General features: G+C 57.2%; 91 protein-coding genes. 34 read left to right on the forward strand and 57 right to left on the reverse strand.

The features are described from left to right. Positions 1 to 294: 294 nt before the first annotated feature. The 13 genes from ACZRMH_RS15360 to ACZRMH_RS15420 form a co-directional block, all read right to left on the reverse strand. Positions 295 to 1902, reverse strand: coding sequence for an ArnT family glycosyltransferase (locus tag ACZRMH_RS15360; protein WP_464014116.1), 1608 nt, complete (start codon positions 1900 to 1902; stop codon positions 295 to 297). Between the two features lie 73 nt (positions 1903 to 1975). Then, a complete protein-coding gene (locus tag ACZRMH_RS15365; RefSeq protein WP_464014117.1) occupies positions 1976 to 3334 on the reverse strand; it encodes a UDP-glucose dehydrogenase family protein in 1359 nt (452 codons plus the stop codon). Continuing rightward, positions 3331 to 3732 (reverse strand): 4-amino-4-deoxy-L-arabinose-phosphoundecaprenol flippase subunit ArnF, encoded by a 402-nt coding sequence (gene arnF, locus ACZRMH_RS15370; RefSeq protein ID WP_464014118.1) that lies wholly within the window; start codon positions 3730 to 3732, stop codon positions 3331 to 3333. Before arnF ends, ACZRMH_RS15365 begins: the two co-directional genes overlap by 4 nt. Continuing rightward, positions 3729 to 4073: a 4-amino-4-deoxy-L-arabinose-phosphoundecaprenol flippase subunit ArnE gene (gene arnE, locus ACZRMH_RS15375; protein ID WP_464014119.1), complete on the reverse strand. Its 345-nt coding sequence runs from the start codon at positions 4071 to 4073 to the stop codon at positions 3729 to 3731. The genes arnF and arnE overlap by 4 nt, the downstream gene beginning before the upstream one ends. Further along, entirely contained in the window at positions 4070 to 5719 is a 1650-nt protein-coding gene (arnT, locus tag ACZRMH_RS15380) for a lipid IV(A) 4-amino-4-deoxy-L-arabinosyltransferase (RefSeq protein WP_464014120.1), read from the reverse strand. The genes arnE and arnT overlap by 4 nt, the downstream gene beginning before the upstream one ends. Next, positions 5716 to 6600: a 4-deoxy-4-formamido-L-arabinose-phosphoundecaprenol deformylase gene (gene arnD / locus ACZRMH_RS15385; protein ID WP_464014121.1), complete on the reverse strand. Its 885-nt coding sequence runs from the start codon at positions 6598 to 6600 to the stop codon at positions 5716 to 5718. The genes arnT and arnD overlap by 4 nt, the downstream gene beginning before the upstream one ends. Then, on the reverse strand, positions 6600 to 8591 hold the full coding sequence (arnA, locus tag ACZRMH_RS15390) for a bifunctional UDP-4-amino-4-deoxy-L-arabinose formyltransferase/UDP-glucuronic acid oxidase ArnA (protein ID WP_464014122.1): 1992 nt from the start codon (positions 8589 to 8591) through the stop codon (positions 6600 to 6602). The genes arnD and arnA overlap by 1 nt, the downstream gene beginning before the upstream one ends. Beyond that, positions 8588 to 9607, reverse strand: coding sequence for an undecaprenyl-phosphate 4-deoxy-4-formamido-L-arabinose transferase (gene arnC / locus ACZRMH_RS15395; protein WP_464014123.1), 1020 nt, complete (start codon positions 9605 to 9607; stop codon positions 8588 to 8590). The genes arnA and arnC overlap by 4 nt, the downstream gene beginning before the upstream one ends. Positions 9608 to 10088: 481 nt before the next feature. After that, positions 10089 to 10913: an iron uptake system protein EfeO gene (efeO, locus tag ACZRMH_RS15400; RefSeq protein WP_464014124.1), complete on the reverse strand. Its 825-nt coding sequence runs from the start codon at positions 10911 to 10913 to the stop codon at positions 10089 to 10091. Positions 10914 to 10939: 26 nt separating this feature from the next. Beyond that, the gene (efeB, locus tag ACZRMH_RS15405; protein WP_464014125.1) at positions 10940 to 12250 is read right to left on the reverse strand and encodes an iron uptake transporter deferrochelatase/peroxidase subunit; all 1311 of its coding nucleotides are present in this window, start codon (positions 12248 to 12250) and stop codon (positions 10940 to 10942) included. A 17-nt stretch (positions 12251 to 12267) separates the two neighbouring features. Continuing rightward, positions 12268 to 13461 (reverse strand): iron uptake system protein EfeO, encoded by a 1194-nt coding sequence (gene efeO / locus ACZRMH_RS15410; RefSeq protein ID WP_464014126.1) that lies wholly within the window; start codon positions 13459 to 13461, stop codon positions 12268 to 12270. An 8-nt stretch (positions 13462 to 13469) separates the two neighbouring features. Continuing rightward, positions 13470 to 14312: an iron uptake transporter permease EfeU gene (gene efeU / locus ACZRMH_RS15415; RefSeq protein WP_464014127.1), complete on the reverse strand. Its 843-nt coding sequence runs from the start codon at positions 14310 to 14312 to the stop codon at positions 13470 to 13472. 480 nt (positions 14313 to 14792) lie between these two features. Further along, entirely contained in the window at positions 14793 to 15800 is a 1008-nt protein-coding gene (locus ACZRMH_RS15420) for a DNA-binding protein (RefSeq protein ID WP_464014128.1), read from the reverse strand. A 178-nt stretch (positions 15801 to 15978) separates the two neighbouring features. On the opposite strand from ACZRMH_RS15420, the gene ACZRMH_RS15425 reads away from it, so the two are divergent. The 3 genes from ACZRMH_RS15425 to ahpF all read left to right on the forward strand — a co-directional run bounded on the left by ACZRMH_RS15425 (position 15979) and on the right by ahpF (position 19363). After that, positions 15979 to 16917, forward strand: coding sequence for a site-specific integrase (locus tag ACZRMH_RS15425; protein ID WP_464014129.1), 939 nt, complete (start codon positions 15979 to 15981; stop codon positions 16915 to 16917). A 192-nt stretch (positions 16918 to 17109) separates the two neighbouring features. Beyond that, positions 17110 to 17673 carry an alkyl hydroperoxide reductase subunit C gene (ahpC, locus tag ACZRMH_RS15430; RefSeq protein ID WP_016780891.1) on the forward strand — a complete coding sequence of 188 codons (564 nt, stop codon included), beginning with the start codon at positions 17110 to 17112 and terminating at the stop codon, positions 17671 to 17673. A gap of 127 nt (positions 17674 to 17800) precedes the next feature. Then, positions 17801 to 19363, forward strand: a complete 1563-nt coding sequence (gene ahpF, locus ACZRMH_RS15435; RefSeq protein ID WP_464014130.1) for an alkyl hydroperoxide reductase subunit F — start codon at positions 17801 to 17803, stop codon at positions 19361 to 19363. A gap of 56 nt (positions 19364 to 19419) precedes the next feature. Here the strand turns inward: ahpF and gloA are convergent, their stop codons facing one another. From gloA to ACZRMH_RS15450, 3 genes are all read right to left on the reverse strand, one after another. Next, entirely contained in the window at positions 19420 to 19941 is a 522-nt protein-coding gene (gene gloA, locus ACZRMH_RS15440; protein ID WP_464014131.1) for a lactoylglutathione lyase, read from the reverse strand. A 774-nt stretch (positions 19942 to 20715) separates the two neighbouring features. After that, the gene (locus ACZRMH_RS15445) at positions 20716 to 21075 is read right to left on the reverse strand and encodes a histone-like nucleoid-structuring protein, MvaT/MvaU family (protein ID WP_464014201.1); all 360 of its coding nucleotides are present in this window, start codon (positions 21073 to 21075) and stop codon (positions 20716 to 20718) included. Between the two features lie 237 nt (positions 21076 to 21312). Then, positions 21313 to 22860 carry an EAL domain-containing protein gene (locus ACZRMH_RS15450; protein WP_464014132.1) on the reverse strand — a complete coding sequence of 516 codons (1548 nt, stop codon included), beginning with the start codon at positions 22858 to 22860 and terminating at the stop codon, positions 21313 to 21315. 332 nt (positions 22861 to 23192) lie between these two features. Between ACZRMH_RS15450 and hppD the strand changes: the two genes are divergently transcribed. Continuing rightward, a complete protein-coding gene (gene hppD, locus ACZRMH_RS15455; protein WP_464014133.1) occupies positions 23193 to 24269 on the forward strand; it encodes a 4-hydroxyphenylpyruvate dioxygenase in 1077 nt (358 codons plus the stop codon). A 149-nt stretch (positions 24270 to 24418) separates the two neighbouring features. On the opposite strand, the gene ACZRMH_RS15460 is transcribed toward hppD, so the two are convergent. The 3 genes from ACZRMH_RS15460 to ACZRMH_RS15470 are packed head-to-tail and all read right to left on the reverse strand — an operon-like array spanning position 24419 to position 29364. Beyond that, on the reverse strand, positions 24419 to 25054 hold the full coding sequence (locus ACZRMH_RS15460) for a DUF1345 domain-containing protein (RefSeq protein ID WP_464014134.1): 636 nt from the start codon (positions 25052 to 25054) through the stop codon (positions 24419 to 24421). 51 nt (positions 25055 to 25105) lie between these two features. Further along, positions 25106 to 28207, reverse strand: coding sequence for a multidrug efflux RND transporter permease subunit (locus ACZRMH_RS15465; protein ID WP_464014135.1), 3102 nt, complete (start codon positions 28205 to 28207; stop codon positions 25106 to 25108). Between the two features lie 2 nt (positions 28208 to 28209). Beyond that, the gene (locus ACZRMH_RS15470; protein WP_464014136.1) at positions 28210 to 29364 is read right to left on the reverse strand and encodes an efflux RND transporter periplasmic adaptor subunit; all 1155 of its coding nucleotides are present in this window, start codon (positions 29362 to 29364) and stop codon (positions 28210 to 28212) included. A gap of 169 nt (positions 29365 to 29533) precedes the next feature. On the opposite strand from ACZRMH_RS15470, the gene ACZRMH_RS15475 reads away from it, so the two are divergent. Together ACZRMH_RS15475 and ACZRMH_RS15480 are read left to right on the forward strand one after the other, a co-directional pair. Beyond that, positions 29534 to 30235: a response regulator gene (locus ACZRMH_RS15475; protein WP_464014137.1), complete on the forward strand. Its 702-nt coding sequence runs from the start codon at positions 29534 to 29536 to the stop codon at positions 30233 to 30235. Positions 30236 to 30239: 4 nt separating this feature from the next. Continuing rightward, entirely contained in the window at positions 30240 to 31535 is a 1296-nt protein-coding gene (locus tag ACZRMH_RS15480; RefSeq protein WP_464014138.1) for an ATP-binding protein, read from the forward strand. Between the two features lie 16 nt (positions 31536 to 31551). Here the strand turns inward: ACZRMH_RS15480 and rarD (ACZRMH_RS15485) are convergent, their stop codons facing one another. The 3 genes from rarD (ACZRMH_RS15485) to ACZRMH_RS15495 form a co-directional block, all read right to left on the reverse strand. Continuing rightward, on the reverse strand, positions 31552 to 32433 hold the full coding sequence (rarD, locus tag ACZRMH_RS15485) for an EamA family transporter RarD (RefSeq protein ID WP_464014139.1): 882 nt from the start codon (positions 32431 to 32433) through the stop codon (positions 31552 to 31554). Between the two features lie 319 nt (positions 32434 to 32752). Beyond that, positions 32753 to 33637 (reverse strand): EamA family transporter RarD, encoded by an 885-nt coding sequence (gene rarD, locus ACZRMH_RS15490; protein WP_464014140.1) that lies wholly within the window; start codon positions 33635 to 33637, stop codon positions 32753 to 32755. A 219-nt stretch (positions 33638 to 33856) separates the two neighbouring features. Next, positions 33857 to 35173 carry an MFS transporter gene (locus tag ACZRMH_RS15495; RefSeq protein WP_464014141.1) on the reverse strand — a complete coding sequence of 439 codons (1317 nt, stop codon included), beginning with the start codon at positions 35171 to 35173 and terminating at the stop codon, positions 33857 to 33859. Positions 35174 to 35331: 158 nt separating this feature from the next. On the opposite strand from ACZRMH_RS15495, the gene ACZRMH_RS15500 reads away from it, so the two are divergent. The 3 genes from ACZRMH_RS15500 to pssA all read left to right on the forward strand — a co-directional run bounded on the left by ACZRMH_RS15500 (position 35332) and on the right by pssA (position 39150). Beyond that, the gene (locus ACZRMH_RS15500) at positions 35332 to 36429 is read left to right on the forward strand and encodes a sugar diacid recognition domain-containing protein (protein ID WP_464014142.1); all 1098 of its coding nucleotides are present in this window, start codon (positions 35332 to 35334) and stop codon (positions 36427 to 36429) included. A 145-nt stretch (positions 36430 to 36574) separates the two neighbouring features. Further along, positions 36575 to 37702 carry a glycerate kinase gene (locus ACZRMH_RS15505; protein WP_464014143.1) on the forward strand — a complete coding sequence of 376 codons (1128 nt, stop codon included), beginning with the start codon at positions 36575 to 36577 and terminating at the stop codon, positions 37700 to 37702. Positions 37703 to 37806: 104 nt separating this feature from the next. Then, positions 37807 to 39150 (forward strand): CDP-diacylglycerol--serine O-phosphatidyltransferase, encoded by a 1344-nt coding sequence (gene pssA, locus ACZRMH_RS15510; protein WP_464014144.1) that lies wholly within the window; start codon positions 37807 to 37809, stop codon positions 39148 to 39150. Between the two features lie 146 nt (positions 39151 to 39296). On the opposite strand, the gene ACZRMH_RS15515 is transcribed toward pssA, so the two are convergent. Both ACZRMH_RS15515 and ACZRMH_RS15520 read right to left on the reverse strand, forming a co-directional pair. After that, on the reverse strand, positions 39297 to 40823 hold the full coding sequence (locus ACZRMH_RS15515; protein WP_464014145.1) for an ArnT family glycosyltransferase: 1527 nt from the start codon (positions 40821 to 40823) through the stop codon (positions 39297 to 39299). 128 nt (positions 40824 to 40951) lie between these two features. After that, positions 40952 to 41611 carry a helix-turn-helix transcriptional regulator gene (locus tag ACZRMH_RS15520; protein ID WP_464014146.1) on the reverse strand — a complete coding sequence of 220 codons (660 nt, stop codon included), beginning with the start codon at positions 41609 to 41611 and terminating at the stop codon, positions 40952 to 40954. Between the two features lie 129 nt (positions 41612 to 41740). On the opposite strand from ACZRMH_RS15520, the gene ACZRMH_RS15525 reads away from it, so the two are divergent. The 3 genes from ACZRMH_RS15525 (at position 41741) to ACZRMH_RS15535 (ending at position 44523) form a co-directional block, all read left to right on the forward strand. Continuing rightward, positions 41741 to 43144 (forward strand): MFS transporter, encoded by a 1404-nt coding sequence (locus ACZRMH_RS15525; protein WP_464014147.1) that lies wholly within the window; start codon positions 41741 to 41743, stop codon positions 43142 to 43144. A 279-nt stretch (positions 43145 to 43423) separates the two neighbouring features. Continuing rightward, positions 43424 to 44029: an SCO family protein gene (locus ACZRMH_RS15530; protein WP_464014148.1), complete on the forward strand. Its 606-nt coding sequence runs from the start codon at positions 43424 to 43426 to the stop codon at positions 44027 to 44029. A gap of 29 nt (positions 44030 to 44058) precedes the next feature. Beyond that, positions 44059 to 44523, forward strand: coding sequence for a copper chaperone PCu(A)C (locus tag ACZRMH_RS15535; RefSeq protein ID WP_464014149.1), 465 nt, complete (start codon positions 44059 to 44061; stop codon positions 44521 to 44523). A gap of 239 nt (positions 44524 to 44762) precedes the next feature. On the opposite strand, the gene ACZRMH_RS15540 is transcribed toward ACZRMH_RS15535, so the two are convergent. The 11 genes from ACZRMH_RS15540 to ACZRMH_RS15590 form a co-directional block, all read right to left on the reverse strand. Continuing rightward, entirely contained in the window at positions 44763 to 46106 is a 1344-nt protein-coding gene (locus tag ACZRMH_RS15540) for an OprD family porin (RefSeq protein WP_464014150.1), read from the reverse strand. Then, positions 46103 to 46543, reverse strand: a complete 441-nt coding sequence (locus ACZRMH_RS15545; RefSeq protein ID WP_464014151.1) for a pseudoazurin — start codon at positions 46541 to 46543, stop codon at positions 46103 to 46105. Before ACZRMH_RS15545 ends, ACZRMH_RS15540 begins: the two co-directional genes overlap by 4 nt. A 21-nt stretch (positions 46544 to 46564) precedes the next feature. Beyond that, on the reverse strand, positions 46565 to 47341 hold the full coding sequence (locus tag ACZRMH_RS15550; RefSeq protein ID WP_464014152.1) for an ABC transporter ATP-binding protein: 777 nt from the start codon (positions 47339 to 47341) through the stop codon (positions 46565 to 46567). Further along, the gene (locus tag ACZRMH_RS15555) at positions 47338 to 48354 is read right to left on the reverse strand and encodes a FecCD family ABC transporter permease (RefSeq protein WP_464014153.1); all 1017 of its coding nucleotides are present in this window, start codon (positions 48352 to 48354) and stop codon (positions 47338 to 47340) included. Before ACZRMH_RS15555 ends, ACZRMH_RS15550 begins: the two co-directional genes overlap by 4 nt. Next, positions 48351 to 49364: an ABC transporter substrate-binding protein gene (locus ACZRMH_RS15560; RefSeq protein WP_464014154.1), complete on the reverse strand. Its 1014-nt coding sequence runs from the start codon at positions 49362 to 49364 to the stop codon at positions 48351 to 48353. Before ACZRMH_RS15560 ends, ACZRMH_RS15555 begins: the two co-directional genes overlap by 4 nt. Before the next feature lie 88 nt (positions 49365 to 49452). Then, positions 49453 to 50628, reverse strand: coding sequence for an acetyltransferase domain-containing protein (locus ACZRMH_RS15565; protein ID WP_464014155.1), 1176 nt, complete (start codon positions 50626 to 50628; stop codon positions 49453 to 49455). Positions 50629 to 50738: 110 nt separating this feature from the next. Then, positions 50739 to 51386, reverse strand: coding sequence for a response regulator (locus ACZRMH_RS15570; protein ID WP_464014156.1), 648 nt, complete (start codon positions 51384 to 51386; stop codon positions 50739 to 50741). 42 nt (positions 51387 to 51428) lie between these two features. After that, positions 51429 to 54659 carry a hybrid sensor histidine kinase/response regulator gene (locus ACZRMH_RS15575; RefSeq protein WP_464014157.1) on the reverse strand — a complete coding sequence of 1077 codons (3231 nt, stop codon included), beginning with the start codon at positions 54657 to 54659 and terminating at the stop codon, positions 51429 to 51431. A 46-nt stretch (positions 54660 to 54705) separates the two neighbouring features. Next, a complete protein-coding gene (pvrR, locus tag ACZRMH_RS15580; protein ID WP_464014158.1) occupies positions 54706 to 55893 on the reverse strand; it encodes a response regulator cyclic di-GMP phosphodiesterase PvrR in 1188 nt (395 codons plus the stop codon). Then, complete coding sequence (locus ACZRMH_RS15585; protein WP_464014159.1) at positions 55890 to 58703, reverse strand: ATP-binding protein; 2814 nt, start codon at positions 58701 to 58703, stop codon at positions 55890 to 55892. Before ACZRMH_RS15585 ends, pvrR begins: the two co-directional genes overlap by 4 nt. Positions 58704 to 59244: 541 nt before the next feature. Continuing rightward, positions 59245 to 60327 carry a M14 family metallopeptidase gene (locus tag ACZRMH_RS15590; protein WP_464014160.1) on the reverse strand — a complete coding sequence of 361 codons (1083 nt, stop codon included), beginning with the start codon at positions 60325 to 60327 and terminating at the stop codon, positions 59245 to 59247. Positions 60328 to 60842: 515 nt separating this feature from the next. Here ACZRMH_RS15590 and ACZRMH_RS15595 point away from each other — a divergent pair. The 7 genes from ACZRMH_RS15595 (at position 60843) to ACZRMH_RS15625 (ending at position 67222) form a co-directional block, all read left to right on the forward strand. After that, positions 60843 to 61355 (forward strand): hypothetical protein, encoded by a 513-nt coding sequence (locus ACZRMH_RS15595; RefSeq protein WP_464014161.1) that lies wholly within the window; start codon positions 60843 to 60845, stop codon positions 61353 to 61355. Between the two features lie 74 nt (positions 61356 to 61429). Beyond that, positions 61430 to 63691 carry a TcfC E-set like domain-containing protein gene (locus ACZRMH_RS15600; RefSeq protein WP_464014162.1) on the forward strand — a complete coding sequence of 754 codons (2262 nt, stop codon included), beginning with the start codon at positions 61430 to 61432 and terminating at the stop codon, positions 63689 to 63691. Positions 63692 to 63716: 25 nt separating this feature from the next. Next, a complete protein-coding gene (locus ACZRMH_RS15605; protein ID WP_464014163.1) occupies positions 63717 to 64391 on the forward strand; it encodes a hypothetical protein in 675 nt (224 codons plus the stop codon). Further along, the gene (locus tag ACZRMH_RS15610) at positions 64382 to 65443 is read left to right on the forward strand and encodes a hypothetical protein (RefSeq protein WP_464014164.1); all 1062 of its coding nucleotides are present in this window, start codon (positions 64382 to 64384) and stop codon (positions 65441 to 65443) included. Before ACZRMH_RS15605 ends, ACZRMH_RS15610 begins: the two co-directional genes overlap by 10 nt. Then, entirely contained in the window at positions 65444 to 65944 is a 501-nt protein-coding gene (locus tag ACZRMH_RS15615) for a hypothetical protein (RefSeq protein ID WP_464014165.1), read from the forward strand. Positions 65945 to 65947: 3 nt separating this feature from the next. Beyond that, positions 65948 to 66496, forward strand: coding sequence for a hypothetical protein (locus ACZRMH_RS15620; RefSeq protein WP_464014166.1), 549 nt, complete (start codon positions 65948 to 65950; stop codon positions 66494 to 66496). Positions 66497 to 66562: 66 nt separating this feature from the next. Then, positions 66563 to 67222 carry a hypothetical protein gene (locus ACZRMH_RS15625; RefSeq protein ID WP_464014167.1) on the forward strand — a complete coding sequence of 220 codons (660 nt, stop codon included), beginning with the start codon at positions 66563 to 66565 and terminating at the stop codon, positions 67220 to 67222. A 13-nt stretch (positions 67223 to 67235) separates the two neighbouring features. Here the strand turns inward: ACZRMH_RS15625 and ACZRMH_RS15630 are convergent, their stop codons facing one another. After that, positions 67236 to 68009, reverse strand: a complete 774-nt coding sequence (locus ACZRMH_RS15630) for an SDR family NAD(P)-dependent oxidoreductase (protein ID WP_464014168.1) — start codon at positions 68007 to 68009, stop codon at positions 67236 to 67238. Positions 68010 to 68189: 180 nt separating this feature from the next. On the opposite strand from ACZRMH_RS15630, the gene ACZRMH_RS15635 reads away from it, so the two are divergent. Beyond that, positions 68190 to 68525, forward strand: coding sequence for an RcnB family protein (locus tag ACZRMH_RS15635; protein ID WP_464014169.1), 336 nt, complete (start codon positions 68190 to 68192; stop codon positions 68523 to 68525). A gap of 196 nt (positions 68526 to 68721) precedes the next feature. On the opposite strand, the gene ACZRMH_RS15640 is transcribed toward ACZRMH_RS15635, so the two are convergent. Continuing rightward, positions 68722 to 69225 carry a PaaI family thioesterase gene (locus ACZRMH_RS15640; RefSeq protein WP_464014170.1) on the reverse strand — a complete coding sequence of 168 codons (504 nt, stop codon included), beginning with the start codon at positions 69223 to 69225 and terminating at the stop codon, positions 68722 to 68724. A 204-nt stretch (positions 69226 to 69429) separates the two neighbouring features. Between ACZRMH_RS15640 and hemB the strand changes: the two genes are divergently transcribed. After that, positions 69430 to 70404 (forward strand): porphobilinogen synthase, encoded by a 975-nt coding sequence (gene hemB, locus ACZRMH_RS15645; protein ID WP_464014171.1) that lies wholly within the window; start codon positions 69430 to 69432, stop codon positions 70402 to 70404. Positions 70405 to 70476: 72 nt separating this feature from the next. Then, complete coding sequence (gene surE, locus ACZRMH_RS15650) at positions 70477 to 71253, forward strand: 5'/3'-nucleotidase SurE (RefSeq protein WP_464014172.1); 777 nt, start codon at positions 70477 to 70479, stop codon at positions 71251 to 71253. Here the strand turns inward: surE and ACZRMH_RS15655 are convergent. Further along, entirely contained in the window at positions 71250 to 72185 is a 936-nt protein-coding gene (locus tag ACZRMH_RS15655) for a LysR family transcriptional regulator (protein ID WP_464014173.1), read from the reverse strand. The genes surE and ACZRMH_RS15655 overlap by 4 nt on opposite strands. 351 nt (positions 72186 to 72536) lie before the next feature. Here ACZRMH_RS15655 and ACZRMH_RS15660 point away from each other — a divergent pair, with 351 nt between their 5' ends. Continuing rightward, entirely contained in the window at positions 72537 to 73796 is a 1260-nt protein-coding gene (locus tag ACZRMH_RS15660) for a Wzz/FepE/Etk N-terminal domain-containing protein (RefSeq protein WP_464014174.1), read from the forward strand. Here the strand turns inward: ACZRMH_RS15660 and modC are convergent. The 6 genes from modC to ACZRMH_RS15690 all read right to left on the reverse strand — a co-directional run bounded on the left by modC (position 73793) and on the right by ACZRMH_RS15690 (position 77607). Further along, a complete protein-coding gene (modC, locus tag ACZRMH_RS15665; RefSeq protein WP_464014175.1) occupies positions 73793 to 74881 on the reverse strand; it encodes a molybdenum ABC transporter ATP-binding protein in 1089 nt (362 codons plus the stop codon). The two genes, ACZRMH_RS15660 and modC, sit on opposite strands and share 4 nt — an antisense overlap. A 2-nt stretch (positions 74882 to 74883) precedes the next feature. Further along, a complete protein-coding gene (modB, locus tag ACZRMH_RS15670) occupies positions 74884 to 75564 on the reverse strand; it encodes a molybdate ABC transporter permease subunit (RefSeq protein WP_464014176.1) in 681 nt (226 codons plus the stop codon). Beyond that, positions 75565 to 76332, reverse strand: coding sequence for a molybdate ABC transporter substrate-binding protein (gene modA, locus ACZRMH_RS15675; RefSeq protein WP_464014177.1), 768 nt, complete (start codon positions 76330 to 76332; stop codon positions 75565 to 75567). It abuts the gene before it with no gap. Between the two features lie 123 nt (positions 76333 to 76455). Beyond that, on the reverse strand, positions 76456 to 77112 hold the full coding sequence (gene alkB / locus ACZRMH_RS15680; protein ID WP_464014178.1) for a DNA oxidative demethylase AlkB: 657 nt from the start codon (positions 77110 to 77112) through the stop codon (positions 76456 to 76458). A 6-nt stretch (positions 77113 to 77118) separates the two neighbouring features. Continuing rightward, on the reverse strand, positions 77119 to 77286 hold the full coding sequence (locus ACZRMH_RS15685) for a hypothetical protein (protein ID WP_464014179.1): 168 nt from the start codon (positions 77284 to 77286) through the stop codon (positions 77119 to 77121). An 18-nt stretch (positions 77287 to 77304) separates the two neighbouring features. After that, positions 77305 to 77607, reverse strand: a complete 303-nt coding sequence (locus ACZRMH_RS15690; protein ID WP_048361752.1) for a DUF1883 domain-containing protein — start codon at positions 77605 to 77607, stop codon at positions 77305 to 77307. A gap of 209 nt (positions 77608 to 77816) precedes the next feature. On the opposite strand from ACZRMH_RS15690, the gene ACZRMH_RS15695 reads away from it, so the two are divergent. From ACZRMH_RS15695 to ACZRMH_RS15705, 3 genes are all read left to right on the forward strand, one after another. Beyond that, positions 77817 to 78170 (forward strand): hypothetical protein, encoded by a 354-nt coding sequence (locus ACZRMH_RS15695; RefSeq protein WP_464014180.1) that lies wholly within the window; start codon positions 77817 to 77819, stop codon positions 78168 to 78170. 184 nt (positions 78171 to 78354) lie between these two features. Continuing rightward, positions 78355 to 79005, forward strand: a complete 651-nt coding sequence (locus ACZRMH_RS15700; protein ID WP_464014181.1) for a c-type cytochrome — start codon at positions 78355 to 78357, stop codon at positions 79003 to 79005. Continuing rightward, entirely contained in the window at positions 79002 to 79925 is a 924-nt protein-coding gene (locus ACZRMH_RS15705; RefSeq protein WP_464014182.1) for a c-type cytochrome, read from the forward strand. Before ACZRMH_RS15700 ends, ACZRMH_RS15705 begins: the two co-directional genes overlap by 4 nt. Before the next feature lie 41 nt (positions 79926 to 79966). Here the strand turns inward: ACZRMH_RS15705 and ACZRMH_RS15710 are convergent, their stop codons facing one another. Then, a complete protein-coding gene (locus ACZRMH_RS15710) occupies positions 79967 to 80248 on the reverse strand; it encodes a hypothetical protein (RefSeq protein WP_464014183.1) in 282 nt (93 codons plus the stop codon). A 31-nt stretch (positions 80249 to 80279) separates the two neighbouring features. Further along, complete coding sequence (locus ACZRMH_RS15715) at positions 80280 to 80579, reverse strand: hypothetical protein (protein WP_464014184.1); 300 nt, start codon at positions 80577 to 80579, stop codon at positions 80280 to 80282. Positions 80580 to 80688: 109 nt separating this feature from the next. Here ACZRMH_RS15715 and galU point away from each other — a divergent pair, with 109 nt between their 5' ends. Together galU and gorA are read left to right on the forward strand one after the other, a co-directional pair. Further along, positions 80689 to 81528, forward strand: a complete 840-nt coding sequence (gene galU / locus ACZRMH_RS15720; protein WP_095036572.1) for a UTP--glucose-1-phosphate uridylyltransferase GalU — start codon at positions 80689 to 80691, stop codon at positions 81526 to 81528. Between the two features lie 313 nt (positions 81529 to 81841). Beyond that, on the forward strand, positions 81842 to 83200 hold the full coding sequence (gorA, locus tag ACZRMH_RS15725; protein ID WP_464014185.1) for a glutathione-disulfide reductase: 1359 nt from the start codon (positions 81842 to 81844) through the stop codon (positions 83198 to 83200). A 184-nt stretch (positions 83201 to 83384) separates the two neighbouring features. Here gorA and bcsC read toward each other — a convergent pair whose 3' ends face one another. Genes bcsC through bcsE form a run of 9 tightly spaced genes read right to left on the reverse strand, consistent with a single transcriptional unit; the run spans position 83385 to position 97231 of the window. Beyond that, positions 83385 to 86903 carry a cellulose synthase complex outer membrane protein BcsC gene (bcsC, locus tag ACZRMH_RS15730; protein ID WP_464014186.1) on the reverse strand — a complete coding sequence of 1173 codons (3519 nt, stop codon included), beginning with the start codon at positions 86901 to 86903 and terminating at the stop codon, positions 83385 to 83387. Continuing rightward, a complete protein-coding gene (gene bcsZ, locus ACZRMH_RS15735) occupies positions 86891 to 88003 on the reverse strand; it encodes a cellulose synthase complex periplasmic endoglucanase BcsZ (protein WP_464014202.1) in 1113 nt (370 codons plus the stop codon). Before bcsZ ends, bcsC begins: the two co-directional genes overlap by 13 nt. A 4-nt stretch (positions 88004 to 88007) precedes the next feature. Then, positions 88008 to 90335 carry a cellulose biosynthesis cyclic di-GMP-binding regulatory protein BcsB gene (gene bcsB, locus ACZRMH_RS15740; protein ID WP_464014187.1) on the reverse strand — a complete coding sequence of 776 codons (2328 nt, stop codon included), beginning with the start codon at positions 90333 to 90335 and terminating at the stop codon, positions 88008 to 88010. Beyond that, entirely contained in the window at positions 90332 to 92932 is a 2601-nt protein-coding gene (gene bcsA / locus ACZRMH_RS15745; RefSeq protein ID WP_464014188.1) for a UDP-forming cellulose synthase catalytic subunit, read from the reverse strand. Before bcsA ends, bcsB begins: the two co-directional genes overlap by 4 nt. Continuing rightward, the gene (bcsQ, locus tag ACZRMH_RS15750) at positions 92929 to 93651 is read right to left on the reverse strand and encodes a cellulose biosynthesis protein BcsQ (RefSeq protein ID WP_464014189.1); all 723 of its coding nucleotides are present in this window, start codon (positions 93649 to 93651) and stop codon (positions 92929 to 92931) included. The genes bcsA and bcsQ overlap by 4 nt, the downstream gene beginning before the upstream one ends. Further along, positions 93648 to 93884 (reverse strand): cellulose biosynthesis protein BcsR, encoded by a 237-nt coding sequence (bcsR, locus tag ACZRMH_RS15755; RefSeq protein WP_464014190.1) that lies wholly within the window; start codon positions 93882 to 93884, stop codon positions 93648 to 93650. The genes bcsQ and bcsR overlap by 4 nt, the downstream gene beginning before the upstream one ends. After that, positions 93854 to 95500, reverse strand: coding sequence for a cellulose biosynthesis protein BcsG (gene bcsG / locus ACZRMH_RS15760; RefSeq protein ID WP_464014191.1), 1647 nt, complete (start codon positions 95498 to 95500; stop codon positions 93854 to 93856). The genes bcsR and bcsG overlap by 31 nt, the downstream gene beginning before the upstream one ends. Next, a complete protein-coding gene (gene bcsF / locus ACZRMH_RS15765) occupies positions 95487 to 95687 on the reverse strand; it encodes a cellulose biosynthesis protein BcsF (RefSeq protein ID WP_095000196.1) in 201 nt (66 codons plus the stop codon). Before bcsF ends, bcsG begins: the two co-directional genes overlap by 14 nt. Then, the gene (gene bcsE / locus ACZRMH_RS15770) at positions 95684 to 97231 is read right to left on the reverse strand and encodes a cellulose biosynthesis protein BcsE (RefSeq protein ID WP_464014192.1); all 1548 of its coding nucleotides are present in this window, start codon (positions 97229 to 97231) and stop codon (positions 95684 to 95686) included. The genes bcsF and bcsE overlap by 4 nt, the downstream gene beginning before the upstream one ends. 540 nt (positions 97232 to 97771) lie before the next feature. Between bcsE and ACZRMH_RS15775 the strand changes: the two genes are divergently transcribed. Together ACZRMH_RS15775 and ACZRMH_RS15780 are read left to right on the forward strand one after the other, a co-directional pair. Beyond that, positions 97772 to 98008 (forward strand): YdcH family protein, encoded by a 237-nt coding sequence (locus ACZRMH_RS15775; protein WP_464014193.1) that lies wholly within the window; start codon positions 97772 to 97774, stop codon positions 98006 to 98008. A 26-nt stretch (positions 98009 to 98034) separates the two neighbouring features. Continuing rightward, entirely contained in the window at positions 98035 to 98331 is a 297-nt protein-coding gene (locus ACZRMH_RS15780; protein ID WP_464014194.1) for a putative quinol monooxygenase, read from the forward strand. Between the two features lie 64 nt (positions 98332 to 98395). Here the strand turns inward: ACZRMH_RS15780 and ACZRMH_RS15785 are convergent, their stop codons facing one another. Next, entirely contained in the window at positions 98396 to 100168 is a 1773-nt protein-coding gene (locus ACZRMH_RS15785; RefSeq protein ID WP_464014195.1) for an acyl-CoA dehydrogenase C-terminal domain-containing protein, read from the reverse strand. 142 nt (positions 100169 to 100310) lie between these two features. Then, a complete protein-coding gene (locus ACZRMH_RS15790; protein ID WP_464014196.1) occupies positions 100311 to 101933 on the reverse strand; it encodes an acyl-CoA synthetase in 1623 nt (540 codons plus the stop codon). A gap of 180 nt (positions 101934 to 102113) precedes the next feature. Between ACZRMH_RS15790 and ACZRMH_RS15795 the strand changes: the two genes are divergently transcribed. The 4 genes from ACZRMH_RS15795 to ACZRMH_RS15810 form a co-directional block, all read left to right on the forward strand. Further along, a complete protein-coding gene (locus ACZRMH_RS15795) occupies positions 102114 to 103919 on the forward strand; it encodes a PAS domain-containing sensor histidine kinase (RefSeq protein ID WP_464014197.1) in 1806 nt (601 codons plus the stop codon). 2 nt (positions 103920 to 103921) lie between these two features. Then, positions 103922 to 104557, forward strand: a complete 636-nt coding sequence (locus tag ACZRMH_RS15800) for a response regulator transcription factor (protein WP_464014198.1) — start codon at positions 103922 to 103924, stop codon at positions 104555 to 104557. A gap of 121 nt (positions 104558 to 104678) precedes the next feature. After that, entirely contained in the window at positions 104679 to 105164 is a 486-nt protein-coding gene (locus ACZRMH_RS15805; RefSeq protein WP_464014199.1) for an Hcp family type VI secretion system effector, read from the forward strand. Then, the coding region (locus ACZRMH_RS15810; protein WP_464014200.1) for a DUF4225 domain-containing protein at positions 105161 to 105823 on the forward strand (663 nt) is incomplete at its 3' end. The genes ACZRMH_RS15805 and ACZRMH_RS15810, both read left to right, overlap by 4 nt.

Consider the following 105823-nt stretch of genomic DNA (forward strand, 5'->3'; position numbering starts at 1 on the left):
TCGCAGGCAAGCCTGCTCCCACAGGTTTTGTGGCATCTACAAAATTCAAACTTGGCAGGGAACATTGTGGGAGCGAGCTTGCTCGCGATGCAGGCGGTGAGGTTTACCTGAGGCACCGCAGTGATGCCATCGCAGGCAAGCCTGCTCCCACAAGTTTTGTGGCACCCACAAAATTCAAACTTGGCAGGGAACAGTGTGGGAGCGAGCTTGCTCGCGATGCAGGCAGTGAGGTTTGCCTGAAGCGCCGCAGTGATGCCATCGCAGGCAAGCCTGCTCCCACAGTGAGACAGGGTGCTAAGGCCTGTGCAGCAACACATAGTCGTTTTTGTCAAAGCGTGCGCTCAGCGCCGGGGCAATATTGCCTAGTTCACTGCCTTGCAACGCTTCATAGTCCTTGCGGTCCATCACGATCCATACCGGGGTGGGCAACGCCGTCAGCTCGTCTGGTGACTGGGTAAACAGCGGCAGCAGATCACGATCCACGTTGACCATGAATTTGATCGCCTTGGCGTCCTTGCCCAACCCGTGAAGCACTACCGGGGCCGGGGCCTGATCGATAAGTTGCATGGCCTTGAGGGTAAAGGTGCGGGTGTCGTACAGGGCGCGCTCGGCAGGCTCAAACACCATGATATAGCTGCTCCACAGCGCCAGTACCGCACAGGCGGCCAGCCCGGCAACACGCCATCGAGCCTTGAAGACCAGGCCCACGGCCAGCGCCTGCAGCACTGCCAGAATGGCGAAGGTGACGGTCAATGGCGGCAGTTGCTCGCCAAATCTCTTGCGTACTACCAGCAAGCCGATGATCAGCAAGCCCGGCAGCAGCAGGAACACGACTTGAATCAGGCCACGCAAGGCGCCAAACACACGCCCTTGCATCACCTGAAACGGATACGCTGCAATAATCGCCGCCATCGGCAACATAGGTAGCAGGTAACGGGCTTTTTTCGCCTGAGGAATGGACAGCCCGATCATTACTACCAGTGCTGCCGCCACGCAGTACTTGACCAGTTGCAAGGCGGGCCCCGGCTGATTGCGCCCGGCAATCAGGATCGCCACCAGAACTGCAACCGCCAACGGATACGCCAGCGCGTAGTTGCCAATGGAGCTGGTGAAGTAATACAGCACACTGCTGGCGCCTTCAGTGCCGTCCATGCGCCCGGTGACTTGCATGCGGATTACTTCATGGACAAAGGCTTCACCACCACTGAGCCAGGCCAGCACCAGCAAGGTGCCAATGCACAGAGCCAGCAACACCAGCGCCTGCAGCCCAAAGCTGATCAGGCGGCGCCATTGGCCGTTGAGCAGGTAGTAGCTGCACAGGATGCCGGTGGGGATCACCAGCCCTATCGGCCCGCGTATGGCAAAGCCCAGGACGATCAGGGCCAGCAGCCAGAAATGGCGGCGCGGCGCAGCAAAGTGGTCGTGGGAGTAAGCCAGATAAAACGCACTGAAGCTGACCGCCGCGAGCATTTGATCCAGCGAAACAGCCCGGGTTTCGGTAACAAAAGTCATGCTCAGCAACAGCAGGGCCACACTGACCAGCGCCCAGTTGCGCGATTGCGCAGCAACCAGTCGATACATCAAGGTCACAATGATCGCGCTGGCAATGGCGGTGGGCAGCCAGGCAGTAAGGCTGGTGACTTTGCCAAAGGGCAGGGACAGTAACCAGGTGAGCAGGGTTGAGGTGGCGCTATAGTCAGCGTAAGGCTGGCCGTAGGTGGTCGGAAAAAAACCGGGGCCATGGCGCAGCATTTCATTGGCAAACATGACAAAGCGCGAATCAAAGCCGATCGCAGCCTCTTGATGGTTGCCCAAAATAAACAACAGCAAAGCAATCGCGCCCAGAATCAGGGATTGCCTGCGCTGGGTGAGCAGTGCCGGGTTGGTGAAGTTGGCAGGCATGTCGAGTCTCCTGACTCATTGCAGCACACAAAAAAACGCCGCCATTGTTGCCAATGGCGGCGCTGTCAGATGATTAGATGGCTGTTGAGCCTACCGGCAAGTTGCATGACTCACCGCGTCCCATCGGGAAGTACTGTAAGCCCACCCGGGCCAGACGCTCACCGTCGTACAGGTTGCGACCGTCAAAAATCACCGGGGTAATGAGGCGCTGCTTGATCAGGTCAAAGTCCGGCGCCTTGAATTGTTGCCATTCGGTACACACGATCAGTGCGTCGGCGCCGCTGAGGGTCGATTCCGGCGTGCCCATCAGGCTCAGGCGTTCCTCATCACCGTACAGGCGCTGGGTTTCCTGCATGGCCTCAGGGTCGAAGGCACGTACTTGCGCACCGGCTGCCCATAGCGCTTCCATCAGAACCCGACTTGGGGCGTCGCGCATGTCATCGGTGTTTGGCTTGAATGCCAGCCCCCACAAGGCAAAGGTCTTGCCTTTAAGGTCACCCTTGAAGAACGCATTGATGCGATCGAACAGCTTGTGCTTCTGGCGTTCGTTGATTGCTTCGACCGCTTGCAGCAGATCACTGGAGCAATTGACCTGCTGGGCGCTGTGGATCAGGGCACGCATGTCCTTGGGGAAGCACGAACCGCCGTAGCCGCAGCCCGGGTAGATAAAGTGATAGCCGATGCGGGTGTCGGCACCGATGCCCAGGCGTACGGCCTCGATGTCGGCTCCCAGGTGCTCGGCCAGCTCGGCAATCTGGTTGATAAAGCTGATCTTGGTCGCCAGCATGCAGTTGGCGGCGTATTTGGTCAGCTCGGCGCTGCGCAGGTCCATGAAAATGATGCGGTCATGGTTACGGTTGAACGGCGCGTACAGGTCGCGCATGACTTCGCGCACTTCTTCACGGGCGCAGCCGATGATGATGCGGTCCGGGCGCCGGCAGTCGGTAACGGCTGAGCCTTCCTTGAGAAACTCGGGGTTGGAGACCACGTCAAATTGCAGTGAACGCCCGGCCAGTTGCAGGGCCTTGTCGATATGTGCGGTCAGCGCATCACCAGTGCCGACGGGTACAGTGGATTTTTCCACCAGAATCAGCGGCTCTTCACGATGGCGGGCAACCGCGTCACCCACAGAGAACACCTGGCCCAGATCCGCCGAACCGTCTTCGCTTGGCGGTGTGCCGACCGCGATAAACAGCACCTGGCCATGTTCGACGGCGAGCTTTTCATCGCTGGTAAAGCGCAGACGCTTGCTCTCAAGGTTTTCACGCACCAGGCTGGAAAGTCCTGGCTCGAAAATGCTCACGTGACCTTGCTGCAGCAGCTCGACCTTTTTCTGGTCAATGTCCATGCAGATTACGTCGTGTCCAACTTCAGCCAGAACCGTCGCCTGCACCAGGCCTACATAACCACTACCAAATACACTGATTTTCATGCGCAGTTCCTGGGTGTACGTCGAGAATTGATCACAAGCACCCCTAGAATGACCAAGGTCACACCAAGGGTTTTTGACAGGGTGAAGCTTTCATTGAAGATCGGCAGGCTGGCAGCCAGCAGATAGACCAATGCGTAACTGATGCTTAACAGCGAGTAGGCGCGGCCAAGCGGCAAGTCGCGCAGGGCCAGCAGCCAGCACAGCATCGACAGTGCGTACGCCGTGATCGCGGCAAACACAACGGCCAAAGCTGCGAGCGATACATCGCCCAGACTGATAGCCGCCAGCCATTGAGCGGGTTCGGGCAAACGCGTCATGCTCCAGCGCATGCCCAGCTGGGCACCACTGACCAGTAATACGCTGCCCGAGGCAAAGGCAAATCCACGCCACAGGTTCATGCCTGTTGCCCCAGCAAAACCACCCCGGCAATCACCAGCCCAACGCCCAGCCAATGGCGCAGGTCGATGGTTTCTTTAAACAGATAGCGGGCCACCAGGGTGATCAGGACAAAATTAAGGCTGAGCATCGGGTAGGCAACCCCGACCTCAAGCCGTTGCAACACCAGCAACCACACCAGCAAGCCGAGGCCAAGGCACAGCAGTGCCAGCCATAACCAGGGCGAGCGCAATTTTTGCGCCACCCCGGTGTCAATCCCGCGCCAGCCTTCGACCGCGTACTTCTGGGCGATCTGGCCGGCGCAGGTCAGCAGGCAGGCCAACAGCAGCAGTGCCAGGGTCATGGAACGAGCTGCGGGAAGATCAGGATCACCATATTGCCTTCGTCATAACGCACGGCATCTTTGGGCAGCTCGTCCATTTCATGGCTTTCATCGCTGTCCTTGACCCGCATCACCACGCCCACAGAGCCTTGGCGACGTGCCTCGGTCATCCATTGGCCAATCTGGTCCAGGCCAATGCTTTTGCCTTTGGCATCGTCATAAGTCAGGCCGTATTTGACTTCGCCCTGGGTGTTGTAGAGCGTCACGTCAGGACGGCGCAGACGCCACGCCAGGGCAGATGCGGCGCCGAGGTCGTTGCTGAGGAAGGTGTTGGCCTGGGACAGTTCATCCATATGCTCAAGGATGAACTGGTCGGGCATTTTGTTATGAACCACGCTGGTCGGCATGGCCGCCGGCAGTGCAAGCACCAGAACACCCATTGCCAGTGCAGGCGCAGCCCACATTTTCAGCGGTTTGGCCAGGGTCAGCAGGCCGGTAATGATCCACGCCAGCAGCACCACAACCAGCAGGGCCATATGCAGCGGTTCGTTGTCATAGAACGGCTGCTTGACCTGGAAATACACCAGAGCCAGCAGTGCAGCGCTGCCGCCGATCAGGTTGACCGCACCATTGAAGCGCAAGGCGCAGGTTTTCGCCTGCTCGACCCGTTGCATCATCGCGTGGCCCAGCAACAGGGCCAGCGGTAGCATGCACGGCATGATGTAGGTCGGCAGCTTGCCTTTGCTCAGGCTGAACAAGCCCAGCGGCAGCAGTAGCCACAGCAGTATGAAAACAATGCTGGCATGGCGCTTGTTGCTCCAGGCGTCCTTGAAGGCAACTGGCAGCAATGCTGCCCAAGGCAGGCTGGAAACCACCATCAGCGGCAGATAGAACCACCACGGACGACCGTGTTGGGCATCGTCACCGGCAAAACGGCGGATATGTTCGTGCCAGAAGAAGAAACGCCAGTAGTCCGGCTCCTGGGCATGCACCGCCAATACCCACGGCAGTGAAACAATGGCCGCCACCAGCATGGCCACCAGACCGTATTTGACCAGTTCCAGAAAACGCTTTTGCCAGATCATGTAGGGCAGGGCGATCAGTACCGGCAGCAGCAGGGCGAGAAAACCCTTGGTCATAAAGCCCATGCCGCAGGCAAAGCCCAGCACGGCCCAACTGATCAGGCGATCACGGACGCTGCTGCTGTCGACAGCAAACCACAGGGCAACCAGGCTCAGGTTGACCCACAGGGTGAACTGCGGGTCGAGGTTGGAATACCCGGCCTGGCCTGCGATCAGGCCAAAGGTCATGTACACCAGAGCGCAGGCAAAACTCTTGCGCGGGTCATTCCACAGGCGACGGGCCACGGCGTAGGCCAGGAACACGCTCAAGCCGGTGGCAATCGCCGAGGCAATGCGCACGCCGAACAGGTTTTCGCCAAAAATGGCCTGGCCGATGGCGATCATCCAGTAGCCGGCAATCGGCTTCTCGAAGTAACGCAAATCCATAAAATGCGGGGTGACCCAGTTACCGTCAATCAGGATTTGCTGACCGATCTGCGCGTAGCGCGTTTCGTCAGGGATCCACAGTCCGTGGGTGCCCAGCGGCAACAGGTAAAACGCTATAAAAGCTAAAACCAGCAGCGGTATTGTCCAGCGCTGAGTCATGGCTGCTGTACTCCCAGCCAGCCTTCACGGCCTTCCAGTACACCACGGCTCAATTGCCCGGCAGGCAGGCTGTCGAGATCGGCGGGGAGCAAGTCCCGCAGGGGCTGGAAATGAATGTCACGGGCACGGGCCTGCGCCAGCAATTGACGGAAGTCGTTGGCCATAAGAATCCCTTCTACTTCTGCATGGATGGTGTACGCATTCAGCTTTTGCGGGCTGAAGCGATCAAGAATGTATGAGTTGAAATCGGCAGCACTCAGATGCGGCCCGACCACTTCATCGAAGGTGGGCAAGTCCACAGGGATTTGCGGCGCGCCCAGCCTGCCGTCAGCCAACCTTGGCCGAAACAGGCTGTGCCCGCGGCAATCACTGTTGTAGCGAAAACCAAAGGTTTCCTTGGCCTGGACCACGCGCTCGTCAGCCCGCCAACCGGCCGCAGCGGAACACTCGACGGCCTGCCCGGTGATGTCGCTCAGGGTGTCGACACCACGGCGGATTTGCTCGATCAGCTGCGCTTCGCTCCAGCGGGCGGTGTTGGCCTGCCAGCCGTGGTGATCCCAGGCGTGCAGGCCGACCTCATGGCCGGCGGCCAGAGTCTGGCGCATCAAATGCCCCAGATCCTTGCCGATCGGTTTGCCGGGCCAGGCAGTGCCGGCCAGCAAAATGTCCCAGCCGTACAGGCTGGCAGCCTTGGAACGCATCATCTTCCAGAAAAACCGGGGCTTGATCAGCCGCCATAAATGGCGGCCCATGTTGTCCGGCCCCACACTGAAAAAAAACGTGGCCTTGACCCCGGCTTCGTCGAGCAGTTCGAGTAACTGCGGAACCCCCTCGCGGGTTCCACGGTACGTGTCGACATCAATGCGTAGTCCAGCTTGCATCAGCGTTTTTCCGCGATTTCTACCATGGCTTCACGCAGGAAGAAGTCCAGGGTCTTGCCAATGGTTTCGCTCAACTCGGTAGTCGGCGTCCAGTCGATCAGGCGACGGGCGTTTTCTACGCTTGGCTTGCGATGGCTGACGTCCTGGTAGCCGGTGCCGTAGAACGACTGGCTTTCAACATCGCGGAAACCGGCAAACGGCGGGAAGTTGTCGCGCAACGGGTGAGCTTCGAACTGACGCAGCAACTCTTCACCCAGTTGACGAATGCTGGCTTCGTTATCCGGGTTGCCGATGTTGATGATCTGGCCGTCGCACTTGCCGTCTTTGTTGTCGATGATGCGCGCCAACGCTTCGATACCGTCGGCCACGTCGGTGAAACAGCGTTTTTGTTCACCGCCGTCAACCAGGCGGATCGGAGTACCTTCCACCAGGTGCAGGATCAACTGGGTGATGGCGCGTGAGCTGCCAACCCGTGCCGAATCCAGACGGTCAAGGCGTGGGCCCATCCAGTTGAACGGACGGAACAGGGTAAATTTCAGGCCTTTGGTGCCATAGGCCCAGATAACGCGGTCCAGCAGCTGCTTGGAGACCGAGTAGATCCAGCGCTGCTTGTTGATCGGGCCAACAATCAGGTTGGAGGTGTCTTCGTCGAAGTTCTTGTCCTGGCACATGCCATATACTTCGGACGTGGACGGGAAAATCACGCGCTTGTTGTACTTGACGCAGTAGCGCACCAGCTTGAGGTTCTCTTCGAAGTCCAGTTCGAATACACGCAACGGGTTGCGGGTGTATTCGATTGGCGTCGCGATAGCCACCAGCGGCAGAACCACGTCACATTTCTTGATGTGGTATTCGATCCACTCGGTGTGGATGCTGATATCGCCTTCCACAAAGTGGAAGTTGGGGTGGCTGCGCAGGCGCTCGATGGCGTCGGAGCCGATATCCAGGCCGTACACTTCATAGCGGTCGTCTTGCAGCAGACGCTCGGACAGGTGGTTGCCGATAAAGCCGTTAACCCCAAGGATCAGGACGCGGGTGCGGCGTGCCGGGCGACCCGACTCGCTGCCGCGCAGGCGCGAACCTTCGACCAGACCCAGTTCACGGGCCAGTTGCGGGCCGCTCAGGTACAGGCCGTTGTCATTGCGCTGACCGGCAGTGATCACCAGCGAGTCAGTGCCACAGGCGATACGCAGTGGTTCGCAGCTGATCACCTGGCCAGGTGCATGGCCCTGATTGCCGGCAACCACTTCGGCGCCCCAGACAATCAGTTTGTGCTCACCTACAGCGCAGAAGGCGCCCGGGTATGGCTGGGTTACGGCACGCACCAGGTTGAACAGCTCTTCGGCAGGACGTGCCCATTGCAGCAGGCCGTCAGCCGGGGTGCGGCGACCAAAATAAGTAGCCTTGGATTCGTCTTGCGGGGTTTCCGTGAGCTTGCCCTGAGGCAGCAGCGGCAGAGCTTCGGCCAACAGTTGGGCAGCCGTTTCGCGCAGCTTGCTGTGCAGGCTCAGCGCGGTGTCCGAACGCTCGATGCTGATGCGTTGCTGGGCCAGGATAGCGCCTGCATCGGCACGCTTGACCATGCGGTGCAGGGTGACGCCGGTTTCGGTTTCGCCGTTGACCAGTACCCAGTTGGCCGGTGCGCGACCACGGTAGCGGGGCAGCAACGAGCCGTGCAGATTGAAGGCGCCCTTGCTGACGCTGGCCAGCAGCTCTTCACCGAGCAGATTGCGGTAGTAGAACGAGAAAATGTAATCGGCGTTCAGCTTGCGGATACGCTCGATCCACAGCGGGTGGTTGGCGTCTTCCGGTGCGTGCACCGGGATACCTTTGCGTGCGCAAAGTTGGGCAACCGAGCCGTAGAAGTTATTTTCCTTGGGGTCGTCAGCATGGGTAAACACAGCAGCAATTTCGTAGCCTGCATTGAGCAAGGCTTCAATGCCTGTGCAGCCAATATCGTGATAGGCGAAAACAACGGCTTTCAAACTCATGATTGGACCTGTGTCGAAGTAGAAGAAGTCGGGTTGCAAGTTGCAGAAGCAGAAGCAGAAGCAGCGGGTTCGGCGCGAACGATTTTTTCAATAAAGAACCGTGGTCGTGCCCGCACATCGCTATACATGCGGCCCAGGTATTCACCCAGAAGGCCCATGCCGATAAATTGCCCGCCGGTAAACACGAAGAGCACCGCAAACAGTACAAAGTTGCCGTCACCTGCCCAGCTCGCACCGAAGATCAGGCGCAGCATGATCAACGCGATAGCGAACAGGACGCCCAGTGCTGCCATGCTGAAACCGATAATGCTCAGCAAGCGCAAAGGCGTGGTGGTCATGCAGGTGATCAGGTCAAACATCAGGTTGATCAGGCGCATCGGGCTGTACTTGGAGTCGCCGTGTTCGCGCTCGGCATGCTCGACCAGCACTTCAGTGGTGTGACGGGCAAAGCTGTTGGCCAGAATCGGAATAAAGGTGCTGCGCTCGCGGCAGGCGAGCATGGCGTCGACAATGCTGCGCCGATAGGCACGCAACATGCAGCCGTAGTCGCTCATGGCAACCCCGGTGGAGCGTTGCACGGCCAGGTTGATGATTCGTGAAGGCCAACGGCGCCAGGCGGAGTCCTGACGGTTGTTGCGCACGGTGCCGACCACGTCGTAACCCAGTGCCGCCTGGGCAACCAGACGCGGGATTTCTTCCGGAGGGTTCTGCAAATCGGCGTCGAGGGTAATTACCACATCGCCTTTGGAATGCTCAAAGCCGGCCATGATCGCGGCATGCTGCCCGTAGTTGCGGTTGAGGATGACCGCGACCACAGGGCTGCCTTCGCGTTCGGCTGCGTCTTGCAGGATCTGCGCCGAATTGTCCCGACTGCCGTCATCGACCAGCACTATTTCGTAGGCCTGGCTTAACTGGGCGCAGGCAGCTTCAGTGCGGCGCAACAGTTCGGGCAGGCTCTCTTCTTCGTTGTAGACCGGAATGACGATCGACACACACTGGATGGGGTAGGGTTTCAAAATATTCGTTCCAGTCAGTTTCAATGGCACAAGACGACATGTCTAAATCAACCACACTCAAGCGCACTTCAAAGACTCGCGCCCGCTAGGAGTAAAGCCTATTAATGACAAAGGTAAAGTCAGTTAAGCAGGTTATCTACATGATTTTGTTACAAACTCTTGGGCTTTGCCTGGCGAGCTGATGCATACGTTAAACGCCTATTTGTGAAAAGCCTATGAAAGTTAGATCAACAGCCCATGCTTTCTAAACACCAGACAGGTGCTATTCAGGAAAGTAATTACAGGGGTTGGAAGAAAGCCTGTTGAGCCGAAAATAATTTTTATGGCTCGGCAAGATTCTTACAGTAGCCGAACGAATTTGCACAGTCATTTAAATCAGGGTTAAACATTACGTCTAATATTTGCAGGGAATTGCGGACAGCGCCAACCTGCGGATATGTGACCCAAGTCACATCGGTTGGCGCCGTTAAAACACCCCTGGTCAGTTCAGGCCAAGCTTGCCGCGCAGGGTAGACAAGTCTTCGGCCAGGGTGTTGACCGGTCCGACCAGTGCCTTGCGGTCGTTCTCCTTGACCTTGTCATAGGTCTCAAAGCCACCGTCGGTGGTTTTGTACTTGGCCAGGATCGTGTTGACCGTGGCGAAGTTTTTATCAACCTTGGCGGCAAAGGCCTTGTCGTTCTGTGCGATTTGCGCACGGAACAGATCGAAGATCTTTTTCGCGCCGTCCACATTGCCCTGGAAGTCATACAGGTCAGTGTGACTGTAGCGGTCTTCTTCGCCGGAGATCTTGGTGGCCGCCACTTCTTCCATCAAGGCTGCGGCACCGCCGACGACTTTCTCGGGCGGGAAGGTCAGCCCGGCGACACGGGTTTGCAGGTCCTTGACGTCCTTGTTCAGGCCGTCGGCCAATTGATCAAGACCCTGGGTGCTGTTTTCGGAAAACAGGCTGTACTCAATACGGTGGAAACCGGTGAAATCGGGTGCCGTCACGCCTTTTTCATGGTCGTCGACCCGCGAGTCGATCGAGGCGTCCAGATCGCTGAACAGTTCGGCAATCGGCTCGATCGACTCGTAATAAACGCGGGTCGGTGCGTAGAGCTTTTTGGCCGTGGCCAGGTCACCTTTTTTTACCGCGTCAGTGAATTTTTGCGTGTTGCTGGCCAGCTCATCCAGTTGCTCGGTGACGTAGATCTTATAGTCCGAAACAGGTTGTACCAGGTCCAGTGGCGCGGTTGCCGCCAGTGCCGAGAGCGGGGCGTGGAGCAAACCTAGAGCCAGGAACAGTGCGAGCGGCGTCTTCTTCATGGGGTTTTTTCCGGTTGGGTTAAGGTTCAGGTGCGGGGCTGAGGTGTGCTTGCATCGAGCAGTGCGCGGCCAATAAAGTCCTGGTCATCGCGCACACCCGGCAGAGTGAAGAAATAACCGCCGCCTACCGGCTTGAGGTACTCCTCCAGAGGTTCGCCGTTAAGGCGCGTCTGCACAGCGATAAAGCCTTGTTCGAGGTCGCGCTGGTAGCAGATAAACAGCAGGCCCATATCCAGCTGGCCATTTTTGTTGACGCCATTGGAGTAGTTGAACGGGCGACGCAGGATCAGGCTGTTGCGTGTTTGTGCGGTGCGCGGGTTGGCCAGGCGGATATGGGCGTCCAGCTTGGTGATCTTGCCGTGAGGGTCCTTGCTGTAATCCGGCACATCGGTTTCACGGGTGCCGTCCATGGGCGCGCCGCTGGCCTTGTTGCGCCCGAAGATGCTCTCTTGTTCCTGCAGTGGCGTGCGGTCCCAGCGTTCGACGAAGTTGCGGATGATGCGCACCGCCTGATAGCTGCCGTTGACTGCCCATTGCGGTTCGTCGCTGTCGTGTTGGACCCACACGATCTGGTTCATCGCGGTATTGTCGTTGGAGTCGGGGTTGGCCGAACCATCGCGAAAACCCAGAAAGTTGCGCGCGCTCTGTGCCGGTTCGCCGGGTTTCACGGGCGCTTGCGGCGGCACGCTGCCTTCCTGTTTCCAGCGCACCAGTAGCAGGTCGGGCAGGTTTTTGACGATGTCGCGCAGGGCGTGAATATTGGTGTCGGCGGTATTGGCGCAAAATTGCAGGCTCAAATCACCGTGGCACTGGGCAGTATCCAGTGCGTCATTGGGGAAGCCCTGCATGCGGCTTAGACGCTTGGGTTTGAACTTGCCAAGGGCGAAACGCTCATCGAACAGGGACTCGCCGACAGAGACGGTCACGGTCAGGTTGTCCGGTGTTACGACCGGGCCGAGAATGCCGGAGTCCACGGGTGGCAACTTGGGGTCGACCTGAGGCACTGCGCCGCCCTTCATCAGAAAGGCGATACGCTCGTTCAAGGTGCGAAACAGGCGCTCCAGGTCTTCCCGGTCACTGGCCAGTACATCAAAGGCAACCAGCATGCCTGCAGCCGGGCGCGGGGTGACAATGCCATTCTGATGTTGACCATGGAAATCGTGATGGTCCTGGGTCTTGTCACTGCTGGGGGCCTGAGTGACTTGAGCATTTGCCGGGTTGCCGGCAGCCATGGCCGGACAGCTCAGGGCACCGCCTGCCAGGGCCGCGCCTGCGACTCCCATGCCCATCAGGATGCGTCGGCGTTGCAGGTTGAAGGTGTGTTCTGAATCGCTCATATGCGTCTCGTCTGCAATTACAGGCCGCTAAGGCCGAGGGCGGGATCGATTCCATCGAGTGCATCGGCCACAGCCTTGGCCTGGTTGCTGATTTGTTGGCGCTGTTGCGCACTTACCGTGTCGTAGGTGCGATAGCCCTGCGCGGTTTTCAGGCTTTTGAGTTGGGCTTCAAGCGCAGCGCTGGCGTTGTCGATGCCGTGCAGCAGGTCGCTGTTGTTCTTCGTCAGCAAGGGGCGCAGCAGGTCTACCACCTTGCGTGAGGTCTCAAGGTTGGCGGCAAAGCCGTTGAGATCGATATGGCTGTAACGTTCTTCTTCACCGCTGTTGGCGCGGGTTTCTGCCAGGCTGTGCATATTGCGCGCAACGATGCTGACCAGCTGTTCGGGCGGCAGTGATTGCGCCAGCAGTTGCTGTTTGAGTTGCACGGCATTGGCTTGCAGTTGCTGGGCAACCGGCACCAGGTCCTGAGTGCTGCGCTGATCGAACAGGCCGAACTCCAGGCGATGGAAACCGCTGAAACCCGGATCCTGCTCACGTTTTTCGAAATAGTCGGCGCGGGCGTTGATGGCGTTGTCCAACTCCGCCAGGCGCTGCGCTGCCGGTGCCAGTCGCTGATAGGCCACGCGGGCGGGTATATATAAAGCCTGCGCCTGCACCAGATCACCCGCAGCTATGGCCTGCGACAGTGCATCGACAGACTTGATCAGCGTCGTACCCTGGCTGCTCAGGTAAACCCGGAACTCCGACAGTGGGCCAATAAACGCCAGCATTGACGGGCGTGCATTGGCGCGGGCTTCGGACTCTGCGGTTGGCGTCACATGCAGCGTGCCGCGCGGGTTGCTGAGCAACCCGCAGGTAATGGCGTAATCACCGGGGGCAAGCGTGGCGTTAATTACCTGGCTCAGGCCGGGGGCGATATTTTCCCGCTCTTCGACTACCAGTACGCCGTCGAGAATTTCCCACTCGACGGCTCGTTCTGATGCGTTGACGATACGAAAGCTGTTGAACCCGGCTGACACAGTCAGGGCATTGGGCTCACAGCTATGGGGGTGAATGGTCACGGTGATTTCGTTGTTGTGAACCTTGCGTTTGGCCGCAGCCAGTTGCGAGGCGTAGTAGAACAACCCGCCGGCCGCGATCATCACGATCACCGAGCCGGCCACCGCCCAGCGTAGGGCGCGTGGCGGTGTACCGCTTGCAGAGGTAGGCATGTTTGACCTTATGGGTGTGTAGCTGGGGAGGTGTGTGCCGTTTTGGCCGATGCTGGCGGGCGGAAGAACATCACCAGCGTCACTGCGAGATAAATCACATAGGCGCAGAGCACGCTGACGGTTGGCGCGTCCTGATAACCGAACATGCCTGCCAGTACCGAGCCCAGCGGGCCATCCATCGGCAGGTGGGCGCTGATATCGAACACCACGTCTTGCAGGTGATTCCATAGCCCGGCTTCATGCAGGGCTTGTACCGAATTGGCCAGGATTCCTGCCGCAACCACCAGAATAAACAGGCCGGTCCAACGAAAGAACAGGCCCAGGTTCAGGCGCATGCTGCCGCTGTAAATGGCAAAGCCGACGCCAATGGCCAGAATCAGGCCGAGCAGGGCGCCCAGCGGCGCGGCCGGGCCTTCGCTTTGCTGGAAGACGGCAAGCAGGAAGAACACGGTCTCAAGCCCTTCGCGAGCAACGGCAAAGAACACCATGGCGATCAGGGCGGTGACTTGATGTTTGGAACCGGCGAGGGCGTGATCGAGGGAAGTGTGCAGGGAATGCTTGATAGAGCGCGCCACCTTGCGCATCCAGAACACCATGGAGCTGAGAATGGCCACGGCGATCAGGCCGACAATACCTTCGAACAACTCCTGTTGCTTTTGCGGGAATTCGGCGCTCATCAGTTCCAGGCCACCGCCTACCAGCAGCGACAGGGCGGCGGCCAGAAAGACGCCGATCCATACGGCAGGCATCCACTGCCCACGTCCTGTTTGCTTGAGGTAACTTGCAATGATGCCGACGATAAGCGCCGCTTCAATCCCTTCGCGCAGCATGATCAGAAATGGAACCAGCATGGGTAGCCCGCGTCACTTATTAGTTAGGGAGCTAATTTGTAACATATTGATACGTATTGCCAAACAAGAATCGATTGCATTTGCTGAACGGTAGCTGAACGAAGATTGCTGCGCCGCCAGCATCGCAGGCAAGCCTGCTGCCACAGGTTACGTGGTGTACACAAAATCTGAAGCTTGCAGGTGTTTCACTGTGGGAGCGGGCTTGCCCGCGATAGTGTCACTGAAGTGCGGTTTGGCTGACCAACCGCAGCGCCTGCATCGCGGGCAAGCCCGGCTCCCACTGGTTTTGCGTCGTGCACAGAATCCAAACCTTGCAGTGGAGAGTGTGGGAGCGAGCCTGCTCGCGATGGTATCAGCACGGTTTACCCGACTAACCGCAGCGCCAGCATCGCAGGCAAGCCTGCTCCCACAGGTTAAGTGGTGTACACAAAATCTGACACCATCCCAGGCAGCCAGCTACAGAGTTAAATCTGCACTAAGTCAGGCGTCTTTTTCAGGCAGGCTTTCTTCCTCGTCTTTCTTTAGCGCTTGAAGACCTTTCAGTGCGGCCTCGGCCTCAATAGTGCGCTGGGTCAAGGCGACATGACTTTGCTGGATTTCGCTGTGTGCCTGTTTCAAACCTTCACTTTCCAGCGTGGCTACACGCAGGCGCTCCTGGAGCAAGGTGCGCTCGCTTTGCAACTGGCTCAGTTGGATATTGAGCTGTGCATTGAGATTGCCGAGCTTGTGTTGCTGATCATTGGCCTGGTTAAGCTCTTTGCCCAGCGCACGGCTTTCGCTCAGCACGCGCTCGTTGTCGCGATGCAACTGGGTGATTTCATCCTGGCGTACCAGTGCGCTTTGCTGTGCCTGGCGCAGCTCCATCTGCACTTGCTGTAATTGGCCTTCGTGACGACGCTGATCCTGCTCGCGTTGTTCCTTGACGGCGCTGCGGTAGTGCTCCAGTGCGTCGCGGGCATGCAGGTGCTTTTCTTCCAGTGAGCGGATCTGTTCGTCACGGTCTTTGAGACGCAGCTCAGCGTCGCTACAAGCCTGGTTCAGCGCCGCGTTGCGGGTTTGTTCGGTTTGCAGCATGGAGCGGGTGGCGTCGAGGCTGGCGCTCTCCTGGCTCAGTGCCGTGCCCTGGATTTCAAGTTGCTGCTGAAGCTGAAGTCGGGCGTTTTGGGCTTCGTCCAGTTGCTCTTGCAGTTGGCTCTTGAGCTGCTCGTAATGCGCCTGAGCCTTGTCGATGGGCTCTTGCGCCTGCTCCTGCAGGCGTTGGGCGAGGCGGGCAACCAGCTCGGTCAGCTCGTCATCTATCTGCTCGCGGGGCGCGCCACGGCGCGAATCAACCTCATCCAGCTCTTTTAGATAGCGATGGATAGTGGTTTTCGATCCGGTATTTCCCATCTCGATACGTACCGCATCAATGCTCGGGTGTTCACCGCGGGCCAGGATCGCCGTGCGTGCAATTTGAACCACCGCTTTATTTACGCCGCCACGGGCCATGGCTTTCTCCTACGATTATGTACTGTGGTATGTATCATGTAATTACGTACTATCTTAGCACATTATTTTCACATTAATTTTTGATTTAAGAGGCGGGATATACTGGTATTATCCCGTGCTAGAGCCTTTTAACTGCGGTTAAGGCCCGTTTTCAGTACGCAAACCAAGAGAACTGCCCATGAGCGAGCTGGATCGCTACCTGAATGCCGCGACCCGCGACAACACCCGCCGTAGCTATCGGGCTGCCATCGAGCACTTCGAAGTGACCTGGGGCGGGTTTCTGCCGGCCACCAGCGACAGCGTGGCGCGCTATTTGGTGGCCCATGCCGGGCAACTCTCGATCAATACGTTAAAGCTGCGTCTGTCGGCCATTGCCCAGTGGCATAACAGCCAGGGCTTTGCCGACCCAACCAAGGCACCCGTGGTGCGCAAGGTGTTCAAGGGCATTCGCGCCTTGCATCCCGTCCAGGAGAAACAGGCTGCGCCATTGCAATTGCAACATCTTGAAAAGGCAGTTGAGTGGCTTGAGGGGGAGGCCCTGGCGGCGCAAGCCAGCGGCGATCGACCGGGGTTGTTGCGCGCAAGGCGCGATGCTGCCCTGATCCTGCTTGGCTTCTGGCGCGGGTTTCGTAGCGATGAGTTGTGTCGCTTGCAAGTCGAGCATGTGCAGGCGGTAGAGGGAGCTGGTATTACCCTGTATCTGCCACGCAGCAAAAGTGACCGCGACAACCTCGGCAAAACCTTTCAGACCCCGGCCCTGTTGCGGCTGTGTCCGGTGCGGGCGTATATCGAGTGGCTCAATACCGCCGCACTGGTGCGGGGCCCGGTGTTCCGCGGTATTGATCGCTGGGGCAATCTGGGCGAGGAAGGCCTGCACGCCAATAGCGTGATCCCCTTGCTGCGCCAGGCGCTGGAGCGCGCCGGCATCCCGGCCGAGCAATACACCAGCCACTCCCTGCGTCGCGGATTTGCAACCTGGGCCCATCAAAGTGGCTGGGATCTGAAGTCACTGATGAATTACGTCGGCTGGAAGGACGTAAAGTCAGCCATGCGCTATGTTGAAGCGACCCCATTTTCGGGGATGAGCATCACGGCCGAGAAACAAATTGGTAACTGATCCGTGTCAAGTTGAAAGCCTGGCAGGTGGCCCATATTTGCATGGAAGGTTTTAGCGGTAGCTTTCTTCTATCTATAACGTCACCTGATAGCCAAGACCTATCGCCAGTATCAGCTTTGCCAATGAGCCAGATACGTGATGTGTTGTTAGGATTCACCTCATCAACTTTTCAACCCTGACGGAGAGTCAACGATGCCTATCATCAACAGCCAAGTAAAACCGTTCAAAGCAACTGCCTACAAAAACGGCAGCTTCGTGGAAGTGTCGGACGCTGACCTGAAAGGCAAGTGGTCTGTCGTGTTCTTCTACCCAGCCGACTTCACCTTCGTTTGCCCAACCGAACTGGAAGACCTGGCTGACAACTACGAAGAGTTCAAGAAACTCGGCGTGGAAATCTACAGCGTGTCGACTGACACCCACTTTGCCCACGCTGCCTGGCACAACACTTCGCCAGCCATCGGCAAAATCCAGTACACCATGATCGGCGACCCTACGCTGACCATCTCCCGCAACTTCGACGTGTTGATCGAAGAAGCAGGCCTGGCTGACCGCGGTACTTTCGTGATCAACCCAGAAGGTCAGATCAAGATCGTTGAACTGAACGATGGCGGTGTTGGCCGTGACGCTTCCGAGCTGCTGCGCAAAATCAAGGCCGCTCAGTACGTTGCTGCTCACCCGGGCGAAGTTTGCCCTGCCAAATGGAAAGAAGGTGAATCCACCTTGGCTCCATCGCTGGACCTGGTCGGCAAGATCTAAGACCGTGAGCCAGACAAGGGCGGTGATCCGCACCTGTTAGTAAGCTGCATCGCCCTGAAAACGCCCGGGCGAGATTCGCTCGGGCGTTTTTTTGTACAAAAAATTCAGTTTTAAGGAGATCGCCCGTATGTTGGACGCCAATCTGAAAGCGCAGTTGAAGTCATACCTGGAGCGGGTCACACAACCGATCGAGATTGTTGCCTCTCTCGACGACGGTGCGAAATCCCGTGAAATGCACGACCTGTTAAAAGAAATCGCCAGCCTTTCCAGCATGATTACCCTGCTGGACAACAGCAACGATGCGCGCAAGCCTTCGTTCTCGCTGAACCGCCCGGGCGGCGATATCAGCCTGCGTTTCGCAGGTATCCCGATGGGCCACGAATTTACTTCGCTGGTGCTGGCCTTGCTGCAAGTAGGCGGCCACCCATCGAAAGCCAGCACCGAAGTGATTGAACAGATTCGCTCCCTTAAAGGCGAGTTCAACTTCGAAACCTATTTCTCGCTGTCATGCCAGAACTGCCCGGACGTGGTGCAGGCGCTGAACCTGATGGCGGTGCTTAACCCGAATATTCGCCATGTGGCGATTGACGGTGCCCTGTTCCAGGACGAAGTCACCGAGCGTCAAGTGATGGCGGTGCCAAGCGTTTACCTTAACGGCGTCAATTTCGGTCAGGGCCGTATGGGCCTTGAAGAAATCCTTGGCAAACTGGACACCAGCGCCATTGAGCGTCAGGCCGAAAAAATCAGCGCCAAGGAAGCCTTTGACGTGCTGGTCATCGGTGGTGGCCCGGCTGGTGCTGCAGCGGCTATTTATGCTGCGCGTAAAGGCATTCGTACCGGTGTCGCGGCTGAGCGCTTTGGCGGCCAGGTGCTGGATACCATGGCCATCGAAAACTTTATCTCGGTCCAGGAAACTGAAGGGCCGAAACTGGCCACGGCACTTGAAGAACACGTCAAACAATACGACGTCGACATCATGAACCTGCAGCGTGCCGACAAGCTGGTTGCCGGTAAGGCGGGCGAGTTGCACGAAGTCAAATTCGCCAGTGGTGCTTCGCTCAAGGCCAAGACCGTAATCCTGGCCACCGGTGCGCGCTGGCGCGAAATGAATGTGCCCGGCGAGCAGGAATACCGCAGCCGTGGTGTTGCCTACTGTCCGCACTGCGATGGCCCGCTGTTCAAGGGCAAGCGCGTAGCGGTAATTGGTGGCGGTAACTCCGGTGTGGAAGCGGCCATTGACCTGGCCGGTATCGTGGCTCATGTGACCTTGCTTGAGTTCGACACCAAATTGCGAGCCGATGCCGTATTGCAGCGCAAGTTGCACAGCTTGCCTAACGTGACAGTCATCACCAATGCACAGACCACCGAAGTCACCGGTGACGGGCAGAAAGTCAACGGCCTGCGCTACAAGGATCGTCAGTCGGGTGATGTGCACACTGTCGAGCTGGAAGGTATCTTTGTGCAAATCGGCTTGCTGCCAAACACTGATTGGCTCAAGGGAACTGTTGAGCTTTCACCTCGCGGTGAAATCATTGTCGATGCTCGCGGTGAAACTTCGATCCCCGGCATCTTCGCTGCCGGTGACGTGACCACCGTGCCGTACAAGCAGATCGTGATCGCGGTAGGTGAGGGCGCCAAGGCCTCGCTGAGTGCCTTTGATCATTTGATCCGCTCTTCAGCGCCGGAATAAGCAGCCACAAACAAAAAAACCCATGAGTGATCATGGGTTTTTTTTGCGTGCGATTTTTACATCGGTTGCGGCTGGATGATCTCTACCCAGTAACCGTCGGGGTCTTTGACGAATGCCAATGACTTCATGCGGCCATCGTTGAGGCGCTTCTGGAAGTCTACTTCCAGTGCTTCAAAGCGCTCGCAGGCGGCGCGAATGTCCGGCACGGAAATGCAGATATGGCCAAAGCCACGTGGGTCGGTGTTGCCGTTGTGGTAGACAACGCTGTCGTCAGCTTCCGAACCGTGGTTATGGGTCAGCTCCAGGATGCCCGGAATGGACTTCATCCACAGCGTGCGCGCTGCGTCATCTGCCGGGATCTGCGCCTTGTCGACCAGGGCGAGAAAGTACAAGCTGAATTCTGCTTCGGGGAAATCACGCTTTTCAACCAGCGAAAACCCCAGTACGCGGGTATAGAAATCGAGGGATTTCTCGATGTTCTTCACGCGCAGCATGGTGTGGTTGAACACAAAATTTTGCGTAGCGCTATCTGGTACGGCAGTTACACCGGGAATATTGTTCAGGTCTTGCAGGCTCATGAACCCTCCGAAAATGATGCATAGGTGATCGGTCGCTACGGTGAGCGTGATGGGCGAATGATACGGAATGTGACGCCGGGCGCCAAACCCGTTTTCAGGGTGCAAGGCCGTGCAGGGGCATGTAGCGGGCGGCAGGATTGACAAAACGCAGGCAAAAAGAAGCCCGCCGAAGCGGGCATGGGGCGCTAATCCTTTAGCAGCCTCTATCCTGTGACTAGCGATGTGAAAAAATTGTGAAGGATTGCCTTGTTGGTGACCTTTCGGTTGCACGGCAGGCATATAAGGACAATTCCTACAAAGCACTACTGCTTTAGGTGTAGGTTATTTATTGTTGAGCGGGCAGGGGGGGCTAACTGATGGCTCGCCAATGACTAAAAACGTGAGGCCTGCTCGCTCAAAAGTCGATGTAATGCATTAATTATGTCGCCAGGCGTATTCAAGTTTCACCTGTGTGCGCTGTTGTTATGTGATGGTGCAGGGCATGCTGCGCTGAACAAAGTTGAATAAAATTAAATCTTTATAATCTAATAACTTGCGAACGCTTTACTGCGAAGTAAAAAAGCCCTGCACAGGCGCAATGCTGTTCACTTAAGAGCAACGCTACTCAATTGTGGGAGCGGGCTTGCCCGCGATGGTCTTCTGAGCGCCGCATTTACTAAGTAAATGCGCGTCATCGTTTACGACCATCGCGGGCAAGCCCGCTCCCACAGGGGTTGAAATCGCTTAAGTGAACAGCATTGCCCGCACAGGCGGGGCTTTGATTGAGTGCCAGCTTTATGTGCGAAGCCAGCTATCCACTGTGGCAGCGCCGTACTCTTCTTTCCAGGCTTTCAAACCACGATGGTTGCCGCCTTTGGTTTCGATCAGTTCGCCGGTATGCGGGTTTTGGTAAACCTTCAACACCCGTGCCTTACGCTGTTTGGGGGCAGAAACCCCTTTGGATGCAGAAGGATTGGGGTCCAGGATGGCAATAATGTCCCGCAGGTTTTTGCCGTAGGTTTTCATCAAACCTTGAAGTTTTGATTCGAACTCGATTTCTTTTTTCAGTCCGGCATCATTTTTCAGGGCTTCCAATTGAGCCAGCTGTTCTTGTAGCGCTTTTTCAGCAGCGCGAAACTCAGCAAGTCTAGACAAAGTCATTACTCCATTCACAGGTTCGGTGGTGGGTAACCGAAGCGAATTAATGATGTTTGGAATGCACAAGATTTACAGGGCGAGCGTACAAGAGCAACCCGCTTGCCAGCGCGCCCGCTGATGCAAACATTTATAAGTTCATGTGAGACAAAAAAATTGTAGTTGTTAATTCCTTCGCTGCCAAGTGCTATAGGGCGTCCTGTTTGAAAAAGTTTCAAACAGGACGCGTGCATTATATTAAGAGGGTGTTAAGCGTGCCTGCAAAGCCAGGATAAAATCGGCAGAGGGCATGGGGCGGGCAAACAGATAGCCTTGTAAAAAATCAACGTTCTGGTCGGCCAGATACTGACTTTGCTCTTCAGTTTCTACCCCTTCGGCGACGATGCCCAAGTCCAGCTTGGCACTCAGTTCAATGATGCTGTCGAGAATATGCCGGGACAATGCATCGGCTCCAATCATGGCGACAAAACTCTGATCGATCTTCAAGTAGTCGACGTTAAACTCGCGTAAGTAACTCAAGCTTGAATGACCGGTGCCAAAGTCATCAATGGCGATCATGACCCCCAGTGCGTGCAACTCACCAAATAATTGATGGGTGGTGGGGCTCGGCACAATCAATTCACGCTCGGTGAGTTCCAGCACCAGATTGATTTTTCCGGGTGCAAACGCGTTGAGAAAGCGCCGGCAGTCGTCTACCAGTTCAAGATTCTGACAATGGTGGGCCGCTATGTTGAAGGCAAGGTGGAAGCCAGGTTCCATATAGCTGGCATGGGGGGCAAGCAACTGTGCTGTTTGCTCCATCAGCGAACGCGTCATGGGTACGATCAGCCCCGAGTGTTCTGCAAACGGGATAAACAGGTCCGGACGCACCAAACCTTCTTTCGGGTGTTGCCAGCGCATCAGAACTTCTGCGCCTGCCCATTGTTTGGTGTCGCCTTTTACCACTGGCTGAAAGTAAGGAATGAACTCTTGCGCCTCAAGACCGCGTTGCAACTCTCGCGTTGGTGAAGTTGAGCGCTTTTGCAAGCGCTGTACAGTGGCGGCCGAGATAAACCCCAGAAAAACCAGCAAGGCCATCAGACCCGGGTATTGGGCCCGCACAAAACGCCAGACAGTTCCATGACTGAACCCTGCGACGACGCGATAAGGGTATTGAGTGGAGGGCACTGTTACGGGTGTCACCGGAAAAGCCTCAGGCGGGGTGCTGCGCACTTGCCCATACCGGTCAATGGAGTTGTCGCCCACTTCAATCAGTAATTGGGTGTACTGGTTGATAAGGCCCAGAACATTGACCAGATGAAAACCATAGAGGCTTACAATAACGCCTGCATGGTCTTGCTCGCGTCGATAAACCAGCAAGGGCTCATCGGGGGTTACCAGGTTGCCTGGCATTAACCATAAGGTACCGTCTTTATAGTCTGCCGGGTTAACCACTTCTTTAAAGCTGCCAAACAATGACGAGCAATAAATCTGGTGGTTCCACACCAGGTTGACTGAGCGCACAAAGGGGCGACGGGTCACCTGGTCACGCAGGGCCAATTCAACCCCGGCACAATCCTTACCTGCCAGTGGCAGGGTCTGGTCGGCAGCCAGCGAAGCATTGTCCAGCATCAGATCGAACTGGCGCACGGCTTCCTGGGCAGTTTCGGTGGCTTCCCACTGCAAAGACCGATTGGCCTGCCAAAATATAATGAACATACCAAGCACAATCGGCAGCAAGCCACTCAGTACAATGAGCGCGTAGCGATCAGTCCATTTACGGGTCAGTTTCAGCGCTAATGGCATTCAGAGTCCTGCAGGCTGGGGAAGGGCGATACCAGGCGATGGCAGCCTGGTAAGGCTAGCATTGCTATAGGGCTATTTCATATCACATAGGACAAACAGGATTACGCCATGTAGAATCGGCTTACGCATACAAGAATAACGACTTCTGCAACCAGAAGCCCTACCGCGTAAGAGATGGATCGAAATGAAGCGATTCGGGTTCCAATTGATCTACGGTGATTTCCTTGCGCGCAGTGTGCGCGGGATCTCCTGTGCGCCTCCTGCCAAGCCTCAGCATTCTTAGTGAATAACCCCCTGTTAATTCTAAAAATGACCATGATGAGGCGCCAAAAATGGCAGATCTATACGAAAACCCGATGGGCCTGATGGGCTTTGAATTTATCGAATTCGCATCCCCTGTACCCAATACGCTCGAGCCTGTGTTTGAAATCATGGGTTTCACCAAGGTGGCAACCCACCGCTCCAAAGACGTGCACTTGTATCGTCAGGGCGATATCAACCTGATTCTCAACAACGAGCCCCACAGTGTCGCCTCTTACTTCGCGGCAGAGCATGGCCCGTCAGTTTGCGGCATGGCCTTTCGCGTGCGCAATGCGCAACAGGCCTATACCCGAGCGCTGGAGCTGGGCGCGCAACCGGTGCACATCCCTACAGGCCCGATGGAGCTGAATCTGCCGGCCATTAAAGGCATTGGCGGTGCGCCGTTGTACCTGATTGACCGTTACGGCGAAGGTAGCTCGATCTACGATATCGACTTTGTGTTTATCGAAGGTGTGGACCGTCACCCTGTGGGCGCCGGGCTGAAGATCATCGATCACCTGACCCATAACGTTTATCGCGGGCGCATGGCTTACTGGGCCAACTTCTACGAGAAGTTATTCAACTTCCGGGAAATTCGTTACTTCGATATCAAGGGTGAGTACACCGGCCTGACCTCCAAGGCCATGACTGCCCCGGATGGCATGATCCGTATCCCGTTGAACGAAGAGTCGTCCAAGGGCGCGGGCCAGATCGAAGAGTTCCTGATGCAGTTCAATGGCGAAGGCATTCAGCACGTGGCCTTTCTCAGTGATGACCTGATCAAGACCTGGGACGCACTGAAGAAAATCGGCATGCGCTTTATGACTGCACCGCCAGAGACTTACTATGAAATGCTTGAAGGCCGCCTGCCGAACCACGGCGAGCCGGTTGAAGAGCTGCAATCGCGGGGCATTTTGCTCGACGGTTCTTCCGATTCGGGCGACAAGCGCCTGCTGCTGCAGATTTTCTCGGAAACCCTGATGGGCCCGGTATTCTTCGAGTTTATTCAGCGCAAGGGTGATGACGGCTTTGGCGAGGGTAACTTCAAGGCACTGTTTGAATCCATCGAGCGTGATCAGGTGCGTCGTGGTGTGTTGAGCGCAGACTAAAGCCTGATCCGGGTTCAACTCATGTGGGAGCGGGCTTGCTCGCGATGGCATCACTGCGGTTTGCCTGATAAACCGCGGCGCTTATATCGCGAGCAAGCCCGCTCCCACAAAAACCATTTCGACAGTGGATTGGCGAGCTTTCATGCTCTCTAGAACAACCCCGCCGCAATATTGATCGAAAACCCCAAAACCGCCGTATTGAACAGAAAGCCCAGCAGTGAGTGCGCCAGTACCGCTTTGCGCATCTCGCGGGTGGCTACGCCCACATCGGAAGTCTGCACCGCAACGCTGAGGGTAAAAGAGAAGTACATAAAGTCCCAGTAATCCGGGTCCAGTTCCCCTTCCGGAAAGCGCAGCGCCGGCTCCGTCCCTTCATCGTTATAGAACAGCCTCGCGTAATGCAGGCTGAATATCACTCCGATCATTAGCCACGAACCCACCACCGTCAGCCCGGTAAAACCATAATGCATCAGACGATCGTCATCGCTGAGCTTGCTGCCTGACAGTTCAAGGGTAACGGCTGCCAGACTGGCAATCGATGCAATGCACACGGTGATTAACACCATGCTGGCATTTTCATCTTCAATTTCTGCCGTGCTTTTTACGTCACTGGCTTTGGAGCGCAGCACCAGCCAGAGCGTTAGTGCCAGGTACAACCATACTCCGGCATTCCAGCCCAACAGGAACTTGCTGGTCAGCGTCGCAGCCGGGGCGAAGATACCGACCGCCACCCCAAGCAGGGTGGCAGCGGTCAAACGAGGATGGGTACGAGCAAGGTGCGACATAAACATTCCCTGTTACTGACTGTTTCTGCACCTTAGCACGCACCCCGGGTATTAACCCTGACGCGGTTTGCTTCTTGTCAGTTTCATCACCACTACAAAGAACACCGGTACGAACACAACCGCCAGGGTGGCGACGATCATCCCGCCGATCACCCCTGTGCCGATGGCTTGCTGGCTGGCCGAACTGGCCCCCGTGGCAAGTGCCAATGGCACCACGCCGAGGATAAACGCCAGGGATGTCATCACAATCGGGCGCAGCCGCAAACGTGCAGCCTGCACGGTGGCGTCGACCAGATCGTGGCCTTCGTCATACAGAGTCTTGGCAAACTCGATGATCAAAATCGCGTTCTTGGCTGACAAGCCAATAATGGTGATCAGTCCGACTTTGAAAAATACGTCGTTGGGCATGCCGCGCAACGTCACTGCCAGCACTGCGCCGAGCACCCCCAGTGGCACAACGAGCAAGACCGCAGTCGGGATCGACCAGCTTTCATACAGCGCGGCCAAGCATAGAAACACGATCAGCAATGACAGCGCGAGCAGTACCGGAGCCTGCGCTCCGGACACTTGCTCCTGCAGCGACAGGCCGGTCCATTCCAGGCCCAGACCGGCAGGCAACTGGTCAACCAGGCGCTGAACTTCAACCATCGCCTCGCCAGTACTGTGCCCCGGCGCCGATTCGCCGGAGATGCTGATCGCCGGGTAACCGTTATAACGGGTCAACTGGGACGGCCCCTGTATCCAGCGAGCTTCGACAAAGGCCGAAAGCGGCACCATCTTGCCGAGGTCGTTGCGTACATTGATTTTCAGCAGGTCTTCGACCTGGCTGCGCTGATCGCCTTCAGCCTGCACCATGACCCGCTGCATGCGGCCCTGATTTGGGAAGTCGTTGATATAAGCCGAGCCCACTGCCGTCGACAGCACGGAACCTATATCCGCGAACGAAATACCCAATGCATTGGCGCGTTTGCGATCGACCTCAAGCTGCACTTGCGGGCTTTCTGCCAGTGCTTCTTCGCGCACATTGGCCAGTACCGGGCTTTTTTCGGCCAGTGCCAGCAGCTCGCTACGGGCTTGCATCAACCGGTCATAGCCCACACCGCCACGGTCTTGCAGGCGCAACTCAAAACCGCTGGAGGTGCCCAGGCCACTGACCGGTGGCGGCAAAATGGCAAAGGCCACTGCGTCCTTGAGCTGGCTGAACGCACCATTGGCCCGATCCGCGATAGCGGCTGCAGAGTCCTTGGCGCCACGCTCCGACCAGTCCTTCAGGGTAGTAAAGGCCAGTGCGGCGTTTTGCCCGCTGCCCGAGAAACTGAAACCCAGAATCATCGTGGTATTACCCACTCCCGCTTCACTGGCGTTGTGCGCCTCAATTTGCTCGACTACATCGATGGTACGGTTCTGGCTGGCACCCGGCGGTAGTTGAATATCAGTGATGGTGTAACCCTGGTCCTCGACCGGCAAGAAGGAGGAGGGCAAGCGTGCAAAGCACACCACCAGGATGACCAGCAAAGCACCGTACACCAGCAGATAACGGCCGCTGCGCTTGATCAGGTGCACTACCCAGTTTTCGTAGCCAGCGGATAAACGCTCGAATTTGCTGTTGAACCAGCCAAAAAAACCGCCCTTGGCATGATGCTCACCCTTGGCAATAGGCTTGAGCAGGGTTGCACAGAGCGCAGGCGTCAGGGACAGGGCCAAAAACGCCGAGAACAGGATCGAAGTGGCCATCGACAGCGAGAACTGCTGGTAAATCACCCCCACCGAACCTGGCATAAACGCCATTGGAATAAATACGGCCACCAGCACCAGGGTGATGCCGACAATCGCGCCGCTGATCTGGGTCATCGCCTTACGGGTTGCTTCACGTGGCGAAAGCCCTTCGCTGACCATGATCCGCTCGACGTTCTCCACCACCACAATGGCATCGTCGACCAGAATGCCGATGGCCAGTACCATGCCGAACATGGTCAATACGTTGATCGAGAAGCCCAGCACCAGCATGGTGGCGAATGTGCCCATCAGCGCCACCGGCACCACCAGGGTCGGGATCAGGGTGTAGCGGATGTTCTGCAAGAACAGGTACATCACCAGAAACACCAGCACCATGGCCTCGACCAGGGTGTAGATCACCTTGGTGATCGAGACTTTGACAAATGGCGTGGTGTCATAGGGGATGGTGTACTCGACCCCAGCGGGGAAGTAGCGGCTCAACTCGTCCATTTTGGCGCGAATCAGGTTGCCGGTATTCAGGGCGTTGGCCTCCGGAGCCAGCTTGACACTGAAGGCGCTGGCCGACTTGCCGTTGAGGCGGGTACCGTACTGGTATTCCTGGCTGCCGATCTCCACCCGGGCAACATCGCCGATGCGCACGGTGGAGCCGTCCGGGTTGGCACGCAGGACAATATCCGCGAACTCTTGCGGGGTGGATAGCTGGCCTTTGACCAGTACCGTGGCGGTGATTTCCTGGGTCGAGCGCCCCGGCAAGTCGCCGATACTGCCCGCCGACACCTGGGCGTTCTGGCTGGCAATGGCCTGATTGACGTCAGCCGGAGTGAGATTGAAGCCAATCAGCTTTTGCGGGTCGATCCAGATGCGCATGGCCCGTTCGGCACCATACAGCTGGGCCTTGCCGACCCCGTCGATACGCTTGACCTCGTTCATCACGTTGCGCGCCAGATAGTCGCTAAGGGCGACCTCATCCAGTGCGCTGGTGCTGTCGGCAGTCAGGGTCACCAGCATCAGGAAACCCGAAGAGATTTTCTCAACCTGCAGGCCTTGCTGAATAACCGCTTGCGGCAGACGCGACTCCACCGCTTTCAGACGGTTTTGCACATCGACCTGAGCCATTTCGGGGTCGGTGCCGGGTTTGAATGTTGCGGTAATGCTGGCACTGCCCAAGCTGCTCTGCGACTCGAAGTACAGCAGGCCGTCAGTGCCGTTGAGCTCTTGCTCGATCAGGCTGACCACACTTTCGTCCAGGGTCTGCGCCGAGGCGCCCGGGTAGATGGCATAGACCTCGACCTGCGGCGGTGCCACGTCGGGGTACTTGGCTACTGGCAACTGCGGAATGGCTAAGGCCCCCGCCAGCAGGATGAACAATGCAACGACCCAGGCAAACACCGGGCGGTCGATAAAGAACTGCGGCATGCTCACTGATCCGTGGAGTGTGCGAGAGGGAGTGTCGGGTCATCGATCTGCACTTGCTCGCCGGGGCGGGCGTGTTGCAGACCCTGGGTGACGATGCGGTCACCGGTTTTCAGGCCGGAGGTAACAGCCCAGCGATCATTTTGCGCATTGCCCAGTTGCACGGGTTGCAGTTGCACGCGGTCGTCGGCATCGATCAACAGCACCTGGGCGATACCCGCGCTGTCACGCAGGATTGCCCGTTGTGGCACGCTGATGCCTTGCTTGTTGACCGCCTGCTCCAGGCGCACCCGCACAAAACTGCCCGGCAGCAGGTCGTAGTCGGGGTTGGGGAACTCGCTGCGCAGGATGATCTGCCCGGTGCTCGGGTCCACGCTGACATCGGTAAACAGCAGTTTGCCCGGCAGCGGGTAGAGGCTGCCGTTGTCGCGTATCAACGTGGCCTTGGCCTGTTGCTTGCCGACTTGCTGCAGTTCTCCGGCACGGAAGGATTCGCGCAGGTTGTCCAGATCGCGGGTGGACTGCGTCAGGTCAACATGGATCGGGTTCAGTTGCTGGATACGCGCCAGTGGCGTGACTTCGCCCTGACCGACCAGTGCCCCTTCAGTTACCAGTGCGCGGCCAATTCGCCCGGAGATCGGTGCGGTGACAGTTGCATAACCCAGATTCAGTCTGGCGCGCTGGACAGCGGCCTTGTTGGCGGCCACATCGGCGTTGGCCTGCTGTGCGGCGGCGCGGGCATTGTCATGGTCCTGGCGGCTGATGGCGTTGATACCGATCAGCTCGGCGTAACGCTGGTCCTGCAGTTTTGCCTGCAGGGCTACGGCCTCGGATTTGTGCAGCGCAGCCAGAGCACTGTCCAGGTCAGCCTTGAAGGGGGCCGGGTCAATCAAAAACAGCACATCGCCCTGTTTGACCTCGGAACCTTCGGTATACACGCGTTTGAGCACCACACCGGCAACCCGGGCGCTGACTTGCGCCACGCGCGGCGCAACCACCCGACCGCTCAGCTCGTTACTGACGGACAAGGGCGCCGTGGCGATGACCTCGGTAAGAACTTTGGTCAGGGGCGGTTTGGTTTCAGCGACCGGGCTTTTATCACAGGCGCTGATGGCCAGGGCCAGGGCCGTAAGGCATAGCGGGGCGAAGAGCTTTTTCAACGATCGGGCCTTCTTAAATAAGCGGGATGTTTCTGCAGGCATGCTAAGCGCAGCACGCAAGGGGCGTTGTGAAGCTATGTAGAGGGTGTGTGAAAAAGTGTGAAGGTTGTGCTCCTATCCCTGTGAGGTTGTATATCCTTCGGGTTTTCCCCGGTTGTAAGCACCTATTATGCCCACTATTTTGCTGGTCGAAGACGACGCCGCGCTTTCAGAGCTGATTGCCAGCTATCTGGAGCGCAATGGCTATCAGGTCAGTGTGATCGCCCGTGGCGATCAAGTATGTGACAGAGCAAGAAGCAACCCCCCGGATCTGGTAATTCTTGACCTGATGTTGCCAGGGCTCGATGGCCTGCAGGTCTGCCGATTGTTGCGCGCCGAGTCGGCAAGTTTGCCGATCCTGATGTTGACAGCCCGCGACGATAGTCATGATCAGGTGCTGGGGCTAGAGATGGGTGCCGACGATTATGTGACAAAACCTTGCGAGCCCCGTGTATTGCTCGCTCGTGTGCGCACGCTTTTACGCCGCAGCAGCCTGGCCGAGCCGCAGGTTGCCAGTGATCGCATCCTGATTGGCAACCTGTGCATCGACCTGTCAGAGCGCACCGTGAATTGGCGCGGGCAGGTGATCGAATTGTCCAGCGGCGAATACAACCTGCTGGTGGTGCTCGCCCGGCATGCCGGTGAAGTGCTGAGCCGCGATCAGATTTTGCAGCGTTTGCGCGGTATCGAGTTCAACGGTACGGACCGTTCGGTGGACGTGGCAATCTCCAAGCTGCGCCGCAAGTTTGATGACTGCGCCGGTGAAGCGCGCAAGATCAAGACCGTGTGGGGCAAGGGCTACCTGTTCAGCCGCTCGGAATGGGAATGCTGAGTCCATGTTCAAGATTCTGATCCGCCTGTACCTGGTGACCATCGTGACGTTTGCCATGGCCATTTATCTGGTGCCCGGAGTGATCGTGTCGCTGTTTCATGAGCGTTTCATGAACTACAACATCGATATGTCGCGAGGTATGCAGACCCTGCTGGTCAAGCAGTTCCATCATCTGCCCGCCGAGCAATGGCCCGGCCTTGCGCGGGAACTCGATGCGCAGTTCCAGCCGATGCGGGTCAATCTGCTGCCCATCATGGACTCCAAGTTCAGCGCCGATGAGCAACGCCAGTTGCAGCAAGGGCAGGGGGTATTGCGTATTGGCGAGTGGGGCTGGCGTACGCTGGTAGTGTCACCGCTGGATGATCAGGTGGCGATTGAATGGGTCATGCCCCCCGACCCGTTCGACATGAGTGTGCTGTATTGGGTCATCAACGTACTGATCGGCGCAGCCATGCTTGGCGGCTTGCTGTTGTGGTTGCGCCCGCACTGGCGTGATCTGGAACGCCTCAAGCAGACCGCAGCGCGGATCGGCCAGGGGCAACTGAGCGAGCGCACGCAGATTTCCCAACGCTCCAACATTCATGGCCTGGCCACGGTGTTTGACGCCATGGCCCAGGATGTCGAGCATCTGCTCAATCAGCAGCGCGACTTGTTGAATGCGGTTTCCCACGAATTACGCACGCCACTGACACGCCTGGACTTCGGTCTGGCACTGGTGCTGTGTGACGACTTGCCAGAGGCCAGCCGCGAGCGCTTGCAGGTACTGGTGGGGCATATACGTGAACTGGATGAGCTGGTGCTGGAATTGCTGTCTTTCAGCCGCCTGCAAAACCCGGCATTGATGCCGGAAAGGGTCGAGGTATCGCTGGATGAGTTTATCGACAGCATCCTCGGCAGTTTCGATGAAGAACTGGAAACGCCGGATATCGTCCTCGATGTGCTGTTGCACGGTACCCAGGAGCGCTTTGCCCTTGACCCGCGCCTGACTGCGCGGGCACTGCAAAACTTGCTGCGCAACGCCATGCGTTACTGCGATCGACGGATTCAGGTAGGCGTGAATGTCACCGCGCAAGGCTGCGAGCTGTGGGTGGATGACGATGGTATCGGCATCCCGGAGCAGGAGCGCGAGCGGATTTTCGAGCCGTTCTATCGCCTGGACCGCAGCCGCGACCGGGCTACCGGGGGCTTTGGGCTGGGCCTGGCAATCAGTCGACGTGCCTTGCAAGCCCAGGGCGGTACGTTGATTGTTGAGCAGTCACCGCTAGGCGGTGCTCGCTTCAAGCTCTGGTTGCCGGCTTGAAGCGAGATCTTGCGCGCTAGATGGAGCGACGCTGACGGCTTACATGCTTCAAGCCTTCAATAATCAGCACCACCACCGCGAGCCAGATCGGCCCGTAGGTCAACCATTGCCCCTCTGCCAGGCTGTCGCCCAGTAACAGGGCGACGGCGACCAGCAGCACAGGCTCGACATAACTGAGCAAGCCAAACAGGCTAAAGGGCAGCAGACGGCTGGCGAGAATATACGCGAAGCCTGCCGCAGCACTGATGATGCCCATCAGCGGCACCAGCGCATACAGCGCCTGGCGCTGCTCGCCAAGGTCGACGTGCGGCCCTGCCAGCACAAACCACAGGGCAGCCGGGACCATCAACAGCATGTCCAGCCATAGCCCGCCGAGGTTATCGATACCGATCTTCTTGCGCAGCACGAAGTACATCGGGTAACCGATTGCTACAACAAGTGTTGTCCAGGAAAAACCACCCGTACGGTACAGCTCATTGGCCACGCCGATTACGGCCAGGGCCGTGGCGATTTTCTGCAGGTGCGACAGGTGTTCGCCGTAGACGATGCGCCCGGTAAGGATCATCGTCAGTGGCAGCAGGAAGTAACCCAGGGACACATCCAGACCATGCCCGTTCAGCGGCCCCCACATAAACATCCACAACTGCAGGCCGACTAGGAAACTGGTGAGCAGTACGCAAGGAATAAGTAGAGGTTTAGCGCGTAAACGATTGAAAATTATGGGAACCCATTTCCAGTCACCGGAGAGGCAGATAAACAGGGTCATAAAGGGCAGCGAGATCAGTATTCGCCAGCCGAAGATTTCCTGGCCATCGAGGGGCCAGAGAAGGGAAGTGAACCAGTACAGAACGCCAAACAGACAGGAAGCCAAAATCGATAGAACAATGCCTTTAGACACAACAACCTCAATGGATCTACAACGTTACTCATGTGAGTGGGCACGTAGCTTGAGGCTGTCGGTGTTCGTTGGCAAATGCCTTTTAAACCAGTTACTTGGGAGTCATTCTTGTTGAGGATGCTCAACTCTGAAAATGCCAAGCAATTACTGGGCCAAAGTCGTTTAAAACGAGCGTTCGTGTTTTGCAAAAAAAATGATTAACGGTAGCTCTGTGGGATCGGGCTTGCTTGCGATGGCAGCGCTTCGGTGATTCTGACAGACCGAGTTGCCTGAACCGCGAGCAAGCCCGCTCCAACATGCACAGCTACAGCCAGGCCGATTACATTGACCTGCGCTGACGAACCAGATGCTTGAACCCTTCAAAAATCAGTACCAGTACCGCCAGCCAGATCGGCAGATAGGTCATCCATTGCCCTGCGCTGATGCTTTCGCCCAGCAGCAAGGCAACCAGCACCAGCAAGACCGGCTCCACATAGCTGAGCAGGCCGAACAGGCTGAATGCCAGCATGCGGCTGGCCAGGATATAGCTGATCAATGCCAGGGCACTGATGCCTCCCAGAACTGGAATCAGCGCATACAGCGCCGGGCGCTGGCTGGCGACATCAAAGCCTTGCTCGCCACTTTGCACAAACCACCAGGCCACGGGCATCAGCAGCAGCATATCGACCCACAGGCCGCCGAGGTTGTCAGTGCCTGAGCGCTTGCGCAGGACAAAGTAGAGTGGGTAACCAATGGCCACTACCAGAGTGGTCCAGGAAAATCCGCCAACGCGATACACCTCGTTGGCAACGCCGAGGGTCGCCAGTGCTGCGGCGATTTTTTGCAGGTGCGACAGTTGTTCGCCATACACCATGCGCCCGGTGAGAAGCATGGTCAGCGGTAGCAGGAAGTAACCTAGCGACACGTCAAGGCTGTGGCCATTGAGCGGCGCCCACAGAAACAGCCAGAGCTGGACCCCCACCAGCGCACTGGACGTCACCAGCACGGCCATGAACTTTGGTTGCATGCGCAGCCGCGAGATAATCGCCGGAACCAGCCGCCAATCGCCGGAGAAGCACATGAACAAGGTCATGCAGGGCAGGGTCAGGAGCATCCGCCAGCCGAAGATTTCGGCGCCACTCAAGGGCCAGAGCAGGGATGTGAAGTAATACATGACACCGAACAGGCTCGATGCCAGAACAGACAGAACAATACCTTTGGACACAACAGCCTCGTTGAAACACGCATTTTGATTATTAGAAGTGCGTAGCTTGAGGCTCGTCGAGCTATAGGGCAAATCCTTGATTGCGCCCTGAGGTCTGTAGGGGCTGTGGGAGCGGGCTTGCTCGCGATGGCAGCACCTCGGTCTGCCTGACAGACCGCGTCGCCTGAATCGCGAGCAAGCCCGCTCCCACAGAGGGTCTCTGAGGTCTTTAAAATTGCGTCAAGCGTTACCGATACCCCGGGTCATGCGCAGTGCCAGCAGGCTGCCGCCCACAATTACCGCCGCCAACATATACAGGGCCACATCCGTGGAGCCGGTAGCGTCTTTGACAAAGCCCACCAGATACGGGCTGAGGAAGCCGGCCATCTGCCCCATGGAGTTGATCAGTGCCAGGCCGCCCGCAGCCGCACCGGCGCTGAGCATGGCTGTTGGAACTGGCCAGAACATTGGCAAACCGGTGAGTGCGCCCATGGTGGCAATGGTCAGGCCGAGGATCGCAATGGCCGGTTGCGTGGCAAAGTTCACCGCAATCACCAGGCCCAGCGCGCCCATCAGCATCGGCACTACCAAGTGCCAGCGGCGCTCCTTGCGCAAGTCAGCCGAGCGCCCCACCAGCAACATAAATACCGCAGCCAGCAGATAAGGAATGGCGCTGATCCAGCCAATGACCAGGGTGTCGCTAAAGCCCAGATTCTTGATGATCGACGGCAACCAGAAGTTGATCGCATATACGCCACTCTGGATGCAGAAGTAGATCAGGCCAAAGGCCCAGATGGCCGGATTTTTGAACACCGCCAACAACGAGTCGGTTGCAGCGCCGGCCGGTTTGCTGGCGGCATCCAGACGATGGTCCGCTTCCAGCACCGCACGCTCATGGGCGCCCAGCCATTTGGCGTTGGCAAAGCTGTCACTGAGCAGGTAAATCGCCAGTGCGCCCAGCACAACAGTGGGAACGCCTTGCAGCAGGAACATCCACTGCCAGCCGGCAAGCCCGCCCTGGCCAGCTGCGAAGTGGCTGAGGATCCAGCCGGAGAACGGGCCGCCAATCAGCCCTGAAACAGGAATGGCGCACATAAACAGCGCCATGATCCGGCCACGGCGAAAGGTCGGGAACCACTGCGAGAGGTACAGCACCACGCCCGGAAAGAAGCCCGCTTCAGCGGCACCGGTCAGAAAGCGCAGGGTGTAGAAGCCTGTAGGGGTGGTGACAAACATCAGGCAGGTCGAAAGCGTGCCCCAACTGATCATCATCACCGCGATCCAGCGTCGCGGGCCGAAGCGGGTCAAGGCCAGGTTGCTCGGCACGCCGCACAGCACGTAGCCGATAAAGAAGATCCCGGCACCGAGGCCGTACACGGTTTCACTGAACTTGAGTGCATCGAGCATCTGCAGTTTGGCAAAGCCAACGTTTACCCGGTCGAGGTAATTGAACAGATAGCAGATAAAAATGAAGGGGATCAAACGCAAGGTGATGCGTTTGTAGATGGCGTTTTTATCGTCATCACTGATCAGCGATGCGGTGGCGCTCTGTGACATCTTATGTCTCTCTTTATTATGTTTTTTCACGATCCAGGGGTAACGTTGACCGCTGCTTGAGTCTCGGTCACCGCAACGCTGCTGTCTTTGTGCTGTCGCACAGCATTTTGGCGTGTCACCTGTGCCCGTGAACAAACGTTTCCAAGGATTGTCACCCTATGTTCGAACTGGATCATGATTTGGCGCAGGACATCGTTGATCGCGCGATGGCCATTTTGCCTTACAACGTAAACGTTATGGACAGCCAGGGGCTGATCCTGGGCAGTGGCGAGCCCGAGCGTATCAACACCCGCCACGAAGGGGCACAGTTGGTGCTGGCCAATGGGCGGGTGGTGGAAATCGATGCGCAGACGGCCAAATGCCTGAAAGGCGTACAGCCGGGGATCAATTTGCCGTTATTGCTCGATCAACGCCTGATTGGTGTGTTGGGCCTGACGGGCGAACCCGAGTTGTTGCGCACCTACGCCGAATTGGTGCGCATGACCGCCGAAATGCTGGTGGGCCAGCGTTATCAGCAGGCCGAACAGCAATGGCGGCGCCAGCGCTGTGATGATCTGGTGGCACTGTTGTTGAGCGAGGGTGGCGATTCGCCGCGACTGATCGATGAAGCCCAGCAACTGGGGCTTAAACCGCAGTTGTCACGCATCCCCTATCTGTTCGAGCTGGGCAAGGGGCAGAGTGCCGAGGCCTTGAGTGCCTGGCTGCAGTCACGCTACCCGGACAGCTGGTGCGTGTGCCCTGCAACCGGTTCCCTGCTGTGGTGTCGGCCGGCAACCGCGGCGCTGGATGATCTGCGCTTGCTGGAGAAACTCGACAGCCAGGGCTGGCAGGTCTTGCGCATTGCTGCGGGCGGGCAGGCCGATGCTCTTAAAGGCTTGCGCCGCTGCTATCGTCGGGTGGGGGACTTATTGGCTTATGGCCGCGATGTGCTGCCGCAAACACGCCTGTTGACCCTCGATCGCTATCGCTTGCCGGTAATGCTGTGGCGCCATCGCAATGACGATGCCCTGGAGGAACTGCTCGGGCCGCTGCACAAGGTGGTGGCCAAGGACGCCAATGGCCAGTTGATTGCCACACTGCGCAGCTGGTGCGAACACGACGGCCAAAGCCAGGCCTGTGCCGACGCCCTGGGCATCCATCGCAACAGCTTGCGCTATCGCATGGAGCGCATTGCCGAGTTAAGCGGCGTCGACCCGCTAAGCCTCAATGGCATGCTGGCCCTTTATCTGGGCGTGCAGCTTTTGCCGCAAACCTGATTTATGCACCAACTCCCATAAGGGTTCTTGCAACACCGCTCTTGTCCAAATGAACAACAAAGGCTGTGATTGCTTGTGCGCCCGACTGGCGTGTTTGTGCCCGGTTACTGGCAGCATGGAAGGCATAAGAACTGGAGATTCGCCCATGAAAATCGTGATTGCCCCCGACTCGTTCAAAGACAGCCTGAGTGCCGAAAAAGTCGCCGATGCGATCGCCGCAGGTCTTGCCGATGTGCTGCCCGACGCGCAGCTGGTCAAATGCCCGATGGCCGATGGTGGTGAAGGCACGGTCGATGCGATTGTGGCCGCCGGTAATGGTCAGTTGCGCCGCAATCTGGTGCAAGGCCCGCTGGGTGAGCCCGTCGATGCCCATTGGGGCTGGCTGCCGGACAGCCACACGGCAATTATTGAAATGGCCGAAGCCAGCGGTTTGCAACTGGTTGCCCCTGAGCAACGGGATGCCTGCATCAGCAGTACCTATGGCACCGGTGAGTTGATCAAGGCTGCACTGGACGCTGGCGCGCATCGGGTCATCCTCGCCATCGGCGGCAGTGCCACCAATGACGCCGGGGCTGGCGCCTTGCAAGCGTTGGGGTTGGGTTTGTTCGACGATCAGGGTAATAGCTTGCCCCGAGGTGGCCTGGCCCTGGCCAGGGTGGCCCGTATCGACCTCGCCGGTCTTGACCCGCGTCTGGCCAAAGTGCGCTTTGAAATTGCCGCTGACGTGAACAACCCGTTGTGTGGCGAGCACGGTGCTTCAGCGATTTTCGGCCCGCAAAAAGGTGCATCCGCGGAGCAGGTGCGCTTGCTGGATCAGGCGCTAGGGCATTTTGCCGATCACTGCGCGAAAGTCTTGCCCAGGGATGTACGCGATGAACCCGGTTCAGGTGCTGCCGGCGGGCTGGGATTTGCTGCCAAGGCATTCCTCGGCGCACAGTTTCGCGCCGGGGTCGAAGTGGTCGCCGAGCTTGTCGGGCTTGCAGAAGCGGTCAAGGGTGCTGACTTGGTGATCACCGGTGAAGGCCGTTTTGATGCGCAGACCCTGCGCGGCAAAACGCCTTTTGGCGTGGCTCGCATTGCCCAGGCCAACGGCGTGCCGGTGGTGGTGCTGGCGGGAACCCTCGGTGAAGGTTATCAGGCCCTGTATGAGCACGGGATCAACGCCGCATTTGCGATTGCCAGTGGGCCTATGACCTTGCAAGACGCCTGTGATCGGGCGGCGCAATTGCTCACTGACCGGTCGCGAGATATTGCGCGCTTGTTGAACTTGTAGCAGCTGCCGAGGAACGACGGCTGCTACAGTCTTGAGTTGCTATAGCTTCAAAGCTCAATCGTGTAAGCTTTGTGGCTCTTCGCATTCGACCCTTAGCGAGCCCTATGCCGTCGCTCTTCAAACGCTCTTTGCTGCCAAAACTGCGCAGTTTTCCTTTATCCGCAGAGGCTTTCAGCATCTTGCCCAGTGCTGCGGATTTTCGTCGTTGCCTGCTGGAGCATATTGCTGGCGCCCGCCATCGCATTACCCTTGTGGCCTTGTACCTGCAACAGGACGAAGCCGGGCAGGAAATCCTCGATGCCCTGCACGCCGCCAAAGCCGCACGACCGGAGCTGGAAATCGCTGTTGTCGTCGACTGGCTGCGCGCCCAGCGCGGGCTGATCGGTGCTGGCAAGCAGCCCGGCAATGCCGCCTGGTACCAGGCGCAAACTGCGGCACACGAAACCCATGTGCCTATTTATGGCGTACCGGTACAGACTCGCGAGCTGTTCGGCGTGCTGCATCTCAAGGGCTTTATCGTTGACGACTGCGTGATCTACAGCGGTGCAAGCCTCAATAACGTGTACCTGCACAAACTCGACAAGTATCGTTTCGACCGTTACCACCTGCTGCACAACAAGCCGCTGGCCGACACCATGCAGCGCTTTGTCCAGCAAGACCTGATCGAAAGCAGGGCAGTCCATCGTCTTGACCTGCCAACCTTGCCTACGACGCGCAGCCTGCGCAGTGCCATTGGTGATTTTCGCAGCCATCTGAAAAAAGCCAGCTACGACACCAGCGCCGGTACTGTGGGCCACTTTGGCTTATCGGTCACTCCGCTGCTGGGGGTGGGCAAAAACAATCAGCTGAGCCGGGTGATTTGCGAACTGATCGCCAGCAGCCAGCAACAGCTGACGATCTGTACGCCGTACTTCAACCTGCCATTGCCTGTGACCCGGGAAATCAATCGGGCCCTGGAGCGAGGGGTACGCATTGATATCGTGGTCGGCGACAAAACCGCCAACGACTTCTATATCCCGCCAAGCGAACCGTTCCGGGTTATCGCAGCATTGCCGTATCTGTATGAATTGAGCCTGCGCCGGTTTGCCAAGAGCCATCAGCGCATGATCGATAACGGCCTGTTGAATCTGCATCTGTGGCGCGAAGGTGACAACACCTACCACCTCAAAGGTATGTGGGTGGATGATCGCTACACCTTGCTGACCGGCAATAACCTCAACCCGCGGGCCTTCCGCCTGGATCTGGAAAACGGCCTGCTGATCGATGACCCGCGTCGCGAGTTGCTCGAACCACGACGCCAGGAACTGGATGCGATCTTTGCCCACACCCAGCGCATCGACAACTTCAAGGACCTGGAAACACTGGCCGATTACCCGCCAGCAGTGGCCAAGTTCTTGCGCCGGGTAAGTCGGGTGCGGATCGAGCGGTTGTTGTACAGGATTCTCTAAGCTGAGTAGAACTTGTGGGAGCCCGGCAAGGTCCGAATTCAGTGAGCAGCGCAAACCCTGTGGGAGCAGGCTTGCCTGCGATGCAGGCGCTGCGGTCTGTCAGGTTAACCGCAGTGATGCCATCGCGAGCAAGCCCTCTCCCACATTTACTGTTCCTCGGGGATATACACCACGCTGCCACCCTCGCGCCGATGCAGCAGGCGATCGCCATTATCCGGCTGGCTGGTAATGGTCTGGTGATCCACGCTCAGGTAGTCCAGAGGCAAGGGATCGCCACTGCGGTACTGAGCGAAAATCAGTGTGCGCTGCGGGTCAAAATGCTGGCCGCTGGTTTTCTCCAGCCAGGCCAGCAACCCGGCGCTGTCACCTTCGCGAGGGTAGTCCTGGTTCTGGTCAACGTAGAAGAACGGCCCACCCTGGTTTTGCACATACATCGGCAACTTGTTATCGACGTCGATCATCACCATGCGCCATTGATCCCAGGGTGCCTGTTCGCTGGCACGCGCCTTGACGTCCTGGCCGAACTGGACAACGCCGCCACCGCCATTGGACCAGGGATAGAAAACTCCCAGCACCAACAACACCAGTGTGGCGCTGATGCCCAAAGCAACCTTCCAGCGTCGCTCGTTGCTTTTGCCTTGAGCGATACGTCGCGTTACCCACCACGCGGCCAGCAGCTGTGCGAAAGGCACCAGCGGCAACACGTAATAACTGCGCCGACTGCCGCTGGCGGTGAAAAACACAAACAGCAAACCCAGCCCCCACACCAGCCAGCGTGTATTCGGCTCGATATGTCGCCACTGTCGCACGGCTACCCATAGCCCGATCATCCAGAACGGAGCCCAAGGCAAGGTGTAAGCTGGCAGGTAAATCAGATAGGTGTAAATCGGCCCCATATTGTCGAAGGGGTTGAAGAATCGCACCACGTTTTCACGCAGCACCAACCCCAGGCCGCTCTCACCATAAGTAGGCGCGCCATACAGTTGCGACAGTACAAAGGGCAGCATATACACGACCCCGGCAACCAGCAATGCCAGCAGCAGGCGCAGGTTCAGATGGCGTTTCCAGCGTTGCTCGCCCAGCAAGTGTGGCAGCAGCATCAGCCCCGGCAGAATAAAGCCGATCAGCCCCTTGAGCAGCGAAGTCATGGCCAGCAGCAGGAAGAACACGCAGTAGCGGCTAAAACGCGTGTCCTCAGGGCCACGCCAGTACCACCAGACTGCTGCCAACAGGCCGAATACGGTAAGAATATCGGCCGTGGCCACCCGTGCCCAAAACACAAAGTAAAAGGTAGTGGCCAGCATCCAGCCCGCAATCAACCCTGTGCCTTTGCGAAACAATCGCTCGCCGATCAGGTACACCAGCCAAACGCTCAGCCAGGCGGCGATCACTGAAGACAGACGCAGTGACCAGTGCCCAAGCCCGCCCATCAGCCCTGCGGTGGCCGTGATCAGCCAGTACGAGGGCAGGGGCTTGTCATAGTAGGGCGAGCCCTTGAGATAAGGGTCCAGGTAGTCACCGCTTTGCAACATCTGCAGGGCGATATTGGCCCAGCGGGTTTCCGGCCCCCACAGCTCGCGCGAACCCAGGCCAAGTAACAACAGCACGGCAGATACGGCCAACAACACCAGCAATGCCTTGTGCTCAGGGTTCCAGTTTTTGGTGGTCATCATTCGAAGCCGCACTTGTGAAAGGGCCAATATATTCCGCTCAACCTGACGCTGGGCTGAAAGGAATTCGGCAGGCACTTTAGAGCGTGACGGGTAAGGACCGAGTGAACAGGATGTGAAAAAAACGCAGGTTATACGGGCGTAACCCGATACACGCAACGGCGGTTGCCCGTAATCATGTGTTCAGTTCGTTCAACCTGGCCTGCGTCACCGACGGCCGCCTGGAACACTTGCAGCTCTGCCCGGCAAAAGCCCTGGCATTGCTGCGCCGCAACACAGATAGGGCAGTGGTTTTCGATGATCAGCCAGTTTTCGCCTTCGGCTTCCATGCTCGCCATGTACCCGGCGGTGTCGCGTATATCCACCAATAACCGGACTTTCTCTTCCAGATTCCGCCCTTGCTCACAGGCTGCTATGTATTCGCGGGTGTTGGCCAGCTCCATGGTCTCGACCACTTTGTCGATGCCTTCACTGCCGTATATGAGTTTGATTGAAACAATCAACTGCGCCGTTAACTGCGCATGGGTATTGGGAAATCTGGCTTGCGCGGCATCGGTCAAGATCCATTTCTGTGAAGGACGCCCGGCCCCAACCGGTGGTATCAGGCAGCCAACGATCATGCCGGTTTCTACCAGCTTCTGGATCTGCTGGCGCGCAGCTTCCGGGGTGATGTTGAGCATTGGCCCCAGATCCGCCGTTTTCAACGGCCCGCGGGTTTTCAGCAGAAACAGGATTCGCTCGGCTGTGACGCCGGTGTGGCGTGGAGTATCTGGAGAGTCAGTCACGGGCATCGTGCAAAGCCATCAGGGTAATGAGTTTTATATGGGCAGGGATCATAACGCCAGGATCATAAAATAATTACCAAAGCATTTGCTTTTATAATAGGCTGAATTCAGCAAAATCTTACTCAAGGAAGGGAAATGATATCGGCATCGGGATGGTCGGCATTGCTATGGGGCAGAAACGGGCTGCGTTCAGCGGCACTGGCTGGCGGGGTGGCATTGCATGCGATCAACGTCTATCTGGTGACAACCATTTTGCCCTCGGTGGTGAAGGATATCGGCGGGCTGGATTACTACGCGTGGAACACCACGCTATTTGTGGTGGCCTCGATTATTGGCTCGGTGTTGTCGGCAAAATGCCTGTCAGGCCTTGGCCCCAGGGTCGCGTACAGCCTCGCCGGGCTGGTGTTTACGCTGGGTTGCGCTGTTTGCAGCAGCGCCCCTGATATGGGTGTGCTGGTGCTGGGGCGCGCTATTCAAGGCTTGGGCGGTGGGCTGCTGTTTGCCCTGCCATATTCGATGATTAGACTGGTCTTCCACGAAGGCCTGTGGCCAAGGGCAATGGCGCTGATTTCAGGCATGTGGGGCGCTGCCACCTTGATTGGCCCGGCCGTGGGCGGGGTGTTTGCGCAGTACGATGCATGGCGTGCTGCGTTCTGGGCGTTAATTCCAGTGACCCTGCTTTTTATGGTGCTGGCCTGGGCCATGCTGCCCGGAAAAAGTATCGAAGCTCCACGGCGCCTTGTCTTGCCCTGGCTGCAATTGTTGCTGTTGACCGGCGTGGTGCTGGCGATTTCCGTGGGCAGTGTCAAGCCATCGCCGTTGTATAACGCTCTTGGGTTTTTGGTAGCAATGGTGCTGTTGTATGCCGTCTACCGCGTCGAAGGCAGCGACAGGCACCGCATGTTGCCCAAACACAGTCTGACCCCGGGCAGTGCGCTGTTGCCGATCTACCTGTCAATGAGCCTTATGGTTATTGGCATGACCAGCGAAGTGTTTGTGCCGTACTTTTTGCAAGTCCTGCATCTGCAAACACCTCTGGTAGCAGGCTATATTGCTGCGCTGATGGCGGCTGGATGGACCCTTGGAGCCCTTTACAGCAGCAGCCTGGTGCCGGCAGCGGCCAACCGGGCAATCTTGCACGGCCCCGTATTTGTCGTATCCGGACTGACGCTGGCGGCTGTCTTTGTACCGCACAGCGACAGCTCATTGATCAGCCTGACGGGCGTTTCCCTGTCAATGATCGCCGTGGGTACAGGCATCGGGCTGGCGTGGCCGCATCTACTGACCCGCGTACTGGCCAATGTGCCAGATAGAGAAAAAGACATTGCCGGTGCGTCCATTACCACCGTGCAGCTGATTGCCACCGCAATTGGCGCGGCACTGGCGGGTATGATTGCCAATCTGGCCGGGTTAACCAATCCAGGAGAAGTGACGGGTGCTTCCAGTGCCGCCGCCTGGCTATTTGGCCTGTATGCAGTGTTGTCTGCGCTGCTGTTCATTACGGTGCGTCAGGTGATAGCCCATAGCGCAAAGCACTGAATCCGCCACAAAACAGGCCTGAGTCGATTTGTCGCAGTCCTTGCTGCGCCCCCCCGGTTTTACAGGCTGTGGGAGTTGCCATGCACCATTGAGGGGCATGGCTGCCGTGCGACCGATAAGCGACAGTGGTAAATTCTGCACCCATGCAACACGTCTACCCCACAGCAATCGTGCGCACCGAGCCGGTCACTCAAGGCATCGGGCAGCGTACACACCTGCCTGATAGTGCGCGGGTTAAAGGCCTTTTTCGTTGGAAAAGGCCGCTTAAAGGAAACTGACATGAATGATTTACTGACTCGCCGCCGCGTAGTCACCGGCCTTGGCTTGCTTAGCCTGGGCTTGATCGCTGGTTGCGACCCTGGCAGCGGTTTGTCATACAAGTACGGCAAAGACTTGAGCAATGAAATCCTCGGGCGCAAGTTCAAGCTCAGGGATGCTGAAGGCAATGAGATGATGCTGGGCAGCTTTCGCGGGATGATGCCGATGATTTTCTTCGGCTTTACCCAGTGCCCGGCCGTATGCCCGACCGCATTGGCCCGCGCCGCACAGGCCAAGAAAATGATGGGACCCGACGGCGACCGTCTGCAGGTGGTGTTTATCACGCTCGATCCGGAGCGTGACAAGCCGGCAATGCTCGATGCCTATGTAAAAGCCTTTGACCCGAGCTTTATCGCCTTGTCCGGCACACTGGAAGAAACCGCCGCCACAGCCAAGGAATTCAAGGTGTTCTACGAGAAAATCCCGACCGGTGATTCGTACACCATGTCCCATACTGCGACCAGTTTCGTTTTCGATTCCCGTGGTGTGCTGCGCCTTGGGCTATCGCCTTCACTGTCAGCCAAGCAGTGTGCGGAAGACCTGCTCACCGTGATGTCAGTCTGCTGATCCTACGCATTTTTGAAGGAGCCAAACCTATGAAACCAGTCAAGTATCTGTTGTTGTCGCTGCTGGGCATGAGCCTGCACGTTTCTGCCCAAACCGTTGTCGATGACGCCTGGGTTCGGGCCACCGTGCCTGGCCAGCCTTCGACCGGCGCCTTTATGCATATTACGTCGAGCACAGACAGCAAACTGGTTGAAGTCCGCTCCCCGGTGGCCAAGACCGTGCAGATCCATGAGTCGAAGATGACCAATGACGTGATGAGCATGCAGCCAGTAGCCTCGGTGGCGTTACCAGCGGGCAAGAGCGTTGCCATCGAGCCTGAGGGCTACCATGTAATGCTGATTGACCTGGTGAATCAGGTCAAAGCCGGTGATCAAGTGCCTTTGACCCTGATTGTCGAAGACAGCAAAGGGGTCAAGGAGTCGATCGAGGTCAAGGCTGAGGCTCGGGCCTTGAACAGCATGCCGATGCACCATGATCATGGTGACATGCATTAAGTAAGACTTTGTGGGAGCAGCGGTTCGATTCAGGCAGCTCGGTATGCCTGAATCACAGCGGTGATGCTATCGCAGGCAAGCCAGCTCCCACAGGTTTTGTGCTGCTCACAAAATTCGGACCTTGCCGGGATCATTATGTGGGAGCGGGCTTGCCCGCGATACAAGCGACTCGGTATGCCTGAATCACAGAGGTGATGCCATCGCAGGCAAGCCAGCTCCCATAGCTTGTTCAGTGTTACTCAGAACCTCCCCGCCAGCGGGTACTCAACCGCCAGGCGTATCTGGTCGGTATCCAGTTCGGCCTGCGCCTTGTTGCCGCGATGGACGTTATGCCGCAATGACAAGGTGGTGCCCTTGGCTACGCCGCTCTGCACCACATAACGCGCCTCCAGATCCCTTTCCCAGTGTTTCCCGCCTTTGCCATAACCCAGGTAGGCATAACCACCACGGGGGTCGACACGACTGCCGTCAATCTGGCTGCCCCGAACATAGGCGGCACTGAACATCAACCCGGGCAGGCTCCAGGGTGACATGTCGAGGTCGTAGCGGGCTTGCCAGGATTGCTCGTTGGGCGCGTTGAAGTCAGACAGTTGCACTGCGTTGCCCAGGAAGATCGCCCCTCGGGTCACGTAGTCAAATGGCGTGTTGCCATGCACCTTCTGATAACCCAGGCTGAAACTGTGCGGGCCCTGAGCGTAGGTGCTCATCAGGCTCCAGGTGGTGTTGTCGATAGTGCCCGACAATGCCTTGCCTTCATCGGTGGTGCGGTACAGGTTGAAGTTGAACGCCAGCGAACTGTTTTCATCAATCGCCTGATTAAAAATTGCGCCAAGATAATGCTGGTTCCAGGTGTCTTCGTAGCGCGAGCTGTAGAGGCTGGCACTGAGGTTTTTGCTTGGGGTGTAAACCACACCGGCGAGGTCGAATGCATTGCCTTTGGGGCCGTTGGAGTAATTCACCACAAAGCCCTGGTCATGGCTGCTGGCATTGCGATCGGTGCTCTCGGTGAAATGCCCGCCGACCAGTTTCAGGTCTTTGAATTCATTGCTGGTGAGGAAAACCCCGGTAGCGGTTTCGGGAAGCAGGCGGCTGTCGGATGAACTGAATACAGGAGTCTTCACCCGCTGTTCGCCATAGGACATCACGGTATTGGACAGGCGCATTTTTACCGCTGCGCCACCGCGACCATAGTTGTCCTTTGGGTAACCGTCATTATCCAGCCCGAGCAGGCGGGCCTTGCCGGCGCGGCCACCGCCACTGTCCAGTTTGAGCCCCATATAGGCGTGTGCATCCACGCCAAAGCCGATCTGGCCCTGGGTAAAGCCGGAATGCAAAGTCCCCATCAAGCCGTAGGCCCATTCTTCGGCAGAGCCATTGCGTTCCGAGCGGGGTTTATAGGCATTGCGCGCACCACTATTGGTGCCACCATGGCGATATTCGCGACTGTCGTAGACGGTGCGGTTGAGCACGCTCCAGGTGCTGTCTTCGATAAAGCCCCTGGATTGCTCCTGGGCCGATTCGGCAATAGCCAGGGGGCTGGCGAGGGCGATGAGGATCGCGGAGCGCGATCGCAACGCACTCACTTGACCACCTGCTGCTTTTGCACTGTCGCGTTCAAACGGTCGAGCGCGCGTTTGGGGAGCGTCGCGGGCAATACCGGGGGTTCGGCAGAAGGCTCGCCAACCTGGATCAGCATGACCATGCCCATGGCCAGGTGCGGGGTGCATTGAACGCCGTACAGGCCGGGCACGGTGAAGGTCTGCTCGATCTGCTGGTCGATCTTGCCTTTGAACGACTCGGCACCTTCCGGTAGCAGTCCGGGCAGGGTGGCGGCGTTATGGCCACTTTGCGTGGGAATGAACCTGACCGTGTCACCGGGGGCAATCTGCAGGTAGTCCGGCTCATAAACCATACCGGCGTTGGCGCTGCGGGTAAGCATTTTCACTTCGTGGGTCTGTGCCAGCGCCGATGTACAGAGCAGGGCGGTGGTCAACAACAGGGTCAAGGATGAAATACGCATGCTTGGGTTTCCATAAAAGATTTAAAAGGAGCGCAATCGCAGAATCTGCGTGCCGTCAAAAGGGTCCGTCAAATAGTGCGCCTGTACCCCGAAAGTGCTCTGAAGGCGTTGCGGGGTCAGGACTTCAAGGGGTTTGCCCAGAGCCATCAAGCCGCCCCGCTCAAGAATCGCCAGGCGATCACAGCTCAGGGCCTGATTGAGGTCGTGCAGGGCTATCAGGGTGGTCACGGGCAGGGCCTGTACGGTTTTTAAAATGGCCAGTTGGTGCTGGATATCCAGATGATTGGTGGGTTCATCCAGCAACAGGATTTGCGGGCGTTGGGCCAGTGCCCTGGCGATATGTACACGCTGGCGTTCACCCCCCGAGAGGTTGCGCCAGGTTCGGCTGCGCAGATGGCTGGCATCTACATCGGCCAGTGCCTGTTCGACAATGGCCGTGTCCTTGGCTGACCAGGGGCTTAGCGCTGACAGCCAGGGCGTGCGGCCCAGAGCCACGGCATCGAATACACCAATGGCATCGTGGGTGTCGGCATGTTGCTCAACCACTGCAAGGTTTTGCGCAAGGGTGCGCTGGCTCATTTTTTTCATCGGTTGCCCGTGGAGAAAGACTTCCCCTTCACCAGGCGCACGCAGACTGGCCAGCAGTTTAAGCAGCGTGGACTTGCCCGAACCATTGGGCCCGACAATGCCCAGGGTTTCGCCGCAGTGCACACTCAGGTTGATGCCTTGCAACAATTGCGCATCGCCCACGCGGTAGCTCAGCTCGCAACAGCTCAATACAGAAAGGGCAGCATTCATCGGGCATGTCTCCGGCCGATCAGGATCAGCGCAAAAACCGGCGCGCCGATCAGCGCGGTCACCACCCCGACTGGTATCACCTGGCCCTTGATCAGGGTGCGCGAGAGGATATCGGCCGCAATCAGGAACAATGCGCCGCCCATGGCGCTGGCGGGCAGCAGGCGGCCATGCCCGGTGCCGACCAGCAAGCGCAGGGCATGGGGGATGACCAGCCCGACAAAACCGATGGAGCCGACAATTGATACCATCACTGCTGTGATCAGCGCTGCACAGCCAATCAACAATAACTGCACGCGACGTACCGGGATGCCCAGTGACGCCGCCGAGTCGGCGCCAAAGGTAAACGCATCCAGCGCACGCCTATGCCACAGGCACACCGCCAACCCGGCCAATGCCACGGGGACGGCCAGCCATACCGATGGCCAGCGCACCCCGCTGAGGTTGCCCAGCAACCAGAACATGATCCCGCGGGCTTGCTCGGAACTGGCCGATTTGGTGATCAAAAAGGCCGTCATGGCATTGAACAGTTGCGAACCCGCAATGCCCGCCAGAATGATCTGCGCACTGGCGCCGGTTGGCCCGCTGGCGCGTGCCAGCAAAAGCACCAGGGCAAAAGCACTGATCGCTCCCGCAAAGGCTCCGACCGACAGGGATATGGCCCCGGCGCCTAGGCCCAGTACTGCCACCAGCACGGCACCGGTGGAAGCCCCGGCGGAAATGCCCAGCAAGTAGGGATCAGCCAGCGGGTTGCGCAGCAAGGACTGCAAGACCACCCCGCATGTGGCCAGCCCGGCACCACAAGCTGCGGCCACCAGGGCACGGGTCAGCCTGTAGTTCCAGACAATGCCTTCGTCGATCGGGTCAAGTACATACCCGGCGCCCCACAGTTTGTTGGCCAGCACTTGCAGCACCACACCAGGCTCAATCGGGGTTTCACCGATGGCAGCCCCGGCGAGCACGGCCAGCAGCAGCGCTGCGCAGGCCGAGAAGGTGAATATCAACCTTGCAGTCATTTAGGCAAGTCGTGGCTGTTGATGGCTGATGCCAGCGTTTCGAGCCCGTCAAACATGCGCAGGCTGGCCTGCATGGCATGGGCATCAAGCATGATGATGCGGTTGTTTTTCACCGCGTCCATATTGCGGGTGACCGGATCGGTGCGCAGGAATTCGAGCTTTTTCTCGACGTCGTCCGCCGGGAAGCGACGTCGGTCCATACGCGCAATCACCAGAAAGGTCGGGTTGGCCTTGGCCAGGGTTTCCCAGCCCACTGTTGGCCATTCCTCATTGGACTGCACCACATTGCGTACGCCCAGGGTGTTGAGCATAAAGTCGGGGATGCCCTTGCGGCCGGCTACGTAAGGGTCGATGTCCATATCCGCACTGGAGAACCAGAACAGCGCGCTGGTGCGGCTCAGGTCTTTGCCCTTGAGGGAAGCAATGGATTTTTCCAGGCTCGACTTGAGCTGGTTGTTAAGCTGCTCGCCGCGTTGCTGCACATCGAAGATTTCTGCCAGTTGGCTGATGCTCTTGTAGACGCTGTCTACACGGAATGGCTGCAAGCGCGTGCCGTCGGCACCTGTGAGGTTGTCCTTGCCCTCGCAGTCAGAAGGCATCAGGTAGGTAGGGACTTTTAGTTCGTGAAACTGCTCACGGGTACCCACGATGCCCTGCGGGCCAACCATCCATTCAAACTGCACGGTCACCAGCTCGGGTCGTTTGCCGATCACGGACTCGAAGCTGGGGTCGTTATCGGCCAGACGTTCGACCTTGCTGTTTTGTGCCTTGTATTGAGCGGGCAGATCGTTGAACCACAACGAAGTGCCCACCAGTTTGTCCCCAAGGCCCAGGGCATAGAGCATTTCGGTGCCGGCCTGGCCTATGGTTACCGCACTTTTGGGGGCGTGCTGAAACGTCAGCGGGCTGGCGCAGTTGTCGAGGGTCAGGGGGTATTGGGTCTGGGCCGCTTGGGCCAGTACCGGCAAGGCCAGACTGGCCACAAGGGTAACAACACGGTGTAACAGCATGATGCAATCTCCATTTGATCGTACGCAGGGCAGGTACGGACGAGGAATGATAATTGATCGCACATGCAGGAGTGTTTCGATGTCAGATTCAGAAATACTTGAGCCAGGTGATATCCCGGCGCCGGGCTTTCAAGGTCGCAAACCAGCGCACTGGCAAATACAGCGAAATGCACAGCAGCACAGCCGTAAGCCACACCGCACCGATGCTGTCGAAGCCGAAGTAGTTGCCCTGGTTCAGGCCAAACAGGGCAACACTGGCCAGATACAGTAACTTCAACACATACAAATGCAGCAGGTAGAAGAACATCGGCGCCGCGCCAAACACGGCCAGGATGCTGATCCACTGGCGTTTTTGCGCGCGTTCAAAGCCCAGCAGCAGCAAAAGGCCCGCGCCCAGAGTCAAGGCGAGAAACAGCAGGGAAGGCGGGTATTTGGTGATATTGAAAAAGCTCATCAGGCTCTGCATGGCAGAGTCATGACTTACCCAGGGAGCCTCGCCATAACCATTGAGCAAACGCAGCACGACAAAGGCGAGCAGGGCGCCCGTACCGGCCAGCAACAGATAACGCTGGCGCACGGCGGCCGCGGCGGAACGGGCAAACCAGGGGCCCAGGCAGTAACCCAGGGCGATCACGCCGATCCACGGCAACACCGGGTACGACGTACGCAGGCGCAAACTGTCGCTGAACTCGATCCAGCCGCGATCATGCAGGATCGCCCAGGGCACATGCATCGCTGAACCGACCGGAAAGTGCAGGCTGTCGAGCAGGTTATGCCCGGCGATAATCACCAGACCGAGCACCAGCAGGGCAGGTCGCGGCAACCAGACCAGTGCGGCCAGGGCGATCATGCTGACGCCAATGGCCCAGATTACCTGCATGTAAATTACCGAAGGCGGCAACTGGAAAGTCCAGGCAAAGTTGACCAGGGTAAATTCCAGCACCACCAGAAACAGCCCACGCTTGAACAGAAACGCCGAGACATCGCGCTTGCCCTGATATTTTTCGCCATACAGGTACGCCGACAAACCCGTGAGCAAGACAAATACCGGCGCGCACAAGTGAGCCAGGGTACGGCTGAAAAACAGCGCTGGGTCGGTGATATCGACATTCATCGGGTCGGCTACCTGACGGTGCAGAAAGAACGTCTCGCGCACGTGGTCAAGCAGCATAAACAGGATGACAAGGCCGCGCAGGGCATCAATGGACAGCAGGCGCTGGCTAGCAGGGGGTGGGGCTAGAGTGGTGGCAATCGTTGAGGGCATTGAGGGATCACAGGCAAGAGGTATGTATAAAGTGTGGTTACCTTATAACATCCTCTTTTGCACTGCCATCTCTTTGAGACGTGTTCGCGATAAAAACCTTCGTTCGCCACTTAACTGAATATATTGCGATCGCGGCAATAGGCGACCAAATCCTGGTCGCTGGTCACATTCAGCTTGCGCATGGCCGATATTTTTTGCGCGCTGATGGTTTTTATACTCCGGCTTTGTCCGCGTGCAATATCGCTGACACTCTGACCGGAAACAAACAAGCGCAGTATCTCGTGCTCCTTGGGCGACAGGCTGGCGAAGCGCTGGTCCAGCGCCAGTGAGTTATCTGCCTCGGAGTCAGGCTGCAAACCTGCATTCTGGTAACCAATGCCCCGGACAATCGCGTTAAGTGCAACCTCGATTTCATTGTGCAAATGCCGTTTGTGAACAATCCCGGCCACCCCGAGTTCGTGTAACCGAGTAAGGATCAAGGGACTTGAAATCATGGTCAGTACCAGTATCCGCACGGTGGCGAAGTTACGTTTCAAATACTCCACCAGTTTCAGGCCGTCACCATAAGGCGAGTCCGCCGGCATACTGAAGTCGGTGATGATCAGATCCACCGATTGCTGCTCCAGCAGCTGTACCAGCCCTTCGGAGTCCACTGCCTGGCCGACGACATTAAAGCGCCCGTCGCGTTCGATCAGCTCAAGTAACCCCAGCAGTACAATGGGATGATCGTCGGCAATAACAACATTAAATTTGTGCATGGCACGGTATCCGTAAAACTATTACGAGTAGAGAGAGTGGCTTCATGTTTCAAAAGTCTCCAGTTTTTTCAGCAGTGTTTCCAGGCGCTCCAGGAAGCGGGTCACATCACCCACCAACTTGGGCGTAAGGGCCCGGCCTGTGAGTTGCAATTCCAGTTCGGCACAGATATCGGCCAAGGCTTCACTCTGAACCGCGCTCAACGCCCCGGCCATGCTATGCAACTGAAGTGCCAGGGTGCTGGCGTTGCTATTGCCCAGCGAGGTGCGGGCCAGGTGTACATCATCACGCATCGCACTGATAAATAGCTCACGCATGCGGGGCGAGAGCTGCACCTGATCAACGCAGTTGCCGGATACCCGTGGCTTGACCGTTTCGTCCACCGTTTCAAGCGTTGCGCCCTTGCAGAATTTCAGCAGTTGGGCGCGCAAGGTCGGTAGGTTCAAGGGTTTGACCAGCCAGGCATTCATGCCTGCATCGGCGCAGCGTTTACCTTCTTCGCGCATGGCGTTGGCGGTAATGCCGATAATGGGCAGATGCGGGTCTTGCCTGCGCAGGGCTGCGGCCAGTTCATAACCGTTGAGCACCGGCATATTGACGTCGGTAAGCACCAGGTCAAACAGGTCTGGGAACCATAGTGCCAGAGCGAGTTCACCATTGGCTGCCACCACTGCCGAGCAACCCAGGGCTTCAAGTTGCTCCTTGATGATTGCACGGTTGATCGGGTTGTCTTCGGCCACCAGAACCCGCAGTTTGAGCGTTTGCTCCTGCCTGGCCAATGAAGCCTGGGCCGGCACGTTAATGCCGTTCTGGACATAACTGACGGCCCAGGCGATAGCACGGATAGAATTGGCATCTACCTCCCAGCCATCAGCACTGTGCTGCGCAGGGTTTCGCCCGCCCGGCGTGGCAATAATCCGCCGCCCGGGCCAGTCCTGCTGATTGTCGTTGGGCTGCATGTCAACCAGCAGCGTCGAGTGCTCAACGGTGTGCAGTTCGGTGTTTAGGGTACGTGCATGCACACCCAGCCGATTAAGCCAGGCACAAACATGCTGGGCCAGCTCCAGAGCCTGCGCGCGCACATACACAGGTGCCGTGTGGGGCTCGAACACTGGGCAGTCGCCAAGCCCGCCGGGCTCGCGCGCCAGTCTCAATTGCAGGGTAAAGCTGCTGCCAAGCCCTGGTTCGCTGATCACATTAAGCTGGCCACCCATTAATTCGCACAAGCGCTGGCAAATGGACAGTCCCAAGCCTGCGCCACCTTCGCTGGAGGCACTGCGCACCTGATAAAAGGGATTGAACAGTTGTAACTGTTGTTCCGGGGAAATACCGATACCCGAGTCGCTGACTTGCCACTGCAAACTGCTGAACTCAGCATCCTGCTCGAGCACCCGAACCCACAGCACAACCTGACCGCTATCGGTGAACTTGATGGCATTGCTCAGCAAGTTGTTGAGGATCTGGCGAATGCGCACCGGGTCACCCCGCACCCGGTCAGGCAGGGTGCTATCAATACAGGCATAGATTTGCAGCCCCTTGCTCAGGGCAAAAGCACTGTAGGTGCTCATGGTATCTTCGGTGATATCCAGGGGGCAGAAATCCTGCAGATCGATGGTCATCTGCCCGGCCTCGATCTTCGACACATCCAGGACATCGCTGATCAGTTGGAACAAAGTCGCTGATGAGCGCTGGATGGTGTGCAGGTAGTCCTGTTGGCGCGGTTCAAGCTTGGTCAGCTCAAGCAATTCCAGTGTGCCCAGCACCCCGTACAGTGGCGTGCGGATTTCATGGCTCATGGTGGCCAGAAAGCGGGTTTTGGCTTGATTCGCGGAGTTCGCAGCTTCCCGTGCTTCCTCCAGGATGGCAGCATCTTCAATATGCCGGGTCACATCATGAAAAGCGCAGAGCCAGGCGTCCTGGCCGTGATACCGGGTAGAAACAAACCCAACATGCAGATGGCGGCCATCCACCTCAAGCACGGCTTTACCGTGGGTCGACAGTTCCGGCTGTTGGTTGAGAACAGCAATCAGAGCTTCGGTGCCCCGGGATTGGAGGGCGAGATGGTTCTCAAGCAATACCTTGCGATCCCTGCAGCGCACCACACACAAGCCGGTTGGCGCGCTTTCAATGACGGCCCGGCTAAAAGCCTCACGCTCGGCAATCGCGTCGTGCGCCTGATGGGCGGGAACAATCACATGCTGTTTGTACCAGCGGTTGTAGGCCCTGGCGCAACCCCATCCCGCCATTACCAACGCGATCAGACCGAGCAGCGGCCATAGGGCGTAGCCCAGGAAATGGTTAAAGCTGATCACATAAATGCCGGTCCAGGGTTGTTCGTCCGGGCTTGTCAGGCGAAACACCAGTCCTTCACTGTTCAGGTTGAGCCCTTCATGCAGGCTTGTTTGCGGCGTCAGCGGGCCTACTATTGTTTCGCCAGTGGGGGTGAGCAGGCTGAAGCCGTCATACACCGAGCGTTGCATGATTCGCGCAACATTGCTGACCTGAGCCAGGTTGAGCAATGAAGAGACCACGACCCTGGGGCTGGCTCCGGAAATATGCAGCTGGGTGCTGGGCAGATCAATATTGATATAGCCCAGGATGTTGGCGCCAGTGCTGGCCCCGGACTGGTCGTGGTACGCCAGCCAGTGCACCTTATCCTCAACTGACGGCAGAAGATGGTGGTAGTGGCGTACCAGAATCTGCTGCATCACCAAAGGCAACTCGCCTGCCAGGTTGTGGCCGCCGCCACGCAAGCGCCCAGCCGCCGGAACACTGATCTCAAAGTTGGCTGGCACGTTGGCCACGAAAATCTGCGGCGACTGATAATTTGATGCCGACCAATAGGCACTGTAGTAGTTGGCCAGATGTGCGCCCAGCGCAGTGATTTTGCTGTGCTGCAGCGCAGGGATGGTGGCGGCATTGACCTTGACACTGAAAGGCAGAGAGAACGAATGCTCGCGCCCTATATAGACATTGCTGCCTTCATCCGCTGGGGAATCTTGCACGTACAACGGCTCATGCAGTGACTCCAGCAGTCTGCCTTTGGCACTTTCCCGAGATACGGTGGTAAGAAATGCCTCGTGTTCACGAATATTTTCCATCAGCCGGGCGAAGTGAAACTCAACGCTGTTGCGTTGCTCTTTAATCACACGCTGCACGCCCCAATAGCTGGTGCCAGTCAACAGCACCGCAAGACCGAACAGCACGGCAAACCCTTTGTTATGGCCCAGGGAGCTATTGGCCAGCCTATCGAGCAAGGCATTACGAGGGGTCATCGAGCAGTCCCATGAAAAGTGATTGGCACAAACTGACTCAAGCGTTTCAAAAGGCGCTTGCTGGACCATCACGAATTAACAACTGCTGGAACAAATCGGGGGTAACGGCTTGGGAGATCAAAAAACCCTGGACCTGAGTGCAGTCGATCTTGCGCAAAAAAGCAAGCTCTTGTGCGGTTTCTACACCTTCGGCCACCACCGTCAGGCCCAACTGCCGTCCAAGCCCGACGATGCTGGTCATGGCCTGGGCCAACTCTTCATTTTCGTCACACCCACGTACCAGAGCCCGGTCGATTTTGAGTTCAGTAAAGGGGGTTGAGACCAGGTTGATATAAGAACTGTAGCCTTTGCCAAAATCATCCTGCGACAAGCCGAAACCCTTGATCCGCAACCGGCAGGCGCCCGCATAAAAATTGCTGAGCTGATGGGGGGTTGAACACTCCATCAATTCAAAGAGAATTTTGCAGGGCTCGCCGTTGTGACTTTGTACAAAGGCCAGAATACGGTCGGGAAGGTCATCGCTGTTGAGCAGGTGCGTTGGCAGGTTGATCGACACGGGGATGTCATAGCCTGCCTGGGTCCATTGCGCCTGGGCTTTGATCCCTTGCTCCAGCATGTGCCACAGCAGGCGTTCTTCCAGATTGAACGTACTGAGCGCAGATAAGAACACCCCAGGCAGCAACACTCCATGTTCAGGATGTATCCAGCGCACCAATGCCTCGGCGGCAACTATACGACCATTGCTCAAGGCTTTTTTGGGTTGAAACCAGGCCTGGATTTCTGCGCTGTCCAGAGCCTCCAGCAGTGACTGACGATTAAAATCGGTAACCGGCAGATTCGGTGTGGAGTCGCGCAACGCCAGAAGCTGGCTAATCAGATTACGGAGAGCGCTGGCCTGCACCGGTTTTGATATCAACCCGATAACGTTGACCTCAAGATTGCGCGCCACCAGGCTTGCAGCCATCAACATGCGCCGGGATGCCGCGCTCATGATTGCCAGCGCCGGCCTAGAGCGTAACGCTGCCAGCCGCTGGATAAACTGCACGCCATCCATGCCGGGCATCAACAGATCAGTGAGAACCAGATCGAAATCACGTCTTTGCAGACAGGCCAGGGCCTGGACTCCGTCTTGCGCGCACTCCAGATAAAAGTCTCCCAGTTCACTGAACAGATTCTGTAAATACATCCGCTGAAACGGGTGATCCTCAACAATCAAAATGCTACAGGGTTTCATGGGGCAGCTCTTTCATAGGGCACAAGGCAGTTAAACAAAGCCCGCAAGCTGAAAGGTTTGACCAGGAAGTGGCTCATTCCGGCGGCAAGGCAGAGTGCATCTTCACCGAGCATGGCATTGGCGGTGGCACCGATGATCGGCGCCACGCAGCCTTGGCGGCGTAACAGGCGCGTCAACTCATAACCATTGAGCTTGGGCATATTGACGTCAGTGAGGAGCAGATCGAACGGTTCCCGGTACCAAAGTGACAATGCTTGCTCCCCGTTTGAGGCCAGCTCTACGGTACAGCCGAGCTCTTCCAGTTGATCGCGCAGGATCAACTGGTTAATCACATTATCTTCGGCCACCAGAATATGCAGGTTGAGCTTTCGCAACTGATTTTGTGGGTACAGCAGCTCGGGTTTGGCTACCCGCATGCCTTGCGCTTGGCTGACAGCTTGATGAATAGCCGCCATATGGTTGAGGTTGACCTTCCACGCGTCGTCCATGAACTGCGGCTCATGACTGCCGTCACCGGTGGCCAGCACTAGCGGGCCGCTCCACTCAGGTTCAAGTCTGTGCTCAAGAGGGCCGGGGTGCAGTTCGAGTAATACGGCCGCAGTAGCACCGCCCAGGGCTGGCGGCGGGCCGATTTGCGGGCGGGCGCCCCAATTGCGCAACCAACCGCTGATTGTTTCAGCCAGTTCTCGCACGGGTGAAACCACATGGATGATTTCCGGCAGTAACCCGGTCATGCCTGTTGCCAGGGCACTCATATTTGGCACCTCCAATGGCAGGCTGAGGGAAAAGCTGCTGCCCAGTCCCACTTCACTGACCATGCGGATATTGCCGTTCATCAATTGGGCCAAACGCACGCAGATCGGCAGCCCAAGACCGGTACCAACGACTCCGTGGTTGCTGCTTTCTGTCTGATAGAAGGGTTCAAAGATCAAGGGCTGTGCGTCCTGAGGAATACCCTTGCCCGTGTCGGAAACCTGCCACATAAGGTTGGCCCGCTCGCCTTCGCGGCTAAGCAGGCTGAGGCGCAGCACCACCTGGCCTGAGTCTGTGAACTTCACGGCATTGCTCAACAGATTGTTTAAAATCTGACGAATACGCGCGACATCACCGATTACCCGGCCTGGCAACTTGGGGTCATAGCAGGCGTAAAGTTTCAGCCCCTTTCTATGGGCGGCAGCGGCGTAACTCTGGGTCACTTCCTGAGCCAGCTCCAGCACCGAGAACTCGCTCAGTTCCAGCGCCAGCTGCCCGGCTTCGATTTTCGACACGTCCAGCACATCGCAGATCAACTGTGACAGTGTGGCGGATGAACCCTCGATGGCATGTAAATAGCCCTTTTGCTGAGGGTCCAGTTGAGTGCGACCCAACAGCTCCAGCGTACCCAGTACACCATGCAGCGGGGTACGGATTTCATGGCTCATGGTGGCCAGGAACAGGGTTTTGGCCTCGTTGGCGGCATCGGCCATTTGCCGTGCCTGTTGCAGGCTGTTTTCTATCTGGGTACGCGCACTGATATCACTGAAGGCACAGAGCAACACGTCTTCGCCTTTATAACGGGTCGCTGCACAACTCATATACAAATGTCGGCCATCGGCCGTTTCAAAGTAATCGGTAAGCTCAGGTTCGCCGTTATCGAAAGCGCGCTGAATCCAGCAGGGGGACAAGGTGCTACGTTCTGAACCTTGGCCCAGCCATTGCTGGGACAAGGTGTTTTCCAATACCAACTGGCCATCGCTACGGCGCAGTACACACAGCGCCACAGGCGCAGTCTGAATCACGTCGCGGCTGAACAGTTCACTTTCGACCAGGGCCTGGATACGGTTGATCGTGGGGGTAATAAAGCGCTGCTCCAGACGACGGATCAACAGCCACACCAGTGACAGGCTGATCAGGCAGAACAGCAGTGCGCCAAGCAACTGCGGCCATAAAGACTGCAGCACCGAGCGCAGGTCGATGGAGTACACCAGCTGCCAGTCAGAAGACTTGAGTTGTTTGCGGATAACCACATGATCAGGCCACCAACTGGAGCCGATCAAGCCGAAGAAGTTGCGATCTTGAAGCGGCAACAGTTTTTCACTTAATGCAGGTGCCTGGCTATTGGTGAACAACAGCATGCCCTGAGAGTTGAGCATCATAAACTCCCCGGCACTCTGGTCACTCAGGGTCGCCCACACTTCGCCGGCGTCCATTTCCAGCCCCAGCCAGCCGGACTGAGGGTCGCGTTCATCCAGACGAATAAAAATATACAGGCGGGCATGGGGACTGTCGTGCTCCGTCAGCCACAACTCATCCAGTGCTGCAGTGTCATCGTGTTTCAAGGCATCGAGCTGATTCAAAATCGTTTCGGAAAACCCGCGCACCGTGGGTGTGGCGTTATACACACGGGTAACCTTGGCATTGGCGCCCGTACTGACATACACCAGGTTGACCTGCTTGGCTTTCAGATAATCACGCAGGCGCTCGGTTAGCCAGAGGCTCCATTGTTGTTGCGGTGACGGGCCCAGCAGCAGATGGATTTCTTCTGCTGATACGCTGACAGACTCCCCCTCAGGCTGGCGAGTAGTTGAAAGACTGATGCTTTCCAATAGCGCCTGACGGGTGGTGAAAAAGGTATGGGCTTCGGCAATCGCACTGCTCATATAGCCGCGGCGTTGCGAAATTTCCGTATTGAACGTAAAGAGCAAAAAGTTATAGACCCCCGCCAGCAGGCCGAACAGCACTATCACGGCAAACATCCGTAACAAGCGCCTGGCGGCATGGGGAGAGGACAAGATAGGGTTAATAGTATGTAAATAAGCCGTCAGTTTCATTGCGAAATTTTAAGCCAGGTTAAGTCATGTAGAACATGAGACAAATCTTAAAGCGTGCAGGGTATTTGTTGTTGTTCGGGGCAATATTGCTGGGCTGGATGTACGATGCAAGTTGCTCACCCACGTGGGTAGCTGATTCAGTTGAGAAATTAAGATTCGTCTTATGTTATCGCCTGAGCGATATAAATATAATATGTTCGCACATGCCGTCCGCCTTAAGTACCAAATCGCTATTAAGCATGGGATGTCATACATTGGGTTTGGCGCAGATCGCTTAATCGCCTCTTGCAAATAGGGTTAAGGCGTTATAAGTGGCGGTGCAAAAAATCTGCCCTTATCCCTTACTCAGTAAGCCCTCCATGCCTGATAACGAGGGCTGTTTGGTTATCAGGTTTTCGGGCGATCAGTGTGGCGACTCTCGGCTTGTATCTTTCACTTGAGGCAAGCGCTTACTTGTAGGCACACGGGTGTTGCTGTGAGAGCGAGCCTGCTCGCGAAGGTTGTTAGCAGGCTCACTCCCACAGTTGGTGTCACACAGATCCTAGGGTGTGGCAAGGCCAAGGCGGGTGAGTTCAGACACTGCCCGGGCCTGCTCCAGTACTCGCTGTTTCCATTGATCGGTATCTATATAGAAGGCATCGCGCAGTTGCTGCTTGATCCGTACTCGTTGTGCTTCATCGGTATCAGGATGATTCTGCAGCCACTGATCAGCACTCAGTGCCTTTAGCACCAACGGCCCGGATTTGGTGCCGAACTCCAGCGTCAAACCGTTGTACTGAGCATGTGGGCATTCTTGCATCACACCCAGATCCAGCGTGCCATCCAGTACCGCGGATGACGAAGTGCCATCTACGCTGGTGGTGACTTGCGCCCCCCACCAGCTTCTCGCCCGGGTTATATCCTCGGGGTCAGTGCGTCCTTTATAGATACGCTCACCCACGCTGTACGGGCCAAGCCCCGTATGCACATCTATCCAGCCGATACGTCGACAATGCTGGCCCAGGCGGCGAATAATCTGGCGAACCTGCAGATTGCTCCAGGCAGGTTGCGTGCCTGAGAAAAACAGGCCGTCGGGATCACTGTGCTGACCACTGGTGATAGCGGTTTGCAAGGTTTTAACCCCGTGACGCAAGGCATAACCGGCCAGACCGAGGGTGCTGAGCAAGGTGGGCGGTTGCCGCTGTGGCATAAGTAACGAGGCGATGGAGCGGTATTGCGGGTTGTCGGGCAACGGCTGGTCGAAGTCAATAAAATTGCGGTTGATATCGATATTCTGTTCATTGACTCTGCGCAGCCAAGAGAAGCCATAAGGGTTGATCGCATGCAGATAAAGCACCGCCAGGTCATGACGGCGGCAATGCTCCATCCACTCGCTGTTGCGCAGATGATCAATCTGAATGGCTGAGCCGCAGAAACCTTCCACACCATGTACGCCGCTGCTTAGTACCAGCAGGTTAGTGGCTGTGTGGGAGCCGAGAAGTGCAACATCTAGGGCCAGTTCCTCGCCATCCTTACCTGCTAACGGATGAATATGGGACTCAACCTCCAGGCCTGCATTTGCGCAGGCCTGGAGGAATTTTTGCCGGGCTTCAGCGTAGCTTTGTGAGAAACAGGATAAGTCCATCAAGGAATCCTTATTGATAGCAGTGATAAGCACGACCAGACTAAACACAGTGGCTATCTGATTGGCAATGCCGAACAGGCGTAAACCCGTAAAAGATGTTCGCCACGGCTGCTGATGCTGTGTTTTGCATTGAGCACTTCATTCCTTTCATCCAAATTAGTTTTTGGGAAAAGTCAGACGGGTACAGATGCATCATTAGAAGGGTGACTGGCAAGTAAACGGTATAAACGCTGAATGGCATGCCTCACAGAACAGGCTGTTTTGAATTGTCCATTAGACGAATCTTAATTTGCCGGGCGAATACATGTCATTTGCGCGCAGCGGGTGGGCTTTAAATAAAACAAACTGCATTATTGTTGAATAGCAGGCCTTATTAAGATTCGTCTCATTGTGGGGCGGATTTAAGAATGTCATTCTTTTGTCAAGCAGTAGGAACTGCTTGTTACTCAACTTTTACCCATGATGCGTATTGCTTAACGCATGGCGTGCATGGTTACCTTATATTGGAATATGAAATGAACTTTAAAGTTGCTTTGATTGCTCTTGGTCTTGCTGGCGCACTGGTTGGTACTGTACAGGCTGCAGACAACTCTATTTCCAAGAAAATCACCCTGACTGCACAAATTAACGATGGTCTGTTCGTTTCCAAGGCAGATGGTTCCACCTGGTATGGCACCGAAGAGCTGGTTGCCAACAACCACACCCAGACTTCGTTCTCGAAAACTCTGCCAGTGCGTGTTTGGAGCACTGCAGACGACTTTAACGTGACATTGGCACAGCCGTTGAAAATGTCCAATGGCACCTACGAAATGGCCAACGCCGTTGTAAGCATGGGTGAACAAGCTCTGACTTTCGGTTCGCCAATTACCGTTGAACAGACCGTTGCCGGTGTTGGTGGCTACGACCAGATCCATGACCTGGCTATCAATGTCGACGCACCGACCAAATCTGCAACTGGCCCAAGCACCAACGGCAGCTACAGCGGTGATCTGGTTATGCTGTTTGAACCAACTCCAGTAGCACCGTAACTTCGGCATAAATGCATTATTTAATGCCCTGAGCCCCGAAAGGGGCTCTTCTTTTCCAGTGACGGAAGATCAGGATGTTTTCGCATAAGATTCCATTTCAACTGCATATATTGGCGGCCTGTGTTGCTGCAGTTTTTTCATCTCATACGCTGGCTGAAGTCAAGATTTCCTATGGAACACCTGAGGGTTTTAGTGCCGTTGAGATGGACAATGCCGCGAGTTATGTCGCTACGTTTAATGGCAAGACATTACCAGGTTTTATCAGTTATGCCGTGAGTAAAAAGGCACTGGTATTTGATGCTAAGCAGTACGCTGACAATGGCGTTGATTCAGAAGATCGCCGTATTATCGAAAGTGTATTGTCAAAGATTGACTATAAACAATGCAAGGACGGTTGCGATTTGCGCGTGGCTGATCATTACGTCACGCTAGACAAGACGCGCCGTACCCTGAGTATTCGTTCTACCCGCGAAGATTTTCTCGCGCCTGATACCACCTGGGGGCTGATCAATAATCAGTCTCTGGATATACGCGGTTCGTCCGAAAGTTATAAGGCCTTTAACTTGAACGGCAACACCTGGTTTGGCTTGCCGGGCCGTAGCTTTGGCTATATGAACTGGTACGCCAACCGCAGCGAAAACCGTGGCCAAAGCAGTCGTGATCAAGGTATTTCGTCCTATTATCTGCAAAAGAACTTTGCCGACACCTATGTGCGCGCCGGTAAGCAAAACAGTATCGACTATGGCTCGGGTTCGGTCAGCACAGTGCTGTCGCCCAGTTTTGACCAATTTATAACCTTGGGCAGCCAGGGCTATATGCGCAGTGATCGGGATGTGGGATCGCTGGTGCTGTTTTCGACGGCCGAAGGCAACTATGAGTTTTACCGCAATGGTCGCTTGATTCTAAAACGTCCGGCTATTTTAGGGCGTAACGAAATCAGTTTTATGGACCTTCCGGGCGGCTACTATCCGATCGAGATTCGCCTGGTCGATCGCAACGGTAACCTGATCAACCAGGAAACACAGGACATCAACAACCTGAACTTTAGCGGTGCTGGCGCAAACTCCTGGCGCGTTACGGCGGGCCAGGACATGGATGAGGGCGGGCAACTGCTGGAGGCCGCCATTAGCCGTAATATGAGCCAGTTCTATTTAAACGCTGCAGCTGTTTCCGGTGATAAGTCTGATTGGGCCTCTGAAGTCAACGTTACCCGACCTTCCTCTTTTGGCACGCTCAGTGTCGACCCTACAGTGGGTGTATTGAGCGGCGAGAATGGTACGGGGGGGTACTTCAACTTGAATATGAATGACCCGGTATTGGGCAACCTGATGCTTAGCCGGTATCAGAACACCGACGTCTCGCGTTTTTATTACGGCACACCCAGCTCCAGCCTTTCTTACAGTAAAAACGTAGCGGGGGTCACCCTTGGCTACAACTACCGGGATTATGGCCGTGGTGAAACCCAGCAGGTTGAAGTGCGCTGGAACTACAAGCCTAACGGCTTATGGTCAACCTTTGCCGCCGGCGTGCAAAAAGGCAACTCAATGCCGGGTGACAGTGATTACACCGTTTACCTGAACATGACCTGGATGCTCGACAAATCGCAAGCCAGTGTGCGCGCGGCGCAGTACGGCGGCAAAACCCAGCTGAGTGGCGATTATCGCAAGGACTATGACGACAGCTTTGGTACCACCACCACCGGCGTCACGGTCAACCGCATAGACAGCACCAATAGCTTCAACGTTTACGGCAGCCGCTCCGGTACCCGTGGCGATGCGTCCCTGAACGTAGGGCACAGTGATGCGGCGAGTAACGTCGACTTCAACTACCGCGGCATGTTTGCCGCCAACCAAGATGGCATTGCCTTGGGACGCTACAGCAACGACGGCAGTGCCATGCTCCTGCAAACACCTGCGTTGGGTGAAACGCCTTACGGCTTTACGGTCGAAGGTCAGCCCGTTGCGGGCGGGGGTACCTATGCCGTGCCACTTGGTCAATACACCGATGTGCCATTTGCTCGGGTTGCCAGTGACAGCGAGAACATGGACATGAACATCGAAGTGCCGGCGAACATTGTCCGCGCTCACCCAGGCCAGGTGTACAACGCCAAAGCCAAGGTCGATATCAACATGGTGTACAGCGGCATTCTGGTGAATGCCAGTGGCCAGCCGGTAGGTGGCACCATTCAGGAGACCGGGGATGTTGCCTATGCCAACGGCCTGTTCTCGATTAGTAGCAAAGCGATACTGCCGCATATTTCGGTCGACGGGGCAGGGCGCCGTTACACCTGTGATCTGTCCAAGCCGGTGAAACCCAGCCATTACCTGTGCCAGTAAGCGCAGAACCTGACAGGAATCTTTTATGAAGTTACGTACGATGTTGCTGGGCCTGATTTGCCTTGGCGCAAGCCTGGCTCAGGCTGAAGGCGAGTTGATGGTGATGCCGGCCACCCTCAAGGTTTACAACAATCACGAGCATACAGTGAATGTAAAAAACCTCGGTGATGCGCCTCTGTATTTGTCCATCAGTTTGCAAAAGGTGATGAACCCAGGCGAGTCGCCAGAGAAGAAACAACCGATCAGTGCCCTGACTCACCCAGGAATGCTTGCCAGCCCTGACAAGCTCACATTGGGGCCGGGTCAGAGCCGCGTCATCGGCCTCAAGTCGCTGGTCGAGCCTGAAGCCGAAACCTTGTACCGCTTGTATATCGTTCCGGTGCGGTCGATGCAGGTAGAGGAGGCGCCTGAAGACAAAATTACTGCGCCAATGTCAGTCGCTATTGGTTACGGTGTATTGGTGCGGCATATGCCGCCACCTGCCAAGCAGAAAACTGGCTGGACACACCGCTGCGATGCCAGTGGTATGACCCTGGAGAATACGGGCAATGTGAGCCTGCAGTTATCTGATCTCGAGAGTGTGGCTAGGAAACAGCAAAAATTCAAAGTTGCCTTGTTTCCGGGAACTCCACAACACTTCGCTGGCAAACGCCTAAATTTTATCGTGGCTGAAAAACCGCAGGTGCTGGAATGTCCATGATGAATAGTCAATTCAATAGTACGTTTTTTACTGGTAATTTTTTGCGCATTAAGGTGTCAAGGCAGAAAATTACAAATTGTTTTAGTTGTTTGCTTGTTGCGAGTATGGCGCTTTTTTCGGGGGAGGCAACGGCTTTCAATCTGCGCTATGCTAATCTTAGCGATGGCTATAGCAATTGTAGTTATACGGATACCAGTGATACAGTTGCTACATTTAAAGTAACTATTAAGTATAAGGCTTCAGTCGGTAATACGGGTCCTTTTAATTTTCTTAGTCGAGGTATACTGCTGTATAGTTATAATGGTAACGGCATACTTCAAAGCAGTGCTGCTCTGGCGAGCGACATGAAACTTAATGGCTATAGTTATCAGGGGGCTTTTGCAGGGGTTGGTTATACTATGTATTATAGTAATGTGGTTGGTTCTCCGTGGGTTAATAGCCAGGCAATGACCGCAGATATAGAGTTTACTATATTGAAATCACGTATTGCAGCATGGCCTGCAGTGGGTGTGCGCGCAGGGAACTTCACAGATGGTGACGATGTTGGAGAAACGACGGGGCTCGCTTATATAGGGCCCAGTACGACAGGTAATTGTACAGTTCTTGTCAATCCGGAGTCACCCCCGCCTGCCGTAACCCCAACAGTCACCATGACTGCGCCGGACTGGGATTTAGGCGAATTGCCAAGGGGCAAAGAAACAACAGTGGCCTTGCCTGCAACTAAAGACCAATTGTGCTTTTCTTACGAAGGCTCAACGGCTATCGCTAACCAAAAGTACCTGATCAATGCAACAAATACCAATGGCTTGTCGGCTAACGGTCGTTATCTGCTAAAGAGTTTGGAAGACAGTTCGCAAACCGTTCCCTATACACTGACACTTGAAAACAGCAAGGACTCGGTATTGTTACCCAATACTCAAAATCGCCTGTTTTCGTTGGAAACGGGAGGTAAAACCTGTTTCACACCCACGTTTAAGGCACAACCCGATAAGGCAGTTAAAGGCGGTGCTTACAGCGACATATTGACCTTCACTGTTGTCGCTAAGCCTTAGATGGCCAGTTTCAAGCGTTATCCCGTTGTCATGCTGATGGGCTGGCTAATGATGCTCCCGTCACATGGCATGGCTGCGGGTGTATTAAACCTCTCGACTACTGAGTTGCGTTTGGTGCCCGATCAGCGTCAAGGCGCGCTCTACGCCCAGAACACCGGGGACTCGCCCCTGTACCTGGATGTAGAGCAAGCGCTGGTACTCAACCCTGCGGAGAAACCCGAGCAGTTGCTAGATATCAGCCAGGTGCCCAAACCCGCTTTGCTGGTGACACCCAGCCGATTAGTGTTGGCACCGGGGCAAAAATACCGGATGAACATCAAAACGCTGATTACACCCGCGAACAATCAGGTGTGGCGCGTGACATTCAGGCCCAGAGAAAACGTGATCGTACAAGCACAAGGGGCAGAGGGCGTCTCAGCGCCCCTGTCGGTCAGCGTGGGATACGGCGTGGTGATTTACCAAAACTCTGCCACTCCACACATTCATTCAAATACGGAGTAACACATGAACAACGTAGCATTGGCTGGCCTGTTGGCCGTCCTTGGCACACTGCCGGCCATGGCCTTTGCGGTGGATATAGATCTGCAAGGCAAAACCAGCAGCACGATTACAGCCACAGTCAGTGCCCCAAACAACTTGCTGGTCACCAGTGACACAGGCGGCTGGTTCGACCAGGGATTGCAAATGTTGCAGCCGGGCGGTTGGGATTCCCCCTATGAGGTGCAAGCCCGTTTGAAAATAGTCTCGACCGAAAGGGATTTTCAGGTGCGCCTGGATGAGCCCTTGGTGATAACCAACGCCAGTAATGCAGCGCAAGTTTTCCAGCAACCCAAAGTGGAGCTGAGTGCAGAAGGCCAAGGGCCCAAAACCCTGGCCGTCGCCACGCCCACTGCCTTCGAAAACCCTGTGCAGAATATCCCAGGTGAAGATTCTATCGGCTATTACGATCTCAATGTCTCGGCCTATCCTCCTGCGGGTACGTTCAAGGATACCAGCGGCACTTACACGGGTGTGTTGTCGCTAACCTTTGAGCCGGTGATTTCAAATCCTTGATAGTTGCTTGCTGTTAGCAAGCCTGCCGCAGCGCTATGGGCAGGCTTCAGTTTTTCTGAGAAACCTATGAAACCATTTATCGTCTGCCTTGTTTTCATCCTATGCGGGCTTGCTTTGGCCTCGCCAGCCTCGGCTCTGATCAACGTCACGCCGTCGGTGACTGAAGTTTGGGATAAACCTGTCACTCTCGACATTTCCAACGACGGTGATCGCCCCGAATTTGTATCAATCTCGCTGTCGCGCTTGCTTAACCCTGGGGTCGAATTTGCCGATGAGCGAATGGAGGCCATCGTCCAGGTGACTCAGCCCAAGCTCTACGCCACGCCCTTCAAACTGATGCTGGCCCCTGGGCAGAGCAAAAAAATCACCATCAAGCCTCTGCTCCCGGTTGCTGAAGAACAGGTCTACCGCATCGATATAAAACCTGTGGTCAACCTGATCGACCCCAAGTTGAGTAGCGTGGCGGGCAATGTGGTGGTTAACCTTGCCTACAGCTCGCTGGTTCGGCATTTGCCCGAGAAAGAAACATCGACGTTAGCGGTCAAGTGTGAAGCGGATGGCGCGCGCTTTTTCGCTTCGGGCACCACTCGTTTTCATGTGAAAGACGTGACGGTCGACGGTAAAGCCAGTGAGCCGTTCAACGTGTATCCGGGTGTACCTTTATTGGTAAAAGGCACGAGTATCAAGGCTCCCAAGCAGCCGGTCTGTACAGGCAGCACCCGGTAGTGCCCGCTGATGCTCACACAACGCTGGTCAACCCCCCGTCAACAAACAGGGTTTGACCGTTGATAAAGTCAGAAGCGGGGGAGGCGAGAAACACTGCCGCGCCGCATAATTCCTCAACCCGCCCCCAGCGACCTGTCGGGGTGCGCTTGCACAGCCATTCGGAAAACTCCTGGTTGTCGACCAGAGCGCGATTCATCTCGGTGGCAAAATAGCCTGGTGCCAGGCCATTGGCCTGAATGCCGTGGCGTGCCCATTCGGCACACATGCCTTTGGTAAGCATCTTTACCGCACCCTTTGAGGCGGCATAAGGGGCGATGGACGGGCGTGCCAGTTGGCTTTGCACCGAGCAGATATTGATGATCTTGCCGCGACCGCGGGCAATCATATGTCGTGCAACGGCCTGGGACACATAAAACACACCGTCCAGATTGGTACGCATCACGTCATGCCAGTCACTGGCGGAAAAATCCTCCAGCGCTGCACGGCGTTGAATACCGGCATTGTTGACCAGAATATCGATGGCACCGTTAGCGGCCTCAAAGGTGTTGATGGCGCTAACCAGTTGTTCGCGGTCGGTAACGTCAAATGCCAGGAATTCGGCCTTGATCCCCTCATCGCGCAGTTGACCAGCAACGGCGCGGGACTTTTCGATAGTGCGAGTGTTGATCACCACTGTTGCGCCGGCAGCGCCCAGGCCGCGTGCCAGTTCCAGGCCGATGCCCTGACCTGATCCGGTGATCAGGGCACGACGCCCATCAAGCTGGAAGCTGTTGAGATTGAATGACATGTTGTTCTCCAAACGGCCGCTTATTGTTTTAATCGGCCCTGTGGTTACTTCACCCCAGGCTGATGGTGTAGTCCAATCGTCATTGATGATCTTGTAATCAATAATTTTGATCATTGCATTGGAACGTACCGCAGGCCTGACTTGTCCATAAAGCCTGTACCCCCATACGCTGAGGTGAATATGCGCCGCATGATTTCTGCATCAATAATGGCTGGCTTGTTGTGTGCCGTACCTTACGCAGCGCAGGCTGACGATGATAAAGCCAGTGACTGCAAGCCTGGACAGATACTGGCCGAGTCCATGGATTTGAGCAGTTGCTATGGACATGGTGACAAGGCTCCCGATCAGTACATCCGCGATGACGTAGCGATCAAGAACTGGAAATCAAAGGGGCTGCCGCAGCCTGATGAGCATGAGCAATGGGTGTTGATCAGTGGGCATTATGTTTTGGTCAATCGGGTGAATGCGGTGATCAAGGAGATCCGTACCAAGGACGCCAAGGTTCTGGTCCAATAGCAAGACTGCGATTGACCTGATAGACCGCGCCGCTTGCATCGCAGGCAAGCCAGCTCCCACAGGTTTTGTGTTGCTCACACAATCTGATGCATGCAGGGCCAAATGTGGGAGCGGGCTTGCTCGCGATAGCATCACTGCGATTGACCTGATAGACCGCGCCGCTTGCATCGCAGGCAAGCCTGCTCCCACAGGTTTTTCAACTCGCCTCGCGGCCATGGGCCGCAGTTGCCAGTTGTGTGGTATCAACCCGCACAAAAATCGAGTCACCCACCGCCGTCAACACATCTCCTGCATACACCTCACAGATAATCCGGGTCTTGCGCCCGACCTCACCTTCAACTTTTGCCCGCAAGGTCAACGGCACTCCCATCGGCGTCGGTTTGATAAACTTGATCCCAAGGTTGCCCGTCACGCAGTTGATTCGCGGCAGGCTGGCCACCTCGCGGTTTTCCATGCGGTAGTGGTAAGCCATGGCCGTCCAGTTGGAGTGGCAGTCAACCAGCATCGCGATCATCCCGCCGTACACCAGCTCAGGCCAGCCACAGTATTTGGGATCAGGCAAGTGCTCGGCGATCACATGCACGCCGTCCTCGTGCCAGTGGCTCTTGATATGCAGGCCGTGGGGGTTGTTGCTGCCGCAGCCATAGCAAACACCATCGGGCGCGGCGGAGTCTTGTAGAGAGATAGCTGAAGGGATCATAGCCGGATCATCCTTATGGGTATAACCTTTACGTTAACGTAAAGAATGGCGTCCGTGAACAGCCTTGGCGCGACTTATCCAACCCGACGCGACAACCTGCCGCAGGGCCGTCGGATCTTTTGCAATTGCAGGATCATTCCTGTATTTGTTGCGCCATTGAGCCAAGCCTCGTCTGTTTTTTGAATCTGCCCATCAGGAACCATGATGCCTAACCAGTTCCCCGCCGTACGTCCGCGCCGCCTGCGCCGCTCCCAGACCCTTCGCGACATGTTCCAGGAAACCGAATTCAGCCTGAACGATCTGGTGCTGCCGATTTTTGTCGAAGAAGAAATCGACGATTTCGTGCCGATCACCAGCATGCCGGGTGTGATGCGCATTCCTGAGTCGAAGCTGGCCGGTGAAATCGAACGCTATGCCCGTGCCGGGATCAAGTCGGTGATGCTGTTCGGCGTGTCCCACCATCTGGACGCCACTGGCAGCGATGCCATGCGTGAAGACGGGCTGGTCTCGCGCATGGTGCGCATCAGCAAGGATGCCGCGCCGGATATGGTGGTGATGAGCGACACCTGTTTTTGCGAGTACACCTCCCACGGCCATTGCGGCGTGATGCATGACCACGGTGTCGACAATGATGCGACCCTGATCAACCTGGGCAAGCAAGCCGTAGCCGCTGCCGCAGCGGGTGCTGACTTTATCTCGCCATCGGCGGCCATGGACGGTCAGGTGCAGGCCATCCGCAGCGCCCTGGACGCTGCCGGGTTTATCGATACCTCGATCATGGCGTACTCGACCAAGTTTGCTTCGGCGCTCTACGGCCCGTTCCGTGAAGCCGGTGGCAGTGCTCTGAAGGGCGATCGCAAGTCGTACCAGATGAACCCGATGAACCGCCGCGAAGCCATTCGCGAATCCTTGCTCGATGAGCAGGAAGGCGCTGACGTGTTGATGGTCAAGCCCGCCGGTGCTTATCTGGACATCATCCGTGATATTCGCCAGGCCTCGCATCTGCCTTTGGCGGCGTATCAGGTCAGCGGCGAGTACGCGATGATCAAATTCGGCGCCCAGGCCGGAGCCATCGATGAAGCACGGGTCGTGCGTGAAAGCCTGGGCTCGATCAAGCGTGCCGGCGCCGATATGATCCTGACTTACTTCGCGATGGATCTGGCGCTGCAGGGAATTTAAGCGGTTCGCTCAAGTGGCATGCTGCAAACTTTTGTTTTGTAGCATGCCACTCACCTAAAAAGGAACTTGACCATGCCAGACGCTCGGCTCGAACGAATCCTTATTACCAACGATGACGGCATTGACGCCCCGGGCCTTGCCGCGCTTGAAGCGGTGGCCCACGAGTTGGCAGACGAAGTCTGGGTAGTGGCGCCGGACCATGACCAAAGCGGCATTTCCACCGCCATCAGCATTCACCACCCGTTGCGCGTGACCAAACGGGGTGAGCGACGTTTTTCGGTGTCGGGCACCCCTGCGGACTGCGTCGCGATGGCGCTCAAGCAGTTGATGGACAAACCCCCGCAGTTGTTGCTTTCCGGTATCAACAAAGGCGCCAATCTGGGGGTGGAAACCCTGTATTCCGGCACCGTCGGGGCGGCCATGACCGGCCTGTTGATGGGCATCCCGTCAATTGCCCTGAGCCAGTACTTTACCCGACGCAGTTCGGTACGCTGGGACACCGCCCGTACCTTGGCCCCCGGGGTGATTCGCCAACTGCTGGGTACAGGCTGGGAACAGACGGCATGCTTGAATATCAACTTCCCGGATGTACCGGCCGATGAAGCCGGGCCGATCCAGATCACCCGCCAGGGCGCCGGGCGCATGGAAGGTGTGGAGGTGATCGAGCGCACGGATTTTCGCGAAGCCAAGTATTACTGGCTCAGTATCACTCGGCATCAGCACCCTGAAGCCGTCGATACCGAAACCCAGGTAGTCACCCAGGGTGGAATTTCTGTAACACCCCTGCAATTCGATCGCACTGCCAACGCCTTGCGCGAACAACTGCGCGCGGCGACACAAATTATCTAAGCCCAATGCGCCGGGTCATCGACGATGGCCTGGTGCCCTTCAAGCACTTTGGGGATTTCCTGTTTGAGGAACTCGACCCAGGTTTTCACCTTGGCATCCAGAAACCGCCGCGAAGGGTAGAGCGCGTAGATGCTTTTTTCATGCAGCCGGTATTGCGGCAGCAGGCGCACCAGAGTACCGCGCTGATAAGAACCTACCGCCACGTAATCGGGCAGCAGACAGACGCCAAGCCCGGCCTCGGCTGCTTGCGCCATGGCTTCGGCGACGTTGACCTGGAACACGTTGCCGGGGCGGATCACTTGCTCGCCATGATCGTCGCGAAAGGTCCAACTATCGGTAAACAACGGGTCCACCAGATGCAGGCAGCGATGCTCGGGTAGCTCGTCAGGGGTTTGCGGGATTTTTCGCCCCTTGAGGTAGGAGGGCGCGGCACTGATCACGCTGAAAATGCTGCCCAGCGGCTGGCCGATCAGCTCAGAGTCCGGCAAGTTGGCAGAAAGCGTAATGACCACGTCATGGCCTTCCTCAAGCAGGTCGGGTTGGCGTTGCGACAGGGTCAGGTCGACGTTGACCTGGGGATACAGCTCGGTATAACGGGCAACCAGCGGTGCCAGCAACTGGATACCCAGCCCGGTGGTGGACTGCACCCGCAAATGGCCACGGGGGATCAAGTGCGCGCCGCCAGCCTCGGCATTGGCATCTTCGATTTCCCCCAGAATCATCCGGCAGCGCTCCAGATAGCGCGCGCCAACTTCGGTCAGTGCCAGGCGCCGCGTGCTGCGCTGCAACAGGCGGGCTTGCAGCGAAGACTCCAGCTCCGACAGCAGACGAGAGGTTTGCGCCGTGGAGTAACCCAGCGCCTGCGCCGCAGCCGTAAAACTGCCGGTTTCGACCACGCGGACAAATACCCGCATTGCCTGAAAAATATCCATCCTGATTATTACCCCACACGTAAGCGTGCTTTCTTGTGGCGGCAATAATTACACAGACCGGGCGGGGTTGGCGCATTGAACTCGCCAAGGCACAGTGAGTATTATCCTGCTCAGTAGTTTTTTCTTTTAGTTTTGTGAGAAAAATCTTAAAAAAGAATAGGTAAACGACCAATTTTTATAAAACTGCTGAATATTGCTTTGAGATTTCTTGATTTTATTGTTCTATCTGCTTGATTTATAAGTATGTGGATCTTTACTGGGAATGGGTGGTCTTATGTAAGGTTTTACCCAGCCCCGAGTACGCACTGAAGCGGCTAGCTTGACAAAAGCTCTAATAACAAGGTGTTTTATTTGACTACTTATCAACCCCCCCAAACAGGCAAGCCCAGCCCGGAACTAGACTTGCTTGAGTTGGTCGGCTCTTTTTGGCAACAAAAAAAGCTAATAGGCGCAACGACTGCAGTTGTCGCAATAATGGCACTTGGCTATGCATTAATCGCCCAGCCGGTGTATCAAACCAGCAGCCTGCTGCGTCCTGCCGCGATCAATGAACTGGATGCGCTAAACCTGCCGCCTGAAGAGGCGCTGCTGAAAGTTGGCTCGGCGCTCGACTCCTATGAGACAAGGCTCGGTTTCTTTCGGAGTCATCAGGACCTGTTCAAGCCCCTGGAAGAAAAAGACCTGTCGCTTGAGCAGAGCTTTGAGCTGTTTAACCGCAATGCAATCAACTTGACCTTGCCTGCGCCCAATCAAGTGACTTCGCTGAGTCCGTTTATAAAGTTGGAGCTGACTTATCCTGGCAAAGTAAACGGGCCTGAAATTCTCAATGGTTTTGTTGAGTACGCAATCAACAATCAGCGTGAACAAATCGGGGCGGATCTCAAGGTTATTATTAATAACCGATTGAGAGAGCTGGAAGCCAAAATTGATGCTGCAAGATCCAGCTATCATACTGAAAAGGAAGGGAAAATTGCTTCTTTGAAAGAGGCTGACAGCTTGCAGCAAGCGAAACTTAAGGATGAGTTGCAGGCGTTGCGTCTGGAACTGAAAATTGAGCGTGATGCGCGTGTTGAACTGCTCAATGAAGCGATTTCCATTGCCAAGGCGCTGGGTATCACCCGACCGACCACGCCTTCGGCAATGGCCGATTCTGTGCAAGGCTCAACGTCGAGATTGATGCGCACCGAAATCACCTCGCAAACCATCCCGTTGTACTTTATGGGTTCACAAGCGCTTGAAGCTGAGCGCGCGGCATTGCTCAAGCGCAAGACAGATGACTTCACCGAAAAGCGTATCGCCCAGATCCGAAAAGAGCTGCAGTTGCTCGAGGTAAACCGTCAGGTTGAAATGCTCGGTAAACGCTCCAATGAAGATCTGTTCCTCAAGGACATAGACCCATTGCGCGCAGAAGTGGTCCGCCTTGGCAATCTGAGGACGGATATGAGCAATCTGGGCCTGGTGAGTATTGACCGTCAGGCACAGACGCCAACGGACCCGATCAAGCCCAAAAAAGCTTTGATTTTCGCTTTGGGTGTGATCCTGGGGCTTCTGTTGGGCCTGCTGATTGCGACGGTTCGTTTCTTTATAAAACGTCACGAGTCAGCCAGCTAGGCTAACACCGCCACTGCCTTGATTTGCGCCCAAAGGGTTTGTCCGACACACAACCCCAACTGGTCCCGGGAGTAACGGGTGATCCGGGCCAGCAGGGCAGTGCCATCTGCATCCAGGCGGATCAGTACATGGGCCTGGTTGTCAGCGGCGGTCTCGCTGACCACCGTTACCCGCAAACTGTTAAGAATGCTGCTGTGCTCGGCTGGGGTGCGGCTCAGGCTGATATCACGGGCCTGCACCTTGACCCGCAACCTCTGGCCTATGGCCATTGAGGCATGGGCGACCCTCAGGCGTTGAGTGCTGCCGGGCAATTGCAGGCTCAGCAGTTGATAATTGAGGTTGTAATCACAGACCTTGCCTTCAATCACCACGCCGGCTTCATCCCCACGTGCCAGTGGCAGATCAAGTCTGGCCAGGGTTTCGCCAATGGCGCCGCTGGCCAGTACCCTGCCTTCACTGAGCAATACGATATGGTCGGCCAGGCGCGCAACTTCGTCCTGGGAATGGCTGACGTAAAGCACCGGAATATCCAGTTCTGCATGCAGGCGTTCCAGATACGGCAGGATTTCGCCCTTGCGCTGGCTGTCCAGCGCCGCCAGGGGCTCGTCCATCAGCAGCAAACCGGGGCTGGTCAACAGTGCCCTGGCGATACCGACCCGTTGCCGTTCACCGCCCGAAAGGTTGTGCGGTGCGCGCTCAAGCAAGTGGCTGATGCCCAGCAACTCAGTGGCGTGGGCCAGATCCACACGACGTTGCTGGCGGGCAATGCGCTTGAGGCCGAATTCCAGATTGGCTCGCACCGAAAGATGGGGGAACAGGCTGGCCTCTTGAAAGATATAGCCCAGCGCCCGTTGGTGTACCGGGACAAAGTGACCGCGCTGGCTGTCTTGCCAGACCTCATCATTGATCTGCACATAGGCCTGGCTGGCACGTTCAAGGCCGGCAATACAGCGCAGACAAGTCGTCTTGCCCGACCCGGAGTGACCATAGAGCGCAGTGACGCCCTTGCCCGGCAGTTGCAAGTCCAGGTCAAGGGAGAAACCGCTGTAGCTGTGCTGCAGCCGAAGGTTGATCAGCGACGTCATGTTCAGCTCCAGCTGGTTTGGGCTTTGCGGCTTGAATACAACGCCAGCAATACCAGAAAGGAAAACACCACCATGGCCCCCGCCAGCCAATGGGCCTGGGCATATTCCAGCGCCTCGACGTGGTCATAGATCTGCACCGATACCACACGGGTTTTTTCCGGGATATTGCCGCCGATCATCAATACCACGCCAAATTCCCCGACCGTGTGGGCAAAGCCCAGAATTGCGGCCGTGATAAACCCGGGGCGGGCCAGGGGCAGGACTACGGTGAAAAAGGTGTCCCAGGGGTTGGCCCGCAAGGTGGCAGCAACTTCCAGTGGCCTGGGGCCGATGGCCGTAAAAGCATTCTGCAAAGGCTGTACGACAAAGGGCATGGAGTAGATCACCGAGCCGATCACCAGCCCGGCAAAACTGAAGGTCAGCGTGCCCAGGCCGAGGTACTGGGTGAACTGGCCGACATAACCGTGGGGCCCCATCGCCAAGAGCAGATAGAAGCCAATGACGGTAGGCGGCAAGACCAGGGGCAGGGCTACAATCGCCCCGATGGGCCCACGCAACCGCGAACGGGTATGGGCCAGCCACAGAGCAATGGGAGTGCCGACAATCAGCAGAATCACCGTCGTCAATGACGCCAGTTGCAGGGTCAGCCAGATGGCGGCGAAGTCAGCACTGGTGAGTGGCATTTACAGGTGATAACCGTAGGATTGGATAATGGCAGTGGCCTTTGGTCCCTTGAGGTACTCGGCCAACGCCTTGGCGGCAGGATTATGCTCGCCTTTTTTCAGGATCACGGCATCCTGGCGGATCGGGTCATGCATTGTTTCAGGGACAATCCAGGCCGAGCCTTCGCTGACTTTGCCGTCCTTGTAGATCTGCGACAAGGCTACAAAACCCAGTTCGGCATTGCCGGTGGAAACAAATTGATAGGCCTGGGTAATGTTCTGGCCCTCAACGATCTTGTCTTTGACTTTGTCTGTCAGGCCCAGCTTTGCCAGCACCTGGGTGGCTGCCAGCCCATAGGGAGCGGCCTTGGGGTTGGCAATGGACAGATGCTTGTACTGATTGCCAACCAATACCTTGTCAGTGCCATCGATATAGCCGTCTGTGGCTGACCACAGCGCCAGGGTGCCAATGGCGTAGGTAAAGCGCGAACCGGGAACAATATCGCCTTCTTTTTCGAGTTTCTCGGGAGTGGCGTCATCTGCGGCGAGAAACACCTCGAAGGGGGCGCCATTTTTGATCTGGGTATAGAACTGGCCAGTGGCGCCATACGCGGCGATCAACTTGTGCCCGGTGTCTTTTTCAAAGTCGCTGGCAATGGCCTGAATCGGCGCGGTGAAGTTGGCCGCCACCGCAACCTGCACCTCATCGGCCTGGGCCGTAGCGAATGCAAAACAGCCCATCAAGGCTGCCAGCACGTTGGGGATCAAGGGGCGTGCAGGTACATTCATCGCAAAACTCCGTTTTTTATTGGGTTGTGTAGGCCGATGGCAAGATAGCCGCTATATAAAAATATTTACAGCGCTTTGTAAGCCTGTGGCCTTGGAGGAGGGTGTCAGCAGGGGAATGCTGGCTCAGCCAGCCTGGCGCAAGGTGATGTTGAGCCGTTGCTCGCCCAGCAGCGAATGGTGCCCGGGCTTGATGGGCATCACCCCATGGAAACGCAGGCGGTCAACGCCGCCCCAGACCACAACGTCACCGTGGAACAGGGAAATACGTCGGGTCGGGTCGCTGCGTTGAAAACCGCCAAACTGGAAGATTGCGGGCAGTCCAAGGGAAATCGACACAATCGGCGCGGTGTATGAGCGCTCGTTTTTGTCCTGATGCAGGGACATTTTCGCGCCCGGCGCGTAGGCATTGATCAGACAGGCGTCGGGGACGAAATCATTGAACCCGCAAGCCCGGGCAGCCGCTTCAGCCAGCGCCAGGAAGACGCCGGGCATGGCTGGCCAGGGTTGAGCGCTAAGCGGGTCAATGGGGCTGTAACGGTAACCGTCGCGGTCTGTGGTCCAGCCCAGATCACCACAACTGCTCAAGCGGGCGGACATGGTGAAGCCACCAGGTGTCTGCATCTGCCGTAAGGGCGACTGCTGCAAAACACTGCCAAGGGCCGTCAGCAATTCGTTGCTCCAGGGCAAGGCAAACCCGCGAAGCACAAACCCCTGTTCGCTGATACGCTCAACGCGGGCGGGCTGTTGCAGGTCCTGCTCGGCGAACAAGTCCAGGGACATGGCCGCTTAGAGCGCCTTGCTGGCCTTGATATCGGTGATGACTTCATCTGCATCGCCGTGAATTTTCTCAAGAGCCGCGCGGGCTTCTTCTTCCGAGCCCGACTGCAACTGGGCAAACTCGAAGCGACGCTCGCCATTAAGCTTGTACTTGATCACGTACTTGGTGGTTTGCACGGTAATTCCTGCCTTGGTTTAGCGAAGTTTGGAGCTGGAGCGACGGACGATTTTAATGGTCGGCTGGAAGCTCGGCTTGCGCGTTACGCTGATGGCCCGGGTGGTCACGGTATCAATGGTGATATTCCAGAAACCGGTGCTTGGCGCAGTGATGCGGGCCGGGAAGTCCTTGAAGGCACCGCCATGGTAGGAGTGACGGCCACCATTTTTAAAGCTGCGAAAGTGTGCATCGCTCATCAGGCGAATGTTGCAAGGCTGGGAGCACTCGATGACGACAATGTCGTCTTCGTTGAGGTGCTCGCGCTGGTGAATAAATTTCATGGTGTCTCCAAAAACGTGAATCTGCTGAAAAATCAGCACGATAGCATGTGCATTAGGCCTGTCAGGAGGCTAAAGCCGAGTATTATGCCGTGATGCGGGTGAGTTTGACGTAAAACGTGGATAATCCGCCACTATTGAGTATTTATTCGCTGCGGCCCGGGAGAATTTCCGGATATCCATTGTCGTAGTGTCTTTAACGGAGAATGTATATGAAGTGGGGCGTATTAGCGGCGATGCTGGTTCTGGGTGGCTGTGCATCTGTAACGGATATTGAGCAGACGCTGCCCACCATGAGCGTGATATCAGGCAAGAAGCCCGATGCCTATTCGCAATGCCTGGTGCAACAACTGTCCAAAACCCGCAAGGCTCCTCAGATCGAGCCGCATAAGGACGGATTCCGGATTATCGTGCCGCAAAAGCTGACGTCCAATCCAACGGCGGTTATCGATATCGAAGAACGCTCCGGCGGAAGCAGCATCAAGGTTTACGAAAGCATGTCCAATGTGCCGGTGCGCCCGGGGGACATTCGCAAGGCTGCCACACATTGCATTTCCGGTGACTGACGCTTTACCTCCATCACCCTGCTGCCATACCCCGACCTGACGATTGGCTTGCGCCAAGTCAGGTTTTTTTCGTCCCGATTTAATGATTGGATCCAAAGTAATGTTGTGACCGTGCAGGAATTCTCCTAGGATCTATAGGCTTATATTTTATAGGCCTAAGCATATAACAATAATGGAGCTGGTCATGATTCCACTCAAGCGAACGCTATTGAGCAGCTTGATGCTGCTCGCCGTGAGCAACGCCCAAGCGCAGCCTTCCGCCAATATCTACCTGCAAGGCGGAGCCCAGCCGGGCGCTACCGCATGCGTGGCCTGTCACGGTGCAGATGGCATGGGGCTGGCACCCGCTGGTTTTCCGCGACTGGCCGGTATTTCTGCCGATTACCTGAGCAAGCAGTTACACGACTTTCAAAGTGGCAAGCGGGTCAGCCCGGTGATGCAACCGCTGGCCAAGGCCCTGACCGAGCAAGAAATTGCCTCAGTCACGGCCACCATTGCAGCCATGCCGACCCCAACCGTACCCGCCATCAATCGCAGTCGCATGCCTCAGGGGCTGGGTGAAAAGCTGGCCCTGCGCGGCGCCTGGGAGCGTCAGATCCCCGAGTGCGTCAGCTGTCATGGCCCGGGCGGGGTAGGCGTGGGGAGCGCCTTCCCGCCGTTGGCCAACCAACCGGCCATGTACCTGACGGCACAGTTGAATGCCTGGCGCGACGGCACGCGGCACAACGACCCGAACGACTTGATGGGCCATATTGCCAAGGCCATGAGCGAGGATGAAATCAAGGCGGTTGCCGACTATTTCAGCACCGTTGGGCACAAGGAGGTCAAGCCATGAAGTTTTTGCTATCAACCTGTGCAGCGTCCATCCTCATCAGTGGCGCGGTTCATGCGGCGACCATTGCGATGGAAGACCAATCACAGATCAAAGTCCCTGCGCCTGCCGATCACTTCACCTACTTTGAGCCGCCACAACAGAGCGAATTGCCTGACAATGCCTACGGCAAAATGGTGATGGACGGCTATGCCCTGTTTGTCGATACCAAACGCCAGGCCCCGCAGTTTGTCGGCAACGGCCTTAACTGCACCAACTGCCACCTGGATCAGGGCCGCCTGGCCAACTCGGCCCCCCTGTGGGGCGCATACCCCATGTACCCGGCGTACCGAAAGAAGAACGACAAGGTCAATACCTTTGCCGAACGCCTGCAGGGCTGCTTTCAATTCAGCATGAATGGCGGCAAGCCACCGGCTGCGGATAGCCGGGAGATCACGGCTCTATCAACCTATGCCTACTGGCTATCGACAAAGGCTCCTACGGGAGTAGAGCTACCGGGGCGTGGTTACCCCGACGTGCCAGAGCCCAAGGGCGGTTACAACCTGACCCGTGGCGCCGCGGTGTACAAGGATCAGTGCGCCATCTGCCATGGCGACAACGGGCAGGGGCAAAAGGCTGGCGAGGATTATGTGATGCCGCCACTGTGGGGCAAGGACTCCTACAACTGGGGCGCCGGCATGCACCGGATCAATACCGCAGCTTCGTTTATCAAACACAATATGCCGCTGGGCAAAGCCAACAGTTTGAGTGACGAACAGGCGTGGGATGTGGCGGCGTACGTCAACACCCACGAACGGCCACAGGACCCGCGGCTTGTCGAGGGTTCAGTGGAAAAAACCCGGGTTAAGTTTCATGCCAATGACGGCGTCAACGTGTATGGGCAAACCGTTAACGGCGTGTTGATCGGCCAGGGTACCCAATAACCGCTGATACCGCTAAAGCCTTGCGCCTTAGCGGTATTCACTCACTTGCAGGCAACCACGATATTGCGGCTTTTGAAATTGCCGACATCCACGCCCAGTGTTTTGTTGTGCTCTGCCACTGCGGGCGAGCCATCAGTCGCAATGATGTTATAGCCCGTGCCGGCACAAGAGGCATCGGCTTTCTCATAGCACTTGGCCCAGGACATGGCCTCGCCAGAACAGTCTATGCTCAACCCTTGTCTGCCGTCGGACAGGTAGGTATTGGACGCAGTCGCGCAACCACCCAAAGTTACCAATGCGAGCAGTATCAGAACTTTCTTCATCCGGGTAACCATCACAAAAGTGGAGTTGAGTTTATTTTTTGCTGCGACGGGCAGCTGGTTCAGGCTGGTCCTGAAACACCGCTGCAACTTCTGCGGCGGCCTGTTGCGAACTGAACGGGCCGGCTACGTTTTCACCGGATGCAGCAAACACGCACCACTGGCCCGAATTGTCGGGTTTGATTTCATAACCGTTGACGCTGATTGTTGCTGACATCGAAGAGCTGCCTGATTGGCTGGAATAATGGCGTGATAATAGCGCAAGGGCATCACCGATGGTGCTAAACACGATAGAGCGGCTATCAAATTCAATCGCAAAGGAACTAACGGGCAAAATATTTATCTAGGTTGGCATCAGTTTGCTATCGAGAAGCATTGTAACGTCGATGCCGCCTGATTAGACTGCGCCAAATTTGGAACGTACAGCCCTTTAAAGGACTCATATGATCAAGAAATGCTTGTTCCCAGCAGCCGGTTACGGCACTCGCTTTTTGCCAGCGACCAAGGCCATGCCAAAAGAAATGCTGCCAGTGGTGAACAAGCCACTGATCCAGTACGGGGTTGAAGAAGCACTGGACGCTGGCTTGACTGAAATTTCCATCGTAACGGGCCGCGGCAAGCGCGCTCTGGAAGACCACTTTGACATCAGCTACGAGCTGGAAAACCAGATCAAGGGTACTGATAAAGAGAAGTACCTGGTCGGTATCCGCCGCCTGCTGAGCGAGTGTTCGTTCTCGTACACCCGCCAGACCGAAATGAAAGGCCTGGGTCATGCGATCCTGACCGGTCGCCCGCTGATTGGCGACGAACCCTTTGCCGTAGTTCTGGCGGACGACTTGTGCGTCAACCTGGAAGGCGACGGCGTTCTGACGCAAATGGTCAAGCTGTACAACCAGTACCGCTGCACCATCATCGCAATCCAGGAAGTTGACCCGGCAGAAACCAACAAGTACGGCGTGATCGCTGGTGAAATGATTGGTGATGACCTGTACCGCGTGCGCAACATGGTTGAAAAACCGGCACCGGAAGACGCTCCGTCGAACCTGGCCATTATCGGCCGTTACATCCTGACCCCGGACATCTTCGACCTGATCAAACAGACCGAGCCGGGCAAAGGCGGCGAAATCCAGATCACCGACGCGCTGATGAAACAGGCGCAAAACGGTTGCGTTATCGCGTACAAATTCAAAGGCCAGCGCTTTGACTGCGGCGGCGCTGAAGGCTACATCGAAGCAACCAACTTCTGCTTCGAAAACTTCTACAAGACCGGCAAGGCTTACTAAAAGCGCCCAGTTGTAGAGAGCTTCAAGACAAAGCCACCCTCGGGAGCAATGTTGTTCACTTAAGCGATTTCTACCTCTGTGGGAGCGGGCTTGCTCGCGATGGTCGTAAACGATGACGCGTATTTACTGAGTAAATGTGGCGCTCTGAAGACCATCGCGAGCAAGCCCGCTCCCACAATTGAGTAGCGTTGCTCTTAAGTAAACAGCATTGCACCGGAGGGTGGCTTTGTCGTTTTTTTTTGCTGTCAGCAACCTCCTGCGCTGGTCAATCGCGCTGGAGCGATTATGCTGTTGGCCTGCCTAGGAGAGAGAAATGGCCTACGAATTTGATCTATTTGTCATCGGCGCGGGTTCTGGTGGCGTACGTGCTGCCCGTTTTGCTGCAGGTTTCGGCGCAAAAGTGGCCGTGGCTGAAAGTCGCTATTTGGGTGGCACCTGCGTCAACGTCGGATGCGTCCCGAAAAAGCTGCTGGTTTACGGTGCGCACTTTGCCGAGGACTTCGAGCAGGCCTCGGGCTTTGGCTGGAGCCTGGGTGAAGCCAACTTTGACTGGGCAACCCTGATTGCCAACAAGGACCGTGAGATCAACCGCCTCAACGGCATTTATCGCAACTTGCTGGTCAACAGCGGTGTGACCTTGATCGAGGGTCACGCCAAAATAACCGGGCCCAACGAAGTTGAAATTAACGGTCAGCGTCATACCGCCAAGCATATCCTGATCGCAACCGGTGGCTGGCCGCAGATCCCTGAAATCCCGGGCCATGAGCACGCTATCAGCTCCAACGAAGCGTTTTTCCTGAAAGAGCTGCCCAAGCGCGTGCTGGTGGTAGGCGGTGGCTATATTGCCGTTGAGTTTGCCGGGATTTTCCACGGCCTTGGGGCGAAGACATCATTGCTGTATCGCGGTGACATGTTCCTGCGCGGCTTCGACGGTGCCGTGCGCAAGCATTTGCACGAAGAGCTGACCAAGCGCGGCATGGATGTGCAGTTCAACGCCGATATCGAGCGCATTGACAAGCAAGCTGACGGCAGCCTCAAGGCTACCCTCAAGGATGGTCGTGAGCTGGTTGCTGATTGCGTGTTCTACGCCACGGGCCGTCGCCCGATGCTCGACAACCTGGGCCTGGAGAACACCGGGGTCAAACTCGACAAGCGCGGCTTTGTTGAAGTGGACGATCTGTACCAGAGCGCCGAGCCGTCGATCCTGGCCATTGGCGATGTGATCGGTCGCGTGCAACTGACGCCGGTGGCCCTGGCTGAAGGCATGGCCGTGGCCCGTCGCCTGTTCAAGCCTGAGCAATATCGCCCGGTGGATTACCAGATGATCCCGACAGCGGTATTCAGCCTGCCGAATATCGGCACGGTCGGTTTGAGTGAAGAGCAGGCCATTGAGGCCGGGCACAAGGTGCAGATCTTCGAAAGCAGCTTCCGGCCGATGAAACTGACCCTGACCGAGTGCCAGGAACGTACGCTGATGAAGCTGGTGGTGGATGCCGACAGCGACAAGGTACTGGGTTGCCATATGGTTGGCCCGGAGGCGGGGGAGATCGTGCAGGGTCTGGCGATTGCTTTGAAAGCGGGGGCTACCAAGCAGCATTTTGATGAAACCATCGGGGTACACCCGACGGCGGCTGAAGAGTTTGTGACGATGCGTACGCCGGTAAAACGTTAAACAGGCGGGCATCCCGCTCGTTGAATCTGTGGGAGCGGGCTTGCTCGCGATGCAGGCGATGCGGTCTGTCAGGCAAACCGTGTTGATGCTATCGCAGGCCAGCCAGCTCCCACAGGTCTTGTGTCGTACACAAAATCTGATGCATACAGGTGCAAATGTGGGAGTGGGCTAGCCATTGGCTCAGTTACCTGAAATCCGCATACGGAATCAACGGCTGCACCGGCATCGGCAAGTTGCCCTGCCACACATCGAAGGTGTAACGCAGGTACAGCATCGCCCGGCTCGGAGCATAGTCATCGCTGTGCTGATAGAGCACACCACCACCCAGTACCAGATTATCCGAGAGCCTGCGCTCTACCAGCCCCTGCACGCGATAACCAATGCCACTGCTGCTACTGCCGCTCTTGGTCAGTGACGGATCACTGACAATGTCATAGCCGCCCTGATTCAGCACATCGGTCAGTTGGCTTACCGAATTGTCCAGCGGGTACAGGTCGCTGCTGTCAGTCTTGGATTTTGACCAGCTCACCGAGCTTTCCAGGGACACCGACCAGTTGGCATTACGCCAGGCATAGTTGAGCGGCACGCCGATCGAGTAGTAGCGCTGCGGGCTATAATAGCCGCCTTGTCCCAGGGTGTACTCACTCAGATCCTTGTCATAGCCCCAGTACATAACAGTAAGACCGGTACGCAGGCGTTCGTCAGCTCGTTCCACCAAACGGTAGTAATACCCGGCCATTGCCGTGCTCTTGTGGTTGTCTTCGACATTCTTGCCGCGTAACCAGTGCTGGCCGAAACTCGCCCAGACGCCATCCACGCCACCTTCGTCGTGACTCAGGCTCAAGGTCAGGCCGTTGGACGTCACACCACCCCAGGTAATCCCCGTAAGCTGATCCTTGGCACCGGCATAGGACAGAATGGAGTTGCTCATGGGCCTGCGGGAGCCGGTCAGGGTCCAGCCCAATGAACCGATCTTGTTGCTGTAGGCAATACCGCCGAGCCAGTTCGGCACTTTGAACGTGTCCGGGGTTCGACCGAAGTCGATGTCCCAGGTCTCGTTTTTCCAGCCCACCGCCATCATCGTGCCGTTGGCCGATTGTGAGCTGTCTACACAGCCCTCAGCTCCTGTGCGGGTTTGACCCACCTGGCAGGTGCCATAGGCTTCGGTAACTCGCCCATCATCGTTAACGTCGAAATCGCCGGCATCCATGTTCAACTGCTCGGCCCGTATAAAAGCCTTGCCGTCATACACCGGCAGATCCAGTTGCAGGATGGTGGACTGAGTGACGGTATCAGAGGTGCCTTTGGACGCATCGTCCGAACGCCAGCCATAGTCGGTATATAGATGAACCGTCGGATTTTGCCGTTGGTACAGTTCGTCCACATCACTGCGCAGGCTGCGGGCCAACCACTCATCATCGTCCTTTTCACGGCTGGCCATGGTCATGGCGCGATTGTCCCGGGGGTTGCCCTGTTCAGGGGTAATCAGGCCTGCAGCGGCCATGCTTTTGGCATAGTAATCCAGCGCCTGTTGCGGCTCCCTGGCCGCTATCAGTCGCGCCGCATCGCGGTACATCAGCGGGTCGGCCTGAGGTGATTGCAGCAACTGGGCATAGATGGCCTGGGCTTTGTCAGGTTCACCCACGGCGGCCCAGGCATTGGCCACGCGGCGTTGCTGTGAAGGGGTCAATGGCGTGCCGGGGGCAGGGGTGAACTGTGTCAGTTGCTGACGAGCCGAAAGCAGATACTTGCTGGCAATCAGGGTTTCGATTTGCCCCAGTTGCGCATCCGTGTTGCCCGGCTCTTTTTTCAGTACCTGGCTGTACAGGTTTTGCGCCTGTTCATAGTCACCACGCTCCTGGGCCCAGCCAGCGATGGTCATCAGGTCGTCGTTGTCAGCGTTCTGCATCAGCAGGGCAATGGCTTGCGGCTCTTGCCCGGCGGTACGCAGGCTTTCGGCGCGAGCGACCAGTACGTTACGTTGCAGGCGGGTGTCCAGCTCACGCATGGAGTCGGTCCATTGCGCCTTGGGCAGTTGCTCCAGCACGCTCAATGCACTGGCATCGCGTTCGCTGCTCGACAGATAAAGGGCATAGGCATACAGCGCTTCGGGATTGCGGCCCTGGCGGCTCATCAGTTGCTTGAAGCTGTCGTCAGCGGCTGCGGGCTGGTTGATCTCACGCTGGGCGTTGGCCAGGCGATAGGTCACCCAAGGCTCATCGGGACTGAGGTTGCGGATCTTGCTGAGCAAGGCGACCACTTGTGGCCAGTCCTTGCGCTCGGTCGCGGCATCGGCCTGACGGTTCAGTTCATCCAGCTCGATGCTCTGGCGCAGGCTGGCAAATTCCTTCTGGCTGGAAGGTGGCAGACCGTTGAGGAAAGCCTTGGCCTTTTCCGGGTCCTGGGCACTGTACAGGCGCATCAGGCCACGCACGGCGCTGCCGTTAGTGGGCTCGAGACGGCGGGCCTGCAACAGCAAGGCTTCGGCCTGGATATCGTCATGCTCGGCCACGGCCACACTGGCCAGGCCTATCAGCGGATCGGCATCGCCGGGCTTGGCCTTGCGTGCCTGGGTAAAGGCTGTGCGCGCCGCAGGCAGACTGTTTTGCTCAAGGGCCTTGTCGCCCTGACTGAGCAGCATGCGGTAGCGGCTGGCGTCCATCAGGTCTTGCCACTTGCTGATATTGGAGGTGTCCTGTTCTTTGGTTCGCGCAGTGGCAAAGTTGCTGTTGGCCTCGGCATAGCGGCCCTGGCGGAACTGGGCCATACCCAGGGCACCGTACAGGGTCGGGTCGTCGGGGTATTGCTTGATAGCACGACGCAGCAGGCCTTCAGCGGCTGCCGGGCTGCGTGACTGATCGATCATTTGCTTGCCCTGGGCACCGGCGGTCCATGCCGGGTCACTCAGCAGGCTTTGCTGCTTTTGCAGGTTTTTGTTGGCCTCGCCAATCAGCGGCGAGTTTGGGTAGCGCGCGATAAAACCCTGCCACGCCTGTGCTGATGAGCGATCGACCGGCAATGTGCTGAGGTAGGTGTATTCCCGTTCCGCCGCCGCGTTGCTGGCGACCGGATCTTTGGCCAGTTGCTGCAGGACGATCAGGGCTTCTGGCGCACGGTCTTCACGAAACAGCAAATCAGCCAGGGTTTGACGCAGGCCGGGATTGCCCGGGTACTGCTTGTCCAGCGTGCGCAATTGCTCGATGACCTGTGGGCGCTGGCCCTGGATATTGCTGCGAATGCGCAGGTACTCCAGTGCCGTGGCGAAATCCGGCGGGGCATTGCCAAACAGGCGCTCGAAGATCGCCACAGCCTCTTCAGGACGACCCGCGGCGGCAAACAACCGGGCCTGTTGCAGATCTTTCTGGCTTTGCGGGTCTTGCAGCTTCATCAGGCTCTGGGCCTGACGCAACGCCGCCGAATCAGGGGCGACGTTTTGCAGCTGGGCCAGACGCTGCCTGGCCAGTTCGGGATTTTTTTCCAGTAAGGCCTGGCGTATCGAAGCCACCAGCGCCTGCGGATTGTTCGGTGAGATCAATTGCAGCCGGGCCAGCGAGTCACGCACCAGATCTTCGCGGTACATGGCTTCACCGATACGAACCTGCTCCAGTAGCCATTGTTGCTGTTCCTGCACCGTGGTCGGTTGTGCAATGGCTGCAGTGGACAAACCACCGAGCAGGAACGCCCATGTTGTTATTTTTGGCATGTCTTGATCCACGAAGGTAAAAGCTGTCCATCCTTGTCAAAGCGATAGCGTTGTTCATCCCAGCCCTGGCCAAACAGCAGCAGTGACTGGTTGTAATAGGCATCGGCCGCAGGCGGCTGTTGCTTGATCCGTTCCTGTTGTACGGCCAGCGCGGGAGAATCGAGGCTGGCCAGTAGTGGCAGCATAGCGGCAGAAAAGCCTATCGGCCCTGTACCGGTGTATTTGCCGGTGACGGCATTGACGCTTTCCGGCACATAGCCCAGGGTCTGGGTGAGGCTGGCCATGGGTGCAAAGTGCTGTTGCAGGGTCTGACGGTTGGCTGCATCCTGGGCCAGCATGCCGACCCACAGGTAAACGCGGATGGCATCGTAGTCGCCCTGCGAACCTTCCTTGCTGTCGGCAGCCCAACCGCCCCCGGCTTTCCATACTAGCCAGTCCGGGGCAAAGCCCTTGGCCGAGGTCTCGATCAGCATGCGCTGCTGGTTGCTCGCCAGTTCGGCCCAGATCGGTGAGATACGGGCAAAACGGGCCAGCAGTTGCGGCGGTAAATAACTCGGGTTCAGCCGCCAGCCCTTGGGACTGTCAAAACCCACATCGCCGGGCAACAGCATCAGGCCCAGCCCCGGCAATTTGCGCAGGCTTTGGGCCGCGCTGCGCCAGAGCATGTTCTGCCCCAGCGCCACGTATTCGGGCCACTGCCACAGACGCCCGGCTTCGAGCAGGCTGTAGGCGATCCACAGGTCGGCATCGCTGGCATTGTTGCTGTCCAGGATCTGCCACTTGCCGTTTTTCGCCAGCCCCCATTGCCAGGCTGGCAGGTGGGTCTCCAGGCTGCCGCCAGCGAGGTTGTTGCGGGTCCATTCGAGAATGCTCGCGAAGCTTTTTTTGTCATTGCCCAACAACGCAAAAAACAAGCCGTAACTCTGACCTTCCGAGGTGGTGATCATTTGCGCCGACGAGCCATCGATAATGCGCCCGTCGCTGCTCATCATGGCCTTCTTGTAACTGTCCCAGGCCGGCCAGTTACAAGATTGCGCACTCGCCACCTGGGGCACAAGCCCCAGGGTCGAGGTCATGGCGAGTAACGCCAGGCGCTTCATGGCCTTAGTCATGCTTGTTCAGGCGACGGTTGGCCGCCCAGCTCAGGGCACGCCACAGCAGGAAGGCGCTGAGCAGCACGCTGATCACGGCCAGTACGGTCAGCAGCACCGGGTGCTCGGACAGTTGGTACCACAGCAGCAGATACCATGGCAGGTTGCCGACAAAGTACTGGTCACCCACCAACTGGCTGTAAACACCACTGCTGCGGATCAGTGCTGCCGAACCCGCCACTGCATCCAGCTTGCCGCTGTCGCCCAGAACCTCGCGCAACAGGTTGTAGTCAGCATCGTCATTGGCCAGCAGGGCCACGACACTGCGCTGGTTATGGGTTGGCGATTGCATGCCCAAGATAGCTGCAATCGGCGCCTGGGCGGTGACTTCAACCTTGTTGGCTGGCACATTGCGGGCGTCGGTTGATGGGGTACGGCGATTGTTGGCGTCAATACCGCTGGTGCCATGGGGCTGGACCAGCATGTCGCGCTGGCGTTGCAGCAGTACGCTGAGGTCCGGGTTGTCACGCAGATCAGGTGCCATTTGCCCCAGTACCAGCAGATCGGCATCGGCCTTGGAGGCTGATTGCCAGTCATCGGTCAGGCGCAGGCCGAAAGCCGGGTAACCAGAGCGGGCAGAAATGCTGGCAACGGTTTCCAGCAGGGTGCTGATTTGTGTAGGGCTGGTGTCTTTCGGGACCACCACGATGGATTCGGACATGTCGGCCATGCGGCTGAACGGGAAACCACTGCGGGCAAAGGCCTTGAGGTCCGGCATGCTGATGTAGTGGTAATAGCCGGACATATCGATGGTGGAGTCTTCGTCGATAATTGCCTGGGTATTGCCCGGCAGAATGGTCTGGCAACGTTCTTTCTGCGAGCTGCCCATGGTGCTGGCGAAGTTGAAGTCGAAACGCAGACGGTTACGGTCACCGATTTTCAGCGAAGGTACGATCAGCTTGTCATTGACGTTGGCCGAGTCATTGGAAAGCACCGCCAGGCGCAGTTCTTCCAGGTTGCTGGTGTCTTTGCGCAGCAACGGCAGGCTGGTGAGGAACTGGTCGTTGAGGCTGATATTCAGACGCGAGTCATCATTGGCCGACGGCGCGGTGTAGCGGTACTGGGTGCGCAGCGGGATGCCCTGGTTGCGCCATACAAACAGGTCTGGCGGCAGGTTGATGTCCAGGGTAATGGCGCGTGGTACCAACCCGCTGACTTGCAGCTGTTGCGGGTAAGTGACCAGTTCGGCAAAGCGGACCGGGCGGTCGGTGCGCATCCAGGCCGGAGCATCGTAGGGTTTGCGCGGTTGCAGTTCCTGAACCTTGTCGATGGTCACCCGTGAGCCGCGCAACAGGTTGCCGCCCAGGGCCAGGGCCTTGGCCGCGGTGGCCAGGTCGTCTTCGTTGCGCCCCATGACCAGCAGGATTTTGCTGTAAGGCGCATCCGGGTGGTTGATCATTTCGACCACAGGCGCGGTCACGGCCGGGAATTTCTCCAGGTCGCTCATAAACGCAGGGCGGTGGTCGTTGGTGGCGAATACCACGGTAGGTTGCACCGCGTCCTTGTCCTGCACCCCTGGCAGATTATCCAGCACCACCGGGAAATGCGCTCCACGCCAGTTGGACTGGCTACCGAAGTAGGAGGCCAGAATGGCAGCAGCTTTCTGTTCGCCCAGGGTCGGGTTGGCCGCGAATACAAACGGCAGTTCCAGTTTGCCGCTGTTGCGCGGGTCAAAAAACGGCAGCGGGAAGAACGCCAGGTCGTTTTGCAGGCTCAGCGCCTGTTCTTGCAGGGTGATCCCGCTGCCACGGCTGATATTGACCCACAGGGTGCTGTTGGCCGGGTCTTCGCAGAATTCGGTGTAATGGCCGACAAACTCCAGGCGCACGCGGTTGAAGTCCGAAATCAGGCGCGGATCCAGTGGCATTTTTTGCGTGGTTTTGCGCCCCAGTTGATCTTTCTCGATCGGCACCACACCCATCAGGACATCGTTGAGGTACACCCGGATATGGGAAACCGTCGGGATCAATGAAGGCGAGGGGGTGTATTCCAGTTGCAGGGTGGCGTCACTGGCAATCCGGTCCCGGCGCATGCCGAATTCCACCTGATCAGCACTGTTGATGCCCAGCAGCAGGGAGTCACCGGGACGTCCCAGTTGCTCAAAGGTGTAAGTCACCGGCCAGCTTGGCAGCACCTGATCGGTCTGGGCGAACGCAGGTTTGGGCAGCGTTTCGGCCACCGGTGAACTGCCCGGCAAGGGCAACGAGGCCGCCATCAGTGATGAGGTGACGGCCATCAGCGCGAGGCTGGCGAAAATGGATTTTTTAGTTATACGACTCATGATCTGCTCACTGGCCGGGAAATAAGAGGGGTGGATGTGGGCATGCGCGGCAAGAAGCTGCCCAGCCACTGAAAGATGTGCAAAAAGGGTTTCGCCAACACGCGGATCCACGCCGGCAGATATTCATACAGACGGTAGTAGCCCTTGATGCCCAGGGCCAGGATCTCCTTGAGACTCTGGATTGGCTTATCGGCTTCAAACCCGCTGTTGTGGTCAAGCCAGGCATCGGCGCGGCCAAAGGTGCATTGCACGAAGGCAATTTTTTCTTCCGGCGGCAACAGGGCAAAGCTCAAACCGATAAAGCGCTCATGGGAGCGGGTCAGGGTGCCGGTGAACACAAACTCGCGGTTGCCACGTTGCAGAATCAGCGACACCGGGGTACCGACAGGCAGTTGCACGGCCTGGCTCAGTTGCAGGCCCACGCCGCCGTCCGAGTAGTCCACCAGCTCACAGGGGTAGCTGTGCCCGTCCGCCAGTTTGACTGCTCCTGGCAGGCGCGCGAGTACCCGGTGCGTGTTACGCACCTGGCGCACTTCGGCGGCAACGGCCACCGCAGCACCGATGATCAGCAGGTTGTAAATCACCCACAGCACACTGACGATGACGGTGAAGATTTCATCCCTGGGGCCGTAGAACAAACGCCATACGGCAAAGCCCAGGCCGAGCACATTGAGCACAGACAGAATCAGGTAGGGCTTGGCGGTCTGCCAGTCGAACTGGTTTTCTTCCATCATGCCGCCCTTGGCGGTGACGTTGAACTTGCCCCGCGACGGGCTGAACAAGGCCACCGTGGTCGGCCGGGCGATATACCAGGCCAGCACGGTTTCGTACACCTCACCCCAGAATGTCTGGCGATAGGCGCCTTGCATCCGTGAGTTGGTCAGGCTGGCATGGATCATGTGCGGCAACACATACAGCAGGATCATCACCGCCGGGGCGTAAATGATGTAGGCGTGGAAAAACAGGAATGCCAGGGGCGCGGTGAGGAAGACCAGCCGCGGCAGCCCCACCAAGAAGTGCATCATGGCGTTGGTGTAGCATATGCGCTGGAAGATCGTCAGGCCCTTGCCCAGCAGCGGGTTGTCGGTGCGGAATATCTGCACCATGCCCCGCGCCCAGCGGATGCGCTGGCCGATATGCGCCGACAGGCTTTCGGTCGCCAGCCCGGCAGCCTGCGGGATGCGCAGATAGGCCGAGGTCCAGCCATTACGGTGCAGACGCAAGGCGGTGTGGGCATCTTCGGTCACGGTTTCAACAGCAAAGCCGCCAATCGAGTCAATCGCGGTACGCCGCAAGATGGCGCAGGAGCCGCAGAAAAATGCAGCGTTCCACATGTCGTTGCCGTCCTGGATCAGGCCGTAGAACAATTCACCTTCATTGGGACGGTTACGGAAAGTGCCCAGGTTGCGCTCGAAAGGGTCCGGCGAGAGGAAGTGGTGCGGGGTTTGCACCAGCGCCAGTTTCGGATCGCGCAAAAACCAGCCAACGGTCAATTGCAGGAAGGAGCGGGCGGGCATGTGGTCACAGTCAAAGATCGCCACCAGATCGCCGTCGAGCAATTTCAAGGCATGGTTGAGGTTACCCGCCTTGGCGTGACGGTTGTCGGTGCGGGCGATGTAGTTGATGCCCACTTCTTCGGCGAAGGTCTTGAAGCTTGGGCGGTTGCCGTCATCAAGCAGATGGATACGCAACTTGTCTTTCGGCCAGTCGATTCCCAGCGCCGCATACACGGTGCCACGGGTAACAGACAGCTCTTCGTTGTAGGTGGGAATCAGCAGGTCCACCACCGGCCACTGCTCGGTGTCGGTCGGCAACTGTGCCGGTTTGCGATTGAGCGGCCATGAAGTTTGCACATAGCCCAGCAACAGGATCAGCCAGGTATAGGTTTCGGCCACCAGCAAGGTCAGGCCGCACACCAGATCGAAAGTGTCGTTCCAGTTCAGGGTCGAGGTATAGCGCCACCACAGATAGCGGCACGAGACGATCACCGACAGCACGATCAGCAGCAATGTCGGAAAGCGCCCCGGCATGCGGCGCACCAGCATCGCCAGCATCCACAACAGCACTACAAACACCAGTTGCGCGAGGAAACCGAAAGGCTCGGTAATGCACAGCACAATCAACGCCAGGGCCAGTACGCCCATGGCGATATATAGGCCCTTGCGCAACGGCCAGCGCATATTGTCCCACCAGTGCGAGCCTTTGGTGACTTGCGGGCTGAGGGTGACAGGCAAGTGGGCAAAGGCATTGGACAGCAAGTTCCACGGCCGTTGCACGATCATCAGCAAGGCCGACACGAAGCTGGCGGTACGCTGGCGAAAGCGTTGGCGGCCGATCTGGTTATGGTTGGGTGAGCGTACCAGCAGCAGCCACAGGGTTTGCACCACATAACGCAGTGGGTCACCGATGGTCGAAGGCTTGTCGGCTAGATGCGGGTACAAACGCCGATGCTGCTCACGCACGGCTTGCCAGCTGGGCGATTCAAGGCGCAGGAAAATCCAGCCCAGCGCTTGAAGCAGTGCCAGGGTAAATGCGGTAAACCGGGTGCAGTTCTGCTCACGGCGCAAGTGTGTGTAGGGGAACCAGTACCTGATCATTCCAGCCTCCTGCCGCGCAGCAGGCACCAACTGGCCAGGCTGATAATGTCCAGGGCAATCAGGCTGGCGGGAGCATATCGACCGGCAGGCTCGCTTCTGGCCAGGGCTTCGCCCATGGCTTCATCGGCATGCAGGTTGACTGGCACCAGTGCGTGAGAGTAACGCTGTTGCCAGATCAGCAGCAGATCACGCTGCAACTGGCTGGCGGCATCGAAGCGATTGACCAGAAACAACGGGGTTTGCGCCAGCTGTGGTTGCAACAGCACATGGCAGGCCGCATCGGCGTTAATCACCAACATCGCAATACTGCAGTGCGGGTTGGTCATATGGCCCGGCAAGCGTTGCGGCAGGTCGAAGAGAATCCAGTCAAAACCTCCCGCCAGTGCAGCCTGACGCTGGCTCCAGAGTTTGGGCTGCTCAATCAACAGGGCGTCGAGGGCAAAGATCTCGCTCGGTTTCAGTTGCCCATAGGGCAATACGCACAGGCCGGGCTCTACCACCCAGGCCTGCTCATGCCAGGGCTGCTGATCCAGGGTTGCCCGTGCCCAACCTTCGCGGGGGGCAAGGTCCATATTGAAATGCAGACCCAGGGAGTTCTCCGGGCACATATCCACCAGCAACACTTTCTGCCCCAGCTCATGCAGTGCATGCCCCAGGGCCGCCAGTGTTGAACTGGTGCCGACGCCACCGCGCACGCCACGCAAGCTCATGGCGATCATGGGGTTGGCTCCGTGTCTTTGCCAAGGTCCAGGGGCTGCTTGTAATGCGCTTCAAGATAGGCCAGCAAGGGCCAGCGTTCGAAGGCCTGGAGCAGCTCCATATGTGCCGACACATCGACATATTCCAGGGCGTGCAGCTCCATCATGGATTTAAGCCGGGCAATATCATCGGCCCGCTCTTTGCGCGAAAGGATATCGGCGCTTATTTGAACCGCTGTGGGTAAGGCAGCCATCCGCCGTTCTCCTTGATTCGCACATAAGGTTTGCCGTTGTAATCGAGCACGACGGTCCCTGAGTTTTCCGATACTTTCGGGGTTTGTGGCAGATCGGTCAGTACTTTTGACCAGTCCACCGCCTGGCTCTCGCTCAGCGCCGGGTCCGCATACAGGCGGGCAATGATTTCTGCCACGGCCAGGTAGCTGCTGGGTTCACTCACGTGGATCGGCTGGGTTTGAGCGTTGTCGCCCATATTGATCAGCTTGATGCCCACCGGTACATGAGTGATGGAGTCACTCGGGATTTCGCGCATGCCGGCAATCTGCATGCGGTCACCGTGCAACGCCGCGCCATGCTCGGGCACGATGGCGACCACCACACGACGACCACTTTTTTGCAGCTCTTTAAGGAACGCATTGAGGTCGTCGAGCAGGATCTGTGCCCGGCTGCTGTACTCAGCCGCCTGGGTGCCGCCGTCGGACTGCACCTGACGGTTACCGTCGTGCAGGCTGGTGGTGTTGTAGAACAGCGCCATATTCGGCGTGTCTTCTGCCAGGCGGTGCTGCCACCATTTGCTCAACACATCACGGTCACGCCAAATCGGCGAACCATCGAAACCGACATAGGTACGCGGCAGGCCGGCAGGCACAACTCCCAGTGCCGCAGGCGGTAACTGGCCCTGTTCGCGCACTTCCTGGAGGAAACCGTCGAATTCACCGGTGTGGTTAAGCATCAGCTCATTGGAGAAGCCCAACTTGCGCAAATCATCGAACAACAGGCACTGATCGGCCGGTTGCTTGTACAGCTGCGCGTGGGAGGTCTGGCCGCAACTGGCGCGCAGCAAACGGATGGCTGCCGGGCCGCTGTAGGCAGTGGCCGAGTTGAAGTTATCGAAGATCACGTCCATCTGGCTGAACAGCGGGTTGTCACGCAAGCCCACGGCATCCAGGTCGTCCCAGGCCATGGAGCAGATATTGATCACCAGCAGGTCGAACGGCGGTGGCTTGACTGCCGGCTCCTTGAACTCGACCTTGCGGGTTGATTCGTTGAGATAGAACTTCTCCAGATAACCATTGAGCGTGGCATCGTCCGGCTCGCCCGCGCTGGTGGTTTGCCCGGCCGTGGCGGTCTGCACCCCGGCCAGTTGCGGTTGCACAGAAGGTGGCAACAGCCATTGCAGATTACCCATGCCCAGCCAGGCAAAACCCAGCAGGGTGAGGGTAGTCAGGCGCAGCCACTGGTTGAGGAATAAATAGCCGACAAACAACAGCAGCAACAGGGCGCACACCTGCCAGTCGATAAAACGCCCCAGCAGCTCAATGATGTAGTCGAAGGAAAAGTTCAGCACCCCGGGTTGTGCCAGCAGGCGGCTGAAGGGCGGGAACCAGGTGTCCTGATACAACAGGGCAACGGCCACCGGGATGGCAATCAGCGTGCGCAAACGGCGCAGCGCCGGGTTGGCAATCGGGATCAGCAACACCGCAGCAAAGATCAGATTGGGCAATATCTGGATATTCAGATGGCCCGTCCAGGCCAGCAGAAACTTGGCCAGGAAATACAGGTTCCAGGCCCCCAGACCGGTCCATGATCCGGCAATCTTGTGCGCCGGTGCGTCAGACTTAAACAGACTCATCAGGCGTTCTCTGAGCAGGGCTGGCAGGCATGCGACGGCGAACGCCACACGATTTCAAATAACGGGGTGAGAGGTACTGCTCGAAATGACTTTTCAAGTACATCCGCATGCGCTGCCAGAACAGCGTCAGCAGTACGGTCACCACACAGGTCAATGCAATGACATCGATAAGCTCAAGGAACGTCATGACTTTGGCTCACTGATAGGCAGTGTGAATTTTTGAGGGTTTAACGCGGCATGCTGGTTCAAGCCGGGTATCGTCACCGTGGAGTGGGTCTCGACGGGGATATGCAAGTGCGCGGGTACCGGGCCTGCTTTCATAAACGTGTCTGCTGGCAGATCGGACAGCCCGCTGAGCATGCGCCTCTGGCTGAACAGGTCACGCCAGGGCAGGCGGCAGACATTGCCCAGTGCCGGTTCCAGTCCGTCTGCGCGGCAAGCGAACAGAAACAGGTACAGCTCACCGTCCAGCAGGCAGGCAAAGTCACCGAACCGACGCAGGCACATCTGGTTCAGGAACAGTTCCTCGCCAATGCCGGGCACTGGCTCGAATTTCATCAGCTGGTGGGTGACTTCGCCCGAGCTGTCCCTGTAGATCTGCGCAACCGCGTCAAAAAACTCACGAGGACTCACCAGCCCGCGAATTTGCGGCGGTCGCTGGCGGTCGAGCAGAGTCTTGAAGTCGATGTTTTGGGTGTACTGCCAGCGCTGGCCCTGAATGCTTTCGATCATGCTCAGAAAGCGCGAGAGCAGAGTGCCGTCGGGTACGATCAGGTTGGCCCCGCACGCCAGTAGCAGACGTTCATCGCGATAGCGCACCGAGGGTTCCATTTCACGCACAACGATTTTCAACTCCGGCCCGCAATGTTCGCGCAAGTCGTGCAACTGCTGGGCAAGCTCGAGTAGCTGATAGCTATTGTCGATGCCCACAATCACGGTAGCGGCGCGAGCTGACTGGGCCTCTTGCAACAAGGCCTCACGGTTCTCGAACAGGTACCAGTGCTTGGACATGGACGGTGCGCCCTCCAGTACGGAACGCTCGGCCAGATACACGTGCTGATCGTCAGCCACCCGGGGTTGAGTATCGACCTCGCTTTTGGGGATCAGGCGCAGGGTATTGCCCTGGTCCGACAGCTTGAATTCCTGCCCGGCAGATACCCCCAGATCGCTGTGCCAGAAGTGCAGCTGGTAGCGCAGGTCGCCGTTATAACGATACAAACGGCTTAGACCGGAGAGGGTCTGATTGTTTTGCAACAACTGTGCATGCAACAGCGCCGCTTCACCGTGGGTGATCACCAGCAGCGTCGCGTTGCGCTCCAGCAGCCAGGCACGCATGCGCTCGAACCAGCGTTGCAGTTGCGCCGCCGTGGTGGTTTCGGCCCAGCTGTTGGCCGGCAGGACCAGCAGGATCTGACTTGAGGGGGCAAGACCGGTACGGGCAAGGTCGCGGGTCAAGGTGGCCAAACCGGGTTCGATGGACCTTTGTGCAAGCTCGAACAGTTTGAGTTTTTCCGGACCGCGATCGGCCGCCATATCGCTGACCAGCCCTTGTACCGAACCGGTACTGGCAATCAGCGTGGCAGGCACGCTTTCAGGTATCGCTTCAAGAAATTGCCGAGCAAGCAGTTTTGCGTCAGCCGAGTGATCGACCGTGACCCAATACAAGCCGCCTGCACGCAACACGATGTGTTGATCCGGCAATCCGCTTATGGCCAAACTGATATGAACCAAGCGTAACGTCCCCCCAGGGAAAAGCATTTATTAAGGCGTTTTGCTGCTGCCATTCATTTACAACTACCACCTGTCGCCTTGAAGGTTTTCCTTTTATGGCGCCAATAGAATGACTATCAACATCTTACAGATCACGCCCCAGCTATTTATTCTTCTGCTGTGTAGCCTGCATTATCTTGGACAAGCGTAGTACTACACTCGAATGCGTGTGAGAAAGTACGCAGCTTATCACTGGAAAATTTTCAAACACATGGCTCCCAGCGAATAAATGTCAAAAAAATACCGCCACTGCGCATCTAGCCATTTAATTGGCACAGTGCTTATGAGAACCCGTATTAAAGGCCTTCGCACGCCAGCCCGGCTATCTGGTTGTAATGTTTATGAGAAAATCGGGGAAAGAGGGTGGAAAATACATGGCTGGCTTTCTGAGAGGCCTTTTGCGTGCTATTGCTTACGTGGGTTCATAGTGAACTGTGTCATTCAGATCAGGCTCGCCCTCAGAGCCTGACCCCGCCACTGAAGTATCCATGAGGTGCAGATATGCCAGTCAAGCACGACTTGTTACAGGACTTGGGGCTCACAAAAGAGGCCGTTAGCAAGTTTCGCAGCGAAAACCCGCATCTGAATCAGCTGTTTGTGCAGTACGGCGAAAAGGATGCCGAGGTCGTTGAAGCTGAAGCCAACGATGCCATCGGCGTCCCGGATGATGTATTGCGCACGCTCAAGGAGCAGCGACTGCAAATCAAGGATAAAATTGCGCAACTATTGAACGCTTAAGTCACCACAAGCTGCAGGAAGTAGATATGCCTCACATCATCAAAATTGTTGCCACGCTGCGTGCCAGGCCCGGCCATGGCAAAACTGTCGAACAGGCACTGCGCGCCTGTGTCGAAGGCTCGCGAGCCGAGCCGGGCTGCCGTTTCTATGACTTGCACGTGGATCGCACCGACCCCGAGCGTTTTGTATTTATTGAGGGTTGGGCGGATATGGGAGCCATCGAGCATCACAAAACCACGCCGCACTATCTGGCGATGGCCCAGGCCGTGAGTGATCTACTGGCCCACCGCGAGGTGTTGCTGCTGGACGAACTGAGCGTTTAAAGCACGGTTTGATGGCGCAACACGATGCGGCGGCCCTGAACCGGCCGCCGTTTTTTGGCAGGGTTTAAAAAAGCGCGGCATCCAGTTCGAACAATGATTCGCTGCCAGCCCGTATGGCCTGTTCCAGGCTCAGGGTGCGCGGCAACAGGCGACTGAAATAGAACTCTGCAGTTGCCAGCTTGGCGGCATAGAACCCAGGGTCGCTGCTCTGTGAGTGGCGGGCCACATCGGCCATGCGCGCCCAAAGCCAGGCATACGCCACATAACCAAACAGGTGCAGATACTCGACACAGGCGGCGCCCGTTTCATTGGGGTTGGTTTTCGCCTGTGCCTGCAACCAGTCGCTGACATCTTCAAGGCGCTGCACAGCGCCCAGCAGTTCACTGGCATAAGGCTTGCCGGGTTGAGCCGCGAAGTCACGGATTTGTGCGGTAAACAGGCGCAGGTTGACGCCGCCATTGGCGATCACTTTTCGGCCCAGCAAATCCAGTGCCTGGATGCCGTTGGTGCCCTCATAAATCTGCGCGATGCGCACATCGCGAACCAGTTGTTCCTGGCCCCACTCACGGATGTAGCCGTGGCCACCGAACACTTGCTGGCCCAGCACGCAACTGTCGAAGCCGGTATCGGTAAAGAAGGCTTTGGCCACCGGTGTCAGCAAGGCCACCAGCGCACTGGCCTGTTCTTGCTCAAGGGGCTCGGTGGAGAACTTGGCCAGGTCGAGTTGCTGGCCCACGTAGCTGGCAAATGCCCGACCACCTTCGGTCATGGCTTTCATGCTCAGCAACATGCGCCGCACATCGGGATGCACGATGATCGGGTCGGCCATTTTGTCAGGCGCCACGGCCCCGGTCGGGGCGCGACTTTGCAGACGCTCACGGGCATAGGTACGGGCATTCTGATAGGAGGTTTCGGCGCAACCTATGCCTTGAATGCCGATCGACAGGCGCTCGTAATTCATCATGGTAAACATTGCTGCCAGGCCCTTGTTGGCTTCACCAATCAACCAGCCCTGGGCATTGTCAAAATTGATCACGCAGGTAGCTGAAGCCTTGATCCCCATCTTGTGTTCGATGGAGCCGCAGCTGACGGCATTGCCTTGCCCAAGCGAACCATCGGCATTGACCAGCACCTTGGGCACCAGAAACAGCGAGATACCCCGCGGCCCGGGTGGCGCATCGGGCAGTTTGGCCAGAACCAGATGGATGATGTTTTCGGTCAGGTCCTGGTCGCCGCCGGTGATGAAAATCTTGCTGCCATTGATGCTGTAGCTAGCATCCGCCTGCGGCTCGGCCCGGGTGCGGATAATCCCCAGGTCGGTGCCGCTATGGGCCTCGGTCAAGCACATGGAACCGGCCCAACGACCTGCATACATCGGTGGCAAGTAAGTGTTTTTCAGTGCCGCGCTGGCGTGGGCGTCAATGGCCAGGCAAGCGCCACTGGTAAGTGCCGAATACAGGGCAAAGCTTGAGTTGGCGCCGTAGAGCATTTCTTCAAATTGCACAGCGAGCATTTTCGGCATGCCCAGCCCGCCAAATTCGGGGTTGCCCGACAGGCCGACCCAGCCGCCTTCGATATAGGTGCTGTAGGCCGATTTAAAACCTTCGGGCGTTGTGACCTTACCCGCATGCCATTGCGCGCCTTGCTCGTCGCCACTGCGGTTGAGCGGGGCTATCAACTGGCCGGTGACCTTGGCCGCTTCTTCGAGAATTGCATCGGCAGTATCGGCATCGACATGGTCGGCCAATGCCGGCAGACGGGCCCAGAGTGCAGGGGCTTCGAATACTTCGTGCAAAACAAAGCGCATGTCGCGCAGGGGGGCATTGAATTCTGGCATGACAAAAAAACCTCAAGGGAGTTCTGTGGCAACTGCTGTTGTGGGAGCGGCGCGGTGTATCTGGGTGAACAGGCTGATGCCATCGCAGGCAAGCCAGCTACCACAGGTTTTTGCGCCACCCACACAGGGATCAGTGTGATGGTTACAGGGCCTTGGCCATGTCGCGCAGGACGTACTTCTGGATCTTGCCCGTCGAGGTTTTGGGCAGCAGGGTAAACACCACGGTACGCGGCACTTTGAAGCCGGCCAGATGATCGCGGCAAAAGGCGATAATCTCAGCCTCGCGCACCAACGGGTGATCGGCCTTGAGGGTGATAAAGGCGCACGGGGTTTCACCCCATTTCTCGTCCGGGCGAGCAACCACCGCCGCCTCCATCACCCCTGGGTGGCGATACAGCACGCCCTCGACCTCGATGGTGGAAATATTCTCGCCACCGGAGATGATGATGTCCTTGAGACGGTCACGAATCTCGATATAACCGTCCGGGTGACACACCGCCAGGTCGCCGGTATGGAACCAGCCACCCTCGAACGCTTCGGCGGTAGCGCTGGGGTTCTTCAGGTAGCCCTTCATCACCGTATTGCCGCGCATAAAGATCTCGCCCATGGTCTCGCCGTCACGGGGGGTGGGCACCAGGGTTTTCGGATCGGCCACCATCACGCCTTCCAGCGTCGGGTAGCGTACGCCCTGACGGGATTTGATCTGCGCACGCTCGGCCAGGGGCTGTTCATCCCACTTGTCATGCCAGGCACAGATGGTCACCGGACCATAGACTTCGGTCAGGCCATAGACATGGGTCACCTTGATGCCCATTTCTTCCACGGCACCAATCACCTTGGCCGGCGGTGCCGCACCGGCCACCATCGCGTGTACCGGGTGGTCGATCGCGGCCTTGGCGGACTCGGGCATATTGACCAGGGCATTGAGCACGATCGGCGCACCACACAGGTGAGTCACCTGATGCTCGCGAATCAGGGTGAGGATTTTTTGCGGGTCAACCCGGCGCAGAAACACATGCACGCCGGCCAGTGCGGTGATGATCCACGGGTAGCACCAGCCGTTGCAGTGGAACATCGGCAAGGTCCACAGATACACCGGGTGATTACCGATGGCCCAGACCATCTGGTTGCCCAGGGAGTTGAGGTAAGCGCCGCGGTGGTGATAAACCACGCCCTTGGGGTTGCCGGTAGTGCCCGAGGTGTAGTTCAGGGCAATCGCCTGCCACTCATCAGTGGGCCACTGCCAGTCATAGTCAGGGTCGCCTTCGGCGAGCAATGCTTCGTAGTCCAGATTGCTCACTGGCTGGCCTTCGCCGTACTCGGGGTCATCCACATCGATGATCAGCGGCGGGTGGTCCAGCATGGCCACGGCGGCGTGCACCACGTCATGGAATTCACGATCGGCAATCAGTACCTTGGCTTCGCCGTGGGCCAGCATAAAGGCAATGGCTTCGGCGTCCAGGCGCACGTTTAGGGCATTGAGCACGGCACCGATCATGGGCACCGCGAAATGCGCTTCCAGCATGGCCGGGATATTGGGCAGCATCACCGCCACCGTATCGCCCTGGCCAATTCCGCGTCCGGCCAGGGCACAGGCCAGGCGGCGGCAACGGCTGTAGGTCTGCGCCCAGGTACGGCGGATGGAACCGTGAATCACGGCAGGGTAATCGGGGTAGACGCTGGCAGTACGTTCGATAAAGCCCAGCGGGGACAGGGCAGTATGGTTTACGGCAGTCGGCCCAAGGCCGTGCTCAAAAATCGACATGAAGGTCATTCCGGTGGCTGATTGTTAGCTCTATGGCTGCCTGCTCTGCCGGTGGCGAGCGGGTCAGTTTGATGTCCGGTCTGACTTATAGCCCACTCAGGGTTTGATATGGAAGTAATACCTAAGCACTATAGTAGTTGTACCATATGAAAAATGCATGCTCAGATGCCGGGACGCCCAATGCCGCTTTCCCTGTTGCTCCATGATCCTCAACCCACTGTAGTGCTCGACGCAGACGGCCTGGCGCTGAAAGCGAACCGGGCGTTGAGCCTATTGCTTGGGGGCAGGGCCCTGCATCACGCAAGCACTTTGCTGCCGGGTAATCTGCCTGAGCTGGTGCGCGCTTGCCTGCAACAGGGCAGAGCCATTGAGCAGGTTGAGGCGCACTGCGACCAACAGATCTGGCTGTGGACACTGATCCCCGACCTCGACAACCAATGCGTGGTAGCCCGAGGTCGCGAGGCCAGTACCGAGTTACTGGCCGAACGCGAAGCGGCGAGGGCCCGGCGCCTGTACCGGCTGATTACCGAGAACACCACCGACCTGATCTCCCGACATACCCCCGACGGGCGCTTTCTTGATGCCTCGCCGGCGTCCTGGACCCTGCTGGGCTATTGGCCCGAAACCCTGCGTGGCACATTGGCCCAGCGCCTGTTCCACTGCCAGGACCTGAAGCTGGCGCTGCGCCAGGCCCGCGATGCCTTGCAACTCGATGGCTATCACACCATGACTTATCGCATTCGCCATCACGCGGGGCATTACCTGTGGTTTGAGACGGCCAGCCGGGCCATACGTGAAACCTATACCGGCGCCGTGGTGGAAGTGGTCAGTGTGTCGCGGGATATCACTGCGCGTATCCATGCCGAAGAAAACAAGCGGCGCCTGGCCGAGGTGGTAGAGGCCAACCCTGATCCGGTGTTGTTTATCGACCCGGCTGGCGGGGTGTCGTACCTCAATCCGGCTGCGCGAGGCCTGCTCGGCTTGCTGCCTGCACAGGGGATGCCCTCACTGGCCGCTTTCTTGCCTGCGCAAGTGCTGGCCACGCTGGAGTCCAATGGCTGGCGCAGTGCCGAGGAACAGGGATTGTGGAGCCACGAAACGCGCTTGCTACCCTTGAATGGCGCACCTTCGATACCGGTATCGCTCCTGCTGCTGGCGCATCGCTCGACCGCAGGTGAACGATTTTTCTCGCTGATGGCGCGGGATATGCGCGAGCGTGAATTGCGCGAAGCCCAACAGCGTCATCATCAGGATGAAATGGCCCATACAGCGCGGTTGGTCACCCTGGGTGAACTGGCCTCAGGGATTGCCCACGAAATCAATCAACCGCTGGCGGCGGTGGTCAATTACGCCAATGCCAGCCAGCGTTACCTGCAAACCCTGGACAGCAACCCTGTGGCTGTCGAACGCGTGGCCCAGGGGCTGGAGCGGATCAACCTGCATGCCAATCACGCTGCAGAAGTGATCAAGCGCCTGCGCGGCTTTTTGCGCAAGGGTCGGCGCAACCTGCAAGCGCTGGATATCAGTGAGGTGGCACGCCAGGCAGTCAGCCTGTGTGCCTGGGAGGCCGGTGAGCGCCATGTCACCATCGAGCAGCAACTGCCGGATTCACTGCCACCGGTCTACGCCGACCGGGTGCTGCTGGAACAGGTGCTGCTCAATCTGCTGCGCAATGCCATAGACGCCAATAACGAGCAATTGCCGGGGCAGCCTTCGCGCATCATCCTGCAGGCTCAGGTCAAGGATGGTACAACCTTGCAAATCAGCGTGCAGGATCAGGGGCCGGGGGTGAGTGCCGGGCAGCTTGAGCAAATGTTTACGCCGTTTTACACCAGCAAGGCGGATGGCCTGGGGCTGGGGTTATCAATGAGCCGCAGCATCGTCGAAGGTTTTGGCGGTGAACTCGATGCCCGCCCGCAAACCAGCGGCCTGCTGATGTGCTGTTGCCTGCCGTTGCTGGCCTCACTTAAAACAACAAGAGAGTAAAGATGACAACCCAAACCCGGTCTGTGGTGTACGTAGTGGATGACGATCAGGGCATGCTCGATTCGACCGTCTGGCTACTGGAGTCCGTGGGTCTGAATGCCATGGCGTTTACCGGTGGGCAGGCTTTTCTGGATGCCTGCGACCCTGCACTCAGTGCCTGCGTAGTACTGGATATCCGCATGCCGGGCATGGGCGGCCTGAATGTGCAGCAAGCGCTGCAGGAACGCGGGATCAAGATGCCGGTGATCTTTGTCAGCGGCCATGCCGATGTGCCCATTGTGGTACGGGCCTTCAAGGCAGGTGCCCATGATTTTATCGAAAAGCCCTACAACCAGCAGCTGCTCCTCGACAGCGTGCAGCAGGCCCTCAGCGGTGGCAGTGCGCAGCAAACGGCGAGCCAGGAGCAGACAGAGCTTGAAGAGCGCCTGCAGAGCCTGACGCCCCGCGAGCGGGATGTGTTCCTGCCTCTGGTCAAGGGCTACACCACCCGGGAGATTGCCGAGCAACTGGCGGTCAGCCCCAAGACCATCGACCTGTATCGCTCCCGGGTGATGAAGCGCATGCAGGCGCAGCACCTGGCTGATCTGGTGGGCATGGCCATAGCTGCCGGGCTGGTTGATCCACTCAAGCTGCGTTAGCTGCCAGTGGGCTGTTGTAAAGTTCAGAATCGATACATTACGCACGCTTTATCCGGACGCGTCCTACAACCCTTATATCTCCCTCGGCAATAGACTGTGCTGCCGAAAAGGAGATAGGCGCATGGCTAACCACGGTTATATGAGTATCACCGGAAAGACGCAAGGACTGATTTCGGCGGGGTGTTCAACCCAAGACTCTATTGGCAATAAATGCCAGAACGGGCATACCGACGAAATCATGGTGTTGTCTTACACCCACAACATGCTCAATATCGGAAATATTAACAAACCAACACATGGTCCAATCTTTATCACCAAAAACGTTGATAAGGCCTCGCCACTCCTCGCACAAGCACTCTCAACCAGAGAGGAAATAAACGGCACAATCAGTTTTTATCGAGTGTCGTCTTTTGGTCTGCAAGAAAAATTTTATTCCGTTTCGATTAATGGCGGGATTATTTCTGACCTGACCCTTGAAATGCCCCATGCCATATTGCAAAACGACGCAGAGCCTCAAGAGCAAATTGCTATTCGTTACCGGGAGATTACGTGGACCCACCACGTTGCCGGCACCAGCGGGTATAGCACATGGGGGAATGATGAATGAAATCAACCAGCGAAAGTTGCACGCCTGATAGCTGTGATTATTGGATGGTTAGCCAGGCTGCCGCAAGGCTGGGGAGCCAAGCCAGCACATTAGGCGCCAGATATATAAAAGATGGCACGTTGCGCCTGCAATTCAACAGAGAGGTTGCTTATTACGCCAGAGCCATTGTCAATGATGTTTCTCAAGGTAATAAAACCGCTGAGCAGGGATTGAACGAGCTAAAGGATGAGCAAAACAGCCTGCTCAGCCAGGCAAAAGATGTAGCCTTGCGCGGGGCGGGCGCTATCTCGGGAGCGCTTCAGTTTGCTGCAGGTGCTGGCATTTGCTACGCCTCACTGGGCACGCTTTGCCTTTTGGCGGGTGCGCCCATGATGCTTAACGGCGCTAATAGCACCTATGAAAACGGACGCAACCTTTTCGAGAATCGTTCCGATACTGTAGGGCCCCTGAGAACGGGTTATCGCGCCATTTCCGGGATGCTGGGGAAGGGTGATTGTGAAGCCGATGTGGCCTATGGAGTGGTTGACTTGAGTTCGTCAGCCTATGGTATAGGCAAAATGGGGCGGCCGCGAAAACTGAGTGCAACACCTGACCTTTCCGGTACGGTGCTGCCCCTATGTCCTATTCCGAACTCAGCGTTGAAGAGCGCGCGATCATTC

Source organism: Pseudomonas sp. B414, from assembly GCF_055408445.1.

What these genes read in the sequence shown, in the direction of transcription:
- ACZRMH_RS15360 (WP_464014116.1), bottom strand. Translation starts at nt 1,902, where the DNA reads ATGCCTGCCAACTTCACCAACCCGGCACTGCTCACCCAGCGCAGGCAA.
- ACZRMH_RS15365 (WP_464014117.1), bottom strand. Translation starts at nt 3,334, where the DNA reads ATGAAAATCAGTGTATTTGGTAGTGGTTATGTAGGCCTGGTGCAGGCG.
- arnF (WP_464014118.1), bottom strand. Translation starts at nt 3,732, where the DNA reads ATGAACCTGTGGCGTGGATTTGCCTTTGCCTCGGGCAGCGTATTACTG.
- arnE (WP_464014119.1), bottom strand. Translation starts at nt 4,073, where the DNA reads ATGACCCTGGCACTGCTGCTGTTGGCCTGCCTGCTGACCTGCGCCGGC.
- arnT (WP_464014120.1), bottom strand. Translation starts at nt 5,719, where the DNA reads ATGACTCAGCGCTGGACAATACCGCTGCTGGTTTTAGCTTTTATAGCG.
- arnD (WP_464014121.1), bottom strand. Translation starts at nt 6,600, where the DNA reads ATGCAAGCTGGACTACGCATTGATGTCGACACGTACCGTGGAACCCGC.
- arnA (WP_464014122.1), bottom strand. Translation starts at nt 8,591, where the DNA reads ATGAGTTTGAAAGCCGTTGTTTTCGCCTATCACGATATTGGCTGCACA.
- efeO (WP_464014124.1), bottom strand. Translation starts at nt 10,913, where the DNA reads ATGAAGAAGACGCCGCTCGCACTGTTCCTGGCTCTAGGTTTGCTCCAC.
- efeB (WP_464014125.1), bottom strand. Translation starts at nt 12,250, where the DNA reads ATGAGCGATTCAGAACACACCTTCAACCTGCAACGCCGACGCATCCTG.
- efeO (WP_464014126.1), bottom strand. Translation starts at nt 13,461, where the DNA reads ATGCCTACCTCTGCAAGCGGTACACCGCCACGCGCCCTACGCTGGGCG.
- efeU (WP_464014127.1), bottom strand. Translation starts at nt 14,312, where the DNA reads ATGCTGGTTCCATTTCTGATCATGCTGCGCGAAGGGATTGAAGCGGCG.
- ACZRMH_RS15420 (WP_464014128.1), bottom strand. Translation starts at nt 15,800, where the DNA reads ATGGCCCGTGGCGGCGTAAATAAAGCGGTGGTTCAAATTGCACGCACG.
- ACZRMH_RS15425 (WP_464014129.1), top strand. Translation starts at nt 15,979, where the DNA reads ATGAGCGAGCTGGATCGCTACCTGAATGCCGCGACCCGCGACAACACC.
- ahpC (WP_016780891.1), top strand. Translation starts at nt 17,110, where the DNA reads ATGCCTATCATCAACAGCCAAGTAAAACCGTTCAAAGCAACTGCCTAC.
- ahpF (WP_464014130.1), top strand. Translation starts at nt 17,801, where the DNA reads ATGTTGGACGCCAATCTGAAAGCGCAGTTGAAGTCATACCTGGAGCGG.
- gloA (WP_464014131.1), bottom strand. Translation starts at nt 19,941, where the DNA reads ATGAGCCTGCAAGACCTGAACAATATTCCCGGTGTAACTGCCGTACCA.
- ACZRMH_RS15450 (WP_464014132.1), bottom strand. Translation starts at nt 22,860, where the DNA reads ATGCCATTAGCGCTGAAACTGACCCGTAAATGGACTGATCGCTACGCG.
- hppD (WP_464014133.1), top strand. Translation starts at nt 23,193, where the DNA reads ATGGCAGATCTATACGAAAACCCGATGGGCCTGATGGGCTTTGAATTT.
- ACZRMH_RS15460 (WP_464014134.1), bottom strand. Translation starts at nt 25,054, where the DNA reads ATGTCGCACCTTGCTCGTACCCATCCTCGTTTGACCGCTGCCACCCTG.
- ACZRMH_RS15465 (WP_464014135.1), bottom strand. Translation starts at nt 28,207, where the DNA reads ATGCCGCAGTTCTTTATCGACCGCCCGGTGTTTGCCTGGGTCGTTGCA.
- ACZRMH_RS15475 (WP_464014137.1), top strand. Translation starts at nt 29,534, where the DNA reads ATGCCCACTATTTTGCTGGTCGAAGACGACGCCGCGCTTTCAGAGCTG.
- ACZRMH_RS15480 (WP_464014138.1), top strand. Translation starts at nt 30,240, where the DNA reads ATGTTCAAGATTCTGATCCGCCTGTACCTGGTGACCATCGTGACGTTT.
- ACZRMH_RS15495 (WP_464014141.1), bottom strand. Translation starts at nt 35,173, where the DNA reads ATGTCACAGAGCGCCACCGCATCGCTGATCAGTGATGACGATAAAAAC.
- ACZRMH_RS15500 (WP_464014142.1), top strand. Translation starts at nt 35,332, where the DNA reads ATGTTCGAACTGGATCATGATTTGGCGCAGGACATCGTTGATCGCGCG.
- ACZRMH_RS15505 (WP_464014143.1), top strand. Translation starts at nt 36,575, where the DNA reads ATGAAAATCGTGATTGCCCCCGACTCGTTCAAAGACAGCCTGAGTGCC.
- pssA (WP_464014144.1), top strand. Translation starts at nt 37,807, where the DNA reads ATGCCGTCGCTCTTCAAACGCTCTTTGCTGCCAAAACTGCGCAGTTTT.
- ACZRMH_RS15515 (WP_464014145.1), bottom strand. Translation starts at nt 40,823, where the DNA reads ATGATGACCACCAAAAACTGGAACCCTGAGCACAAGGCATTGCTGGTG.
- ACZRMH_RS15520 (WP_464014146.1), bottom strand. Translation starts at nt 41,611, where the DNA reads ATGCCCGTGACTGACTCTCCAGATACTCCACGCCACACCGGCGTCACA.
- ACZRMH_RS15525 (WP_464014147.1), top strand. Translation starts at nt 41,741, where the DNA reads ATGATATCGGCATCGGGATGGTCGGCATTGCTATGGGGCAGAAACGGG.
- ACZRMH_RS15530 (WP_464014148.1), top strand. Translation starts at nt 43,424, where the DNA reads ATGAATGATTTACTGACTCGCCGCCGCGTAGTCACCGGCCTTGGCTTG.
- ACZRMH_RS15535 (WP_464014149.1), top strand. Translation starts at nt 44,059, where the DNA reads ATGAAACCAGTCAAGTATCTGTTGTTGTCGCTGCTGGGCATGAGCCTG.
- ACZRMH_RS15545 (WP_464014151.1), bottom strand. Translation starts at nt 46,543, where the DNA reads ATGCGTATTTCATCCTTGACCCTGTTGTTGACCACCGCCCTGCTCTGT.
- ACZRMH_RS15550 (WP_464014152.1), bottom strand. Translation starts at nt 47,341, where the DNA reads ATGAATGCTGCCCTTTCTGTATTGAGCTGTTGCGAGCTGAGCTACCGC.
- ACZRMH_RS15555 (WP_464014153.1), bottom strand. Translation starts at nt 48,354, where the DNA reads ATGACTGCAAGGTTGATATTCACCTTCTCGGCCTGCGCAGCGCTGCTG.
- ACZRMH_RS15560 (WP_464014154.1), bottom strand. Translation starts at nt 49,364, where the DNA reads ATGCTGTTACACCGTGTTGTTACCCTTGTGGCCAGTCTGGCCTTGCCG.
- ACZRMH_RS15565 (WP_464014155.1), bottom strand. Translation starts at nt 50,628, where the DNA reads ATGCCCTCAACGATTGCCACCACTCTAGCCCCACCCCCTGCTAGCCAG.
- ACZRMH_RS15570 (WP_464014156.1), bottom strand. Translation starts at nt 51,386, where the DNA reads ATGCACAAATTTAATGTTGTTATTGCCGACGATCATCCCATTGTACTG.
- ACZRMH_RS15575 (WP_464014157.1), bottom strand. Translation starts at nt 54,659, where the DNA reads ATGACCCCTCGTAATGCCTTGCTCGATAGGCTGGCCAATAGCTCCCTG.
- pvrR (WP_464014158.1), bottom strand. Translation starts at nt 55,893, where the DNA reads ATGAAACCCTGTAGCATTTTGATTGTTGAGGATCACCCGTTTCAGCGG.
- ACZRMH_RS15585 (WP_464014159.1), bottom strand. Translation starts at nt 58,703, where the DNA reads ATGAAACTGACGGCTTATTTACATACTATTAACCCTATCTTGTCCTCT.
- ACZRMH_RS15590 (WP_464014160.1), bottom strand. Translation starts at nt 60,327, where the DNA reads ATGGACTTATCCTGTTTCTCACAAAGCTACGCTGAAGCCCGGCAAAAA.
- ACZRMH_RS15595 (WP_464014161.1), top strand. Translation starts at nt 60,843, where the DNA reads ATGAACTTTAAAGTTGCTTTGATTGCTCTTGGTCTTGCTGGCGCACTG.
- ACZRMH_RS15600 (WP_464014162.1), top strand. Translation starts at nt 61,430, where the DNA reads ATGTTTTCGCATAAGATTCCATTTCAACTGCATATATTGGCGGCCTGT.
- ACZRMH_RS15605 (WP_464014163.1), top strand. Translation starts at nt 63,717, where the DNA reads ATGAAGTTACGTACGATGTTGCTGGGCCTGATTTGCCTTGGCGCAAGC.
- ACZRMH_RS15610 (WP_464014164.1), top strand. Translation starts at nt 64,382, where the DNA reads ATGTCCATGATGAATAGTCAATTCAATAGTACGTTTTTTACTGGTAAT.
- ACZRMH_RS15615 (WP_464014165.1), top strand. Translation starts at nt 65,444, where the DNA reads ATGGCCAGTTTCAAGCGTTATCCCGTTGTCATGCTGATGGGCTGGCTA.
- ACZRMH_RS15620 (WP_464014166.1), top strand. Translation starts at nt 65,948, where the DNA reads ATGAACAACGTAGCATTGGCTGGCCTGTTGGCCGTCCTTGGCACACTG.
- ACZRMH_RS15625 (WP_464014167.1), top strand. Translation starts at nt 66,563, where the DNA reads ATGAAACCATTTATCGTCTGCCTTGTTTTCATCCTATGCGGGCTTGCT.
- ACZRMH_RS15630 (WP_464014168.1), bottom strand. Translation starts at nt 68,009, where the DNA reads ATGTCATTCAATCTCAACAGCTTCCAGCTTGATGGGCGTCGTGCCCTG.
- ACZRMH_RS15635 (WP_464014169.1), top strand. Translation starts at nt 68,190, where the DNA reads ATGCGCCGCATGATTTCTGCATCAATAATGGCTGGCTTGTTGTGTGCC.
- ACZRMH_RS15640 (WP_464014170.1), bottom strand. Translation starts at nt 69,225, where the DNA reads ATGATCCCTTCAGCTATCTCTCTACAAGACTCCGCCGCGCCCGATGGT.
- hemB (WP_464014171.1), top strand. Translation starts at nt 69,430, where the DNA reads ATGCCTAACCAGTTCCCCGCCGTACGTCCGCGCCGCCTGCGCCGCTCC.
- surE (WP_464014172.1), top strand. Translation starts at nt 70,477, where the DNA reads ATGCCAGACGCTCGGCTCGAACGAATCCTTATTACCAACGATGACGGC.
- ACZRMH_RS15655 (WP_464014173.1), bottom strand. Translation starts at nt 72,185, where the DNA reads ATGGATATTTTTCAGGCAATGCGGGTATTTGTCCGCGTGGTCGAAACC.
- modC (WP_464014175.1), bottom strand. Translation starts at nt 74,881, where the DNA reads ATGACGTCGCTGATCAACCTTCGGCTGCAGCACAGCTACAGCGGTTTC.
- modB (WP_464014176.1), bottom strand. Translation starts at nt 75,564, where the DNA reads ATGCCACTCACCAGTGCTGACTTCGCCGCCATCTGGCTGACCCTGCAA.
- modA (WP_464014177.1), bottom strand. Translation starts at nt 76,332, where the DNA reads ATGAATGTACCTGCACGCCCCTTGATCCCCAACGTGCTGGCAGCCTTG.
- alkB (WP_464014178.1), bottom strand. Translation starts at nt 77,112, where the DNA reads ATGTCCCTGGACTTGTTCGCCGAGCAGGACCTGCAACAGCCCGCCCGC.
- ACZRMH_RS15690 (WP_048361752.1), bottom strand. Translation starts at nt 77,607, where the DNA reads ATGAAATTTATTCACCAGCGCGAGCACCTCAACGAAGACGACATTGTC.
- ACZRMH_RS15695 (WP_464014180.1), top strand. Translation starts at nt 77,817, where the DNA reads ATGAAGTGGGGCGTATTAGCGGCGATGCTGGTTCTGGGTGGCTGTGCA.
- ACZRMH_RS15700 (WP_464014181.1), top strand. Translation starts at nt 78,355, where the DNA reads ATGATTCCACTCAAGCGAACGCTATTGAGCAGCTTGATGCTGCTCGCC.
- ACZRMH_RS15705 (WP_464014182.1), top strand. Translation starts at nt 79,002, where the DNA reads ATGAAGTTTTTGCTATCAACCTGTGCAGCGTCCATCCTCATCAGTGGC.
- ACZRMH_RS15710 (WP_464014183.1), bottom strand. Translation starts at nt 80,248, where the DNA reads ATGAAGAAAGTTCTGATACTGCTCGCATTGGTAACTTTGGGTGGTTGC.
- galU (WP_095036572.1), top strand. Translation starts at nt 80,689, where the DNA reads ATGATCAAGAAATGCTTGTTCCCAGCAGCCGGTTACGGCACTCGCTTT.
- gorA (WP_464014185.1), top strand. Translation starts at nt 81,842, where the DNA reads ATGGCCTACGAATTTGATCTATTTGTCATCGGCGCGGGTTCTGGTGGC.
- bcsC (WP_464014186.1), bottom strand. Translation starts at nt 86,903, where the DNA reads ATGCCAAAAATAACAACATGGGCGTTCCTGCTCGGTGGTTTGTCCACT.
- bcsZ (WP_464014202.1), bottom strand. Translation starts at nt 88,003, where the DNA reads ATGAAGCGCCTGGCGTTACTCGCCATGACCTCGACCCTGGGGCTTGTG.
- bcsB (WP_464014187.1), bottom strand. Translation starts at nt 90,335, where the DNA reads ATGAGTCGTATAACTAAAAAATCCATTTTCGCCAGCCTCGCGCTGATG.
- bcsA (WP_464014188.1), bottom strand. Translation starts at nt 92,932, where the DNA reads ATGATCAGGTACTGGTTCCCCTACACACACTTGCGCCGTGAGCAGAAC.
- bcsQ (WP_464014189.1), bottom strand. Translation starts at nt 93,651, where the DNA reads ATGATCGCCATGAGCTTGCGTGGCGTGCGCGGTGGCGTCGGCACCAGT.
- bcsR (WP_464014190.1), bottom strand. Translation starts at nt 93,884, where the DNA reads ATGGCTGCCTTACCCACAGCGGTTCAAATAAGCGCCGATATCCTTTCG.
- bcsG (WP_464014191.1), bottom strand. Translation starts at nt 95,500, where the DNA reads ATGAGTCTGTTTAAGTCTGACGCACCGGCGCACAAGATTGCCGGATCA.
- bcsF (WP_095000196.1), bottom strand. Translation starts at nt 95,687, where the DNA reads ATGACGTTCCTTGAGCTTATCGATGTCATTGCATTGACCTGTGTGGTG.
- ACZRMH_RS15775 (WP_464014193.1), top strand. Translation starts at nt 97,772, where the DNA reads ATGCCAGTCAAGCACGACTTGTTACAGGACTTGGGGCTCACAAAAGAG.
- ACZRMH_RS15780 (WP_464014194.1), top strand. Translation starts at nt 98,035, where the DNA reads ATGCCTCACATCATCAAAATTGTTGCCACGCTGCGTGCCAGGCCCGGC.
- ACZRMH_RS15785 (WP_464014195.1), bottom strand. Translation starts at nt 100,168, where the DNA reads ATGCCAGAATTCAATGCCCCCCTGCGCGACATGCGCTTTGTTTTGCAC.
- ACZRMH_RS15790 (WP_464014196.1), bottom strand. Translation starts at nt 101,933, where the DNA reads ATGTCGATTTTTGAGCACGGCCTTGGGCCGACTGCCGTAAACCATACT.
- ACZRMH_RS15795 (WP_464014197.1), top strand. Translation starts at nt 102,114, where the DNA reads ATGCCGCTTTCCCTGTTGCTCCATGATCCTCAACCCACTGTAGTGCTC.
- ACZRMH_RS15800 (WP_464014198.1), top strand. Translation starts at nt 103,922, where the DNA reads ATGACAACCCAAACCCGGTCTGTGGTGTACGTAGTGGATGACGATCAG.
- ACZRMH_RS15805 (WP_464014199.1), top strand. Translation starts at nt 104,679, where the DNA reads ATGGCTAACCACGGTTATATGAGTATCACCGGAAAGACGCAAGGACTG.